Here is a 115,343-nt window from a genome sequence, read left to right on the forward strand (position 1 = left end):
CGCCCGTAGCTCAATTGGATAGAGCGTCTGACTACGGATCAGAAGGTTATGGGTTCGACTCCTGTCGGGCGCGCCAACAAAACACATTTCGGGAAGTAGCTCAGCTTGGTAGAGCACTTGGTTTGGGACCAAGGGGTCGCAGGTTCGAATCCTGTCTTCCCGACCACTTCATGGGGCCTTAGCTCAGCTGGGAGAGCGCCTGCCTTGCACGCAGGAGGTCAGCGGTTCGATCCCGCTAGGCTCCACCAACAAACTCAATAAAGATCCTGGCGGCGTAGCTCAGCTGGCTAGAGCGTACGGTTCATACCCGTAAGGTCGGGGGTTCGATCCCCTCTGCCGCCATCTTAAAGGACCTTTAGCTCAGTTGGTTAGAGCAGACGGCTCATAACCGTCCGGTCGCAGGTTCGAGTCCTGCAAGGTCCACCAGTACTTATTATTATATTACGGAGGAATACCCAAGCCTGGCTGAAGGGATCGGTCTTGAAAACCGACAGGGGTGTTAAAGCCCGCGGGGGTTCGAATCCCTCTTCCTCCGCCATTTTTACTAAATGGTGAACCTGAAAAAAGAGTTTCTTAATTACCAAAGTTGTAGTATACTTATTAGTGTTGGCAACGAAGCTTAAGGCGTATCTTATGAGAAATGCGTTGAAGTCATAATAGCTTCTATATACTATTATCGCGGGGTGGAGCAGTGGTAGCTCGTCGGGCTCATAACCCGAAGGTCGCAGGTTCAAATCCTGCCCCCGCAACCAAATGGTCCCGTGGTGTAGCGGTTAACATGCCTGCCTGTCACGCAGGAGATCGCCGGTTCGATCCCGGTCGGGACCGCCATTTATTTATTGATATTACATAAGATTTGAAAAGGTAAATTGAAAGCTCCTTTCAAACAATTCTGTGGCTCAGTAGCTCAGTCGGTAGAGCAAAGGACTGAAAATCCTTGTGTCGGCGGTTCGATTCCGTCCTGAGCCACCATCTATGCGGGTGTAGTTTAGTGGTAAAACCTCAGCCTTCCAAGCTGATGATGAGGGTTCGATTCCCTTCACCCGCTCCAATGGGCCTATAGCTCAGCTGGTTAGAGCGCACGCCTGATAAGCGTGAGGTCGGTGGTTCGAGTCCACTTAGGCCCACCATTCCGCAGTAGCTCAGTGGTAGAGCAATCGGCTGTTAACCGATCGGTCGTAGGTTCGAATCCTACCTGCGGAGCCATATCTCGGGGAAGTACTCAAGAGGCTCAAGAGGTGCCCCTGCTAAGGGCATAGGTCGCTAACGCGGCGCGAGGGTTCGAATCCCTCCTTCTCCGCCATATGTTTGGCCCCTTGGTCAAGCGGTTAAGACACCGCCCTTTCACGGCGGTAACACGGGTTCGAATCCCGTAGGGGTCATAGTAAAGCAAGGGAATCCTATTTTAATAGGGTTCCCTTGCTTTTTTATTTTGGGAGATTGAAAGTGATTCTTGTTTGCCAGGAACCGTCGGTTGCATGCAAGGAATTCGTATGGAAATTTCTGTTATTGAGGTTTTATGGAGCTACGAAGGCCGCGGGGAAATTTCTGGTTACATGAGGGAGATGTCCGTAATCGGGGGCATCCTTTTCAAGTTACGAGGAATATGATCGCATCTGTAAATTTATGAGCGGTCCATGGAAGTTTATGATCGCATCTCTAGAGTTATGAGCGGTCCGCGGAAGTTATGATCGCATCTCCCGAGTTATGAGCGGTCCGCGGAAGTTATAATCGCATCTCCGTAGCTATAAGAGGTCCATGGAAGTTATGATCGCATCTCCCGAGTTATGAGCGGTCCGCGGAAGTTATAATCGCATCTCCAGAGTTATAAGCGGTCCATGGAAGTTATGATCGCATCTCCAGAGTTATAAGCGGTCTGGGGAAGTTATGATTGCTTCTCCCGAGTTATGAGCGGTCCGCGGAAGTTATGATCGGATCTCCCGAGTTATAAGCGGTCCGGGGAAGTTATGATCGCATCTCTAGAGTTATGAGCGGTCCGCGGAAGTTATGATCGCATCTCCAGAGTTATAAGCGGTCCATGGAAGTTATGATCGCATCTCCCGAGTTATGAGCGGTCTGGGGAAGTTATGATCGCATCTCCAGAGTTATAAGCGGTCCATGGAAGTTATGATCGCATCTCTAGAGTTATGGGCGGCCCGCGGAAGTTATGATCGCTTCTCCCGAGTTATGAGCGGTCCGGGGAAGTTATGATCGCATCTCCAGAGTAATGAGCGTTCCATGGAAGAACGACGGCACCTTCGACCGATGAAGGTGCCGTCTTTTAGTTATTCCTTCTTGTCGTCCACGTAGCCATCCGTTTTATGATAGGGGATATTGCCGATTGATGATTCAAGATTTTCCGCGTCTAATCTTTCTTCATAGGCTTGAGATTCTTCGGTTCTGATAAAGCCGCGTTCTTTTCCGCTCATATCGGTTCCGGTAAATTCCTCGATCTCTTCGACGGCGCCATTTTGAAGGCCATCGTCGTATAAGGAGTTATAGTCATCGAAATCCCCTGTGAAGTCGGAAGGGGTTTCGGAAGTACCGAACGCGGCGACTTCGGCAAAACTGTCTCTCCCATCTTCTGCTCTTCTCTTATCGGCGAATGTATTCGGTCTAGCCATCACGAGGACGTCTTCTTCGGAAGGCCGGTCATTTGGTACATCCCTTTGGGTATCAGGCACATGATCGATGCAGTAACTAGTGTATGGAACGGCTTCTAGTCTCTCGAAGTCAATGTCCTTGTGACAGACTCCACACTTGCCGTACGTGCCTTCTTCCATCGACTGCAAGGCCTGTTCGACTTTATCAAGTTCAGCATTCGCATGTACATTCAATGCCATGTCCTTCTCTCTTTCAAAGAGTTCAGTCCCCATATCGCCTGGGTGGTTATCATACATGGAGAGTTCTCCGACCGCGTCTTGCGCCCTATCTTTCATATCAGTCTCTTGCTCCGTTTTTTGTAATTGTTTTTTCATATCAATCAAAGCTTGTTTCAATTGCATGTGTTGTTGTTCCGTTAACATTTGGGTCACGTCCTTTTTTGGTTATTTCTGCAGTATGCTCATTTTTTAATTGATTCATGAATCAAGGAGAAGTCCTTTCTTTTTAATTCCCTTCGTAAGACGATGTTTAAACCTCAACGCTAAAAAGCCGTACACGTTGTGTAGTAACGTGTACGGCTTTTTTGGTGTTAGGGTCCAAGATAGGATGCTCATAGGTCTAGCGTGGATTCTCGCGCTATTTAAGTAGTGTTGAAAGGCTTATAATAAATGGCCGATTAAAATTCCGATTCCGAGTAGCATGGCGAACAAAGTATTGGTGACCGCTGTGTTTTTCATGGCAGGCATCATCTTCAGCGGAATCCGGTTATTACGGAATACTGTAATGGCAGTTGCAGGCTTTTTGGCCGCCAACAAGATGAGCAGAGCCCAAGGCGTCAAATGTCCAAAGAGTACGAGCATCAATATCCAAATATAGGAAAGGATGAAAAACGACATTAAAATTGTAATCGCTTTGGAACGTCCGACCAAGATAGCGAGCGTTCTCCTTCCACCTTCTTTGTCTCCTTCCAAGTCGCGGATATTATTGGCCAACATGATCCCGCCAACCAGAAGTATGCTCGGGACTGAGAGCATGATAGCCTCTGCCGTAATTTCTCCGGTTTGGATATAAAAAGCGATGAGAATTAAACTCATACCCATTACAATGCCCGCAAATAATTCTCCGAAAGGCGTATAGGCGATTGGATACGGGCCACCCGTGTAAAAATAGCCGACCATCATCGAAAGTACACCGATGAGGGCGAGCATCCAGGATGTTTGTGAACAAATATAGATACCGATTAATACCGAAATCCCATATAGAACGAAAGCGAGGTTTAGAACCGTTTTTGGCTTCACGCCATTCCGTACAATTGTTCCGCCAATTCCAATGGAATGTTCCGTATCTAATCCTCTTTTATAGTCATAATACTCATTGAACATATTCGTGGCCATCTGGATAAGTAAACTCGCAATTAGCATGGCAAAAAATAAAGGAAGGTGGAGTGGACCTTGTGTCAATGCAATCATAGTCCCTAAAAACACAGGTGCAAAAGCAGCCGTCAATGTATGAGGACGCGTCAGTTGCCACCAAATGCGCCAACCTGTATCCGCCTTAATCGTCTGTTGCAAGATTCGTTCTCTCCTTCTGATTCATTACTTGTCCTTTCTATTGTACTCCAAAATTAAGTTTCTGGACATCCCACCTGCTTAAATAATGCCGAATCCTGAAGAATTTTGTATGATAGAATATAGGTATCAACATATTATGCGTTGCATGAAAGTACGGAGGGAAAAGAATGAATCGGAAGTTGACCGCTACTCGGGACGCTAAAAAAGACGTCGGCCAAAAAGATATTCGTTTTTTTACAGAGACCATCGATGTTGGTCGAATATCTCCTCTGGCATTTTTTGAAGCGGGGGATTCTTGTTATAAAAACGAACGTTTCTATTGGCAAAATGCAGATAAAACGTTAACTCTTGTCGGAATCGGACATGCAGCTGTCCTATCAACGAATCATGGGGAAGACCGATATACGAGCATATCTACCAGTTGGAAGCAATTGTGCGAGGCGCTTATCAAAGAGGAAAAGGATATGGAGCCCGTTCTGTTTGGAGGATTTTCATTTGACCCGGAGGTTGGCGGGAAGGAGGAATGGGAAAGCTTCCCGTCCTCTTATTTTGTTGCGCCTTCCTTCCAATTGACAATCAGGGACGGAAAGACGATGATTGCAATCAATTTGATCACTGACAGCGCTTCTTCTGCGGAAGAGTTTGACAAACTTCGGGAGGAACGGGACAGGCTTATCCATATTGCCCAAGTGGAAGAGTTTCCGGTCTCGCCAAAGCCCGAGGTGCTTCAGATTGTGGAACGTAAGAAAGAAGACTATTTGAAAGCTGTTAGCCAGGTGACAGAGCGTATCCAGAAGGGCGAAGCGAAAAAAGTGGTAATTGCCCGATCAATTGACCTTCATTTCAAGGAGCAGGTACCGGCCATTTCGGCGTTACACCATATTACCAACGAACAACAAGAGAGTTACCAGTTCGGGCTGCAAAAGGACGACCATTTGTTTTTCGGGGCGACACCGGAAAGGCTGATCCAAATTGAAAAAGGGAAAGCTTTTTCCGCGTGTGTGGCAGGATCCATCCGTCGGGGTAAGTCGGCGATAGAAGATCGTCAACTCGGCGAAGAACTTCTTGGGGATCGTAAGAATCGGGAAGAACATCAATATGTGGTGAGCATGATTTCCACGGTGTTTAAAGCGTTGTGCAAATCAGTGTCTATTCCGAAAACGCCGAAATTAATGAAGATCCGGGATATCCAGCATCTGTACACGCCGGTTGTTGGAGAAATGGAAAAAGGCATCGATATTTTTGATTTGGTCAAGGCCCTACATCCTACCCCAGCGCTGGGAGGCTCGCCTACAGACGTTGCAATGGAAGTGATCCGGGAGCTAGAAGGTATGGATCGAGGCTATTATGCGGCTCCAATCGGCTGGACCGATACAGCGGGCAATGGCGAGTTTGCCGTAGCGATCCGTTCAGGTTTGCTCGACGGGAAACGCGCCCATTTGTATGCTGGAGGCGGAATTGTCGCAGATTCCGAGAAGGAAAAGGAATATGAAGAGACTTGGGTGAAATTCAGACCGGTACTCCGGGCACTTGGAGGAAAGTTGAATGGATAATCGACATATATTGACTGCTTATGTTCGGCGTATCACGATAGCTTTGCTTAATGCGGGCGTCCGATCGGCGGTCATCAGCCCCGGTTCCCGTTCAACTCCGCTTGCCTACGCTTTTGCATCGACTCCTGAACTCCGGACGCATATTCAGGTGGATGAGCGTTCCGCGGCGTATTATGCACTCGGCATGGCAAAGGCGTCCGGGCAGCCGGTTGTCCTCCTTTGTACATCCGGGACGGCGGCTTCCAATTATCATCCCGCAATCACGGAGGCTTATTATGCGCGCATCCCGCTCATTGTCATCACCGCAGATCGACCGCATGAATTAAGGGAAGTCGGGGCACCGCAGGCGATCAATCAAATCCGGATGTATGGGGAGCATGTGAAATATAGTGTGGACTTTCCATTGGCTGAGGAAAACCCTGTCATGGACAACTTTATCGACCGTCATATTGGCAGGGCTTTATCGGTGGCGCAGACTGTCCCAAAAGGTCCCGTCCATTTGAATATGCCGTTCCGCGAGCCCCTACTTATCGATTTTGAGCTGCCTGTACCACCGACATCATTCAGAGGCCATATCAGTTCAACAACATGTTTGGATGAATCAGCAGAAAGCTTGATTCTTGATTTATTGACGGCATCCGAAAATGGATTGATCATTGCCGGCGAGCTGCCTGCGACTGTTGATAAATCGGCTTTTTGGAACTTCGCGCAAAACTTAGGCTGGCCTGTCCTATGCGACCCATTATCACAGCTTCGCTCGGGAGTGCCGGCTTCTTGTTCATCGCTTTGCATCGACCATTACGACGCCATTTTAAAGAGTGAACGTTTCAAGGAAAAAGTGGTTCCGAAAACGGTGATACGTTTCGGTGCGCAGCCTGTTTCGAAGCCTTTGGCACTTTATTTATCGGAAGTCCGCCCTTCCACATTCCTGGTCGTGGATGAATCGCCAGAATTCCGTGATCCATTCGGTGGTGCCACTTATCATATCCAAGCATCGCCTGAAGCGGTTTGGCAACTTGAAGTGGATGGGGAGGGGTCTCCTCATGCAGAACTCTGGTCCCGAGCCAACGAGGTTGCCTCATGTATAACGGACCGATATGAAGGGGTGGAAGGCGACGAAGGCATTTATGCCAAGATGCTATTCGAGCATCTGACGGATGGGAGCGATCTCGTCAGCGGAAGCAGCATGCCAATCAGGGACGTCGATACTTTTTTCCGCAAGACAGATAAAGAGGTGGCGATTTTTGCGAATCGGGGAACCAATGGCATTGACGGTGTCATCTCGACCGCATTTGGCATCCAAGAAGCCCGGAAACGGCCGACCTGGCTATTGATCGGGGATTTGTCCTTCCTCCATGACGTCAACGGTTTGATCATCACTCGTTTCCAAGAGACGGACTTGACGATAGTCATTATGAATAACGATGGGGGCGGCATTTTTTCCTATTTGCCCCAGTCACAAGTGAGTCATCATTTCGAGCAACTGTTCGGGACACCGACAGGATTGACATTCAACCATATCGCAGCAATGTACGACGCGCAATATTCTGCCGTCGAGACACCTGCGCAATTTGCGGAAGTACTGTCTAAACCGAAAACGAAATCGGTCCAGATCATAGAAGTATTTACGGATCGACCGTCGAATGTCAAAGCGCATCGGGAGCTCTGGGGAGAGATTACTGAAGGGATCGATTCAATTGTTTGAAAGGATGCTTTCGGTCAGAGGGATTAAGGTGCATGTTGAGATTGAGAGGAATGCCCATTTGCCTGCCATTGTCATGCTCCATGGCTTTACTGGCAGCACGAAAACGTGGCGGAGTGTGATCCAACATTGGCAAGGGCGGTTCCGTACAGTTGCCATCGACCTGATTGGCCACGGGAAAACGGACAAGCCTTTGAAAGCCAATCGATATACCATGGAGGAGCAGGTCCAGGATCTCGATGAAGTAGTGGCACAGCTCGGCTTGGAGCGTTTTACTTTGCTGGGGTATTCAATGGGGGGGCGGACGGCGCTTGCCTATGCAGTGGAATTCCCCGAAAAAGTAGAGAGATTGATCCTCGAAAGTTCATCTCCCGGACTCAAATTGGAAGAGGAGAGAGAGCTTCGAAAAGCGGCTGATGATCAACTTGCTAATCGAATTTTGGAGAATGGTCTTGCCGCTTTCGTTGATATGTGGGAAAACATACCTCTGTTTGATTCGCAAAAAGCTTTACCTGAAGAGATCCGCCATGCTATCCGGGAGGAACGGCTAAGCCAAAGTGAAATCGGGTTGGCCAATAGTTTGTGGGGGATGGGGACGGGATGCCAGCGGTCTTACTGGGATGAACTGGAAAAACTAACTCTCCCCGTTCTTCTTATTACGGGAGAAATCGACAAGAAATTCGTTACTATTTCCCGGGAAATGGTCCGATATTTACCCAACGGCATACATGAGACCATTTCGGGGGCAGGACATGCGATTCATGTGGAAAAACCGGATATCTTTGCTACAATGATAGAGAAGTATGTGAATTCTGAGGAGGAGTAAAATGACACGTCAATGGGAAACAATTCGTACATACGAAGATATTAAATACGAAAAGTATAATGGGATTGCCAAAGTGACGATCAACCGTCCGGAAGTCCGGAATGCGTTCAGACCAAAGACTACGGCTGAATTAATCGATGCGTTCACACGCGCCCGCGACGATGAGAGCATCGGAGTCATCATTCTCACAGGTGAAGGTGAGATGGCGTTCTGTTCAGGCGGTGACCAATCGGTACGTGGTCATGGTGGCTATGTTGGAGAAGATGAAATTCCACGCCTTAACGTGTTAGATTTACAAAGATTGATCCGGGTTATTCCAAAGCCGGTTGTCGCGATGGTTGCGGGATACGCAATCGGTGGTGGGCATGTTCTTCACGTCGTATGCGATTTGACGATTGCTGCCGAAAATGCTCGATTCGGGCAGACGGGTCCGAAAGTCGGTTCCTTTGACGCAGGTTATGGTTCCGGCTATTTGGCTCGTATTATCGGCCATAAAAAAGCTCGAGAAATCTGGTATCTCTGCCGTCAATATGACGCTCAGGAAGCGCTAGACATGGGGCTTGTCAACACGGTTGTACCGTATGAGCAATTGGAAGACGAAACGGTAAAATGGTGTGAAGAGATGTTGGCAATGAGTCCGACAGCCCTCCGTTTCATCAAAGCGGCGATGAATGCAGATACGGACGGTCTAGCCGGTTTGCAACAGCTTGCCGGAGATGCGACGCTCCTATACTACACTACGGATGAAGCAAAAGAGGGACGTGATGCGTTTAAAGAGAAGCGCAAACCGGACTTCGGTCAATTCCCTCGTTTCCCTTAATCTGAAAATGATGACGAAGCTGCCTCGAAACAGGCAGCTTTTTCTGACCAAAGGAAAGGTGATTTCATGATTCCGAATTGGCTTATGCAGCGCGCTTATTTGACACCTCAAAAGAATGCTCTCTCATTTAAAGGCGAAAGCTGGACCTTCTGGGAAATGAAAGAGCGTGCTCTTCAACTTGCGGAAAAATTGAAAGGACAAGGCTTGGCATCCGGAAACCGGGTTGCGTTGCTCGGAGCATCCAATCCGGATATGGTGTTCATGATTCATGCGTGCCTGTTGGCGGATTTGGAAATTGTCATGTTGAACAGCCGACTGACAGCGGAGGAACTCCATTGGCAAGTGAAGGATTCGGAAGCCGTGATGGTCTTGGCACAAGATCCGCTGCGCCAGCTCGTCCGTCCCGATCTCCCGATTCTGCTGTTTTCGGAAGTGGAAGCAGGACGAAGCCTCTCGCATACACCGCAAGAAATTTGGGAACCCGACCGGACCATTACAATCATGTATACTTCCGGCACGACCGGATTGCCTAAGGGTGTCCGCCAGACCGCAGGAAATCACACGTCCAGTGCCTTGTCTTCTGTGCTGAACCTTGGACTAGAAGAAGGGGATGTCTGGCTATGTGTGATGCCTTTATTCCACATTAGCGGCTTTTCCATCTTGGTACGATCAGTATTGTACGGCATGGAAGTGAGATTGTATGAGAAGTTTGACGCAAGCGCAGTGGCTAATGAAATCCGGGAGGGGACAGTGACCCGGATGTCTGTCGTGGCCCTGATGTTGGATCGCATTCTGCGGGAACTGGAGCAGCAGGACCAAGTTGCGCACCCTGCATTTCAGACCATGCTTGGCGGAGGCGGACTTGTGCCTGTCAACTATTTGGAGCGGGCGGCCGAGCGGAACATTCCGGTCCTTCAGACATACGGTATGACGGAAACGAGTTCGCAGACAGCTACCTTGGCGGCGCGAGATGCCATCCGCAAGATCGGTTCTGCAGGCAAACCACTCTTTTTTAACCAAATTAAAATAAAAGGGGCAATATCGACCGGAGATGTGGGGGAAGTGCTTATTCGCGGACCGCATGTCACTCCGGGGTATATCGGTCATGCGGCTGCTGAGGATCCACTACAAGATGGCTGGCTGCCGACGGGAGACCTCGGTCATTTCGATTCGGAAGGCTATCTATATATCGTCGACCGACGATCGGATCTGATCATTTCCGGTGGGGAGAATGTGTATCCTGCAGAAATTGAAAATGTCCTAGCCTCGCATCCGGATGTCCTCGAAGCCGGCGTTTGTGGCCAAGCCCATCCCGAGTGGGGCATGGTTCCGGTCGCATTCATTGTGAAACGAGGGGATATGACAGCTGAGACATTAACTGCATTTTGCGAAGGACGGCTAGCCCGGTACAAACTGCCCAAAGCCTATTATTTCGTAGATCAGTTGCCCCGCAATGCTTCCAATAAGCTGTTGCGGCGCGAATTGAAAAAGTGGGCTGAAAATAAGGCGTAGTCCTGATGCTCTCATGGCAAATGGGGTAACTGTAATGGCAAATCGCAAGACTCTAAGGGCAAATCCCGGAACTGTCATGGCTCGGGCAGAAACTGTCATGGCCCGTTCAAACTATCATGGCTCGGGTTGAAACTGTCATGCCCCGTTCGAGACAGAACCCATAACCAAAGAAAAAGACCGCGCCCCATTTGAGGCGCGGTCCTTCTCATTCACCACTTAATGCGGTTTGTAAGGTTTCCAGATTCTGTTCCATCAACGTAAAATAGGTCGCTTTATTCTCCACATCCTCTTTTGTTAATACGCCTAAATTATGGAGCATTAGGGATTCAGCGCCGATCTCTTTCCGTATGACTTCGGTTAATTTGGAGGAGATGTTTTGTTCGAATAGAACATATTTAATGTTCTTCTCCTTGGCTTCTTGGACGAGGGTCGCTAGTTGTTTTTGGGACGGTTCGCTTTGCGAGTTCAGTCCTGCGATAGCGACTTGTTCCAAACCGTAGCGGTCCGCCAAATAGCCGAATGCCGCGTGGGAGACGAAAAAGGTTTTATTTGGTGCTTCGTCTGCCATCTGTTGAAAACGCCTATCTAAATCTTCAATATCAGATCGCAATTGCTCGTAGTTCGTTTCAAAATCCTCTTGTGCGTCGGGCGCTGCCTCGACCAATGCCTCTTTAATGGATGAAGCTAATTCCATGCTCAACTTAGGAGATATCCACACATGTGGATCATGCAAATGGGATCCGTGACCGTGGCCTTCCTGATCTTCTTCGTCATGCCCTTCGTGATCATCATGTCCCTCGCCAAGCTGCTCTTCTGGAATCCCTTCTGCAGTCGGAATCATTTTGACATGCTCATTTTTCAAAGTTTTCTCGGCATTTTCCACAAAGCCTTCCAGTCCCAGCCCGATATAGAAAAATAAATCTGCGTCGGCAAGCGCCATCATATCTTTTTGTGTCGGATCGAACGTATGCTCATCGGCTCCGGTAGGATAGATGGATTGGACATTGACATGGGTGCCGCCAATCCGCTCCGTAAAATACTGGAGTGGGTAGACCGTTGTAAAAACAGTCAGCGTTTCCTCTTCTTTTAATTGTTCTTCGCCACTCTCTTTATTGCCACAAGCACCGAGCAGTATGAGAACCGATAGACAAACGATAATAAATCGTTTTGTTCCAATCATATGAAAACTCCTTTTGTTAATAGTAATGATTACGATTTGTCTAGTACGCTTTTTTATCATACATAAGAGTCGGAGTTTTGACAACCCATTTATACAAGAAAAAAAGTCCGGTTTCATTAAACCGAACTTAATGTTTTTCCACTTTGTCAGGAACGGGATCAAATCCTCCCTCATGAAACGGATGACATTTCGAAATCCGCTTGATGGCCAGCCATCCACCTTTGAAAGCGCCGTGCTTATCAATCGCCTCTATTCCATAGTGGGAACAGGTCGGATAAAAGCGGCAAGATGGGGGCGTCAACGGTGAAATGGCTTTTTGATATATTTTAATTGATAAAATTAACATTTTTTTCAAATCAACTACTCCATTCGGGGTATTCATGTTTATTCTAAAAGGTTTAGTGGTAAATTGAAAGGGAGATGATTTATCTTCATTCGGCCAAAGTTCCTCATCTAATTTGTAAACGCCGAATGGTGATAGAGTATATAAAAGGAGCTGTTTTTTTATGTCAAAAGAGCTATTGGAAGAATTGAACACGCAGGTTTCCACATGGTCGGTCATGTATGCGAAACTCCACAACTACCATTGGTATGTGAAAGGACCTCAATTTTTTACACTGCATGCGAAATTTGAAGAACTCTATAATGAGGCAACGCTACATATGGATGAGATTGCGGAGCGTATTTTGACGCTTGGCGGAAATCCGGTCGCAACATTAAAAGAGCATTTGGAGCAATCTGTCGTGAAAGAGGCGACTGGAAAAGAGAACACGGAAGCTATGGTCCAGACCTTGGTAGACGATTTTGATAAAATCATGAAGTCGTTGAAAAAGGGAATGGACCTTGCAGCGGAAGCTGGAGACGACATGACAGAGGACTTGTTGAATGCTACGTATCAAAGCATCGAGAAACACCAGTGGATGCTGAATGCCTTCCTCGGCGAGGACAATAAATAAGAGTTTTTCTTAAAAAACGGATGGTTTGACCGATAGTAGAAGTGTGAAAGGAGGGATGGGAAATGGATATCAACTCCATGATGGCCAGCCAACTGCGCAGTTTGCAGTCCACTGTCCAAATGAGCGTGATGACGAAAGCCCTCTCGATGAACACTGCGGCAGCGACCGAAATGTTGGAAAGTTTGCCGGACCAACCCGCTGCTGCCCATCCTTATAAAGGGATTTCCGTCGATGTGAAAGCGTAATACCGGAAGAAGCATGCATCTCCATTTCGGAGGTGCATGTTTTCATTTTCGAGGACCATACTAATCCGAAAAAGGATGGTTCTTATGGAAAAGATGAAATTATATGTCTCGGTCGTCAATCAACAGGTGTATCCGCATCCCCATGATTCACCGTGGGAATATGAAGTGGAAATCACGCAGGAAGCAGCTCCTATTTTCAAGCGGCTTTTTAATCAAATGGATCGTTTGGAGTTCCGAAACTTCCTTCGTTCTCATCTCCCTTACGTGCCCTACCATTATGACAGGGACAACCATGATATCGATCGCAGGACGATGAAGGTCTATGCATTGATTCATGAATTCACTGACGAGGAATCGAAAAGGTTTATCGAGCAACTGCCGTATTTCCGTTGAAAACGGTTTTGTCCTTCGCTACACTGGACTAAAGGATGTGAAGTGACATGATGGTTTTCACGGATTCCAACGGGGGACGTGTGGAGCTGACATTCGGCAAGAATTCGGATGGAATGGAATCGAGACACGTCCTTATTGTCCTGAAACATGAAGGGAAATGGCTGATGACTCGGCATCCAGAACGAGGCATCGAGTTTCCTGGTGGAAAGGCGGAAGAGGGGGAGACAATCGAAGCAGCAGCCATCCGCGAGACACTGGAGGAAACCGGCGTTTCCATTTCCGGAATAAAAAAAATTGCTGAATATGTCGTCCGCACCAATCAGACATTTTGCAAGGCAGTTTTCACGGGCCAAGTCGATACCATTGATGTACATCCCCAACTCCACGAAACCGAAGGCGCTTTATGGTTGACAGACGAAGAGGTCGATACGTGCACTGAGTTAAGTTTTCATATGAGAGGTACAGGGATGGAGCAAATTAGAAAGCGAGTGGAAGCATATGCAGAGTGACGGAACAATCTATCACCGTAGACCTTATCCTTCCCCCAACCCGCATGTTCAATTAGAGGAAATCACCTATTGGTCGGAAGGCTTGAGAGTAAAAGGGCTTCTGGCTGAACCCATTGCAAATGGAGAGTATGAAGGGATTGTTTATTTGCGCGGCGGAATCCAACATGTCGGCATGGTGCGGCCCGCACGCATTGCTCAGTTCGCATCGCAAGGGTTTGTCGTGTTTGCCCCTTACTACAGAGGGAATCGCGGAGGAGAAGGGCGAGACGAATTCGTTGGGGCCGATCGGCTGGATGCAGTTAACGGTGTTGATGTATTGAAACAATCACCGAAGCTCCGCTCTGACCGGATTCACCTATTCGCCTTTTCACGAGGCGGTATCATGGCATTATGGACCGCAATTTTACGGGATGATATTTCATCCATTGTCACATGGGCAGGCGTGTCCGATATTGTTTTTACATATAAGGAACGGAAAGACATGCGCCGGATGATGAAACGGGTCATCGGTGGAACACCGAATAATATGCCAGACGAATATCGGGATCGGACTGCTTTATTTCGAATAAATGAAATCACATGCCCCATTCTGATTATCCATGGCATGAAAGACGACAATGTCTCATTTGAGCAGGCCATCCTTTTGGAAAATGCTTTACGCGAACACGACAAGCTGTATGATACGTGGTATTACCCTGAGTATACCCATTTCTTCCCTCCTGCAATTAATGCGAAAACTGTTCGGGAAGCTTGCCTATGGATGAAGAACCAAAGTATATAAGAAAAAACCAGATACCTGTTCAGGTACCTGGTTTTTTGTATTCATTATGCAATCGGTCCGCCTTCTTGGACGATTTCTTCAGAAACATGACCGAATTTCTTGAAGTTTTCACGGAATAGGTCCGCCAATTCTTTCGCTTTTTCATCGTAAGCTGCTGGATCCGCCCAAGCGTTTCGTGGATTTAGAACTTCGCTCGGAACGCCTTCAATAGCAGTCGGCATTTGTAGTCCGAAGATTTCATTCACTTCAGTTTCTACATCGTTCAGTTTACCCGCCAATGCTGCACGAACCATAGCTCGCGTATATTTCAAGTCCATCCGTTTACCGACGCCGTAGACGCCGCCAGTCCAACCTGTGTTGACGAGGAAGACTTGTGCATTGTGCTCGTCAATCTTATTTCCAAGCATTTCCGCATAGATAGTTGCCGGAAGTGGAAGGAATGGAGAGCCAAAGCATGTAGAGAATGTCGCTTCCGGAGAAGTGACGCCACGCTCTGTACCTGCCAATTTGGAAGTGAATCCGCTAAGGAAATGGTACATCGCTTGTTCTTTCGTCAATTTCGAGATCGGAGGCAATACGCCAAAAGCATCTGCTGTCAAGAAGACAATTGTTTTTGGGTGGCCTGCGACAGACGGTGTAACAATATTTTCGATATTATGAATCGGATAAGCCGCACGTGTGTTTTCAGTCAAGGAATTATCATCATAATCCGGAATGCGTGTTTCCGGGTCAACGACGACGTTTTCCAAAACGGAACCGAATCGAATTGCTCCGAAAATTTCCGGCTCTTTTTCTTGAGACAAGTTGATACATTTCGCATAGCATCCGCCTTCAATGTTGAAGACGCCATTGTCGGACCAACCGTGCTCATCGTCACCGATCAATTTACGGTCTGCATCTGCTGAGAGAGTTGTTTTTCCTGTGCCGGAAAGACCGAAGAATAAAGCAACATCGCCGTCTTCACCAACGTTCGCTGAACAGTGCATTGGAAGGATACCTTGTTCAGGAAGCAAGTAGTTCATAATGGAGAAGATCGATTTTTTCATTTCTCCAGCGTATTCTGTACCACCGATCAAGACGATGCGCTTTTCAAGTGATACAATGATGAAAGTCTCGGAACGAGTACCGTCGACAGCTGGATCTGCTTTGAATGAAGGAGCCGCTAGAATGGTGAACTGAGCTTCGTGCGTTTGCAATTCTTCTTCCGTCGGACGGATGAATAATTGGTGGACGAAGAGGTTCTGCCATGCATATTCGTTAACAACTTGGATTGCCAAGCGTGCATCTTTATCAGCACCTGCAAACCCTTTAAAGACGAAAAGTTCGTCTTTTTTGCCTAGGTGATCGAGAACTTTCGTATATAGAGAATCGAAAATTTCGGAAGAAATCGGTCGGTTCACTTTACCCCAATCGATTTTGTCTTTGGAGGACGCTTCCTCGACGATATACTTATCTTCTGGGGAACGTCCTGTATATTTCCCTGTCTGCGCAGTGATGGCGCCGTCTGCAGTAAGTTGAGCCTCTCCGCGTGAAGTCGCTTTTTCAACCAGTTGTGGCACGGAAAGCTGGATGTTTACATTTTCTCCTGCTAGAAGATTTTTTAGTCCATCGCCAATTTTCGCTGAAATCATAATTTTTGTACCGTCCTTTGCATATAATCCCAAAATCTTGGGTTTCATTACAATTCACGAATAGTATAACACATTACTAATAATAATCTACACTAATTTGAAACCGCAAAGAATTCGACACAAATGTCATAAATTGTTGACATACGACATGAAATTGCGTAGCATGAGAATGAACGGATACTCTTATCCCGAGCTGGTGGAGGGGTCAGGCCCTATGAAACCCGGCAACCTGCAAAGACATCGTTGTCTGCGAGAAGGTGCCAAACCTGGACCAAGGTAAAATTCCTTGAACGATAAGAGTGAAAGGTGCTTCTCGAAATTATGCCTTTCCTCATGTTTTTACGTGAGTGAAGGGCTTTTTTATTTAGATTGCCCTTTATCCCTCGTGTTAAAGCTCGAAATGGCTTAAAGTTTGATCTTAGTCGATTAAACTGAACATGGGACTTATGAGTACCGTATCAATCTCGTAGGATATAGGAGGAAATTGTATGACAAATCGTAAATTGTTCACTTCAGAATCTGTAACCGAGGGCCATCCGGACAAAATGTGCGATCAGATTTCGGACGCCATTCTCGATGCCATTTTGAAGGAAGATGCAAATGCACGAGTAGCCTGCGAAACAACAATTACAACAGGGCTCGTTTTGGTAACTGGTGAAATTACGACAACTACGTATGTGGATATTCCAAAAGTGGTACGGGAAACGGTAAAAGAAATCGGATATACACGTGCGAAATTTGGCTTCGACTGGGAGACATCGGCTGTCCTGACTTCCATTGACGAGCAATCCCCGGAAATTGCGGCGGGGGTCAACCAAGCGTTGGAAGCCCGGGAAGGAACGATGACGGATGAGGAACTGGAAGCGATCGGAGCAGGGGACCAAGGGCTCATGTTCGGATTTGCTTGTAATGAAACACCGGAATTGATGCCTCTGCCGATCAGCTTGGCACATAAATTGTCACGGCGCCTCACGGAAGTCCGCAAAGAGGAGATCCTTCCGTATTTGCGTCCGGACGGTAAAACGCAAGTGACAGTTGAATATGATGAAGATAATAAACCGGTTCGGATCGATACGATTGTCATTTCGACGCAACACCATCCCGAGGTGACACTTGAACAAATCACCCGCGACATGAAGGAAGTTGTGATTGGTTCAGTCGTTCCGGGAGAGCTGTTAGATGAAAACACGAAGTATTTTATTAATCCATCTGGACGGTTTGTCATCGGTGGTCCTCAAGGAGATGCGGGTCTGACTGGCCGTAAAATCATCGTCGATACATACGGCGGTTATGCTCGGCACGGCGGCGGAGCGTTTTCCGGAAAAGATGCGACGAAAGTGGACCGCTCCGCATCTTATGCTGCACGGTATGTCGCGAAAAATATTGTGGCGGCGGGCTTGGCGGATCGCTGCGAAGTGCAACTGGCCTACGCGATAGGTGTGGCCAAACCAGTTTCCATTTCGGTCGATACGTTCGGCACGGGTACAATCGATGAAAGCAAGCTTGTGGGACTAGTCCGCGAACTATTCGACCTTCGTCCAGCCGGCATTATCAAGATGCTTGATCTGCGCCGCCCGATCTATAAGCAAACCGCGGCATACGGACATTTCGGCCGTACCGATATCGAATTGCCATGGGAGCAGACAGACAGAGCCACTGCGCTTAGGGATTTGGCGGAACGCGTGATTGGATAATTGAAATAAAACAGGAAGGGAGCCGGCAGTGGCACCCTTCCTGTTATTTTTTGGCAGTGAAGCTGAGGGTTCTATTGTAATTGTTAGAAAACCGCTGATAATTTATAGAGGCGCCCATAACTTCCAGGGACCGCTCATAACCCCGGAGAAGCGCTCATAATTCGTTGGGAACGCTTATAACTCCGAAGAATCGCCCATAATCAATTGGGAACGCTTATAACTCCGGAGAAGCCCTGATAACTCGTCGGGGGCGCTCATAACTCCGGAAAACCGCTCATTATTTCTAGAACCTAGTTCAAAACTCGCCTCCATTCGCTCGAATCACCCATAACTTCCAACGAATACATCCAGCTATTCCTGCTTAGTGGAATTCCACTTCATTCTATCCTATCATTTCTGTAAACTCTTATAATACTGCCCTTTTTCCGCATACTCCCGGACAATTCGTTCCATATCTTTCCGGTCGTCGTCGTTTAATTCACGCACGACTTTGGCGGGGGAGCCCATTACCAATGTGTTGGGAGGCACTTTTTTTCCAGGGGGAACTAAGCTGCCGGCTCCGACGAAAGCACCTTCTCCGATTTCAGCTCCATCCAAAACGATGGCGCCCATTCCGACGAGGGCTCCTTTACGGATGGTGCAGCTATGGAGCGTCACTTGGTGTCCGATGGAGACTTCATCTTCCAGTACCAATGGTCGATTCGGACTTTGGTGAAGGCAGCATAAGTCTTGGATATTAACCTTTCTCCCGATTATGGTGGGTGAGACGTCTCCACGGATGACGGTGTTGAACCAGATTGACGATTCCGCACCGATTGTCACGTCTCCCGTAATTGTTGTATACTCTGCAATGTAAACAGACGGATCAATATTTGGGGTCTTGTCTTTATATGGATAAATCAATTCGTTCTCCCTCTTCCTCTAGTGGTGTATAATTATCGTAACAAAGTTCAAGTTTTTATTGAACTGAAAACGGTAAAAGAGAGAGTAGTCTATGAAAGATGAGGAGGATGCTCATGTGGAAATGGGAAGCGGACGGCCAGCCGAGGGCGGTGGCAGTCATTGTTCATAATGCCTATGAACATCATAACCGTTTCGCATGGTTGATCCAGAAACTGAGGGCTAGCGGTTTTCATGTCATAACTGGAGATTTGCCTGGCCATGGAGAAGAGACTGGTAGGAGGATCCATAATGAATCCTTTTCGACATACGTGGAGTTTGTCAAGAAACTGATAACAGCTGGCTTGGCAGATCACTTGCCACTGTTTGTTTTCGGGCATGGCTTGGGAGCGACGTTGGTGGCGCGCCTCTTGCAGACGGAAAAAGTGGAGTGCGCGGGAATTATCTTAAGTTCACCGTGGCTTTCGTTGAAACATCATCCGCCGAAATTTTCCGCGATGCTGACGAAATTTTCCTCCTCTGCGAAATTGAATCATGAAATCGGTATTGAACTATTGACCCGCAATTACGATAATTATGTTGATGCGCAAACAGACCGTCTGTATAATCCGGTTGTGACGGCGGCCTGGTATAAAGAACTGCAAACTTTTATGAAATCGGTTCTCCTGCATGAGGACGAGATTCAAGATGTGCCCGTCCTTCTTCACATCGGAGGGGACGATAAAATAACGGATATCGCCTATGCCCGGAGCTGGGTATGGAAACAGAAACTGTCGGAGGTTCAAATCAAACAGTGGAAGCGGCTCTATCATGATGTTTATCAAGAGCCCGAACGTGAGGAAGTTTATCTTTATTCCGAAGCATTCATGGATAACGTCCTGCGATCACTTGGATATGTTGTATGACACCTGTGAAAGGTGTCTTTTTTTTGTGGGAATAAAGAAAAGTTTCTTTCATTTGGGAATAGTTCGAAGTCAAGGGAAACCCTATCTTCTTCCAGTTCCTTAGTCTATAATCAAGAGGGTCTTCCCTAGTAGTCTATTGGGAGTAAACTAGATGAAATAAAGGAGAAAAGCATGTGAAGTCGATTAAAACAAAAATAATAATAAGCGTATTCGTCATGTTTTTTGTAGTGCTTACCATTATTAATTTATTTGTTAATCATCAAATGCAGAAACAAACGGAACAGGTGCTATACACACAAAGTGAAGTAGCGGTTACGGTCATGGGCCAGTCCATCGATAATTTCATGCTCCAATATGAGCAGGCATTGCAGTTGCTGGTCAATCATCCGGCTGTCGATGATTATATCGGTAGGCAGGAAGAAACGGGTTCCGCTGAAGCACCTCCACATGCAGGGATTGAAAAAGCGTTCGGCGATTTCATGGAGCAATTGCCGGCAACCGACTTGACATTTTTTACGTTGGAGAACAATGCCACAAAGTTCATGCCTCATATCGATCTCGAGAACTTTGATGCGACAAGCCGAGGCTGGTATGTCGATGCGAAGGCGAATCCTGACCAAGTCGTTTGGTCCGATCCGTACGTCGATTTGAACTCAGGACAGTATGTCATCACCGCTTCAAAGGCAGTGAAGAAAAATGGGGTGTTCATCGGAGTCATCGGAACTGATATCAGTTTGGCCACGATGACGGAGAGGATTTCAGAAAGTGAATTCGGGTTTGAAGGTTATCCGTTTTTATTAGATAAAAATGGGGAGGCGATCGTCCATCCAACCGGTGTTGCGGAAGATGGCGAGAAAGCAGATCTTTCTTATATGACCGCCGCAATTCAGGATGGTGTCGCGCGTTATGAAGAAAATGGAAAATCGATGGCTGCGGTGTCCACGGATATTCCGCGCTTAGGTTGGACGGTCGGTGCCGCTTTCCATGAAAGCGCTATTATGGATTCCGCAAAAGAGACGCGGAACCTTGTTATTATCATTTTCATCTTGGCAGAGCTTCTCATCGGTTTCCTGTTATGGATTCTGATCACAAAACTGATCAAGCCTTTGGATGTCATTGGTACCGAAATGGACAAAATGGCAATGGGCGATTTGAATGTCCATGCCGAAGTCAAATCGAAAGATGAATTTGGCAAGCTGGCTGACAACTTCAATGTCATGGCGACGAAGGTCCATGATATCATTGCGACGGTCCGCCAATCTGTCCAAGATGTACGTCTGTCCGCGGAGAGCTTAAGCGCCTCGGCGGAAGAAACGACTGCCATCAGTGAACAGATGGCGGGAGCAGTGGATGATATCGCGCAAGGAGCGACAAAGTCGGCGCATGATTCGGAGGATGCCACTCGGACGGTCGATTTATTGGGACAGCAGATCATGGGCATCCATGAGAAAGCGGTTGTCATGAGATCGATAGCGACGGATGCGGAGGAAGCGAATACAGAAGGGCGTGCCCAAGTGAATGAACTTCAGGCAGCATTTGCCGATTGGCGGACCAATTTACTGTCTATGGGTGATTCCGTCCAAGATTTGGATAATAAAGTCGAGGCAATTGGCGCCATTTTGCAGACGATTACGGAAGTGTCCGCCCAGACGAATTTGCTTGCGCTCAATGCAAGCATTGAAGCGGCACGGGCAGGCGAACACGGAAAAGGTTTTGCCGTGGTAGCGGAAGAAGTCCGGAAACTAGCGGAACAATCAAGCCGTGCAACCGATGAAGTGAAAGCGACCGTAGCGGAACTTCAAGAAGGCTCCCGTCGCGTGGGGGCTGAAATGCGTGAGACCGGCCAATCATTCCAGGATCGGGCCGTCGTGGTGACCAATACGGAAGCCACGTTTGCTAACATCTCCAATCTGATGCACACCTTGGAGCAATCCATCGCCAGTGTCTATGATGAAGTAGATGAAGTGGTACGGCATAAGGAGACTGTCTTGCAGACGATTGAAACGATGGCAGCCACATCTCAAGAAACAGCGGCCGCCAGCGAGCAGATCAATGCCTCCACAACAGAGCAATTGCACGCTATCCGGGAAGTCGCAGGATCCGCTGACCGTCTCTCCGGTCTCAGCGATGAGCTGCATGAAGCCATTAGCCAGTTCAAAGTATAACCCCCATTTTGTACACAATGTATCAGGCCCTTGGAAGTCATTTTTCCAAGGGTTTTTCTTATTGCTTAGGAAACTATAAAATCTTAGCCTGTGGATAATCTACTCAGCCATCGTAGTTACGTCTAGGCTCCGGGCGCCAGAGGCTCGGGGTCATAAGTCAAAGTTGCTCAAGAAACGTGCCTTAATTTCTGCAAATTACGCATAAATACGGCAAATCGAACCCTTCGCTGGTCGATTGGCAAAAAACGCCACGCCGCATCTTCGTCTTATGCCTGAGGCCGGCAGGATGACGGTCATGCAGCCGTTGCGACAGGACGTCGCGAACTTAGGCTGCGAACCCTAACTAGGCAGGCGCCCTGCGCTTTTGTTCTTTGAAGCCCCGTTTATACGAAATGTAAAATATCAATTCAAGTGAATGAATATGCTAAAATAGAGACATCTTTACGAGGGTGAGGGGGGTGCCGAATGTACGAGAGAAGCCATTATGATTTCTATTCATGGTTGAAATCCATTATGATCGCCTTCATCTTGGCTGTCTTGATCCGCCAATACTTGTTCACGCCTGTCATCGTATCGGGCCAATCGATGGAGCCGACGTTTGAGCATAACAATAAACTGGTCATTTCAAAAATTTATAAAATTCATCACTTCGATATGATCGTGTTTCATGCTCCAGGAACGGAAGATGATTTTATTAAACGGGTCATCGGATTGCCGGGGGATGTTATAGAAATGGTTGATGATACACTTTTTATTAATGGAAAAGTGTATGAGGAAGAATATATCCAGTCGATGAAAGCGCGGATCGGAGAAGGACAGAGGTTGACGGAGGATTTCGCCACCCAGGTGCCGGAAGGGAAATTGTTCGTTCTGGGGGACAACCGACGCAACAGTATGGATAGCCGAGTCCTGGGCTGCATTGACGAGGAATCCGTTGTGGGTGTTGTGAAATTCCGGTTCTCTCCTATTCGTGAAATGGGGGTGCCGAAATGAGGCATCTCCTGCCCGCATTCCGTGCGGATCGTACGGTCCTTATCGGTATTGACGGCCTCGGGGGCTCTGGCAAGTCAACGGCAGCCTTGGAATTGCAGCAGCAGATTGAAGGGTCTGTTGTGCTTCATCTGGATGATTTTATCTTCCCGAAGGCAATCCGCTATCAGGACGGGTTTGAAGAGTGGTATTGCTATTATTATCTTCAATGGCGATATGATTATTTGGTTGAACATGTACTAGCCCCGTTGAAACAGGGACTGTCCGTTAAACAAGACATTGAATTTTATAATAAAGTAACAGATCGCTATGATGTTCGAGAGCTCCATATTCCCGCAAGGACCCCGGCCGTGATTGTGGAAGGAGTCTTTCTCCAGCGAGAGGAGTTACGGGATTTTTTTAATACGATTGTTTTCCTGGAGGTAGATAGGGAAACGAGAACTGAACGCGTTATAAAGCGTGATTACTATATTGGCAATTCAGATGAAATTCTGAAGAAATATGAACGGCGATATTTTCCGGCGGAAGAGCATTATCTCAAGCTCCATGATCCGACTGCGTCTGCTGACGTTGTCATTCGTGACTAAATGGATTTCAAAAGGGGTATATTTATACAGATAAATACCTCAGTTTGGAGTGAACGTCATGCCAAAAGAAATAAAGGATTCGAATGCAGAAAATAAAATGCAGGATCCGAAGCAGATTGGCCAAGAATATTCGGATGAAGAGCGTCGCAAGAATGAAGTCGCCTCATCGGAATATACGGGCGGCGGAAAAGGCAAAGTGGACTTGCAACATGATAAAAACGAGACAGGCGGATTTTAATATGAGGATACCGGCCTTTGCACAACGGCGTGCAAAGGCTTTTGTCTGTTTTTGTGGTAAATTTATTTATAGGTATACATAGAAGGAGCTCGCAACATGGAAGATTTTTTTGAACGGAAAACAAGAGAACTGAATATCAGGTTGAATGAAGTTCAACAGCAGGCGGTCCGGGAGACGGACGGCCCTTTACTGTTACTGGCTTGTCCGGGATCGGGGAAGACGACGACGATGATTATGCGGATCGGCTATTTGATTGAAGAAAAAGGGGTGGATCCTGCCCGGATCAAGGCTGTCACGTTCAGTCGGGCGGCTGCTAAGGAGATGGCGGAGCGCTTTGTTCGATTTTTTCCGGATAGCCCGCCCGTGGATTTTTCTACCATCCATAGTTTGGCGTTTACGATTGCACGTAGTTACCTAAGCAAACAGGGAATCGGATTCGAATTGATCGAAGGGAGCGGAAAAGGCCGGGGAACGGTCAATAAAACGATTCTTTTAAAGCAGTTATATAAAGAGGCAATGGACGACGAGGCTTCGGAAGATGAGCTTTCCTCCCTATCCACATTTATCAGCGCTCTTAAAAACAGGATGGTTCCAATGGAGAAGTGGACGGCCGTGGAAGCACCGTTTAAGCTTGCAGGGCAAATTGCATTGAAATATGAGCGCTACAAATCCCAGAACAATCTCCAACGGTTGCTTGATTTTGATGATCTGTTGTTGATCGGGGAAGAGGCATTGCGCGTGGATGAACGGATGGCTGACCAGTTCCGGAGCCGTTATGACTATATATTGACGGATGAAAGCCAAGACACCTCACTCGTCCAGCATAAAATTGTGGAACATTTGGTAGCCCATCATGGCAATCTATGTGTGGTGGCGGATGACGATCAGTCGATCTATACATGGCGAGGGGCAGATCCTTCCTATTTGCTTGATTTCAAAAAGACGTATCCGGATGCGTCAGTGCTGCGCATGGAACAGAATTACCGGTCGTCCAAGGAAATCGTTGAAAATGCGTCCGAATTTATTAAACGCAACACCCAACGCTATCCGAAGGAAATGCGGACGGATAACGAGGGAAAAGGCCCAATCCATATTCAGCGGATGGATGACGCAAAACGTCAGCTCGACTACATAACATATGAATTGCTTAATGAGAAGCAACTGGGCGAGGTGGCGATCCTTTTCCGGAATAATGCTTCCTCCACTTTATATGTCAATGAATTGACCCGGCGCGGCATCCCATTTTATATGAAGGACGCCGACGATAAGTTTTGCTCCCACTGGATATTGAAAGACGTGCTGAATTTCATGCGACTTAGCTTCAATACGCAACGGAAGGACATCTTTGCCAAAATTATTATGAAAATGAACCTCTTCATTTCGCGTAATCAAGTGAGCCGGTTCTTGTCAGCGGAGACACCCGGGGATGTGTTTGACGGTTTAATTCAATCCGTTGAATTAAAAACAGATCAAGTCGTGAAATTAAAGGAATATCAAGAAGTGTACGCCAAAATTCCCGATATGCGGCCGGCCCAGGTCATCCGCATGATTCGTTATGAGTTGGAATACGAGGAGGCGTTACGGAGCAGGGCGGAGAAATACGGTTTCCGGTTGGATGGGCTGCAGGGGATTTTGGATACGTTGGAAGAAATCGCGGCTTCGGTGAAAACGATGGTGGAATTCGCCCATCGCTTGCAGGAGCTGGAGCAAGCGGTCCAGCAGGCCAAGTATGACCCGCCGAAAAATGCGGTGACCTTATCCACATTCCATAGCGCCAAGGGGCTCGAATTCCGTAGGGTGTTCATGATTGATCTTATCCAAGGCATCATTCCAACCGAAGAAGATGAGAAGAATCCCCTCATGCTGGAAGAGGCCCGCCGCCTGTTTTACGTCGGGATGACACGGGCGAAGGAGCGGTTGGAGCTACTGTCGTACCAGAAGTCGGGGAACAATCGGAAACGCGATTCACAGTTTATTAATGAAGTGAAGGATATACTGGCTGGAAAAAGTATGCCGGTGGCAGAAAGAAGGACGATTGCGATACAGCAAAGGAAAACAAGCGGCACATCCTTTGAATCAATCCCTTTGAATCCGAACGGTATCCGAAACCGGGAGGAGCTGGAGGAAGGGTTCGAAGTTGTGCATCGGGTGTTCGGCAAAGGAGTCATCGTGAAAGTGGAAGGGGAAGAAATTCATATCCTCTTCGGAAGCACGAACAAGAAGCTCTCCTTGGAAACGGTACTAGAGCGCCGGTTATTGGAGCCAGCACGATGAGAAGCTGGGTATGGGTCGGCCTGGCAGGGATGGCCGGGGCAAGTTGCCGTTTCCTATTCGGCCGATTGGTTGTGATGGATGTTGAGTTTCCGGTTGCTACGTTTTTGGTAAATATGATCGGCACATTCCTTCTATGCTATCTGGTCGCCGGTGCCCTCCCAAGATGGACGACTCGGAAAGAGCTGCAGGATGCCATTACGACCGGTTTTCTTGGGTCATTCACCACTTTCTCGGCGTTCGGGATGGAGGTCGTTCTATTGGTGGAACAAGGTCGGGTGGCCATCGCCGCACTCTATGTGGCTGCAAGCCTAATCGGAGGCATGGCGGTCGGGGCGGCGGGCTTTTATGCGGGCGGTAGGCGGAGGGGACACATATGACTTGGACGACACTTATTTTGGTGTGTATCGGCGGTTTTTTAGGTGCCATCTCCCGTTATTGGATTACGCGGAAATGGAATGATTCCGAAGGCTTTCCCACAGGTACATTGATTGCGAATTTGACCGGTTCCTTATTGATCGGTCTGGTGTTCGGAATGTCTCTCTCGGTTGGGTGGACAGCGTTATGGGCAACCGGCATAGCGGGTTCGCTGACGACTTTTTCCACATTGACGAAAGAGTGGCTGGAGCTATGGCGGCTTGGACAGAAACGGAAGGCTATGCTTTATCTGTTTGTGACCTACGGAGGCGGGTTCGTGTTGGTGTTTCTGGGCTATCTTTCCGGCAAAGGCTTGTTTGACTAAGATCCATTGGGGAATAGAGTAGGAGACTACTTGATTTGAATGGAGGAAATGATAGTGGAGCAAAACAAAAATAGCAAAGACAAGCAGCTGGACCTATTCCGTTCCATCGATAAAGGGAAGAAGCTGACGACCAATCAAGGACTTCGAATTTCCGAAGATGAGCATTCTTTGAAAGCCGGTTATCGCGGTCCGACGCTGATGGAAGATTTTCATTTCCGGGAAAAGATGACCCATTTTGACCATGAACGAATTCCGGAGCGCGTCGTGCATGCGAGAGGATATGCAGCGCACGGCGAGTTTGAATTATACGAATCCATGGCACCTTATACAAAGGCTGCTTTTTTACAGAAGCCGGGTTCCAAAACGCCTGTCTTCACGCGATTTTCCACAGTGGCGGGGAGCCGGGGTTCCGCCGAGACGGTTCGTGATGTACGGGGCTTTGCCGTAAAGTTCTATACGGAGGAAGGCAATTATGATCTGGTTGGAAATAATATCCCTATATTTTTCATACAGGATGCGATCAAGTTCCCGGATCTCGTCCATGCGGTGAAGCCGGAACCGCATAATGAAATGCCACAAGCAGCGTCCGCACATGATACGTTTTGGGATTTTGTCGCCAACAATCAGGAATCGGCCCATATGATCATGTGGCATATGTCCGACCGGACGATTCCACGCAGCTTCCGGATGATGGAAGGGTTCGGTGTCCATACATTCCGTTTCGTCAATGCCAAAGGGGAAGCCCATTTCGTGAAATTTCACTGGAAACCGAAGTTGGGTGTCCATTCCTTAGTTTGGGATGAAGCGCAAAAGATCAACGGGAAAGACCCCGATTTCCATCGCCGGGATTTATGGGAATCAATCGAAAAAGGAAATTTCGTAGAGTATGAACTGGGCGTGCAATTGATCGAGGAAAAAGATGAATTCATGTTCCCATTCGATATATTGGACCCGACGAAAATTTGGCCGGAAGAGATCGTGCCGGTGAAAATTATAGGGAAGATGACATTAAATCGCAATGTCGACAATGTGTTTGCGGAGACGGAGCAAGTCGCCTTCCACCCGGGTAATGTCGTGCCGGGCATTGATTTTACGAATGATCCATTGCTGCAGGGAAGGCTGTTTTCCTACACGGATACGCAGTTGATCCGTCTGGGTGGTCCGAATTTCCATGAACTCCCGATTAATCGGCCTGTTTGCCCGTTCCATAACAATCAGCGGGACGGCTATGGACGGCAAACAATCAATGTCGGCCAAGTGAGCTACCATAAAAATTCCTTGGCGAATAATACGCCATCTACATCTACGGAGGAGGAAGGCGGTTACGTCCACTACCAAGAGAAAGTGGAAGGGCGGAAAATACAGGCGCGCAGCGAATCATTCGCAGACCATTTTTCCCAAGCGAAACTGTTCTGGAATAGTATGTCGATAACGGAGAAGAAACATATCGTCGACGCGTTCAGCTTTGAAGTTGGGAAAGTGAAGGATAAAAATGTGCGTCAACAAGTCGTCGACATGTTCGCCAATGTGGACGTCGGCTTGGCGACAGCGATAGCGGAAGCGGTCGGCGCAGAATTCCCGACAGGGGTGGAGGAGTCGCCTGTCACCGATACGTCACCAGCCTTGAGCATGGAAAATACGGTGAAATTGCCGGACACCCGAAAAGTCGCTGTCTTGATCGGCCGTAATTTCAACGGAGCCGAAGTCGAATCGGTCGTAAAGGCCTGTGTGGAAGCCGGCGTCCAAGTCGATATCATCAGCGAAAAATTCGGCATTCTCTACGGAGAAGACAAATTTGCAGTCGACGTGGATGAAACCTTCCTGACCGTCCATCCGGTCTTGTATGATGCACTGTATGTCGTTGGCGGGGAAGCGGATAATCCGAAGAAGTTCAGGATGGATGCCGCCGATTTTATCGATGAAGCGTATCGCCATTATAAACCGATTGGCGTGGCGAAAACGGGGATGGCTTTATTCGAGGGATCGGACGCTGTCGCAGGGCCCGGCATTGTGATCGCTGACACGGCGGCCCATTTCAATGAGGACTTTATTGCTGCCATCGCTGCACACCGCCATTGGGATCGCGAAGTCTATGGATGGGAAGATTGAGTGTCGAAAAACCGCCTGAGGGCGGTTTTTTCGTTGGTAGGTGAGGAGGCCGGAGGGAGCCATGAGAGTTGCCGAGATTGTCCTTACAGTTCTCATTCCAGCCATGACAGCTCCCGAAATGATCCACAGCCCTAACCTCCTGACAATGTCCACATTTTTCATCCCCGCCATTTGAACCGATTCTCTGAAACTGGTACCATGGGATGGCGGTATTTGAGAATGAAAGGAAGGACATCCTTTGACTAAAAAATTACAGGCGGGCCTTTGGGTTATTTTTCTTGGATTGGTGTCGGTCTTTTTATATGACACTTTCGGGAATGAGGAGCAGACTACCTCACGAGAGGGGCTTATCCCGGTTGAACTGGTGAAGACGATTGATGGAGATACGATAAAGATCATGTACGACGGGAAAGAGCAAAATGTCCGCTATTTACTTATCGATACGCCCGAGACGAATCATCCGAGACTCGGAAAGCAGCCATTTGGAGAAGAAGCGAAAGCGCGTAACGACGAATTGATTCGAAGTGGCAAGCTGGAAATTGAGTTTGATATTGGTGAACGGGTTGACAAGTATGGGCGATTGCTCGCGTATATCTATGTAGATGGAGAGAGCGTTCAGGAAAAGTTACTGGAAGAGGGCCTTGCGCGGGTGGCTTATGTGTATCCGCCAAACACGCGTCACTTGGATCCATATGAAAAGGCGCAGGCTACAGCGAAGAAAATGGGGCTTGGCATCTGGTCCATTGAAGATTACGCGACCGAGCGAGGGTTTGACAGCGACGCGCATGATGAAGAAAAAACCGAGGAAGTGCCGACTTCGGGTCCGGTGGAATCATTTAAAAACTGTACGGATTTACGAAAGAAATATCCGCACGGTGTGAAAAAAGGGCACCCTGCCTATTCGGAAAGAATGGATGGCGATCGGGACGGTTATGCTTGCGAATAAAGTAAGGTAGGCGGCCTTTCTTGGACGGTATTGGCAACTAATATTTAGAAGAGGCAGTCTGAAAAGTGATTTAATAAACTTTTCGGGCTGCCTCTTTTACTAGTTATCCTGATCGGGTTGTGAGAAGTCATAAAAGTGTCATGATTCGATATAGAAATCAAATTTTTTTACCGTGCTCATCTGCTCTGCATATTTACTCCATATTTATTCTTTATAATAATTTTCAGAAGAAGAGAGGGGTAAGTTCAAGTGAACAGAATCTCTACAAAGTTAACATCCTACTTTTTTATTTCTGTATTAGTAATGGAAACTTCACTAATGCTTTATCTCCATCAAAGCATCATTCATTCGAGGATTGACGAAGAGTTCTCTCGATTGATGGCAAACGGTTCAAATCATCGGGACGTTCTAATCGAGTATTATTCGGAAACGACAATGAAACACATCGTATTAATGGAAAAAGACGGGGATCGAGAGGTCGTCATCACGAATAATCAAGGTAGTATTATATTTAGTTCCGAGGGAAATATAGCAAAATATCTTCCGCAAGTAAAAGAATTAGATTTGCAAGCAGACAAGGTATTAGTTTCTGATTGGGAAGATTCTCCTTATATCATCAGTGCACATCCTTATCATGTGGATTCTCAACACTCTGGTTTTGTCATTATGTTTCAAAGTACAAAGTCGATTGAGCAATTGGTTGGGAAATTGAATATGCATTTTGGACTGGCAGGTGTGACCAGTGTGGTTGCGCTATTTATTATCTATGCAGTTCTGTCCAAGTTTCTCACTCGCCCTTTAATACGAATGAAAGAGGCGACTGAGAAATTGAGTAAAGGAGATTTTGATGTAAGTCTCCCATTCATAGGAAAGGACGAACTTGGCGAATTATCGGTATCGATACAAAAACTTGCGAATGACTTACAACGATTAAAAAAAGAACGCAATGAATTTCTTGCGTCCATAGCTCATGAATTAAGCACACCTTTGACGTATTTGATCGGTTATTCAAAAGTAGCGATGAGACAGGGCTTGGATGAAAAGGAACGTGAGCATTACCTGAAAATTATTGAAGAAGAATCAAATCGAATGAAAGATCTGGTTAAAAACTTATTGGATCTAGCGAAAATGGATGAGAATACTTTCACCGTATCGAAGGAGTATTTTTGGGCACGTCCATTTCTTGAAGATGTTTATAAACTTGTTAGACCGTCATTTGATCTAAAGGAGCTTAAACTCAATCTCATTTGCAAGGAGGATTTTGAAATCTATGCCGATTCCTTACGATTGGAACAAGTGGTATTGAATTTATTGGACAATGCCTTGAAATATTCAAATAAAAATACAACAGTTACGCTGGAAGCCCGGAGAGAAGGAGAAAGGACAGCCATTTCCATAACGGATGTTGGAATCGGCATTCCTTTTGAAGAGATTGAGTTTATTTTTGAGAAATTATACCGTGTAGAAAAGTCGCGATCGCGTTCTTTTGGTGGATCTGGAATTGGACTTGCAGTTGTAAAGGAGCTTGTCGATGCGCACAATGGAAGCATTGAAGTGGAGAGTACATTAGGGCAAGGAAGCACTTTTATAGTTAAAGTTTAACTTGATATAGCAAAGTTATTTGTTTTGATAGCGTAGCGGCAAGAACAGAAATCCCTACTTCTAAAAGTGGAGGGATGAATGCGAAAAACATAGGCGTAATTGATTGAGGGAGGGCCTAGGGTAATATGCGGACAATCTTATTAGTTGATGATGAGCAAAGGATGTTGGATCTTATTGAACTATTTTTAATTCCGCAGGGTTTCACTTGCATCAAAGAGACCAGCGGGAAAAAAGCGATAGAAATAATAAAAAAAGAAAAGGTCAGTCTAGTTCTATTGGATGTTATGATGCCAGATATGAATGGATGGGAAGTGTGTGAAAAAATCCGTGAGTTTTCGGAGGTTCCAATCATCATGCTTACGGCTAGAGCCGAGAAGCCTGATTTAGTGAAAGGATTGGATACGGGAGCAGATGATTATATCACGAAACCTTTTGATGAGAGAGAGCTAACAGCAAGGGTAAATGCACTTTTGCGCCGTGTCCCAGCTGAAGAAAAAGAGTTAAGTTTAATTGTTAACGGTGATTTTACACTGAATCGAGAAACGTATTCACTACAATGTAAAGATTTAAAAGTACAGTTGACGCTAAAAGAATTTTGCATTATTGAAGCGATGATTACTCGTCCCCAAAAGACTTTCACTCGGGAAGAGTTATTACAAGCTGCTTGGGATTATAACACATATACAGATATACGAACCGTAGACTCACATATAAGAAATTTAAGAGATAAATTAAAGACTACCGGTTTCCCTATTGAAGAATTTCTAAAGACAGTATGGGGAATTGGATATAAATGGAGTTAAAGGAGAATTGTTATGAAGATAATCATAGGGTTAATGTCATTGGTCATCATCATGTCCGCTTGTAACAAAGAAAGTGAAACCTATTCATTTGAAAAAGTTAAAAATAATAAATTTGAACATTTACACGGATTAGGATATACAAATGGCGGACCAGGAATTGTAATTGCAACGCATGATGGATTATATAAGTATGACGATCAAGAATGGAAAGAAGCAACTAGTGAGAAGCATGATTATATGGGGTTCCAAGCAATTCGTGAAGGATTTTTCTCAAGCGGCCACCCCGAACCGGGATCCGACTATAAAAATCCGCTTGGCCTTATAAAAAGTACAGATAGTGGTGCCAGCTTTGATAAATTGGCATTCTATGGAGAAATTGATTTCCATTACCTGGGGGTGGGTTATGATTCAAATGTTATCTATGTAATAAATGAAATGCCTACCAATGATATGCCTAGGGGCTTTCATTATACAGTGGACGAGGGGTCAACTTGGAATAAGGCTTCTATGAATGGATTCAATTCAGATTTCGTCTCGAACTTGGCTGCTCATCCGACACAGAAAAAGATGATTGCCATTGGTAGTAAAGAAGGAATCTATTTATCAAAGGACTATGGTGAAAACTTTGAAGCATTCAACGATACAAAAATGGTTCTTTATGTGACATTGACTGAAGATGGAGGGTATTATTCGAGCTTTGAAAATGAAACAGTTCAACTCAAGTCCTTTACATTTGAAAATGATCAAGAAAAGGATATTCAGCTACCGAACGAGAAAGTTGATCCAATCGTATTCATAGCAGTAAATCCAGAAAATAATAAAGAAATAGTCTTCGCAACCTATACAAATGATATATATTTAACGAAAGATGAAGGGCTCAATTGGGTTAGACTTGCAAAGAATGGTGAATTAGTGAAGTGAAACTGGGCGGTGTCATAAATGTATGGATGGATGTCTAAAATCAGTACAACAATTACTGAACCTGTTACTATCCTGATAAATTCATTTAACCAGCATCCACTGATGGTCGCGTTCCTACTTGGCTTGGTCGGGGCTGTTGCGCCCTGCCAGCTTACAGGGAATATGAGTGCAATTACTTTATATGGGAATCGTACAATTCAAAAGAAGAGTGACATAGGAGAAATTGTATCCTTTATTGCGGGTAAAGTGGCAGTATTCAGCTTGCTCGGATTATTAACGTGGTCTTTTGGGGAATCTTTTGAAACAGCTCTGACAGAATATTTTCCGTTTTTCCGTAAAGCGATAGGTCCACTTATTATCATGACTGGACTTGTTTTGTTGGGCATTCTGAAGCTACGATTCCTCTATCGTATAACAGGGCGTATTCCTATGCAGCTGCGAGATGGAAAGCTTGGCTCGTTTATACTGGGAGCAAGTTTCTCACTTGCATTTTGTCCAACAATGTTTGTGCTTTTTTTTCTTTGGTTAATGCCTCTGGTTGCAACTACATCTTACGGTTTTATTTTGCCCGTTGTTTTTGGAGTAGCTACTTCGCTTCCGCTGATTCTTCTTTTTCTATTCATATGGTTCTTTGATGGAAAGCGACTTATTATGAAGACAAGCATGAAGACAGGAAGAGTTGTACAACGCTTGGCGGGTACTACTCTTGTTTTTATCGGAATAGTGGATACGATCACTTACTGGGAATTTTAGTATATAAATCATTATTCAACAGAGGATCAAAATGGAATACATTGTCCGTTTGGATTGTACAACTCAAGTCTTACAAAACGCGGTAATAAAAATGAATAGAGAAAGTCTGAGGACAACGTGACTATTTCAAAAGGGATACCAGATTATCAATAGCTTTTAAAAAATTATATAGAAATCGTAAAAAAACTCCATGAGGAATTATCTTCATGGAGTTTTATGTGGATAAAGCTCATCAAATCATATCATACATCAAAGCTTCAGTAATCGCGCGTTAATTGCTACGATTATAGTGCTTAGTGACATTAATATAGCACCTACTGCCGGACTAAGAACAATGCCGAAGTTATATAAAGCTCCCGCAGCCAGTGGAAGAGCGAGAATATTATAGCCAGCAGCCCACCATAAGTTTTGCGTCATTTTACGATAGGTAGCCCTCGAAAGTTTAATAATATTGACAACATCGAGAGGATTACTTTTGACAAGAACAACATCAGCTGTTTCGATGGCTACGTCGGTCCCAGCACCGACAGCAATGCCAAGATCTGCTTTTGCAAGAGCAGGGGCATCGTTTACTCCGTCCCCAGTCATCGCGGTGCGAAGCCGTTCCACTTGTTGGATATGCTCAATCTTTTCGGACTTCTCATGTGGAAGGACTTCAGCAAAAATTTCTTCCATTTTAAGTTGTTCACCTATATAATGCGCCACTTTTACATTATCACCAGTCAGCATGATAGACTTTATATTCATTTCTTTTAACTGATTAATAGCATCTATCGCTGTTTCACGTACGATGTCCGCAAGAGCAATCATTCCTGCGAAAACTCCGTCGATCAGCGTGAAGACGACAGTTTTCCCTTCTGCGGACCATTTATTAAATTGAACGACATCAAATTGAAGGTTCTGCTCCTTCACATAGCCCGGACTGACAACCAGGACCTGTCTTCCATTCACGGTTCCTTCCAAGCCTTTTCCGGTCAATGATTGGAATTTCTCTACTCTTTGAAGAGGGATACCCATTTCTTCAGCTTTCCTAGTTACACCTTTTGCAAGAGGGTGTTGTGATTGTGCCTCAACCGCGGCTGCATAGGAAATGACATCTTCTTCACTGAAATCTGTAGATGTGTAGATATTCGTTACACCAAATTCACCTTTCGTTAGTGTCCCTGTTTTGTCGAAAACGACTGCTTCAATATTTCGTGCGCCTTCAAAAGCTGCCCGATTTCGTATGAGAAGGCCATTTTTAGCCGCAATGGACGTTGAAACGGCAACAACTAATGGGGCCGCTAGCCCTAAAGCATGGGGACATGCAATAATCAGAACTGTTACCATTCTCTCCATCGCAAATGCAACCGGATAACCTAGTGCAGTCCAGATGAAGAAAGTGATCAGACCTGCTGCCAGTGCCCCATAAAACAGCCACTTTGCAGCCCGGTTGGCAAGGTCTTGTGCCTTTGATTTCGACTCCTGTGCTTCTTTAACTAAAGTAATAACTTGAGATAAATACGTTTCACTACCTGTTTTCATAACGGAAATGACTAGTGATCCTTCACCATTAATGGATCCACCGATCGCCTCTAACCCTGCTTCTTTTTCTACAGGAACTGATTCACCAGTAAGCATTGATTCGTCAACTGTGGATTTACCTTCAAGTATCAACCCATCTACAGGAACTTTTTCGCCTGGTTTGACGAGGACATGATCTCCTTGTTGTAACTCGGTGACGTCCACTTCTTTAATATTTCCGTTGTCGTCGATGAGATGCGCTTCAGAAGGCATTAATTTGGCTAGCTCTTCCAAAGCTTTCGAAGCACCCATGACAGAACGCATTTCAATCCAGTGACCAAGTAGCATAATATCAACTAGCGTAGCCAATTCCCAGAAGAAATCATTTTCTGCATAGCCAAAAACAGCCGCTGTGCTATACACATACGCCACGGTAATGGCCAATGAAATGAGCGTCATCATTCCGGGGGCTCTATCTTTCAGTTCATCCTTTGTCCCTGCAAGAAAAGGCCAGCCCCCATAAAAGAATACAAAGGTAGAGAGAACAAAGAGAATATAATTATCCCCTGTAAAACGCCAATCAACGCCAAGGAACATTTGAATCATCGGTGAAAGAATCAAAATAGGAATTGTAACAATTAGTGATATGTAAAATCGCTTCTTGAAATCCTCGACCATATGCGCATGGTGATCGTGGTGTCCGTGATGATGTTCATGAGAATGTTGTGCACCGTGATTATGATGATCGTGATGGCCATGCCCTTCATGGGAATGCTTATCATCGTGATTAGGATGTCTTGAATTTTCATGATGATTTTCAGGACCATGGTCATTGTGGTGATGATTTGACATACAAAAAACTCCTTTCTAGTTGCTATTTTATGTATATATTTATTATAGCTGTTTAATTTGCAGAAACTAAGCACTATCCAAATTGTTCTTCTAATCTTGTACAAATTAAATAGACAAAATAAATGGGATAAATGAAATATAATATAGCTGTTTCCTTCAAGGCTCTGCACTAAAAGAATGAGGAAACTTTTGGCTCACAATGACGTTACTTTTATTAACAATATCCAAAAACGATAAAGGAAAAGGTGAATATGTCAATTTTATTGGTACTGGGTTCTTTTTTAATAGTTATTTTCTTGCTTAATAAACAAGCTTTTTTCCAGATGACTAGTACAAATACTTTTCTAGTCCAAAAATTGTCGAACGCAAGATGGTTTCACAATCAATGGTACAGTGGTATATTTTTATTTTTCTTAAATGCAATATTGTTTAGTGTTGCAGTGTTACTGATCCTATTATCGGGGAAGCTAACTATTCCATATCTCCATTTGGCAATCATGCTATTGGCAACAATTGTAAGCATCTATTTGTGGTTATCCATTCATCATGCCGAAGAAAAGGGAAAGAGAGAAAGGGTAATTATGAGCGCAATCGGCAGTAGTTTTTATCTTTTACTGTTGGCTGTATTTGTTTATATGATAGTGAATCTTGGGCCTGGAACGCCGGAAAATGATACGTTCATGGCTTTTATAGGATTACTGTTTGCATCATTTGTTTCCTTCATTGCACTCATTACATGCTTTTGCATAACAGGTCTATCAAAAAAGCAATACAAGAATTAAAGATGATTTCCATCATACCAAAAGCTGAGAGCCCTTCATGACTCTATATTGTAGTCATGAAGGGCTCTCATGCTTAATTAGCAACTTTCTGCGGAATTCCTATCAATTATGCAAAATCGATGCATTAATTATGACGATTTTTATACACATCTTTCGCTTGCATATATTTTTCATATTTTCTTGTTACATTAAAAAGTAATATAACAGATTAGAGGGGAATAATTGATGGAAATTAAGATAAAGATTGCCGCTGCGGCAATAAGTTTATTGGTTATTGGTGGTTGTAGCAATAACAATTCGCTATCTGTCGAAGAAATGGATCATGCTTCTATGGATCATTCCAATATGATGTCTGACATGATGGAGGGTCATATGAATCATGATCAGGTGGTCAGTTTAAACAGCTCAACAGGAGAAAATGAATTAAAAATTCCTTCCATCCTTGAACGCGATGATGAGGAAGGAGTGGTCTACACCGTCCGAGCGCAAAAAGGAAAAACTGAAATATTCGATGGTACTGAATCGGTAACGTATGGATACAATGGATCGTTTTTAGGGCCGTTGCTTCGTTTCGAAAAAGGAGAAACAGTTAAAATTAGAACAATAAATGAATTGGATGAGAAAACAACATTTCATTGGCATGGGCTGGAAGTGGCTGGAGATGTAGATGGAGGGCCTCACGATGCCCTTCAACCAGGAGAGGAAAAAGTGATTGAATTCGAAGTGACTCAAGAGGCGTCCACTTTATGGTTCCATCCACATCCTGAAGGCAAAACTGCTGAACAGGTTTATAATGGACTTGCCGGGTTGGTTTATATTAATGATGACAATTCAAAAAGTCTTGGACTACCAGATGATTATGGAAAGAATGACATTCCTTTGATTTTTCAGGATCGGACATTTGATGAAGAGAAACAGTTGAATTATCGTGCAGCTATGAATGATGATGGCACAATTGGTGATACGCTATTGATTAATGGAACTTTGAATCCTAAATTGACTGTAAGTAAGGAGAAAGTCCGTCTCCGTTTATTAAATGGGTCGAATGCAAGAAACTTTACTTTTAAACTGAATACAGGAGATTCCTTTGTTCAAATCGCTACGGACGGTGGTTTCTTGAATGAACCGGTTACGTTAAAAGAAGTGACACTGACGCCTTCCGAGAGAGCGGAAATTATTGTTGATTTTTCACAGCTCAATACAGATAACGACCTGGCGTTAATCAATGAGGATGGTTCAGTTCTTTTACCTTTTGAGATTTCTGATCAAAGCGGAGTAAGTAGTAGGACGCCAGGAAATATGAATGATTTTTCATTGACAAAAGAAGAATTGGAGTTGCCAGTCACAAAGGAAATTGAGCTCTTTGGAATGATGAACATGGTAACGATTAATGGAAAGAAATTTAATCCGGACAGAATTGATTTCACACAACAGCAAGGGGTTACTGAAGTTTGGGAGATTTACAATAAACCGGACATGATGGGCGGGATGATCCATCCCTTCCATATTCACGGAACGCAATTTAAAATTCTCTCTCGGGATGGTGAAGAGCCACCGGAAAATGAACGAGGATGGAAGGACAGCATCTCCATAAAACCAGATGAGAGAGTAAAAATAGCTATACAATTTAAGCATAAGGGAGTATATATGTTCCATTGTCATATTCTCGAACATGAGGACAATGGCATGATGGGGCAGATTAAGGTGGAATAAACTTCACATATACTGTAGAAGTTCGAAGTAGCCAGTGTGGGTTAGATCGCACTGGCTGTTTTTATATATATATAATAAAATAAAAAAATCAATATCACTATGCTTTTTGTAAAGGTGAATCACACACTATGTATACAACCCAAATTAAAGACAAGAAGAAAGACAAAAAGAAACGGTCATTACTACTAATCTTACTTTATATAGCAACTACTCTATTTATTATTTGGTTGCTGATAATCATGTTTATAAAATCTTTTTTTCCGCGAGACATGATAGAAGAAAATGCTTTACCAGAGAAACTATCTGTTATATCTGATTATAAAAGGGATGCGTTGAAGGACTTGTCAGGTTTTCTGAATCCATCAATCAAGATAAATGATTCTCCAAATGATGAGGTATTCAATGAGAAGGGCCAACCAGGAATTCCTTTAGAACAAGCGGATAGAGATGAATTCGAACCTACTTTGAAAGACCTTTTAAATGATGGTAGTTTTGATAAAGAAAGGTTTGACGCGATTTTTGAAAATATGAAATCACCCGTAATTCCGAAAGAACCTTGGCACTCCACTTTTGGCAAGGATGTCATTTATATTTATCATACCCATAGTAGAGAATCTTTTTTACCGTATTTTACAAACACGGATGAACCGGAGGAGGCATATCACTCGAAGGCGAATATCACGTTGATTGGTGGAATGCTTGGTAGAGCACTTGAGAGGAGAGGGATAGGATCGAAAGTGGACTCTACCGATATTGTACAAGAATTAAATTTGAAAGGGTTAGACTATACCAATTCATATCAGGTGTCGGGGGAACGGGTTCGTTCCGCACGTGCTGAAAACAAAGATCTGGAAATTTTCTTGGATATACATCGTGATTCGTTGCGTAAAAATTCTACCACTAAAGTAATAGACGGAGAGAGTTTTGCTCGTCTGTTATTTGTTGTGGGTACGGGACATGAAAACTATGAAAAGAATCTTTCATTTACAGAAGGCTTAGATAAACTTCTGGCCTCTACCTATCCGGGTTTATCGAAAGGGATTCTCAAAAAAGATGGCAGTCAAGGAAATGGAGTCTATAATCAAGATATTTCTCCGAACTCCGTAATAGTAGAAATAGGTGGTGTCGATAATACAGTGGAAGAACTTCATCGGACGACCGAAGCTTTGGCCTTAGTGTTAAGCGATCATTACTGGCATAGGGAAAAGTAATTCGAGTAAAAAATGTAGGCATATTTAACGAGGCTTATCAAAGTTAATATAGAATGGCTAAAATAAGGATTTATTAAGGAGTTTTTTCTTTGATGTTTTAAAACGGCTATAAGGGAAAAATACTACTACCGAAAACATATTGGTAGGAGGTGAATTCATGAATTCGAAAATCTAAGAATGCCTGATATTTGTGGAAAGTGTGCTGAGGCTTGCCATCAACTGACTGCCTAAATATAGCCATTTCTATCGATGTAGCTGTTGAGGAGATTAGTCATCTTCTGTAATAGCTTTTATTACTTGGAACACTTCAAAAGAAGAACGGTGTGAAAAAAGGGCACCCTGCCTATTCGGAAAGAATGGATGGCGATCGGGACGGTATGCTTGCGAATAGATTTTTTGACTAAATCGCTCTCTGCGATTCGTTATGGATCATTACAGTTTCCGAAATTATTCTCATTCGAATTGGAGCTACTCATCCGGACAGAGGTATGATAAAATAAATAAGTTGTTTCGGATTGGATCTTAAGGATTGGATGCCGTTCCGGACGGGTAGGCTATATTTGTCTGCCGGGATATCATAACATTAGCACGCAATTATAGGGCGATGACTAGTTGGAAGTCCGTCATATAGGATAGATTGACAGAAAACTTTTTCATCCCTCTTTTGGGATTGAAAAGGTTTTTTATTTTTTGCATTATTTAAACACACCAGGAGGCTCTCACCATGTTTCAAATAAAATCTATCTTGCGACCATCCTTTGCCGAATCGTTGTTGCTTACCGGACTCATCGTTGCGATGATCAGCGGCAGTATCATTGCTTTCGACGCGGTTCCGCATATCCCCATTTTCTTTTCCATTCTATTGTTGATCGGCTATGGGCTCCTCAAAAAGGTGTCTTTTGCAAAACTGGAAAGAGGATTGGTCGAGGGAGCAAGTGCGGGAATGGGCGCGGTCTTCCTATTTTTCTTTATCGGCATTCTGATCAGCAGTTGGATGATGAGCGGAACGATTCCGACATTGATCTACATAGGCTTCACCTTAATCACCCCTGCTTTTTTCTTTGCGATCGTTTTTGTTGTAACGTCTATTGTAGGTCTGGCCGTCGGCAGTTCTTTGACAACGGTTGCAACCGTTGGAGTAGCATTTATTAGCATAGCAGATGTGATGGACCTATCTTTGCCGATTGTGGCGGGAGCGATTGTGTCCGGCGCATTCTTTGGCGATAAAATGTCCCCTCTGTCGGATACGACGAATCTTGCTTCGTCAATTGTGGGCGTAGACTTGTTCGAACATATTCGGAATATGGGTTGGACAACGGTTCCGGCGTTTTTCATTTCCCTCCTCTTCTTTGGCCTGCTGTCGCCTCGGATGGAGGGGTTCGACTTAGCGAGAATAGCTGATTTTCAAGTAGGTTTATCAGAAACAGGCCTGATTCATTGGTATACGTTGATTCCGCTCATTGTCCTTTTTGCAATGACGTTAGGCAAAGTGCCGGCCTTGTTGACGTTGGCAGCGAGTTCCTTGTCCGCCATCCTACTCTCGTTTATCCACCAATCGAGTAGTTTGACTACTTTATTCAGTTTTTTATTCAAAGGATATGTATCAAATACGGGATTCGAGGACATCGATGTGCTGCTCACGCGGGGCGGGATGGAGAGCATGATGTTCACCGTCGCCTTGGTGTTGCTAGCGTTGAGCATGGGCGGGCTGTTATTTACGCTCGGGATTGTCCAATGCTTGCTTGATAAATTGGAAGGTGCTTTGAAACGGGCCTCCTCGGTCATCACTTCTTCGGCACTGACGGCAATCAGCATCAATGTATTGATCGGAGAGCAGTACTTGTCGATTTTATTGACAGGCCAAGCGTTCCGGTCCCAGTTTGAAAAAATCGGGTTGAAAAGCAAAAACTTGAGCAGGGTGATGGAAGATGCCGGAACGGTCGTCAATCCGTTGGTCCCTTGGAGCGTGTGCGGGATTTTCATTACGAAAGTGCTCGGCGTTGCGACGGTTGCCTATTTTCCTTTCGCCGTCTTCTGTTTGCTGTCTCCTGTCTTGACGATCCTATTCGGCTTGATGGGCAGGACGTTGACGTATGATAAATGAAAGAAGCTTCCCTCTCGCCAGGGAAGCTTCTCTTATTTGACAGGATGATTTTTTAATGAATATCTTTCTCCATAATTCGTTGCCTCCCTCAATGCTCTTTCTTCGGCCGGTATTCGGGCAGACAGCATCCATAGGTTGAGCAGGGAATAGACGAATGCCGTGAAATAGGCACCGAATAATAGAGGTAGGACAAGAATTTCAACGGACACGACGACATAATTGGGGTGGCGAAACCATTTGTATGGCCCTTTCCGTACAACTTCGGCTCCGGGTAAGACAAGGATTTTGGTGTTCCAGTATTTCCCTAAGGAAGACAGACACCATAACCGCATGATTTGTGCCAGTAAAAAAATTGCAAAGAGAATAGGCCATAGAGGGGAAAGCGGGCGATCGAGCAGCGCGACTTCCATAATGAGCGAAACAAAAAAAGCGACGTGCATCATGACCATGAATGGATAATGCTCTGCGCCAGCCTCGAACGCTCCCTGGCTCCGCATCCACTTCTCATTGCGTTTCGCGACGGCCAGTTCGACGATCCGCTGGATGATGACAATTGAAATGATGACAGTAAAGAATAGCACCCTTTCACCTCATTCCCATTTCACTAGCAATAATTCCCCGCAGAAACCGGGCCCCAAAGCTGCCATCAACCCGTATTCGTCCCGTGCTGGCTCTTGCTGCATGAACCGTTCCAATACATAAAGGATGGTCGGGGAGGACATGTTCCCGTTTTCCCTCAAAATCTCCCTTGACACATTGGTTTTGGTTGAATCAAATCCCAATGCTTCCTCATACGCCTGCAACACTTTCTTGCCGCCCGGATGAGCGATAAAATGTGCAATATCTTCCTTCGTTAACCCTTGCTCCTCCAGAAATTCATGCACAAACGGACCGAGCCATGTCGTAATGATGGCGGGGATACTTTTGGAGAAAATGACATACAGTCCATTGCTTTTAACATCCCAACCCATCACATCTTCCGAATCGGGCTTCAGTTTGGAAGTGGTATTCAGTATCGAAGGCATCGGACTTAAGGCGCGGACGGGGGATCGATCACCCGAAACGAGGGCACAGGCAACCCCGTCTGAAAATAAAGAAACACCGACCAAATTACTTTTGGAATAATCGTCTTTTTGGAAAGTCAAACTGCATAGTTCAATGGAGAGGACGAGCACGTTGGCATCCGGGAAAGCGAGGCAATATTCATTTGCCCGGCTTAAACCGGCAGCTCCGCCCGCACACCCGAGACCCCAAATAGGGATGCGTTTCGTATCATCACGAAAGGGGAGCCTATTCATAATCCGCGCTTCGATGCTCGGCGTAGCTAAACCGCTGCTGGAAATGAAAAAAATGGCATCCACTGCATCAGGGCTGAGCGGTTCCTCGAGCCACCCTTCCCCATTCAGGCAATCTTTCACGACCTGGACGCCGTATTCCACGGCATGCTCAATGTAATGCTGATTCCGTTCCTCGAAATCATGCGTTTTCCCATACCATTCCAATGGCATGCAGACATGCCGCTTCTCGATATCCCCATTTTGAAAGACGGTTAGGAGCCGATCGATATCTTTAAATCTCTTGCTGAATAAAGAGCGTGTTAATTCGGCAGCTTCGTCCTGTGTCACTTCATATGGGGGTTGCAATGTACTAATAGAAAGTATTTTCGGCATAAAACCCCACCAACCTCCTGCTTGCTTGTTATCGTTCCTATTTCCTCGGATTGGATTGTGTAAACATAGAGCGTGTCTGTGGTGAAATAGTTCCTTGATTAAATTCAATGAGATGGACTTCTATTTTTGAAGTTTTTCCCTTTCATAATCGGGTAGATATAGGTAAGATTGTACATACCAGATCTGAAAAGGAAGGAGTGCGGGTATATGGAGTTGATTCCCACACCATTAAAATGGGTTGAAAAAGCAAAGCATGTGGAAAAAGTTGTTGCCTTGCCAAACGCAGCCATCATGAACATCCAACTGAAAGCGGGTGAAGAAGTGGCCGAACACCATTCCAACCGGGAAGTGATCATCGTCGTCCGAAAAGGGATCGTCCGCTTTGAGGTGGAGGGCAATGAAGTGTTCGTCTCTCCGGAAAACCTCCTCCATATGGCGCCGTTTGAGAAGCATAGTCTGCGCGCTATCGAAGATGCCGATCTTCTTGTTATCCAAGTGGAACCTTGATTAGTTTAGTATATGATTTTCCATTTTGACATATGAAAAGCCTGCCGATGGAAGGCAGGCTTTTAGCGTATGGAGGGATGACAGGGGGCGTGATACAGGGAATGCTCCCGGTCGGGCGGGTCGCTCATATTTCCGTACAAGCGCTTATTACTCCTGTCCTGTGCTCATATATCCGTACAAGCGCTTATAACTTCGTGCCCGCACTCATACTTCCCCCCAAAGCGCTTATATTTCCCGTGTTGCGCTCATAACTATCAACAAGCGCTGATAACCCCGCAATCTATTTCGATTCGATTTCAGTAATTCGTTTGCATAATTCCCTCATGCTTAATTCGAACTTGGCATTGCTTTCTTTGGAGCGTTTCTTAGGGCCGCGTAGCCGACCTCCCGCCATCCGGATTTTTTGGGCGGTGTGGCGTGCGTAAAGCAGCTGGTCGATATTCTCTTCCGTATAAAGTCGGCCATTCTGATCAATCGGATGTCCTTTTTTGGCAAGAACCATGGCCGCCAAGCCATAGTCTTGCGTTACGACAATATCGTTTTTCTGTACACGGTTGACAAGCACGAAGTCGACTGCATCCGCTCCTTTCGAAACGATAATGGTTTCCGCACCGTCCCGATGCATCTCATGGGTTGTGTCACAAATGAGCATGCAGCGGAATCCGAACTGCTTGGCAATGCGAATGGTCTCATCCACAACAGGACAAGCATCCGCATCGATAAGAATTGTCGCCATCCAGCAACCTCCCTCTCTACTGTCTTATGATTAGTATAGCAAACATAGAACGGTTAAAATCACCGCAGGTTTGAATCCTAGCGGGCAAGGGTATAGGTGAGAAAAGTGTGCGAAAAGGAAGGGAGAATGGACATTGTTCGAAAAGCCGGAAGACGTACGGATGACACGGGAAGAGATGGAGCGGTATGGACGAAATATTGATGCACGAAATGCTGCCATTGAGCGGGTGGAAGTAGAGCCGGAGACGGTGGAACTTCCTGCGGATCAAGTGCCGCCTCCTCTTTCGGAGGAAGAAATCAAGCTCCGTGTCGGGGAACAGAATTACATTAATATGAAGGATGGAAAAGAGATGAACTCCATTAATAGTTAAAGAGGATGCGTGGGCATCCTCTTTTATCGTTTCTCCACTTCAATTTTGCCATTTTGGGTGGATAGCTGAATCAAATGTTCCCCAGAACCGTAATTGCCCGCACCGTTCTTTTCACCGAAGACCGTAATAGATCCATTATTGGCATGCGTCTGGATGATTGCGTTTGTAGGCTCACGGTCCGTTTGGATGGAGATGGAACCGTTATTCGTTTTCAAGTCCATGGGATGATTCAGCTCGCTAGCGAGTAGTGAAATCCGGCCATTTTTGGCGGTCCCTGTAATTTGGCCTTCCACGTTTTGTAACTCGATTCTGCCATTATCCGCTTCCAGCGTGACTGTCTCGGCTGCAGTATTCTTCATCGTGATTCGCCCATTATTTGATTTGGCCTGGATGGTGGAACTGATCAGTTGATCGGCACGAATTTGTCCATTCTTTGTATCTGCCGTCAGCCTTTCAGTATCGATGTTTGTCAGATCGACAGAACCGTTTGCTGTTTTAGCTGCAATTTCATGAGCCTGAATCGAATCAATCTTCATTTTTCCATTGCGGCTTTCCATTAGAATCGCGTCATATTTTTTTTCGGGTACATACACTTTGACAGCCGGTGATTTAAAGTTGAAATTAAAATTAAAAAGCTTCTTTTTCTCATCTTCTAAATGGACAATAAGGCGATCACCATTCGTGTCGGCTGAAACTTTATATTTTCCTTGTTGTCCCGAAACCTCTATGCGGGCAGTAGGCTCGTTTGTTGGCAAAAGTTCTGCACTTCCATTGTTTACGGTAACCTGTATTTCTTGGAAATCAGTATTCTCTACTTGTACGACTTCCGTTATCCATTCCGTTTTTTTCATTTTCCCGAATGTGAATGCACTCCCAACTAGACCTACCAGGAGCAGGAACAACGCGATGCGGGAGAGCTCTTTTCTACTCAGCATGACGCAAACCACCTTTTACAAGCCTCATATTAAATTTCAAATATCGGACAAAGCCAATTTGCAAAAATCTAGTGACAGTATACATGCCGATCGCCCCGAACAGACCCAAACCGCATAGTGCGGAGGAGGCAAACACGTCAAACCACTCAAACGTGTCTGGAAAGAGGACATAATTGGCGAGTACGAGAAGCGGCGCGGCGATAAATCCGGCACTGGCCGCCCATCCGCCGATCAACACCCCGACCAGGCCAATAAATGGTCCTAATACAATGATGAGATTAAAAAATCCTAATCCGAGGACGGCCCACATGGCACGGAACACATTGCCAGATGAAATCGTTGTCTCCGCTTTTTCCAGATGATGTGCAGCAAGCAGATCCTTCGCCAATCCTTTCGGTGACCCGAGGGAGGCTGTAATTTCCTCCTCGGTTTTACCATCTATCATCCCATCTGTGAAATATTCCTCCATGTCCTGTAAAATTTCGGCTTGGTCGTGTTCGGGAATCTTGTGAATTAATCGTTTCAGCTCTTGTAAAAATTCATCCTTTTTCATCTTTCCACCCCCGCGTCTCCCGTTATTTAATTCAAACGACTATAATTCGGCCGTTACTCGATTGTAAACGGACTAGATGGTCGCCGGCCCCGAAAATTTTCCGATGAGTCCGTTGCCCGAAAATCTCAATTTTCCCATGATGGGTTCTTGCTTGAATTAAGGCATTCGTTGGCTTGTTCCAAGACTCTACAACAATGCTCCCGTTTTGTGTTTGAAGGTCAATCGGACAATCGATTGTATTGGTCTTCAGAACTAATCTGCCGTTATTCGTCATACCGGTAATGGCCCCTCCGACATGTTCTAGAACGATGCGTCCATTATCCGATTCGGCTGAAACTCTTTCCGCATCTATATTACGCATTTCAACCCTGCCATTATCCGTTTTCGCGCGAACTTCATCAGATTGAATATTGGCGAGCTCAATCCGGCCGTTTCCGCTAACGGCTATAAGCGACGAGGCGGCGGATTCCGACAGATGGATTCGCCCATTTGAGGTTTGCGCGTTTATTTGCTTAATTAATAATTTTTCTCCGGTGATGCGCCCGTTTTCAGTTTTCATCATGATGGATTGGTATATTTTTTGAGGGATCTTGACGTGAAGATGGACCGGTTTAAAAGGGAATAAGAACATCCAACGTCGCCTGTTTTTTAGTCGGACACGCAAGGTTTCTCCATGCACTTCTGCGGATAGAAAAAGCTTTTCGGAAGCACCGATCAATTCTATAGTCGTAATAGAACTGTCCGTCGGCATAACATGAAGGGAACCGTGTTGAATTTGAATATCCGCTTTTGAAAAGCGATCGTCTGAAATGGAGATGACTTCTGTAGTCGGATCTGAGAGTCTCTCTGTTTCACTCAATGGGTAATGGGCTAGCAGTTCTTTCGCAATTTCTTGGGGGGAACCAAGCGAATCGGCAAGTTCCTCGTCTGTTTTTCCATCTTCGCGCCCCTCCGTAAAATATTCGCGGATATCCTGGACGATATCATCGCGTTCTTCGACGGGTAAAGGCTTCAATGCAGCTTCCAATCGGGAAATGAATTCGTTCTCAGTCATTTCGGACACTCTCCTTAATCAAGTTATTAACACCTGCCGTGAAGCTGCGCCACTCTTCCAGTTGTTCTTGTAAATAGGCACGGCCCGTCTCGGTCAATTTGTAATATTTTCGAGGAGGCCCTTCAGAAGATTCCTGTAAATAAGTTGTAAAATAGCCATCTTTAGTTAAACGGCGCAACAAAGGATAAACTGATCCTTCAGATATGGAAATCTGATCTGAAATTTTCTGGACGAGCTCATATCCATATCGGTCTTCTTTGTCCAGAAGGACGAGCACACATAGATTCAGTACGCCTTTTTTAAATTGCACGTTCACCTACTGCACGCTCCTTTCACTACTAATCAATATGCAATAGCGTTCGATGTTTGGTAGCAATTAACCACAATATACCATGTGGTACTATTCTATGCAAGGTACTGTTTTAGGTAGAATAACTCAAAAATATCTTATTGATGCTAAGAAGCTCCATTGGGTCTGAATGGATCCCTACGTACCTTAATATATTCACTTATTTTTGAATCAAAGGTAGATGGAGCACTGGAAAGGAAAAATGAAGAAGATCATTTATGTATTTCGGGTTAATGGCGAGTATTCAATAATCGGGTAGATGAAAACTTGAAAGAAGCCAAAGGAATCAACGAAGGAGAGTTGTCATTCCCTTGGCTTCTCTGTGTTAGATAGGGGTGAATTATGCGGTGCGAGACCATTGCAGGACAAGCTGGACTGGAAGTTAATCTTCATTCGTTCGGGTCTTATGATAAAGACACTGCTATCTTCTCACCCTAACTTCTCTAGAAGTTAGCACACTTAACGCATCCCGCGTTTTCCGTGCAAAGGAAAGTGGTCTATCAATCGATTCCCAATGCATGAACATGAGCCTTGGATTTTCAAATAACCAATGATTATGAACAGCTGTCACGATAATCCCATGTTGACGAAGTTTACTTATAAAAGGATTAATCTCTTCCTCAAGAATAACTGTTTCTCCACTACACAATGCAAGACCGTCATCGGTCATTGATTCAAAAGTAAACATCTGCGGAATCAGGAGAAAAGATCGACCATTTCTACCGAGAACTTCAGGTTTAATATTAAGACGGGATTTCATCACGATACATTGTTCATTCTCAAAGGTATGCATCTCTCCGTCTAAAATTCGGTTGAATTCATCGCAAATATCGGATTCATTAAAATGATGATCTCTTATGCGGAAATCAAAGTTTCTTGACCTATGATCATCCTTATCATGATGAAAACTTGATTTACCAAAGACATCGCGTGTAACCAAGACTTTCATGGCATCTCGAACTTTTCTGGCAAAAGAAAGTGGACGATCAATAGATTCAAAATGCATATACATCAGGCGTGGTGAGTCAAAGAGCCAATGGTTGTGAACGGCAGTTACAATAATGCCATGTTCACGAAGCTTACTCATAAATGGGTTAACTTCCTCTTGGAGTAGAACAGTCTCACCTAAACATAGACCTCTGCCATCACTATCGATGTCTTCAAACGAAAAAGCTTGGGGAACAAACATAAAGGAATCCGCATTCCTACCTAATACTACGGGATGTAGATTCGTTCGAGATCGAGTGGCTGTGCAAACCCCGTTGATAACACCGGGAGTGGAGCCAAGGATTCTGGCGAATTCATTACAAAGGTCAGATGGATTTAAATCAATGTCTTTCATTAATACTCCTCCAAAAATTTATTTTTTTGAACAACTTCTGTATCATATGCTTGATCAAATAATCTGAAAGAGATAGACTCCCTAAATTTCTAGTAAACATTACATTTATCTGATACAAATAAGCGTAAAACAATCCCCGCCTATTTGATGGCAGGAATTATTTTACGCTTAACTATTGCAGGCTATTTAAAAACGAAAGTAACAGTTGTATTACTATTTATTAAAGGGGAGGTGTTTCAACGCTTCCCGTGTACTTAACGGTTTTAATGGGTGTTCCGCAACGAAGGTCTGCACCCAGTCCGGATCGGTTTTGGCATACTCTCGTAAGACCCAGCCAATCGCTTTCTGAATGAAAAACTCGCCGGAACCGGAATGCTGCTTAATGATGCTCGACAATAGGGAGGTGTTCATTTCTTTCTTATATTTCAACTGGTGGAGGATGGCTGCGCGGTTCGTCCACATATTATCGCATTGCGACCAGGTCACCATCACTTTTTCCCCTTGTTCGCGATTACGGAGCACAATATGTCCGACTAGCTTCGGGGCAATGGTATCCACGCTATCCCACCAGGACTTGGACTCGATGAATTCTTGTAACTGCTGTAAATCATCAATTGTCAAATGCTTTTTCATTTTTTCCAATAAAGCGATGGCAGCATATTGGTATTCCCTTTCTGGCAGCCTGAATAGTTTCCACGCCTCTTCGAAGAGTTGTTCCGGTTCCGGCAACTCATACTCTTTAAATTGCTCTTTTAGTAATTGTTGGCGCAACGGGCTTTTGATCCCGAGAAAAGGGAAGTGGCCTTTCATATAGGCAGCCATTGGAACTGCTTGTACTTCGTTGCGGTTCGCTTCAAATCGATCGATGACCCCTTGATGATCCCATTTCTTCATTTGGAATCGACCTCCGTTTTTCATAATTAAGAAAAGTGTACCATACCCGTTCCGAAACTTTCTTAGCGGAAGAACGTAAACGTAGTAGGAAATCAAGTATCGGAGGGATTCGAATGGGTAGTGGAAGTTATGTCGTCGGTTGGGGGACATTGGCGTTGATCAATGCGGGAATTGCCCAAGGGAAAAACCGCATCGGATTGAACTGGTTTCTCTTGTCAATATTCCTAGGTCCAATAGCCACGTTCTTCCTCGTTCTTGCAGAGAAACGATAATCATACGTATGATAAGGTGTGAAGGTCAATTGGACGTATTGTGAGGAGGATATAAATTGTCGAATGTTGTGAAAATCATCTATCAAGACGACGCATTCATAGAGGAGAAGGAGACGGTAAGACAGTTCGTGGCCAATCAGCCTGGCGATCATTGCTCCGTGCTCGTTGAGGATACACATTATGTGATTATGAAGAAGATGGCTAATCCGACTTTGGAAAAAGTCCGCAACTTGGCGGGAAATATATCCAGGAATGTGAGTGCTGCCAAAGCGGCGGCCGCGAAACTGGAGGGAAAATCCTTGGCTGCTTTGTGCCCATCTCGTGAAAAAGGGGAGTTGATCACGGCGTTTGTGGAAGGATGGGAATTGGGGGCCTATCAATTCACCCGCTACCAATCGGATATAACTCCTTACCAAACTTCGCTTGAATTGTCGGGAGAAGCAATTGGACCATACGTGGAAGCGGGTAAACTCCGTGCCGAAGCGGTCGCATTTTCACGTGACTTGATGAATGAAGTGCCGAACGTCCTGAACCCCGAGTCATTCCCCGACGTGCTGCGACTTCACTTTAAAGGAACGGGCGTGGAAGTGGAGGTCTGGGACAAAGAGAAGATTCGCCATGCGGAAATGAATGGCGTCTTGACGGTCTGCCGAGGCAGTAAATATGAACCCCGTTTTGTCGAACTCATTTATCAGGGAGATACTACGAAACCTCTCGTAGCGCTGGTCGGGAAAGGGGTTACATTTGACACGGGTGGCATTAGTTTGAAAAGCGGGAAAGATATTAGCGATATGCGGATGGATATGGGAGGGGCTGCCGCAGTAGCGGGAGCGATGTCCTTACTCGCTAAATCGAAGGCGAAAGTGAATGTCGTGGCGCTGATTCCGATGGTAGAAAATATGCCCGACAACCAATCAGTCTTGCCGGGCGAAGTCATTCATTATAAAAATGGATTGACTGTCCAAGTCGGGAACACGGATGCGGAAGGGCGGCTCATCTTGGCGGATGGGTTGATCCGGGCAGGCGAATGGCAAGCGGAATATATTGTTGACATTGCCACGTTGACAGGCGCCATCGTCAATGCACTCGGCACCGAAATGGGCGGTGTCTTTGGTGACGAGGCGCTGTCCGTGAAAATGAAACAGATCGGGGATAGCAATGGGGATTTCATCTGGCCGATGCCGTTGGTCGAATCTTATGAACAGTCGTTGGCGAGTGATTATGCGGATATGAAGAATATTAGTTCCATGAGCGAAGCTGGCTCAATTACCGCCGCCCTCTTCCTCCGACGTTTTGCACCGAAAGACGCCAAGTGGCTGCACGTCGATATGGCCGGCGTCATGGACAAATCGAAAGCATCTGGCTATTACACGAAATCGGCAACGGGCTACGGGGCACGGCTACTTGCAGATTTTACAACAGAAATCAGCAAATGAAGAAAGGGCATTCCATCGCTGGGTGGAGTGCCCTTTTTGTAATACCCGGAATTCCCTTAAGGTAGGGGATCTCTATAAATTAACGACAAATGAGGAAGATGAACATTAGATGCCTCGTATATTCGAAGGGTGTTTACGGTGTATTCCATAAATCTATAGGGTTTTTCCTTATAGTGAACGAATAGCTTGCTTGCCATAATGAAAACATCAGCAAGAATCGAATGGGAGAAGAGTCAACTGAGGAGTGGTCAAAATTGGGGAACAATGAACAAGTACGCGTTTGGCGGGATCAATCGAAAATTATCCATCATATTTCTTCCGGCATGCCGCTTCACGAGACATTGGATGTCGTGATGACCAGTTTGGAACGTTCATGTGAGCCGCAAGAAATGAGCGGCTCAATCCTGTTGTATAATTCGGAACAGAAATTATTGAATCGGATGATCGCCTCTTCCTTGCCCAAGCACTATACGGAGAGTATTCCAGAAATTAAGGTCGAGTCGGGAAGTCCGTTTGTAAAGCCTACTTTTATAGGCTTGCCTAAAAGCGGGGAAACGGAAAGTATGGATACCCCTTGGAATGTGCTTCATCAGGAGGCCTGCAAGTTGGGATTCCGATCGAGCTGGGTGTTGCCGATCACGTCAGCAAATCGCAGGCTGCTCGGCGTCTTCCTCCTGCATTTCCGGGATACCGTCGGACCAGATGAAGATCTGTTATGTCTAATTAATGTCTACAAAGATTTAGCCTGCATCGCGATTGGGAATGCGCAATGTTGCCAGAATTGGCGATTCGAGCAAAGGATGCCGAATACGGAGCGCTCCGCGGATGCGATCGAATATCAATCGGACCTCGAAATACTTTCCCAGCTGCATGAAGCGTTGGAGAAAGAACAGTTTGAAGTATATTATCAACCCTATTTCGGTTTGGGAAATGGAGGGCTTGGAATGGAGGCGCTCATCCGTTGGAATCATCCGGAAGAAGGCATTTTACCACCTGCCGCATTCCTGGCAGTGGCCGAGGAGTCGGGGTTAATCCTGGACATGGAAACGTGGGTTCTGCGGAAGGCGCTTCATGACGCAGTGCGACTGCAACGTAAAGGGCTTTGCGATTTGCTCCTCTCTGTCAATATTTCGGCACAGCAACTGGATAATCCGGACTTTCCGGGATTGTTGGCGGATCTTTTGCAAGAAGTCTCCTTCCAGCCGGAACAATTGACATTAGAAGTGACGGAGCGGTTCCTGATCAAGAGAAGCACCATCCAGGCCATCGAACGGATCAAACAATTAGGCGTACGCATTTCAATTGATGATTTCGGGACCGCTTATTCTTCCTTGCAATATTTAAAGGATTTGCCGGTCAATGAATTGAAAATCGATCGAGGATTCATTTCGAACATGGAAACGAGTAAAACCAATCAGAAGATTGTAGAAATGATCATCATGCTTGGGCACCAATTGGATTTGACCGTAGTGGCCGAAGGGGTGGAGACGGAGAAGCAGCTTCAGTTATTGTCAGACCTGAAATGCGATAGGGTCCAAGGATTCTATTATAGCAAGCCAATTCCGCTTGCAGCGTTCGAAGAGCTGTACGTCCCTGTACGTAGAGTAGCCCAGGGCATTTAAAGGATTTATTCATCATGGAGGGTATATACATTGAAAGTGAAGTTACGGTCCATTAGGACAAAAATGATTCTATTGACAGCTATACTAGTTTTACTGCCTTGCTTATTCATCGGCTTTTATTCCTACTTTCAAGCAAGTAAATCATTGGCCGGTCTTGGCCGAGATGAGATTAAAGACAAGGTGGAAATAGCGGTATCGACGTTGGGGTTGCTCCAACAACAAGTGGATAAAGGATACATCACGGAGGAGACGGCCCAGCAGATTGCCAAAACGGAGCTGATTGGCCCGTTGGTTGGAGGGGGAAAGAGAAATCTGAACTCTGCGTACCATTTCGGGGAAGAAGGGTATGTAACGATAATTTCCAAAGAAGGGCTGGCGATTGGGCACCCAGCAATTGAGGGAAACGAAGTAATCGATCTAGAAGATGAAAACGGTGTTCACTATATAAAAGACTTTATTGAAAAGGCTGAATCGGGCGGTGGATACACGGAATATATCCATGATGATGCAGAAAAAATCGCTTATTCTGCCGTGTTTGAAGAATGGGGATGGATTCTGTCGGGAAGTGCATATTATAAGGATTTCAATACGTCTGCCAATCAGTTGCTTTATTCTTTATTCATCACCGTAGCACTGACGGCTCTCATCGGATTAGCTATCGTCTTTGGTGTCGTGTCCCGTATGACCAAACCGATCATCACGGTGCGCGACCATATGCTGCAGCTTGCCGAAGGGGATTTGTCGTCAAATGAATTGCAGATCAAGCGAAACGATGAATTGGGAGACCTGGCGCACGGCTTCAACCGCATGCTGACCAACTTAAAAGAAATGGTGACGGGCATTCAAGTGAATGCAGCGGAAGTAGCTGCCACGTCTGAGGAGTTGAGCGCGAGTGCAGAACAGTCCAGCAGTGCAAGCCAGGAGGTGGCTGCTTCCATCCAAGTCATATCGGAAGAGACGGCTGAAACGTTGGAAGGGACACATCATGCAGCCGAGACTATCGAAGCAATAAGCGATGGGATTGAGATGATCACGAATAGTGTGGAAGGTTTATCCGAAACAGCTATCGACACGGAACGTAATGCGCAGGAAGGCTTTCAAATGTTGAATCGCGCGAAAGATCAGATGCAGGCAATCCAAACCTCCCGTGATGACATGTCGACAGTAATCCTATCTTTGGGTGATACATCGAAAGAAATCGGTAGAATCATTTCGCTGATCGATGATGTTTCGAGTCAAACTAACTTACTCGCCTTGAACGCGGCTATTGAAGCTGCACGAGCAGGGGAACATGGGAAAGGATTTGCTGTTGTGGCAGATGAAGTCCGGAAGTTATCCGAGCAATCCCAATACGCAACCAACCAAGTAAGCGAGCTGGTCATGGAGATTCAGCGAAAAGTCGAGCAGACGATCGAAGCCGCCGAGGAAGAAGAAGCTGAAATTATTGAAGGGCAGAAACTGGTCGAATCCGCGAGCCAATCGGTCACCTCGATTCATGCCGGTATTGAAAATGTGGCCAATCAAATTCATACCATTAACGCTTCCATCCAAGAAATCAATGCAGGATCCGAGGAGCTCGTCCGTACGATTCAAAACGCGGAAAAAGTCGCCTTGCAAACAGCAGATCATAGTACGACGGTCGCAGCAGCTGCAGAAGAACAAAGTGCCAGTGTCGAGGAAATCACATCCGCATCTGAATCCTTGGCCAATATGGCAAGCGATCTACAAGAGATTATTGGAAGGTTTAACTTAATTCAGCGGGGGGCATCTACTCCATAAGCGGCGGCAAGAATACTAGATATGCCATAAAAATAATCCACTTTGCACAGTAAATTACAAATTTTACCCAAGTGAAGCGAAAAAATATGCTTTCATGGTATAATATGTCTAAAAAGCTGTACGAAGGGGGTTCAATTCATGATATCTGTCCTAGTTGTAGATGATCATGCAATTGTTCGGTCTGGCATCAAATTGATGATTGAGAGCCAGTCTGATATGAAAGTCATAGGAGAAGCTGAAGATGGGGAAGAGGCGGTTCAGAAAGCGTTGGAAATGGTACCTGATATTGTCATCATGGATTTGAACATGCCGAAAAAAAACGGAATGGTGGCTACTAAACAGATTACGGAAGCCAATGATCAAATTAAAGTGATTGTCTTGACGATGCATGACGATAAAGAATACATTTTCCGTGCATTGCAAGCGGGGGCGACGAGCTATTTATTGAAAAGTCATCATGAAAACGATTTGATTGAAGCCATCCGAACGGTCAGCAAAGGGGAAGCCTATTTGTATCCTAATGCTACGAAGTTTCTGTTGGAAGACTATATTCGGAAATCGAGCGCCACTCATGATGATAATTTAATGAAGCTTTCGGGGCGTGAACAGGAGGTATTAACGTACCTTGCGAAAGGGTACACAAACCGCGAAGCTGCCGAGCAATTGTTTGTTTCTATCAAAACGATTGAATCGCACCGTTCAAAAATCATGGAAAAATTGGATTTGAAAACGCGCCCTGCTCTCGTGGAGTATGCGGCGAAAAATGGGTTTCTGGATTTCTCATGAGCAGTATTCGAGTGGAAAGCCCCATCAATCTACGGAAATATGAACTTCGCTATTTATACATAGGATTTTTGGCGATTTTGCTCATGTGGGTCGTCCGTGTCTTTTTTAATCATGAAATGATCACAATTCAAGGCCCCCAATTTTTATTGGCCCATACGTTGCTAGAGTCATTCAGTATTTTCGTGTCCTTTTCCATATTTATTCAAGCGATGATCACGTATTCAAAGGATTCCCAAAGTGTAAACTTCTTTATCGGTCTGATCTTTTTTGCAGTTGGTGCATATGATTTGATCCATACGCTAGTTTATCGAGGGATGCCTTTCTACGAAGATGAATTTTCAGCCAACCGTGCGACTTGGTTATGGATTTTCGCAAGGCTGTCCGAAAGTATCGGTATGGCTGCAGCAGTTATTTTGCCGCATAAAGTCATGATTCAACGAACAACGCTCGCCCTATTTGTCTCCACACTCTCAGTTAGTTTGATCGGTGGATTCCTGTTTCTCAGGCAAGATTTGCTTCCCACTTTGCTGGATAATGAGTTCGGCATTACGAATATGAAGGTGAGTTTGGAATACATCATCTGCACATTCATGCTTGTGACACTGATTGCATTAGTAGCGGAGTACAGAAATACCCGGAATCTGGATACCCTCCGATTGGCTTTGGCGATCTTTATCATCATGACGGGTGAATTGTATTTTACACTTTACGATAAAGTCTATGACATTGAAAATTTAGTCGGTCATATTTATAAGTTTGTGGGCTATGTGTATGTATTCCGTGCGGTTTTTTATCCGCAGATCCGGCATATTCTGACCGATAAAGAAAAAGCAGAATCCAAATGGAGGGAGGCCGAGCATATGCTGTTTGAAGCCGAAAAGAACTTGTCGAAACTCGTTTTGCAAGCACATGAGGAAGAGAGGAAACGGGTATCGCGCGAGCTGCATGATGGAATCGGCCAATCGCTATATAGTATTTTGATGACATTGAATATGGCGGAAAATGAAATTCGGGGAGAGGACAAACCCCCGAGTTTGCAAAAAGCGAAAAGAATGACCGCGGATGCTATGGTGGAAGTGAAAGAAATTGCCCATTCATTGCGGCCGAGTTCACTTGATGATCTAGGATTTCTGCCTGCTTTGAAAATGTATATCGATCAGTTTGAAAAAGTGCATGATGTGCAAATTAAGCTGAAATCTTTGGGGGATAAACAAAGGTTGGATCCTGAAATCGAAACGACTTTGTATCGGATTTGCCAAGAATCGCTGACGAATAGCGCTAAATATGCGAATCCGAATCATATAATGATCACTTTGAAGAACGATCCGAATGGAATCCAACTCACGATCCAAGACGATGGAGTCGGATTCTCCATAGTGAGCTACTTAAAAGGGAGCCAGCGGAAAGGAATCGGCTTATTCAGTATGAAAGAGCGAGCCGAAGCATGCGGTGGCACGTTTGAATTGCAATCCAAGTTGAATGAAGGGACGACCACTATCGTCTCCATTCCAAAATAAAGAAAAACGGGCTGCCGTTCGGGATGAAATTATGTTTTTGTCCCGGCGCAGTCCGTTTTTTATTAGGAAAGTCCTAAGTTGCAAGGAATCGGCAGGCGGGTGCAAGGAATTCGCGGATGAGTGCAAGGAAACCGGGTCGGAGTGCAAGAAAACTCTCGTTGAATGCAAGCAATCTAAGCTTGAGTGCAAGGAAACTCAGTTTCCCGGAGAGCGGAATGCAAAAACCAGGCCCTCTATGGACGGCCTGGTTGAAAGTCTTTATTCACAAACGAGTATTTGTCTGGAGAAGGTGCCTTTCTTTGCAACACAGCGGTCGATGATGGAAAAGCCCGCTTCGCTAATCATATGATCGATTGTATCAATAGTCACGACGACCAATTTACTTGTGAACCGCCGGGCTTCTTTCAAAATGTCGAGCTGTCCTTCGTCTGTAATATGCGTAAATAGATTATATGGCATATCAATGATGGCGACGTCATATTCATCGGCGACTGCAGCGATCGGACCTATTGTGACTTCACCGTCCAGACCGAAATGCCTGATATTCTTTCGCGAGCCCCAGACGACGAGCGGATTGATGTCCCGGCCTTTCATGTCAATGCCCATAGAGAGCGCTTCGACGAGCACGGTCCCGATGCCGCAACACGGATCGATGGCACGGATGCCTTCAGGAAAAGGAACAGCGATATTGGTCACTGCCCGTGCCAGCCGGGTACCGAGTGCCGTGGAATACATATGCGGCTTTTGTTGGTGTTGATGCCACACCGCTTCGCTCGGCTTGTATTCCCCGAAATACCAGCGGCTGTCCCAATTCAGAATCCCAAAGATCTTTTGCGGTTCATTCAAATCGGGTTCCCCCGGCATTCGCAAACCAGCGTCCCGCTCGATTCGTCGACGCTCTGCGAAACCGATTTTTTTCGTATCTCCGAGGTCGAATGAATTCAAGCAGAGAACTTTGAAAGTTGGTTCACCACTTTCCAGGCATTCAATTTGGCGATACAACCCTTCCAATGTGTCATCTTCACATAAGACGTCCAACCCTTCCTTCATGAAAGGGCTCCGACTCGGTTCGATTTCGACAGGGCTTTTCAAAATATTGGATGCCACGTCGTATCCGAAGAATGCACGCATTTCCATCCGGCATAGATCCTGCTCATCCCGATGCCGAACATACGTATAAATAAACTGTCGATTGTTCAATCAATTCCCATCCTTCGCTGCGTTAACCAAATCGGCAACGAATCGGACCACCAGTTGAACCGTATGTTCCAACGTGAGATTTTCATCAAAGCCTTCCATGCCATCCAGCGTAATATTGACATCCCATACCCCGTCCTCCCCGGAAAACAGCATGCTGAATTGGATGCCTTCTCCTTGCAGATTGGCATTGAGATACGATTGGATCGAATCGCGAAGTTTTTTCTGCAACGCCAATCCAAACAGAGCAGTGTATGTTTGGAAAACATCATCGATTTCTAGAGCAAGGGCATCCACTCGGATCGTCTCAAAATCGGGTGACTCCACGTAAATGAATTCTTCCGAATGATCTTTCAGATAGGTCACTTTATTTTTCAAAAAATCCACTGTTTCCGTCTGTATGACATCTTCTGTTTCTTTATGGCAACGTTCAATTATTGTAATAGGAATATGTTTGTCCATGCTATTCAGCTCCTTCATCCTTAAAGTATACCGCATTTATTGACTTACTGGCGCGTTTTGGGGTAAATGAAAAGCGTATAATCTATTGCAATATACACATTTGTTAATTATAATACATTATATTGTATAAAAATTCATTCCTGGAAGGATGAGATAGATATGAAGCTTTGGGGTGGGCGTTTTACGAGCCGTGCGGATGAAATCATGGAACAGTTCAATACTTCGTTGCCGGTCGACCATCGTTTATATAAGGAAGATATTACGGGGAGCTTGGCTCATGTAACAATGCTTGTACATAGCGATTTATTGACCCCGGAAGAGGGAGATCTTCTTGTCAACGGGTTGCAATCGATTCTGCATGATATCGAATCGGGAGAATTAACAATCGAAGGCAATTACGAAGATATCCATTCCTTCGTAGAGATGCAGTTGACGGAGCGTATCGGTGAAACGGGGAAAAAGCTTCACACGGCACGTAGCCGGAATGATCAAGTGGCCGTCGACATGCGTTTGTACGCAAAAAACAAAGCGGCGGAAGTGATGGATAGCTTGCAAATGCTCATCGATTCCCTACAGGAAAAAGGTGCGGCCAACAACGTCATCATGCCGGGGTATACTCATTTGCAACGGGCACAAGTCGTGACGTTCGGCCATCATCTCGGCGCTTATGCTCAAATGTTTGCCCGGGATAAAAAACGGGTTGCCTCTGCCATCGAGATTTTGGATGAAAATCCGCTCGGCTGCGGCGCTTTGGCGGGTACGACACATCCTATCGACCGCACGGTGACGACATCGATACTCGGCTTTGCGAAACCGGTCGACAATTTCCTGGACGGTGTCAGCGATCGGGATTATTTACTGGAGCTGATGTCCGATTTCTCCATCATCATGATGCACTTGAGCCGTTTGAGCGAAGAACTCATTTTATGGAGCAGCCAGGAATTCAAATTCATCACGATGTCGGATGCGTATTCAACGGGAAGCAGCATCATGCCGCAGAAGAAAAATCCGGATGCGGCCGAGTTGATCCGTGGGAAGACGGGCCGGGTGTATGGGTCACTGTTCTCTTTATTGACAACGCTGAAAGGGCTGCCTCTTACGTACAATAAAGACATGCAGGAAGATAAAGAACAGTTCTTCGATGCGCTTGATACGGTCATGGACTGCCTGGAAATCATGGCAAGAATGATCGATACACTGAAGGTAAACGTAGACAATATGAAAGCGGCTATCAAAGCGGGCTTCCTTAATGCGACCGAAGTGGCGGATTATCTCGTGAGCAAAGGGACCGCTTTCCGTGATGCGCATGAGATCGTAGGGAAGCTTATCATTTATTGCGAGGAACAAAAGAAAGCGATTGAAGAATTGACAATCGAAGAATTGGCGAAGTTTAGCGAGCAGATTACTGGTGATATTTACGAATATATCGATTACGAAAATATCCTCACCAAAGGGAATAAACAATTGATGAAGGAAGTGAAGTAGTGAAAGAAGAGGGCTGTCCAAGGTGGACAGTCCTCTTTTTTTCAGGCTTACAAATCAGAGAAACTGCCCGAGATTATTCCGGACAGCTGGACGTTCATCCCATAATACGATAGACCGTTTCACTAGTGACCCGCTGGAATTCTGTTCCAGGAAACTTTTTGATGTGACTGCACCTTGCTATTTAATCGTTACGAGTATTACCTTTCTCAGTACTTTCAGCAATTGTGGAAGTGGCTTTCTTAAACTTGTGATTAATAGGAGGGGCAGAGGATTTCACTGGATCTCCATAGGCTGTATAGGTATTCGGATCATCTTTTTTCTTGTTAGCATTGGAATTCGTATTCATGTTTGGTGTCAATTTTGTAGTACCTCCCATATTGAGTTATCCCTTTTAATGTAGAATCACCAATAACCCAGTTATTATGCTCTCAAAAAAGAAGAGGGAGGTAGTAGTCATCAGTCGATTTTCACCTGATTAATGATATAAATGATCTCTAAGACAAAACAACAGCTGCCCCGATTTCATCGAGACAGCTGTTGTTGATTCACCCCATAATATGATAACCGGCATCGACGTAAATCGTTTCGCCGGTGACGCCGTTAGATAATTTGCTGAGCATGGCAATTGTCATGTCGGCCACTTCTTCGTTAGTGACATTGCGCTTCAGTGGCGCTTTTTCCTCAATTTGAGACAGAATCGTGTTGAATGAAGGAACGCCTTTTGCAGAAAGCGTCCGGACCGCACCTGCAGAGATGGCATTGACCCGGATATTCTCTTTTCCAAGGTCGTTGGCCAAATAGCGGACGGATGCTTCCAAAGCCGCTTTTGCGACACCCATGACGTTGTAGCCGTCGAGCACTCGCTCTGCTCCAAGATAACTCATCGTGACGATCGATCCGCCTTCCGTCATGTATGGCCGTGCTTCTCTGGCTGCGGCAATGAGGGAATAGGAACTGGTATCCTGCGCGAAGGCGTAGCCACTTCTTGTCGTCTCGACGAAATTGCTCCGAAGGTCTTCTGCATGGGCGAATGCTACGGAGTGGACGACGCCGTGAATGACACCGACTTCTTCCCCGATTTTCGTGAATGCCTCATGCATGCTAGCATCGTCATTAACATCGCATTGAACAATCATCCGTGCTTCAAAATTACCCGATTCCAGCGCCTTTTCCAATTTCGCAAGTGAGCGCTCTTTCCGATAGGTGAAGATGACATTCGCACCGATAGAGAATAATGATTTGGCGACTCCCCAAGCAATGCTCCGCTCATTCGCCACCCCCATTACCACGATGTTTTTTCCTTGCAAATTCAAAATATCCACAGTTGTAAACCCCCAATGAGTATTGTAGTCATGTTTCATATAGCTGCTAATAGGACCTGTTACTAAACTTAGTATAGCATAACGGTATCCGTTGCAACAAACCTATTCGGAAATATACACGGTAATTTATTTGAAAATTAATGTTGCATAGTTAACTCTCTCATGATACTATTAATTCAATTATTCTGAACATACCGTACGGTCAGAATCAAAAATGACAATCGGCAGAACAATAGTACACGTAGAAGGGAAACTTGAGATGTATAGAGAAGATAACTTTATGTACATCTGAAGTCGATTTTGCTTCGTCGAATTGCCTGATTAAAGAGAGAAAGGCGTTGTTAGTTAATGAGAGAAGAACTTTTAAAGCAAAGTATCCTTCTTTTCCAGCAAAAAGGTTTTAGTGAGACATCCATACAGGATATTGTCGATACGATTAATGTTACAAAGGGATCGTTCTACTACCATTATAAAAGCAAGGAATCGCTCTTGATGGATATACAGGAACAATATATCGACGATTTGTTGAATAGGGAAGAAGCGATACTGGAGAAGAATGAAACATGCCGGGAACGGCTCATTCAAATCGTGCAACTTATCATCCATGATATCAAGACACAAGGCCCGAATGGCCGGATCTACTTTCGGGAAATGCGGAATTTAAGCCCTGAAAATGCGAAAATCATTAGAGGAAAACGAGAGAAGTTTCGATTGAATATCGAACAGCTTCTCGTGGAAGGGATAGAAGCCGGGGAATTCAGGAAGGAATTGCACCCTAAAATGATTGTCTTTGCCATTTTAGGTGTTACAAACTGGAGCTATAGCTGGTTCAATCCGAATGGACAAATTTCGGTCGAAGAGCTTGCCGTCATGTTTACGGACTTCATCTTACATGGAGTCCTCCAAGAGATTTGATGCAGAAATTCCATAGCTAAAAAGCATTTTCAAGTCAGTCGCCAATTTTTTGTGAGAACAGCGAAGTTGGTGGCTGATTGTTTATAGTCAATTAACAATAAGATTACTAATAATAGATTGAAAATACAGAAATTATAATCTATACTGATTTTACTGTTTATAAAATTTGGTTATAAAATACCGCCCGGCCAGTATTTTACTGTATTTACATACCGGCCGTATAGTATCGTCAAATATAATTATGAATGATGGAGGGAAAGTAATGGGACGTACATTATTTGATTTGCATGGAAAGACGGCATTGATTACGGGAGGCGGTAGAGGATTGGGCCGCACCATAGCGGAAGCGTTCGCGGAATATGGCGCTAATATTGCAGTCTGCTCCCGGAAAATCGAAAACTGCGAAGAAACGGTGGATCATTTAATAAAAGAGTATGGCATAAAAGCGCAGGCGTACGAATGCAATGTCGGTGTGGAAGAGGAAGTGATCGATACGGTGAAAGCCGTTTTGGATGATTTTGGACAGATTGACATCCTCGTGAATAATAGCGGGGCGACTTGGGGAGAGCGGGCTGAAAATATGCCCTTGGAGGCTTGGCAAAAAGTGATGGATGTCAATGTCACGGGAACTTTCCTCATGTCCAAAGAAGTCGGAAACCACATGATCCGCAATGGATACGGCAAAATTATCAACATCGGTTCCGTTGCGGGAATCAAAGCTGAACCAGCCAACGTATTGAATGCGATCGGCTATAGCACGAGTAAAGCGGCTGTCCATCATTTCACTAAAGATTTAGCGAGGAAATGGGCGGAGCATGGTCTATATGTAAACGCAATCGCTCCAGGGTTTTTCGAGACGAAAATGACGAAGGGCGTATTGGATAAAAGCGGAGATGCCATTCGGAATAATAATCCTTTGAAAAAACTAGGAGATACTGACTCATTAAAAGGAGCTGCCTTATTTTTGGCAGGGAAAGCGAGCGATTATGTAACAGGCCAAGTAATTGCTGTGGATGGAGGAAGCTCTCTATAACTGAAAAAGGAGTGGGAAATGTGGATAGACCTTGGACGAAATATGTAGTAAAGGGAACTCCAGTAGAAATCGAAATACCGAAAATAACAATTCCGCAATTATTGGAAGAGTCAATTGCAAACTTTACCGAACATACGGCCATGACTTTTTTCGGGAAGACGTTTACGTATCGCGAGTTACGCAGCCGGATTCAACAAACCGCCCTTGCTCTATCAAAATTGGGCATTCAAAAAGGGGACCGAGTCGGTCTGATGTTACCGAATTGCCCCCAATATCCGATCAGTTTCTACGCCGCCCTTCTCTGTGGCGCGACGATTGTCCAAGTGAATCCGATGTACAAGGCAGCGGAACTGTTGAATATTCTAAATGACTCTGGGGCAAAATTATTGATTTACATGAATCCATTACAGCCGGTGATCGAGAGTATCAAGCCAAAATCCGACTTGCAAATGGCGATTCCTATAATTGTTGAAAGCGCTTCCATGCCGGGTGAGCTTCAATATGATGACCTGGGGGCCCCCCTCCCCGAAATTCAAATCAACCCGGAGCAAGACGTTGCTGTTTTACAATACACAGGCGGCACGACCGGTTTGCCAAAAGGAGCCATGTTGACGCATACCAATATTGTCGCCAATACATTGCAAAGTGCGGCGACTTCACAAGCCGTTGTAAAAAAAGGGGAAGAACGAGTTCTGGCCGTTACCCCACTTTTCCATGTATACGGTATGACGAGTGCGATGAGCATGACTTTTTACCAAGGAGGCAATTTGATTTTAGTCCCTAAATTTGATGTGGCCCAGCTTGTAGAGTTAATCGAACAAGTAAAACCGACCGCATTTCCAGGGGTGCCGACGATGTATATTGCCCTAGTGGACTATTACAAGACTCGAAATTTCGATTTGAGCTGCCTGAATACGTGTACGAGCGGTTCCGCCTCACTGCCTTTGGAGATTCTCAATCAATTCAATAAAATTAGCGGGTCACAAGTTGCGGAAGGATACGGGCTATCGGAAGCTTCTCCGGTTACGCATCGGAATCCGGTTGGCGGGTTGCAAAAGAATGGAAGCATCGGAATCCCGATCCCCAATACCGACGCCAAAATCGTGGATATTGCCACTGGGGAACTCACGCTGCCTGTCGGAGAAGTCGGGGAGCTCGTGATCAAGGGACCACAAGTGATGAAAGGATACTGGAACAGGCCCGAAGATACCGAGCATGCAATTCGGAACGGTTGGTTGTATACCGGGGACCTTGCCAAGATGGATGAAGACGGGTTCTTTTACATCGTCGGCAGGAAAAAAGAGATGATCATTGCGAGTGGCTATAATGTATACCCGATAGAAATCGAGAATGTCCTATATAATCATCCGGCTGTGCTCGAGGCCGCTGTGATCGGGATCCCCCATGAGTATAGGGGGGAGACAATCCGGGCCGTGGTCGCTTTGAAAGATGGGTTCCAACTATCCGAACAAGAACTAATTCAATATTGCAGAGATCATTTAGCGGCTTTTAAGATCCCACAGGATGTCCTGTTTGTCGATGAATTACCTAAAACTGCTGTCGGCAAAGTGTTGAAACGCTCCTTGCAAGAACAATTTCGTACACAACAAAACGAGCACGTGCAACAACAATCATAGAAACTAATTAAAGAGATGGAGTGACGGTCATGTATTTACGCCTTTCAGAAGAACAAAAAATGGTGCAAAACACAATCCGGCGATTCGTGGAGAATGAATTAATGCCATTGGAATTTGAAGTCCTGAAAAACGAACGGGAAGGGAAACCGGGACTCTCTGAGGAGAAACAGAAAGAATTGCAATTAAAAGCGAAGGAGTTCGGTTTCTGGGGCATTAATACGCCAGAAGAGTATGGCGGTGCCGATCTTGGCCAAATGATGATGGCCATCGTCTTTATGGAGGTTTCCAAAACTTTTGTTCCGTTCCGATTTGGCGGCTCGGCTGATAATATTCTTTATTACGCCAACGAGGAACAGAAAAAGAAATATTTGATCCCGACGATTAATGGAGATAAAAAATCTTGTTTCGCCATGACGGAACCGGATGCGGGATCGGATACGAGAAATATCAAAATGACTGCTGTAAAAGACGGGAATGAATGGGTGTTAAACGGTGAAAAGACGTTTATTACCGGTGGGAATGAAGCTGATTTCGTCATGGTTATCGCAGTGACAGATAAAGAACGCCATCAAAAAACAGGGAGAGACGGCGTCACTTGCTTCATCGTCGACCGGGATATGGGTTGGACATCGGAGTACATTGATACAATGGGCGAGTGGGGGCCTGCAAGCCTGGTCTTTGATAACGTTCGCGTTCCCGAGGAGAATATTTTAGGCGAGATTCATGGGGGCTACAAGCTCGGGCTTGAGTGGATCGGCTTTGCGAGGTGGGTGGTCGGTGCGCGTGCTGTAGGAACTGCGGAAAGATTGCTTCAAATGGCGATCGACTATGCAAAAGAGCGCGAAACGTTTGGCAGGCCGATTGCGGATCGACAAGCGATCCAATGGCAAATTGCCGATTCTGCCGTAGAAATTGAAGCGGCGAAATGGCTCGTCCTCAATGCAGCGTTTACGTTGGATCAAGGCGAGGACAACCGTCATTTGGCAGCTATGGCGAAACTCAATGGCGCGATCATGGGGAATAAGGTCGTCGACCGGGTCCTGCAGATCCATGGCGGGATGGGGTATACGAGAGAATTGCCGATCGAGCGTTGGTACCGGGAAGCAAGATTGTGGAGAATTTATGATGGAACCGACGAAATCCAGCGCATGATCATCTCCCGAAACCTATTGAAAGGCCATGTGAAAATCGGACAATATGTGTAAGTTTGTACAAGAAGGAGAGGAATTTTGAATGGGAATTCGTTTTGAAGGCAGAACTGCTTTTGTCACTGGCGGAAGCCGTGGAATCGGACGCAAGATCGTGGAGGAGTTTGCACAAGAAGGGGCCAACGTCGCGATCATTGACGTCAATCAAGAAGCGCTTGATGAAGCGGTTAGTGAGTTAAAGGATAAGGGGTACTCCATTTTTGCGAAAAACGCGAGTGTGACTGACCGTGAACAAGTGGAACAAGCAATGGAGGAAGTCCATGAACAATTTGGCTCCATTGATATTTTGGTCAACAATGCGGGTGTTATCCGGGACAATATGATTTACAAAATGTCGGATGATGATTGGATGACTGTCATGGACGTTCATCTAAAAGGTGCCTTTTATGCCACCCAGGCAGCCCAACAATATATGGTAAAACAAAACTATGGACGCATTATCAATATCTCGTCTACGTCCGCACTAGGCAATCGAGGGCAGGCCAACTACGCTACCGCTAAGGCGGGGTTGCAAGGCTTCACCAAAACACTTGCGATAGAGCTGGGCAAGTTTGGGATAACTGCAAATGCGGTCGCTCCTGGATTTATCGAGACTGATATGACAAAAGCGACTGCGGAACGGATTGGCATTTCGTTTGACCAATTGATTGAAGCAAGTGTCAGCAAAATTCCGGTCGGTCGCAGTGGGAAGGCGGAAGATATTGCGAATGCGGTTGCATTTTTCGCCGATGAAAAATCATCATTCGTCAGTGGCCAAGTCATTTACGTTGCGGGAGGCCCGAGAACGTAAGAATGGTAGAACGGAGGGAAACCATTGCTACGAGACAGTATTGGAAAACGTTCAGCTATTGTTAAAAACACCATTGAAAGAGGCGCAGTGAAAAAGTTTGCAGAAGCGATTGGCGATGCCGCTCCCATTTATTTTGATGAAGAGGTGGGAAGAACGTCAAGGTATAAGCGCAATATCGCCCCTGCCACTTACCCTGTCACGCTGAATTTTGGAATCATACCAGATTTACATTTGCCGCCGAAAGGTTTGATTCATGGGGAGCAATCCTTTCATTATAAACGCCCTCTATTCGTAGGGGAAGACATCTATTGTTTCACGGAAGTCAAAGATTACTATGAAAAAACAGGTAACTTCGGAGAGATGGGTTTCCTCGTGATCTCCCGGACTGCACTCGACGAAGAGCAGCGCCCGATCCTCTCGGAGGAACGGGTTATCATCCTCAATGAAGCGGTACGAAAGGGGATGCTTGTGTGAACCGTATTGTAAATATGCAGCCTGGCGAATCGTTGCCTCCTATTCAATTGGATCCGGTCACCCGATTGGATTTGATCAAATACGCAGGTGCTTCCGGTGACTATAATCCAATCCATACGATTGATGAAGAAGCGAAAAACGCAGGGCTTCCTGGAATTATTGCACATGGCATGTGGACAATGGGAAATCTCGCCAAATTGTTTACCCCTTATACAGAGGAAGGGTTCATTCAAGACTATTCCATACGATTCAGCGGGATGGTGTTTCTGGATGAAGTGGTGACTTTACAGGCGGAGCTGGTTGAAAAGAGTGAGGGGAACTTACACTTTAACGTTGCCGCAGTCAATCAACAACAAAAGCCTGTTATGACGGGACAAATCACTTTTTCGACAGATGGTTGGGTCGAAACAGCATAGAAGAAAGCGAGCGATGGAAAATGGGAAATGAAGCAGTCATTGTTTCAGCCGTTCGGACAGCAATCGGGAGGCAAGGAGGCACACTCGCCTCCGTTCCTGCCCATGTCTTCGGGGCTGAAGTCATTAAAGAAGCGTTGCAACGGGCGAATGTATCGGCTGATCAAGTCGATGATGTCATTATGGGAAATGTGTTGAGCGGCGGTGGAAATATTGCCAGATTGACCGCATTGCAAACCGGGCTCTCTCTGAATCTTCCCGGATTGACAATAGATCGCCAGTGCGGATCGGGTGTCAATGCTGTTAATCTCGCTGCACAAGCAGTTTGGGCAGGAGATGGGGAGATCTTTGTAGCAGGGGGAGTCGAAAGCATGAGCCGGGCACCGTATTTAATGGCACGGGCAGAAAAGCCGTATAGCCCTGCACTTCCGCAATTCAGGAAATCCCAGTTATCACCGCATGAAATCGGGGATCCTCCAATGGGAATCACGGCGGAAAACTTGGCGGAACAATATAAAATCAGCCGTGAAGCACAAGATGAGTTTGCCCTTCGCAGTCAGCAAAAGATGGCCGATGCGATGAATGAAGGCTACTTCGAAGAACAGATTGTCCCTATCACGATTCCAGTCCGCAAAGGAGATCCAATTGTGTTCAAAACAGACGAACATCCCCGTCCTCAAACGACAATGGACGCATTGGCAAAATTGCCTCCTGCTTTTAAGGAAGGCGGAACTGTGACGGCAGGCAGCAGCTCGGGGTTAAATGATGCAGCTTCCGCGGTTGTGGTGATGTCCCGGAGAAAAGCGGAGGAACTTGGCATTACGCCATTGGCGGTAATTCGGGCACAAGCCGTCGCAGGAGTGGACCCGAACATCATGGGAATCGGTCCGGTACCTGCAACCCGCAAAGTGTTGGAAAAATCGGGCTTATCCTTGGATGATATGGATCTGATTGAAATTAATGAAGCGTTCGCCGCTCAAGTTCTTGCTTGTAATCAGGAGCTCGGGATTGATCCGGAAAAAGTCAATGTCAACGGTGGGGCGATTGCTCATGGACATCCTCTCGGGGCGACGGGCGCCATATTGGTGACAAAAGCCATTTACGAGTTGCGGCGCAGGGGAGGACGGTTTGCACTCATCACCGCGTGTATCGGCGGAGGACAAGGTATTGCAACCATTCTTGAACGTTATGAATGAGCGGTTGAACTTGCCAAGAAGATCATGAAGGAGGTATGAGCATGAATCGGATTCCGGCCATTGATATCTATGTCAGGTATTGTGAGACGGATGCAGGCGGACATGTGAGCAATACAAGCTATTTTCTCTATATGGAGGAAGGTCGTACAAGGTTTTTTGAGCTCCTTGGTTTTGGTCCGCGGACGAGAAAAGGTATCAATTTTATTGTCGCCAGTACGGAATGTGATTTTATTGCCCAAGCCTATGCAAGCCAAACACTTTCGATTTCCACAGAGATATCCCATATCGGGAACAAGAGTTTCACAATGGTGCATGAAATCTTCAATCTGGAGACAGGAGCTTTGATTGCGATAGGACGTGCAGTAATCGTCTGCTACAACTTTCAAGAACAACAATCTGTTTCGATCCCACCGAACTTGCGCAATCGATTAGAACAGTTTTTGGCAAATGTTTCAATCTGACGGTATGCGAAAAGGAGAAGGTTTGGCTTCGCGGAATCTAGGTTCTTCGCAGAAATTATTGGACCTGTCCCTTACATATGGGAAGGAACGCATTCATTCAATGTTCCCATTAACGAAGGATTGCCCGCATTTACGAAGGAACTTCTGAAATTCAGAAAAATATCATTGCTAGCCAGTTAGCAAAAGATTGATCGGAAAATCTAGGTAGATGACAGGGATGCTTTATTGAAACCCTAGTGGACGAGGAGGGAATAGAATGGAATTATTTCTCCAACAGCTGTTTAACGGGCTCACTCTTGGAAGCGTTTACATTCTTGTTGGAATTGGCCTCACTCTTGTATTTGGGATCTTACATGTTCCAAACTTTGCGCACGGTTCTTTGTATTTGATCGGCGGCTATATTACATTAATCGTCATGAGGAGCTGGGGGGTCCATTACTTCATTGCAATCCTTGTATCGATTCTCGTCGTTGCCTTACTGGCGGTGTTGATGGAGCGGATCGTCTTTCATCCCCTTCGGAATGCGCCTCCCATTCACGATAAGATTGCTGCAATCGGTTTAGTCTTGTTTTTTGAAGCGCTCGTTTCACTCGTATGGGGAACTGAATACCACAGATTGTTGACGCCTTTTGATCAAACGTTGATGGTGAGTGGCGTCGCGATGACGACCCAACGGATTTTAGTCATCGTCGTGGCCGGGGCGGTTGTGACTTTGCTCTATCTATTCTTGAAAAAAACGATGATTGGTTCGTCGATTATTGCAATGGCACAAAACCGGGAAGGTGCTTTCCTAGTTGGAATCAATGCCAATGTCGTCGCAATGATGACGTTTGCCATTTCCGGTGCATTGGCTGCCATTGCTGCTTCACTTGCTTCCCCTATTAATCTGGTCTTTCCTGCTATGGGACATCTCGTCATTTTGAAGGCGTTCGTGGTGGTCATCATCGGAGGTATGGGGAGTATTCCCGGAGCGATTATCGGTGGGTTGATTCTCGGCATTTCCGAGAGTTTGGGAGCGACGTATATTTCCAATGACTATAAGGATATGATTGCATTTTTGTTGCTGATCATCATTATGACAGCTCGTCCAAGAGGCCTGTTTGCGAAGGAGGCGTATTGATTGAAAAAGCTGCTGACCCGACGGAATGGACTCTTACTGCTGTTTGGATTCGCTCTTTTATTTCCACTCGTCTTCTCGGAAAATCGATACGTTCTCCACGTCATGACTGTGGGCTTCATTTATATTATTGCGATTTATGGCATGAATGTTTTAGCAGGCTATACGGGTCAGTTGAATCTCGCTCATGCAGGATTTTTCGCAATCGGTGCATATGCTGTTGGAATTTTGACGACAAAGATGGGGATGAACTTCTGGGTGGCCCTTTTGCTGGCCATTCTGATTACTTGTGTCATCGGGTTTATTTTGGGAGCGATTGCGCTTCGGACAAAGGAACACTTTTTCGCGATCTACACGCTAATCGTGGGGTATTTAATCTATTTGTTGATAGATAAGTGGGATGATTTGACGGGCGGTGTGCGCGGGTTGATCGGGATTCCAGTACCCGATCCGATTGGACCGATTACTTTCACTTCAGCGGTTTCGATGTATTACTTGGTTCTCTTTTTACTTGTCCTATCTATTTTCGTCGCGTTCCGGATTGTCCATTCGTTGACAGGACGGACCTATATCGCCATCCGAAACAGTGAAGAACTGGCCCAAACTCTGGGAATCAATACTCGGACGAACAAGCTTGTCTCTTTCGTCATTTCAGTCGGCTTTGCTGCACTGGCGGGTGGATTATACGCTTCTTTGCTCCGTTTTATCGGTCCGGAAATTGCCGGCACTTCCATGGTGTTTACCTTCCTGATGTATTTGATCGTGGGAGGGATTGGCACGCTTTCAGGCCCGGTTGTCGGGACGATGCTGTTTGTCTGGCTGGAACAGTCGCTGCAAGGTTTTCAAGAATATCGGATGCTGATTTTCGGTCCTATTCTGGTCTGCATCGTCATTTTTTATCCGACGGGGCTGGTCGGTGCTTACTACTCATTGAAACAGAAATTCCAGACTCCAAAGAAAAAACCGGAAGCAGTGCTTCGAAAAACAGTTTTGGAATCCTCTAGTTTCCACCGAAGGGAGGTATGACCGTGGCACTTATTCAACTGCAAGGGTTAACGAAACAATTTGGAGGATTGACCGCGGTCAATGACGTGGATTTTGAAATAGAAAAGGGGAAAATCACCGCCATCATCGGACCAAACGGGGCGGGGAAGTCCACCTTCTTTAATCTCATTAGCGGATTCCATAAACCGACCTCCGGAACAATCCTATTTGAAGGGAAGGATATTACAAAGACACCTGCGCATATCGGGGCAAGGCTCGGCATTGCACGTACTTTCCAGAGCACCAATCTATTTGAACAGGCTTCTGTTATCGATAACGTCATTGTCGGTCATCGATTACGTACTCAATCGAAATTGTTCGATGCGATTTTCCGCACGAAGAGGGAAAAGCGGGAGGAGAAGGAAGCGTACGACCGGGCGATGGAGGTATTGGATTTTGTCGGACTTGTTGATTTGGCCAATCTGAAGGTCAGCATCATTTCCCAGGAAGCGAAAAAACGGGTGGCCATTGCCCTGGCGTTGGCAACGGATCCGAAAGTGGTTTTTCTTGACGAACCCGCCGCAGGGATCAATCCGGAAGAAACGGACGGTCTAGCTGTATTAATGAAGAAAATAGCTCAAAGTGGCATTACCGTCTGCACGATTGAACATAAGATGCAAATGATCATGGGACTTGCGGATCGCATTATGGTCCTGAATTATGGGGCGAAAATTGCGGAGGGAACGCCGGATGAGATCAAGAATAACCCGACTGTTATCGAAGCGTATTTAGGAGGGGAGACAGTTGCTGAAACTTACTGACGTTACCGTGAAGTTCGGCCTCTTTGAAGCGTTAAGCCATATTAACCTGGAAGTCGGGGAAGGGGAACTTGTAGTTCTGCTCGGAGCCAATGGCGCAGGGAAAAGCACTATTTTCAATACGATTAGTGGATTGAATCGGCCCAGTAAGGGGGACATCCGTTTTTTTGGAAACAGTGTACGCGGCCATTCCCCGGATAAAATGGTGAAAGCGGGAGTGGTGCAATGTGCAGAAGGGAAAAAGTTGTTTTCCGACATGTCCGTTGAAGAGAACCTGATGATGGGAGGATTCGTCCATCGTGGCAAAAGGCAACAATTAAAGCAATCGTTGACGGAAGTGTATGACTTGTTCCCGATTTTAAAAGACAAGCGGGAGGATCCTGCGGGTTCTTTAAGCGGAGGCCAGCAACAGATGGTGGCCATTGGAAGAGCTTTAATGGCCAAGCCGAAACTGATTATGATGGACGAGCCTTCCATGGGGCTTGCTCCGCTTATTGTAGAGCAGATGTTTTCCATCATCCAAGAAATTAACAAAAGTGGCACAACCGTGTTATTGGCCGAACAAAACGCCAATGCCGCACTGAAAATTGCGGATCGCGGCTACGTGGTCGAAAACGGGGTCATTGTCCTTCAGGGCAAAAGCGAGGAATTATTCAATGATGATGCAATCCGCAAAGCTTATATTGGAGCCTAGCAAAGTAGAGATGGAATAAAACTTATAAAAGGGGAGATTAGGATGAAAATATTCAAACTGTTCGGGCTTTTCTTTTTACTTCTACTGTTTATGCTAGCTGGGTGCAATGAAGGCGGGGATTCTGCTGCGACCACCTCCGACAACACGGGCGATGCCGTTGATTCCGCTGATACGGCGAGCGCAGAAGAGACAAAAGAGGCGAAAGAGCTGACAATCGGGTTCAGTGGCCCGTTAAGTGGTCCAGCTGCCTTTTATGGAACCGAAACATTGAATGGACTGACGATGGCTGTGGACGATATTAATGAAAGTGGCGGTTTGGAAGTGGATGGTCAAACGTATACGTTGAAACTGGCCACATTAGATGATAAATATTCGCCGAATGAAACAGCAGCAAATGCGAAACGGCTAGTCCAGGAACAGAAAGCAAAATTCATTTACAGTCCACATAGTGGCGGAGTTTATGCAATGCAGGTATTCAATGAACAAGAAGATTTCATCATTATGGGCTATACGAGTGAACCTGGTGTGACGGAGCAAGGAAATACGTTAAATGTCCGCATTCCACCGAGATACGATAATTATTTGGAGCCGTTTACAAATTATCAGATGGAGCGCTTCGGAAAACGGATTGCATTTCTTCCGACCGCCAGTCAGTACGGTAAGGATTGGGCAGAAGCTCTACGTCCTGTCTGGGAAGCGCATGGGGGTGAAGTGGTCTTTGACGAATCGATCGACTTCAGTAAAGATACGGATTTCCAAACAATCATGTCAAATGCTCTAAATGCCAAGCCGGATGTTCTATTCATTGGTGGCCCATCTGAACCGACTGCTCTTGTCCTCAAACAAGCACGCGATCTGGGCTTTGAAGGCGGGTTCTTAGTGATGGACCAAGCAAAAGTCGATCAAATGGCTGCCGTATTGGGTGGAGGATACGATCTCCTGGAAGGAGTCAGCTCCACGGTTCCGCTAATAAATTCGAACTTCCCTGGTACTGCCGAATTTATTGAGAAGTATAAACAGAAATATGATAAGAATCCTGGGGCGGAAGCCGGATTCCACTATGTTTCTTTATATGTGTTAACAGAAGCGATGAAAGAGGCAGGCACAGTCGATGATACGAAAAAAATCATGGCTTCATTGGATCAAGGCGCTAAAAACGTTCCAGAAGAAAAGCAAGTGTATGTTATTCCTGGCGTTGATGAGAAAGGTGGCTTTGAACCGGCACTTCGGATTGCATTTATCGATGATGGTCAGCTGACTATTTTCGAGCAGGATTAATATGATGGAAAAGGAGCTGAAGAGGCCATTAGCGGCCTCTTTAGCTTTTTTCGATGTATCGGTTATACATAAATGGTTAAAGAATTTTCCTTCCAAAATTCTATGAAAACGGATACAATGATGAAATACATGAAATTCATAAAAATACTATTGACTTTATATTTATACATTACTATACTAATCCTAACATGTAGTTGAGGTGATTGGCATGAAGGTTGGAATAATTGGAGCTTCAGGCTATGGGGGTCTTGAATTAATTCGATTTCTTCATAACCACCCTGAAGTTGAACAAATTACTTTATTCACATCGTCTGAAGAAGGGACGATTTTTTCACAAAAATATTCACATTTACTGAATATCCTCGATCAGCCGTTACAGCGGATTGAGAATGATAGATTGGAACAATTTGATGTCGTGTTTTCTAGTGCACCCGCAGGAGTTGCGAGCCAATTGCTACCGCCCCTAGTAGGAAAAGGGCCGAAACTGATAGACCTGTCGGGAGATTTCCGGCTAAAAGATTTGGCGCTTTACGAGGAATGGTATAAAAAAGAACCGGCTCCGGCATCTGCAGTCGCAGAAAGTGTATACGGGCTGACGGAGTGGAATAAAGCAGCGATTGCGAAAGCGCAGCTCATTGCCAATCCAGGTTGCTACCCGACAGCGGTTCTGCTGTCGCTCTTGCCTTTATTGAAAGAGAACTTGATCGACCCGTCACAGCTGATCATTGATGCGAAGAGCGGTGTTTCAGGGGCGGGCAATCAACCGAACCAAATGACTCATTTCAGCGAAACGAATGAGAATACGGCCATTTATAAATTAAATCAACATCAGCATATACCTGAAATCGAGCAGGCGTTTTCTCTATTTGCACAGGATGCGCCGCCGATTACATTCAGCACTCATCTTGTGCCGATGACACGGGGCATTCTCGCGACAAGTTATGCAACGGTCGCGGAAGGTATGACAGAAGAAGACCTAGTCAACTGTCTAGAAGAGACTTATGCCGACAAGCCGTTCGTCCGGATCATCCGGGAAACGAATAAATTTGGTACAAATCAAGTGTACGGCTCGAATTATTGTGATATTCACGTAAAAGTCGACCCACGTACCAATCGTGCTACGATCGTTTCTGTAATTGACAACTTAGTAAAAGGAGCGGCGGGCCAAGCGATCCAGAACATGAATGTCCAATTCAATCTGGATGAAACGGCCGGTCTCGCCCATGTCCCGGCATTCATCTAAATTTGGGGGTAGTACGATGACAACGAAAACAGTTTCCATGAAACGAATCTCAGGGTATAACATCCTGTCACCAAAAGGATTTAAAGCGGATGGTATCCATTGCGGACTGAAACATAAGAAAAACGATTTAGGGTTACTCGTCAGCGAAGTGCCGGCCAATGTAGCGGGCGTATTTACGACAAATGCCATACAGGCGGCTCCTCTTCACGTAACGAAAGAAGCGATTGCCAAAGAAGGAAAGTTGCAGGCAATCATTATCAACTCCGGCAATGCCAATGCATGTACAGGAAAGCAAGGCTTGGAAGATGCGTATGCCATGCAGGAGTTGACGGCAGAAAAACTCGGCATCGATCCCCACTTGGTAGGGGTTGCTTCCACCGGAGTCATCGGTGAAAAGATGAACATGGTTCCAGTCATCAAAGGAATCAAGAACATCTCGCCTTCCTATGGATTGGAAGGGTCGATTCAGTTCTCGCAAGCCTTGTTGACGACGGACACGGTGACGAAAAACACGGCATACACCACGGTCATCGACGGCAAAGAAATCACCATTGCCGGAACGGCAAAAGGTTCGGGAATGATTGAACCGAATATGGCGACGATGCTTGGTTTCATTACCACAGACGCGAAAGTGGAAACTCCTCACCTGCAGACGGCGCTGAAAACGGTAACGGATTTGACATTCAATGCAATTACAGTGGATGGTGACACTTCCACAAATGACACGGTCCTCCTATTGGCAAACGGCCTGGCAGAAAATGAAACCTTGACACCGGAGCATCCGGAGTGGGGGAAATTCATCCAAACCTTGCATGCGGTCGCACAAGACTTGGCGAAGATGATCGCAAAAGATGGCGAAGGAGCGACGAAGCTGATTGAAACCGAAGTCATTGGAGCGGTTTCAGATGAAGAAGCAAGAAAGATCGCTAAAACGGTAGTAGGTTCGCCGCTCGTGAAAACAGCGGTCTTTGGATGCGATGCGAACTGGGGAAGAATCATCGCAGCGGTCGGTTATAGCGGCGCAACCGTCGATCCGAACGCAATCAGCATTCAAATCGGTGACACGACGGTCGTTGAGAGTGGGGAGCCGGTCAGTTTCTCGGAAGAGCATTTGCGTGAATACTTGAAACAGCCGGAAGTGAAAATTGTCGTCCAGCTCCACCAGGGAGAAGGGCAAGGATTGGCATGGGGGTGCGACTTGACATATGACTACGTCCAAATCAACGCCACATACAGAACGTAAGCGGGTTGTCATTAAACTAGGCGGTAGCATGCTGGAAGGGTTGAGCAAACAATTCTTCGTCCAGCTGAAGCAATTGATGGCGGACGGGGTTGCGCCAATCATCGTGCATGGCGGCGGCCCGGCTATCAATCAAGAGCTTGCAAAGAGTGGTGTTACATCGACAGCGGTGAACGGCATCCGCGTGACGTCCGATGAGGCGATCGGCATCGTCCAATCGACGTTGATCGGGAAAGTGAATCCTGCATTGGTCCAACAACTGAACAGCGAAGGAATCGACGCCATCGGCTTGAGTGGCTTCGATGGGCAACTGATTACTTGCAGCTTTTTAGATGAAGAGGTCTATGGGAATGTTGGGGAAATCGAAAACATCCGGACAGAAGTATTGGAGAAGGTGACAAATGCTGGATACATGCCAGTGTTGTCCTGTATCGGGGTTTCTGAAGATGGTAAGCCTCTAAATATTAACGGAGATACCGTCGCCAGCCGGATTGCGCTTGCAGTAGAGGCGGATAGCCTGCTGCTCGTGACGGATACACCCGGAATCCGGATCCAGGATGAAGTGCAACAAACCGTTTCGCCTTCCTCCATCTCTCAATGGGTTGAGTCGGGGGACATTTATGGCGGCATGGTTCCGAAAGTGGAAGCGGCCCTCGCTTGTTTGACGGCGGGCATTCCTTCCGTTAAAATAGTCGACCAGCATTTAAGTGGGACAGATATACGCAGTGAGGGGGTTACGGCATGAGTGCTTTATTCAATAACTATGCACGGCGTCCGGTCCATCTAGTGAAAGGACAGGGGACCATCGTAGTGGACGACCAAGGAAAAGAATACTTGGACTTTACAAGCGGTATTGCGGTCGTCAGTCTCGGCCATGCACATCCGGCCATCGTGGAAGCTGTGCAAAAGCAAAGCGAAAAACTATGGCATACATCGAATTTATTCGCTAGTCCGGAACAGGAAAAACTGGCGGCATCTCTTGTAAAAGATACGCATTTCGGCCATGCCTTCTTCTGTAACAGCGGAGCCGAGGCGAACGAAGCAGCAATTAAAATCGCTCGTAAACATACACAAAAACATACAATCATCACATTCGAACAATCTTTTCACGGAAGGACCTTCGCAACGATGTCGGCCACTGGGCAGAAAAAGGTCCAAGAAGGGTTTGGTCCGCTGCTCGAGAAATTCAAGACAATCCCTTACAATGACATCGATGCGTTGCAAGCCGCTATCGATGGCGATGTGGCGGCTATCATGCTGGAGGTCATCCAAGGGGAAGGCGGCATCAACCCGGTCAACCCCGAATTTGCGCAAGTCATTTCGGATATTTGCAAGGAAAAAGGAATTCTCCTTATTGTGGATGAAGTGCAGACTGGAATCGGCCGGACTGGCACACGCTATGCGTATGAGCAAACCGTTCTGAAACCGGATATCATGTCGCTCGCCAAAGGATTGGGCGGCGGATTCCCGATTGGGGCTATGCTCGGAACACCCGCTTTGTTCGACGCTTTCGGGCCCGGCTCGCATGCGACGACATTCGGCGGCAATCCGCTCGGTGTGGCAGTTGCCCAGACGGTAATTGACCATGTTTTCCAAGAAAATTTCTTGAAGCAAGTGAATGAGCTTTCTACCTACTGTATTGAAAAATTGAAATCCGTTTTACCGGATAACCAATTCACAGTGCGGGGTTCCGGCCTTCTGATCGGCATAGCTTGCCAAGAAGAAGTCGGTCCATATATTGCGAAAGCGGAAGAAGCCGGCCTATTGGTCGTTCAGGCGGGTCCAAATGTAATCCGTCTCCTGCCGCCGCTCACCGTAACAAAAGAAGAAATTGACAAAGCCGTGGAGTTGTTGACGTCTGTCCTTGGAATCCCGGTAACTCAAAAATAAGGCAACGGTTTGAATTAAGGCGTTCAGTGAAGCGCTATTCAAAAAATGGCCTACATCTATTAAAAGACTCGCTATTTTCAGCGGGTCTTTTAATTTTTTCCCTTTCATACTTGATTATAAATAGATTTAGAGTTACTATAATATTCAGAAACATACTAACTGGTTAGAATAGAGAGCTGGAAAGGTGGAGAAGGATAGTGGATTTTTCATATTCAACCAAGACAGTTGCTTTGCAGAAGAAGCTGACTGCATTCATGGAGGAGCATGTGTATCCGAATGAAAAGACGTATGAGCAACAAGTGGAATCGATGGCAGACCGGTGGGCGGATGTGCCGCCGATTATTGAAGAGTTGAAAAAGAAAGCAAGGGAAGCAGGACTGTGGAATTTATTCTTGCCTGAAAGTGACTATGGGGCAGGGCTTACCAATTTGGAATATGCGCCCCTCTGTGAAATTATGGGACGTTCACCAATCGGACCGGAAGTGTTCAATTGCAATGCACCCGACACGGGGAATATGGAAGTGCTTGTCAGGTATGGCACGGAAACGCAAAAAAAGCAATGGCTGGAACCGCTTCTGGAAGGGGAAATCAGATCATGCTTTGCCATGACAGAGCCCGATGTAGCTTCTAGCGATGCAACCAATATACAAGCAAGCATCGTGCGTGACGGGGATGAATATGTATTGAATGGACGAAAGTGGTGGACTTCCGGTGCAGGAGATCCACGTTGCAAGATTGCCATATTTATGGGAAAAACGAATCCGGATGGTCCGCTTTACGAACAACAGTCCATGATTCTCGTACCTCTGGATACGCCGGGTGTGAAAATCGAACGGATGCTATCGGTGTTCGGCTATGATCATGCCCCTCATGGACACGGGGAATTGACCTTCGATAACGTTCGTGTGCCCGTTGAAAATATGATCTGGGGGGAAGGGAAAGGTTTCGCAATCGCACAAGGCCGTCTGGGTCCGGGGCGTATCCATCACTGCATGCGGCTGATCGGCGCGGCAGAACGCGCCTTACAAGAAATGTGTATCCGTGTGCAGCAACGTACTACGTTCGGAAAATTGCTTTCCGATCAAGGAGTTGTAAGGGAATGGATAGCCGAGTCCAGGATTGATATCGAACAAGCCCGTCTCCTAACGCTGAAGGCCGCATACATGATGGATACCGTTGGCAACAAAGAAGCGAAAACGGAAATTGCGATGATTAAAGTCGTGGCACCATCCATGGCGTTGCGCGTTATCGATCGCGCCATCCAAGCATTCGGTGGGGCTGGGGTGAATGGTTCATTGGCAGCTCAATGGGCATCTGCAAGGACGTTACGGTTAGCGGATGGACCGGATGAAGTACATCGGAACCAAATTGCCAGATTGGAACTGAAGAAATACGGAACAGAAGGAAAGGGGAGATAATCGTGACCGTCTTGGATTACTTTACATTGGAAGGGAAAACGGCCATTGTCACGGGTGGCGGTAGGGGGCTTGGTGCACAAATTGCGGAAGGTTTTGCCGAAGCAGGAGCCAATGTCGTCATCTGTTCACGGAAAGTCGAGGCATGCGAGGAAATGAGTGACAAGCTGAAGGAGTTGGGCGTCGATTCCATCGCGCTTTCTTGCGACGTCACCAATCCGGATGATGTGAAGGACGTCGTAAACCGGACTCTTGAACGTTTTGGCACGATTGATATTCTTGTCAATAATAGTGGTGCGTCTTGGGGGGCATCTGTCGTGGATATGCCGCTAGAAGCTTGGCGAAAAGTGATGGAGGTCAATGTGACCGGAACGTTTCTTATGAGCCAGGAAATCGGCAAGGTAATGATCGAAAAAGGTGGCGGGAAAATTATCAATATCGCTTCCGTGGCGGGACTAGGTGGGACGGACCCCCGCTATATGGATACGATTGGATACAACACAAGTAAAGGGGCAGTGATCACCTTTACAAAAGATTTGGCTGTGAAATGGGGGCAGCACAACATCAATGTGAATGCAATCGCTCCAGGCTTTTTCCCGACGAAGATGTCGAGTGCACTTATTGAACACGGGTATGACCGGATATTGGAGCAGACGCCCTTGAAGCGGCTCGGGACGAATGAGGATTTGAAAGGGGTAGCTTTATTCCTCGCATCGAAAGCTTCCGATTTTGTTACAGGCGATGTACTGATCGTCGATGGCGGAACGCATGCAATGTAGGGAAACATGCTCATCATACAGTTTTAACAGCGAGAAGGACGTGGCTTTGCAATGAAAGAAGACATTACGAAACATAGCATTCAGCTTTTTGAACAAAAAGGATTCAGTGAAACATCCGTTCAGGACATAGTGGACTCGGTTGGCGTGACGAAGGGGACATTCTATTACTATTTTAAAAGTAAAGAAACTTTATTGATGGATATACATTTGCAGTACATCAATAATTTATTGAGTAGACAACAAGAGGTCATCGAAAAAGAAGACACGTATCGAGGCAAGCTGATAAAAAACGTTGAGCTGCTGATTGGAGATATTGAGACACATGGTCCGAGTGGGCGTGTATTCTTCCGGGAAATTCGACACTTGTCCCCCGAAAATATCGAAGAAATACTAGTGAAACGGGATGAGTTCCGGCTTGCGATTGAAGAAATCTTACAAGAAGGAGTCCAATCCGGAGAATTCAGAGAAAATTTGAACCCGAAAATGATCAGCTTTGCTGTATTGGGTGTCACAAACTGGAGTTATCAATGGTTTAACCCTGCCGGAGATGTATCGGCAAATCAATTGGCCAGCATGTTTTCTGATTTCATATTACATGGAATTCAATCAGAAGGAGACTGAGTGATGGGGAACGGGATCAAACAAATTGTCGTAGTCGGAGCCGGGCAGATGGGGCATCAAATTGCCATGTTGTGTGCATTGGGCGGATATCGGACGGTCTTGCAAGATGTAAATGGAGAAGCCCTTCGGAAAGCGGAGGCGAATCTGGGTGAGCGAATGAGTGATTGGGTGAAGAAAGGGAAACTGTCAGACTCGGACAAGGAGACCGCTTTTGCGCTTCTTTCGTATACAGACAGTCTTGAAGAAGCAGTCCGAGATGCCGATCTGGTTATTGAAGCGATTGTCGAACAACTGGACGTCAAGCGTGATCTGTTTCGGGAACTGGACCGGTTGACACCAGCCCGTGCCATATTGGCCACCAATAGCTCCACAATGGTCAACTCACTGCTTGCGGAAGTGACCGGGCGACCTGAAAAAGTATGCAATATGCACTTCTTCTTCCCGCCCCTTGTCATGGAGTGCGTCGAAATCGTTATGAGTGACCAAACATCCGAAGAAACAGCGGCCGCAGCAATGGCTGTATGTGAGCGGATCGGCCGCAAAGGCATCTTGCTGCGGAAAGAGATTTCCGGATTTGTCGCAAACCGTATTTTAGGTGCGATTCAGCGGGAAGCGATCCATCTGTACGAAGAAGGCATAGCCGATTTCAAAGATATTGATGTAATCGTGAAAAAATCTCTTGGCCATCTGCTGGGACCGTTTGAACTGATTGATTTGTCCGGTGCAGATGTCGTTTATTCAGCAATGCAGCATCTATTTTCCGAAACAGGCAATCTTCGGGATAAACCACCTGCTTGTATCTTAGAGAAAGTGAGAACCGGTGAACTTGGCAGGAAAACGGGTGTCGGTTTTTATGAGTACAGAAAAGAGGAAGTTTTGTAAAAAGAAGTTTGAAAATGAAAGAGGTGTTAGAAATGGAGAAGACGCTCGAAGATACGATTCCAATCCGGAAAGGAGAAGAATTGGATGTAGGGAATCTGACACAATTTTTACGGACCCACATCGAAGGGCTTCCTGAAGGAGAGTTGTATATCCGTCAATTTGGTGCCGGGCATTCCAATTTGACCTACGCTCTTGCCATCGGAAGCTGGGAGGCCGTGCTGCGGAGGCCGCCGCTTGGACCAGTCGCACCGAAAGCCCATGATATGGAACGGGAATTCACAGTGCTGTCCGCTATTCATCCCGTTTTCGGAACAGCACCGAAACCGCTTGTCTTTTCGGATGATGAATCGATTATAGGCAGCCCGTTTTTCATTATGGAAAGAAGACATGGAATTGTTCTCGATACGGAGTTTCCGGAAGGGACGGAAGGAACGGAGCAATTGGGTCAACGGATTTCAGAAGTGATGGTCGATACGCTAGTCGAGCTGCATGAAATTGATTATACCCAAACAGGTCTGAAGAACATGGTGAAGCCCGATGGATTTTTGGAAAGGCAAGTGCATGGGTGGATTGGCCGTTATGAAAAAGCGAAGACATCCGAAATTTCAGAAGTGCATCAGTTGACGACATGGCTTCAAAACAATATTCCACAGTCTTTGGAACCGACAGTAATCCATTATGATTACAAGCTGAATAATGCGATGTTTTCTAATGATTATTCGAGGATGACAGGTTTGTTCGACTGGGAGATGACAACGGTAGGCGACCCGTTGACAGATGTCGGGGCAGCGATGAGCTACTGGGTGCAGGCAGATGATCCTGATGTGCTTCTTCATGCGTTAGGAAAGCCACCGCTTACTGCTCATAAAGGATTTTATACACGAGATGAATTCATCGCACGGTATGCGGAAAAAAGCGGCCGCGATATGACGAACATCCACTATTACATCACATTCGCCTATTTTAAGCTGGCTGTCATATGCCAGCAGATCTTTTATCGCTACAAGAAGGGACAGACCCAAGATCCCCGTTTTGCTCGAATGGAGCAGTCCGTCCACAATCTTGTGAAACATGCGTTAGCCGGGACGAAGAAATGAGAAGAGCGATTCGAGTGGAAAGCACACCAAAACTGCATGTTGTTCTGACAAAAGAAGAAGTCGATAGCGACCAGGTAGGTAGCGGTAAAGTGGCGGTCGTCTTTGATGTCCTGCTCGCTACTACGACCATTTCTGCTTTGCTCGAATACGGAGCAAAAGAAATTATACCCGTATTAGATGGAGCAGCGGCGTTGCATACGCTGGAAGAACTTCAAGATTCATCCGCAATTGTAACAGGAGAAGTCGGGGGAAGAACGATTCAAGGATTCTTTGATCCGCTCCCTACCCGGCTCAAAGAGGAAGTAAAGGGAAAAACGGTTGTTTTATCGACGACAAACGGAACCGTTGCCATTTTGAAAGCTTCCACGGCAGAACGAGTCTATGCCGGTTCGTTGGTGAACGCATCCGCCATGGCGGATAGGATAGCAACTGATCATGGGTCGGATACTATACTGGCGGTTTGTGCCGGTTCGGGCGGCCGTTTCAGTTTGGAGGATTTTTATGGAGCCGGTTGTTTCATTCATGAACTGCTGGACAGGAAAGAAGTGTGGGAGCTGACGGATTCTGCAAAAGCAGCGCTCTATTTCTATCGGGGGAATGCTGAACAAGCGATCGAGCTATTAAGCGAGTCAACTACCGGCGAGATGATGAGGGAGATGGGGTTGATGGAAGACGTACAATTTGCAGCTCGAAAAAACAGCATATCCGTCGTGCCTCAATTAGAAAAAGGAAGGATGATGGTGAAGCCACCGTCATCTGCACACATTGTAAATGGAGGGATTTAAAATGAAAGCCATTCAAATGGAGCAATATGGGAGTCCGGATGTACTGAAATTGGTAACAGTTGAGAAACCGCAAATCGGTGAGAGGGATGTACTCATCAGGGTAAAAGCAATCGGAGTCAACTATGCAGATGCTGCGCGGCGGGAAGGGAAGTATGTCATTCCTACGGAGTTGCCGTTCATTCCCGGAGCCGAAATTGCGGGAGAGATTGTCGAGGTCGGCGAAAAAGTGCAACGCTTTAATCCGGGAATGCGCGTGGTTTCACTCATTGAATCGCAAGGATACGCCGAGTATGCAGTAGCGCCTGAAGCGGGTTTGGCACTCGTCCCGGATAATGTGGACTTTACCGACGCGGTGGCACTTCCATTGCAAGGCCAAACTGCGTACCATGTGTTGAAGACGATGGGACGTCTTGAAAAGGGCGAGACGGTGTTGGTACATGCAGCTGCGGGAGGTGTTGGGACACTTGCTGTACAGCTGGCGAAAATCTTTGGTGCGGGAAAAATCATCGCCACTGCCAGTACGGATGAAAAGCTGGCGCTTGCCAAGGAGCTTGGAGCAGATGAGCTGGTGAATTATACGGAACCCGGTTGGGAAGAAAAAGTTAGTGAACTGACAGGAGGAAAAGGTGTCGATGTGGCACTCGAAATGGTGGGAGGCGAATTTTTTCAGAAAACACTCCGTTGTCTTGCGCCGTTCGGACGCCTCGTCATTTTCGGAGCTGCCAGCGGTGACCAATCACAATTTTACCCTGGCCAATTAATGAAACGTAACCAATCCGTCATCGGTTTTTTCCTACCTCAGATCATGAGAAAACCCGCTTTATATCAAAGCAGCTTTGAGGAATTACTAGGGTATATTGGAGATGGACGGCTGAAGCTGATCATCGGAGGTGTCTATCAATTGGAAGAAGCGGCTGAAGTCCATCGGATGCTGCAAGGAAGACAAACCATTGGAAAGCAGATATTGGTTCCTTAATTGGATAGCGGGGATAACCAACTAGTGGAGCATTTAACTGGACTTTGTTCCAGTTTTTTTGTGATTTCATTTTAATTTTAATAAAAAATATTGGTAAGATTATCCGTAACTTTTTATCGACCGCCCCGTCAAATGGAATGACAACGTATTAAAGGAGAGGACAACATGAAAAAAATGGGCACGATTGCGATGGCAGCTTTATTGACAGGCAGCTTGATGGGAGGGTACTCCGCCATGGCGCAAGAGGAATTGGTACAAGCCGTCCAAGAGCAACAGGAGGACACGACAAATTATATCCAGTATGCCGGAGTCATTACGGACATAGAAAAAGATGGCAGTGAGATCCGGGCGACAGTGGAAAACGAAGAGGGCATGATTACGATTTTCCGTGTCCACGACGATTCTTTAGTGTTCAATAGTGGCACAACGAAGCCACTGACAAAAGCGGAATTGGCGGTAGGGGATGCCGTGGAAGGGTATTATGACAAGAATAAACCGATGATCTTGATCTACCCGGCGACCGTGACGCCTGAAATTTTGATTGTGAAAGATGAAAAGATTTTCGGCGAGGTGAAGATAGGCAAGTTTGACAAAGACCTTCTCAGCCTGGATGGCGAGTTGAAATTGAACATCGGCGAGAAAACTGAATTAGTCAATCAAAAAAGGAATGCTATTAAGGAAGAGGATCTTCACGGCAAGAACCTGGAGCTTGTCGTCTTTTATGACGCTACCACTCGGAGCATCCCGCCTCAAACTACACCTAACAAAATCATGACGCTGAACTACGTCACAGACGAAATGTCAAAAGTCGAGGAACTGATCGCAAACGACCATTATATGAAAAACGGAGTGAAAATGATTCCGTTGCGGAAGGTCGCCGAGCAGCTTGGCTACCATGTCCAATCCCTACCGAAAGAGAATGGGGCATTGGTGACGAAACAAAATCTATCCTTCAAAATCATCCGGGGCGAAAAAACGTATGGATTCAACCGCAGTATTGCGAAATTCAAGCAAGCTCCTGAGTTGAAAGGTATGAAAACTTACGTATCAGAAGACTTTCTGGAACAATTGCTGCAAAACTGAATCATTGATGCGAGGCTAGGTGAAAGAGCATGAAACGATGGGAACGCCCAAGTATGGGGCGGATGTTTCATGCTCTTTTTTTGTGTAAAAGGCGTAGGCTTCTGGTGGATTGGAAGGGGGGCATGGTGGAATTTTCGGGTACTTGCAGTTCGGTAATGCCCTGACAGTTTCTCTGGGCCCTTACAGTATTGCCCCGCGCCCTGACAGTTTACAAGACTGTCCTTAGAGTTCGGTAAATTGCCCTGACGGTTCTCTGGGGCCCTTACAGTTTTCTCCCGTGCCATTTCGGCTCACAAGATTGCCCTTACAGTTCAGTAAATTGCCCTGACAGTTTCCCGTCGGGCCCTGGCAGTTCACTAGATTGCCCTCACAGTTCGATAAATTGCCCTGATAGTTCTCCGGGGCCCTGACAGTTTTCCTCCGCGCCCTTACAGTTCACAAGATTGTCCTTACGGTTTGGTGAATTGCCCTGACAGTATAAAAGATAGCCCTTACAGTTCCGTCATTAGCCCTGTCAGTTCAACACCTCGATAGTGGAAATTCTTCATTCTACCAAAATTATTAGCAAAAAGTACTATACATATCATGTCCTATCCTGTACTTTATAGAAAGATAGCATCATAGAAGAAATAATAAGGGAGATATAGGAATGAAAAAACTGTTATTCCCGATATTGGCGGTCATTTTAGCTTTCACTGCTTTTGTCCCGGTGTCGGCGGCTCCTCTTTTCAAGGATGTACCAGACGATTATGCGACGAAAACTGAGCTGAAATATCTTGTTGATCAAGGGATTATCGAGCATAATCCTGCTGAGGCATTCGGAGTCAATCAGGCGATCACTCGCCTGGAGGCTTCCGAAATGTTGGTACGTGCCTTGCGATTGGACACGAACCAGCGGCCTGACCCGAATATGAAAGATGTCCAAGTGGGGGACCGGGGATATGCCATAATTGCTACGATTGTCGACGAACGAATCATGGCAGGGAATACGGATGGCGAATTCCGTCCGAACGACAAGCTGACCCGTGCCCAAATGGCGTCCATTCTCGTCAAAGCATTCGACTTGAAAGGGACAACTGCTTATACGTTCCGCGATGTAAATCCAACCCATTGGGCATCCGAATCGATTAAAACGCTGTTTGCCAATCAAGTGACGACAGGGTATCCGGATAATACGTATAAGCCATCTGCTTCGATTACGCGCGGTCACTTCGCAACTTTCCTGGCGCGAATCTTGCACCCAGACTTCAAGCAGACGATCTCTTGCTATAAGCCGGACAATACGAAAAAGTATACGGTGAATGTGGCGGTGACGACACTCTGGAAAGAACCGAACAAAACTCGTAAGGTGGATAAGCCATCCATAACCGCGCCCGTCGATCTGGCCAAGTGGACAAAATCGATGTCCATCCCTCAAAAACAATGGCTTGTCGGAAAAATCGAGACGCAGGCACTCTATGGACAAGAAGTCTCCATTTTAAAAAGCAGCGGCGACTGGTTTTTGATTGCGGTGAAAGATCAATATTCACCAAAAAATAAAGAGGGTTATCCTGGTTGGGTGCCGAAATCCCATATTACCGAAACGTATCCTAACTACAAGGACTGCCAAATTGCTATGGTTAGTGCTCCGAAAGCAGGTCTGTACCATGATGCAGCCGGTACTTCGACTAAATTTATGGATATTAGCATTAACACCATTTTACCGGTGATTAAGGAAGAAGGCGCATGGCTCCACGTGCAAACTCCGGCAAATGGAGTAAAGTTCATCCGCAAGCAGGATGCTATGCTATTGAAAAATGAGGCGGCTATTGCCAAACCGACCCAAAAAGATATCGTCAATACGGCAAAACTTTTCACTGGTTTACCTTATCTATGGGCGGGAACGTCCGGTTTTGGATTGGACTGCTCTGGCTTCACGTACACCGTTTACCGGCAGCATGGCATCTCGATTCCACGGGATTCCACCGTCCAAGCGACGAATGGAACCGTAGTGGCGAAGAACAAAATGCAGCCCGGGGATTTGATGTTCTTTTCGCATAATAAAGGGAGAGGCAAAGTGCATCATGTGAGCATGTATATCGGGAATGGACAAATGATCCATTCACCGAACCCGAAGAAAAGTGTGGAAATCATCTCCATCAATACCGAGCCATATAAATCGGAATTTTCCGGTGCACGCAGATATTTAAAATAAAAAAACGGTCCGAACAGAATTTCTGTTTGGACCGCTTTTTTTATTGAATTATCGCTTTTTCCCTTACAAGTGCCGGAGGTAACACTTTTTTGTACAATGCAACAACATCTTCCTTCCTTACTTTTCGTGCGTTATATGGGATAATTCTTAAATCTTTCACGGCGTCATTTGCCAACCGTTCAATCATTTCATCTGTAAACAGTTTTCCCGTAAAGCTGAAGTCTTCCGGAATATTTAATGACCGATTGAATTGATCAATGATATTGGCCAGTTCCTCTGCAGCGGTTATATCATTTTCCAAAACTAAAGACGGGTTGAAAATCCGGGCAATGTCCGCGTATTTTTCATAATTCGCAATCACATTAAAGTCCAGCACATGAGGGAGCAACACGGCATTAGCTAGTCCATGTGGCACTTGATAGAGCGCGGACATCGGGTGCGAGCACAAATGGACGAGCCCAACTCCTGCAATACCGAAAGCGGCTCCCGCCAAAGTGCTCGCCAAATGGACTTGGGCTCTCGCTTCCAAGTTTTCCGGCTGGGCATAGCTTGCTGGTAGATGGTTTTTTATCATCTTGATTGCCTGCAGAGCCAAGCCGTCTGTGACCGGGTTGGAATTGATGGATGTATACGCTTCTATTGCGTGGACTAAGGCATCGATTCCAGTCGTTGAAACAATATGGGCCGGCAGTGATTTTGTCAGCTCCGGGTCGATTAAAGCAATTTTCGGAAGTAGCAAGGGGGAACCTAACACAAATTTTCTCCCGACTTCAGGATCTGTAATAACAGCGACAGCTGTCACTTCGGAGCCTGTCCCGACAGTGGTAGAAATGCAGATGAGAAAAGGAAGTTCATTGACAATCGGCTTTTTTCCGAGCTGGTACTCCAGCACATGCCCGGTATGCGCAGCGATGGCGCCAACCGCTTTCCCGAAATCCATCGCACTTCCTCCGCCAATCGCCAAAATCATGTCGCAGGATTGCTCTTTGTATAATTTCAAACCTTTCATTACGGTATCCGAGTGAGGGTTGGGTTCCACTTCAGAAAAAACGATGGAATCGATGCCATTTTCTTGTAAAACTGATTGAACGGTTTCAATAATACCTGCCTGAACAATCCCGGGATCTGTGGCAATGAATACGTTGGACTTTTGGAATTCCTTAATTTTACTCGATAAATTGTGTTTAACACTGTCTTTGCCGAAAATGATAGTGGTCGGCATCGCCAAGCTAAAACTTCTTTGACTTAAAATCATCCCGAAATTCCCCCTTGACCTTAAATTAATAGTATCTTCCCAACGATTTTATAAAGCCGGGTAACCAATTCTTAACCAATGTTAAAATTATACAACTATACTCATAATTCTGTCAATTATTATAATTGTAATCTAATGGAAGATCCATTTGAACAGATAAGGGCAGCATATCATATACATACGAGAAAGTGGGGTCGATTTAAATCGATGAAAGGGGCGGCTATTTTGGAGAATATCGGAAACTACAGCCCAGGGAAGTTTATCAATATTGTCATATTACTCGTCTTTCTCCTGATGCTCATTTTTGGTTCGAACAGTACGACAAATGAAAAAAGTGTTAAGGCTACAAGCTGAGCGGGCCGAGCAGTTATGCTTGGCTACATTAAAAACCTACTAATCAAATATGTATTGACTATTTTATATTGTTTGATACAATCAAAAGTAGAAATTGGAAAGAGAGGCGAGTGAATGCTTACATTTGAGTCGTGGGAAGAAAACAGTCAACCTTCTTTTCCTTCAGAATCAGAAACCAAGGGGGCCCTCGAAGTTTTGGAATGGGCATACCGGACGTATGAGGATCAATTGGTCTATGCCTGTAGCTTTGGCATTGAGGGGATTGTGCTGATTGAACTGATTTCTAGAATTAAACCTGATGCGCAAATTGTGTTTTTGGATACGGACTACCATTTCAAAGAGACATTGGAAACGATTGAAAAAGTGAAGAAACGTTATCCGTTTCTGCGAGTCCAAATGCAAAAGCCGGAGATTACGGTTGAAGAACAAGCTAAATTATATGGTGAAGATTTATTCAAGACGAATGCCAATAGATGTTGTGAACTTCGAAAGATCATTCCGCTTCAAAAAGCCATTGCTCCCTCCACTGCGTGGATATCGGGTCTTCGGCGGGAACAATCCGAAACTCGTAAAAGCACGGATTATTTGAATTTGGACAATCGCTTCCGCAAAGTGAAGGTTTGTCCGTTGATACATTGGACTTGGAAAGATGTTTGGCGTTTCGTTTCCAAGCATGAACTCGATTATAATGTGCTTCACGATCAAGGGTACCCGAGTATCGGATGTGCGCCGTGCACCAATCGTGCTTTCTCAGAGGAAGACTTGCGATCAGGACGTTGGAGCGGCTCTGGCAAAACCGAATGTGGGCTTCATACTAGTTAATTTTTTTACTATTATACCAAGTATTTTTATATGTATTATAAACATAATTGGAGGATGATGAGATGACTACCATTACACCCCATGGGGGACAGTTGATCAACCGGTACCAACCTGCATTAGATATAAGTGCGATTGAAAAAAGCCTTGAAATTGACGCCATGGCGTTAAGTGATTTGGAATTGATCGCCATTGGGGCATATAGCCCGTTGACGGGGTTCCTCTCCGAGGCTGAGTACAACCGTGTCGTTCAGGAAATGAGATTGACCGATGGGACGGCCTGGAGTTTGCCAATCACACTTCCTGTAAAAGATGCCTCCGCTTTTTCTAAAGGGGATACGGTTTTATTAACGCACGGTGGATCGGTTTACGGCACCTTGACGATTACCGATATTTTTGAACCGGATCAAGAAATCGAGGCGCAAAACGTCTATAAAACAACGGATCGAGCACATCCGGGCGTTGCGAAAGTAATCGAACGGGGTTCCATTTACTTGGGCGGCCCGATTACCCTGATTAAGCGGATTGAGCAAACCCGTTTTACGGACTTCTACTTTGATCCGGCTGATACGAGGCACCTATTTGCCGAAAAGGGTTGGAAGCGGATTGTCGGATTTCAAACGCGTAATCCGGTTCACCGTGCCCATGAATATATTCAGAAAACGGCTTTGGAGATTGTCGATGCCCTGTTGTTGAATCCGCTTGTCGGGGAAACGAAATCGGATGATATTCCGGCAGACGTACGCATGGAAAGCTATCAAGTGTTGCTGCGCGATTACTATCCGACAGACCGGGTCCAGCTTGCGGTATTCCCAGCGGCCATGCGCTATGCGGGACCGAGGGAAGCGATTTTCCATGCCATTGTGCGTAAAAATTATGGCTGCACGCACTTCATTGTCGGGCGTGATCATGCCGGGGTAGGCAATTATTATGGCACGTATGAAGCGCAAGAAATCTTCTCGAACTTCACGGCCGAGGAAATCGGTATTACGCTGTTATTTTTCGAACATAGTTTTTATTGCAAGGCGTGCGGCAATATGGCGACGTCGAAAACTTGCCCGCATTTGAGTGAAGAGCATGTCATCCTGTCCGGAACGAAAGTGCGTGAAATGCTGAAAAATGGGCAAGTGCCGCCTCCAGAATTCAGTCGAAAAGAAGTGGTGGAAGTATTAATCAACGGATTGAGAGAAAAAGAGCCTGTCAGCTAAGGAGGAGTCAAGATGTCCAATAATATCGTTTGGCATGAACAATCACTGTCGAAAGAGGAAAGACGACATAAAAATCAGCATCATAGCACCGTGTTTTATTTCACCGGCTTATCGGGTTCCGGCAAATCGACTATTGCCAATGCGGCTGCACGCCGGCTCTTTGACTTAGGCGTCAAAACTTATGTCCTAGATGGTGATAACGTCCGACACGGATTGAATAAAGACCTCGGTTTTTCGGATGAAGCACGGAAAGAGAACATCCGCCGGATCGGGGAAGTGTCGAAGCTATTCGTTGACAGTGGGCAAGTCGTGTTCACGGCATTCATCTCCCCTTTCCAGGAAGACCGCGATACGGTGCGGGCTTTGTTGGAGGAAGATGAATTCGTCGAAGTGTATATCAGTTCGCCGTTAGAAGTATGTGAAGAACGGGATCCAAAAGGATTGTATCAAAAAGCGCGGGCCGGTGAAATTCCAGAATTCACAGGGATTTCCTCTCCGTACGAAGAACCCGTCAATCCGGAAATCACACTGCGTACAGATATTTATTCGGTAGAAGAATGCGTTGATCAGCTAGTGGCATACGTTAAAGATCGAAACTGGTTATAAGGGAAGGAGGGTTTACGATGGGCAAAGTATGGCTTGTCGGGGCAGGACCGGGCGATCCGGAATTATTGACAATTAAAGGCATGAAAGCCATTCAACAAGCGGATGTCATTTTATATGACCGCTTGGTGAATAAAGAGCTGTTGGACTATGCGAAACAGGATACGGACCTTATTTTTTGCGGGAAGCTTCCCGATCACCACTACGTCCAACAGGATACCATCAACTTCCTATTGGTCAAATACGCGAAGGAAGGGAAAAACGTCGTCCGTCTAAAAGGCGGGGACCCCTTTGTATTTGGACGGGGGGGGGAAGAAGCCGCCTTTGCGGTTCGTCATCAAGTCGAGTTTGAAGTGATTCCTGGCATTACGTCCGGAATCGCGGCTCCAGCGTATGCGGGCATCCCGGTCACACACCGTGACTACAGCGCCTCTTTTGCCATCGTAACCGGCCATCGGAAAGAAGGTGTGGAGGAAGAGGAGAAATGGGCTGCGCTTGCGAAAGGAATTGATACACTGGCCATTTATATGGGAGTGAAAAACTTGCCGTATATTCAAGAGCAATTAATGAAACACGGTAAATCACCCACAACACCTGCCGCCCTTATCCATTGGGGAACGACCGGCAACCAACGGACAGTGACGGGGCCTCTCAGCGAGATTGGAGAAGTGGCGCAACGGGAAGGCGTGACCAACCCGAGCATGATTATCATCGGGGAAGTCGTCCGCTTGCGGGATGAACTGCAATGGTTTGCGGAACAGGCCGATTCACAATATGCTTTACAAGGAACAGCTCAATGAGAGCCGTATTATATATTTGCCATGGCAGTCGGGTGAAGGCCGGTCAGACGGCTGCTTTGGATTTTATAAAAAAAACGATGTTGAAAGTTGATGCGCCGATCCAAGAAGCTTGTTTCCTGGAGCTGGCGGAACCGTCGATCGAGCAAGGGATTACTCGTTGTATCGAGCAAGGGGCTACGGAAATTATCGCAGTCCCTGTTCTGTTACTGCATGCAGGCCATGCGAAGTTCGATATCCCGCAAGCGTTGGAGCAAGCGGTCGCTCCATACCCGGGTATTCCTCTTTATTACGGAGAGCCGTTCGGGGTCCATCCACAGCTCGTCGATGTGTTGGTCGAGCGAATGCAGGAAACGGCGGGGGGGATTCCGGATGATGCTTCCATTTTAATTGTCGGCCGGGGAAGCAGCGATCCCGTGGTTCATGACTACTTTGCTGAGATTATACGTCTATTCAAAAAGAGGACTGGGCTATCTGAAGTGGAGACCGGCTTTTTAGCCGCTTGCGGTCCATCTTTTGAAGATGCGTTGAATGGGATGATCCAGCGGGAGGCAAAACCTATTTTTATTTTACCTTACCTGCTGTTTACTGGTATTTTAATGAAGAGCATGGAACGGACCGTACGGCAACTGGCTACCGATTCCATCGTCTCGCTTTGTCCACCCCTTGGCTACGATCCGCTCATTTGCGAAGTTCTTCGGCAACGGGTGGAGGAGGCAACTTCGAAAGGGGTCAATTTGAATGTTTCCTATCATGGTCGACGTGTCGTCTGAAAAAGTGGTGATCGTCGGTGGGGGCGTTATCGCGTACCACAAGGTTGAAAATCTCTTACGTTTTAATATTACGCCTCATGTGGTGAGTCCGGAGTTCCATCCTTCGTTTGATAAGCTTGTTGCTGAAGGCAAGGTTGTCCTGCACGAAAAGGAAGCCGAATGGACTGATGTAGAAGACGCGTTTCTGCTCATGCTTGTCACAAATGACGAAGTGGTAAACGATCGGTTCGCAGCCCAAGCAAAGGCGGCGGGCAAGCTGGTGGTCCATGCCTCTAATCCGGCGTTAGGAAACGCCCAAATTCCGGCGGTCGCTTTGCGAGGTAAACTGATCCTGAGCGTGTCAACGAGTGGGGCAAGCCCGACATTGGCCAAGCAGATCCGGAATGATTTAGCGGAAGCCTATGATGAACGCTATGAGGCCTATCTCGATTTCTTATACGAAATCCGCCAATTTGTAAAAGAGCATGTGGAGCACCGTGCAGATCGGCAGAAGTGGTTAAAAAAAGCGGTCGAACCGATTTACTTGGATCAACCTGAAGAAAGGGAACGCTTTTTTCAGGAACTTGCCGAAGAGTTTCAAACTGTAAAATAACACAAAGAAATCCCCTCCATTTCGAACAGGCAAATGGAGGGGATTTTCTATGTCTAGCTTTCCGAATCTACCTTGTCGTTCCTGACCAAATCCATTAAATAATGTACAAAAGCATCGTCCCGGACAAGCCAGGCTTCGTAGTTTCGTTTCAGGAAACTTTCCCCCTCCTCAAAATTTGTAAAGGTCTGTTCCAAATTTGTGTTATTCTGTTCAATTGCCCAAGTTTGATCGTTTACGGGATAAAGGAAAAAGAGCTCTTCCATTCGGTTTTTATACAGGGAACCAAACGAGGAATGCTTCAAGTTAAATCGATTTCGCCGCGCATCTTCCCGTAACGGCTCTAAGTGGAATGTTTCTATTACAAACTGTTTGTATGCCTCGTCGGTTAACGAGCAACCAGACGCTTTGGCATGCCCGCCTCCACCGAATTGTCCGGCCACTTCAGACACATCAATATGATCATGAATCGTTCGAAAGCTGACACGTTTTCCACCCATATTTAAAATCGTGATGTAATCGAGATGAGGATACTCTTTTCCCAGTTCATTTCCAAGCTCAGAATGATAGGATTCCGCATAGACGACTCCCGCAAAATAGTCGCCCGCTTGCGTCTGGACGAGCTCTCTTCGCTTCCGGCGAATATAGCGCTCGATTTTATTTTCTTCCATATCCAGTATTTTCTTTTCAAATTCATCAAATTGAAAATGTTCGTTGGACTGAAGTCGACTGATCATTGTTTCTTCAAACTCTTCAATGGTAATTAAGAAAAAAAGGGCATTGAGCCGCTGTGCATGATGATTGTCGTTTTTCTCCCATTCCCATGTATCATACTGCCTAACGAGTTCAACAAATTCAGCTATGGCGTTTGATGGTTCTATCAGTTGATGTGTAACCAGATATTCATACAAGAGGGAAGTCGCTGAAGTTAATTTACCTTCGTCGTCTTCTACCACGACATGGCCCCACTCATACTCATTGAAGTGTAGAGCTGTTTTATGGTGATCAAGAAGTTGCACTTTTCCTCCATCTTGATAAAACGCATCCAGTCTCTTTTCATTTTCCTCATGTACCGATAAATCCGTAATAAATAAAAATGTATCTTTGTCATCATTTTCCAAAAACCATTCCACTTCCCGGTCCAATCCGGAAACGGAATTATAGCGCACTCTGACCTGCTTCCCAAAAGCGATCTTTGCTAAAATACCGCAACCAACACCATCCAAATCATTATGGGACAACAATTTATACATATCCTTCACTCCTCGAAAATCAGTATGTCCAATTGTGTGGGTGACAGTCACCATACAAGCAAAAAACCAACGCGCAAGCGGATTCAATCGCCTGCACTGTTGGCTTTTTCGAACTAGATGGATTTACAAGATTTTCTCCAAGAAATCTTTTGCACGTTTACTTTTCGGGGATGAAAAGAACTCGGCAGGGGGTGCGTCTTCCACTAATTGGCCGTCATCCAAAAAGAGAACGCGATCCGCGACTTCCCGGGCAAAGCCCATTTCATGGGTGACGATGGCCATCGTCATACCTGATCGTGCGAGTGATTTGATGACCTCCAGCACTTCCTTCACCATTTCAGGGTCCAAGGCGGACGTCGGTTCGTCGAATAACATCATGTCAGGTGACATCGCTAACGCTCTCGCAATGGCTACCCGTTGCTTCTGACCACCGGATAACCGTCCAGGAGAAGCTTGTTCTTTTTCCGCTAATCCCACTTTTTGAAGCAGTTCGCGTCCGATGTCTTCGGCTTCTTTTTTAGACATGCCTTTGACAGTTACCGGTGCGTACGTAATATTATCCATTACAGTTTTATGAGGAAAGAGATTGAACTGTTGAAAAACCATCCCGACCCGTTCCCGAACTTTTGAAATATTGGTTTTCGGATTTGTGACTTCATCGTCACCGATCCAAATCTGTCCGCTCGTCGGGGTTTCCAGTAAGTTAATGCAGCGTAAGAACGTCGATTTCCCGGATCCGGAAGGGCCGATGATGGCAATCGTTTCCCCTTTTTTCATCGTCGTTGAAATGCCTTTCAATACTTCGGTTTTTCCGAAAGATTTATGGAGGTCTTGAATTTTAATCACTTCTACTCATCCTCTTTTCAATCAGTTTTCCGAGCATAGTCAGCACAACGACCATGATGTAATACACGAATCCTGCAAATAACAATGATTCAAAATAACGATAGGTGTTGCCGCCAACGATATAGGATCTGCGCATAATATCCATGATCCCGATCACTGTGACAATCGCCGATTCTTTTGTCAGTGTAATAAATTCATTGACTAAAGCCGGCAATATGTTTTTCACGGCTTGCGGTAAAATGATATCTTTCATCATTTTGCTATACGGGACGCCAAGCGCCATGGATGCTTCTTGCTGTCCTCGGTCGACGGCCAAAATCCCGGCACGGATAATTTCCGAAATATAGGCCCCGGAATTGAGACCGAATGCTAAAATGGCTGCGATATACGCTTCGACTTGAATGCCGAGTAATTGGGGGGTCCCATAATAGATGATTAATAGCTGTAAAATTAACGGTGTTCCACGGAAAATCGAAGTATAGATATCAGCAAACCAAATCAGTGCTTTCACTTTTCCGATCTTGCAGATTGCTAATAATGTTCCCAGGAAAAAACCGATCAAAGCGGCGATGCCGACGATTTTTAAGGTAACCCCGATTCCTTGTAGGATATAAGGAATCGAGGAGGTAATTTGGGTAAAGTCTAAGTTCATAAGTCTTTATCCCTCTTTCTAAGGATTAAAATTATTGGTTAAACCACTTGGTAATTAATTCGTCCACTTTACCCGACTCTTTCAGTTCTTTTAAGGCCTCGTTGAATTCAGGTGTATATTCGCTATCTTTTTGGAAAGCGATGGATAGTTGCAATTTATGCTCTTCCGGCAACTCAAAGTAAGCTAAGTCTTCATTGGCAGATAAGTAGCCCATCGAAACGGCGTTTTGGAGTACAATTGCATCTAAATGTCCGGATTTGATCTCTTGGATGAGCTCAGGAACACGATCCCGCGTTTCAACAGAATAGCCATACTCCTCTTGAAGCGCCAAAGCACTTTTTTCTTGGATCGTTGCAGTTTGGGCACCGATTTTTTTACCTTCTAGATCTTCAGCTTTTTCAAAACCGCTATCTTTTTTGAAGACGACATAGTTTGTTGCGATGAAATAAGGTTCTGTAAAATCGACAACTTGTTTCCGTTTTTCATCGTCGCCATCCATCCCTGCAATGACAAAATCAACACTTTTTGCTTGAAGGGCCGGTATCAATCCGTTGAAATCCATGTCTTGGATATCCAATTCATAGCCAAGTTCATCCGCGATCATTTTTGCCAAATCAATGTCAAAACCGATGATTTCATCACTTTTCGCTGTGTCAACATATTCGAAAGGAGGGTAGTCTGCAGACGTTCCGACTTTGAGCACCTTTTTCGCTTCTGTTCCTGACCCAGCATCAGCATTAGAGTTTTCACCGTTCGTTTCGTTTTTCGTGCCGCATGCTGCCAGCATACTCATCACAAGGACGAGCAGTAGGGCAATTCCTGACCATTTTTTCATATTCATTCTCTCCCATTCTTTTTTTGTTTTTATATTGTCAATCGTGATGTAAAGAGCATTCAACGATTTCCAAACTCTTGCAATGCTTCATCCAAAAATGCTAACCCTTCGTCAATCTGCTCTTTTGTAATCGTCAGTGGAGGAATCATTCGGATCACTTCACCGGAGTTTCCGCATAGATAAAAGAGAACGCCTTTTTCCAGGCATAGATCGAGGACTTCCATGACGGCATTCCCATCCGGTTCACCTGTTTCAGGATCGCATAATTCAATGCCGAGCATCAGTCCGACACCTCGGATGTCCTTGATGACCGGGTATTTCGCTTTCATGTCAAGCAGGCGTTCCTTCGCATAGGCACCCATCGCCGTCGCATTTTCCAATAACTTCTCCTCTTTCATTACTTCAAGTGAAGCGAGGGCAGCGGAGCAGGCGATCGGATTCCCTCCGAATGTTGTCCCATGAGATCCAAGAGGCCATTGGTCCATCAGTTCTTTCGAAGCGACAGTCGCACTTAGTGGAAGTCCAGCGGCAATCCCTTTTGCGATTGCCATGATGTCCGGTTTCACATCGAATGTCTGCGCAGCAAACCAATTACCCGTGCGGCCGAATCCGGTTTGGACTTCATCAAAAATAAGCAGGATGCCATGACGATCGCAAATTTCCCGGATTTTTTTCAGCCATGATTTCGGTGGAATAATATACCCGCCTTCACCGAGAACTGGTTCGATGATCATACAGGCGACTTCTTCCGGATCGACTTGGTGGTTGAACAATTTTTTGACGTCCTGTTCCAGTTTCTCTGGGAAGAATACTTCCGGATCCGCGCCTTTCGGAAGATATTCCGGCAATGCGTAAGGGAGCTGATAAGCGAGCCACGAAGGTTGCAAATGTTTACGGTATTTACTTTTTGACGTCGTGACGCTTAATGCACCCATGGATCGTCCATGAAAGCATCCGGTAAATGAAACGACATAAGGACGTTTTGTTGTATACTTCGCCAGTTTTAATGCACCCTCAATGGCTTCGGTCCCGCTGTTCGCAAAAAAGAAATTATCGAGTCCGGACGGTAAAACGTTTTGCAGTTCAGCTGCCAGTCTTAAGATCGATTCGTAAATGATGACACCTGAGGGACCATGGATCAGATGGTCTGCACTGTCCTTGATCGCTTGGACGACTTTCGGATGGCGATGGCCGACATTTTCGACTGCAATGCCTGATGTGAAATCCAAATATCGCTTGCCATCCACGCCGTAGTAATAACAACCTTCCGCTTTGACGACGGGGAGGTTCGGGTGATCTTTCGCCATACTCGGGGCGAGATAATTACCAATATGGTCCACCATATGATGCCATTCTTGTTGTGAATCTACTTTATGTTGCATCCTACATTCTCCTATTCAAAATGGGAATATTTTTTTAGTTTACGAACGACGGATGGTTGACTGATGCCGAGAACTTTGGCCATTTCCGTCGTCGTTCGATAGCGCAGTTGAGCATCCCGTAATATTTTCATTTCCACCGATTCTAGAAGATGGGGAAGCGATTGGCCTTCGAGTTGAAACATCGAAAAGTCTTCCCCGGTTTCCTTGCGATACTCTGGCGGCAAGTCCTTGACGGTGATGATTGTGGATGTGCTTTGGACGATAAGCCGCTCCATAACATTGATCAGTTCACCGTGATTCCCAGGCCAGTCGAAATGGCAAAGGTGAAAATAGACATCGTCTGATAGCTTCTTCACCATTTGATGGGCCGCTGAAAATTTCTCGAGATACGTAGAGATTAACGTACGGACGTCTTCTTTCCGTTCCCGGAGCGGCTGTAAATGAACCGGAACGATGTGGAGCAAATAATACAAATCTGGATGAAATGCTTTCTCTGACACTGCTTCTGCCAATATAGTTTCGGAAGAGCTGATCAGTCGCACGTCGAGTGGAAGAGGGATCTCCGCCCCCACAGGCGTATATTTCCGCTCTTTTAAAATTTGCGTCAGCTTACTTTGTAGATGGAGAGGGAGTTTATCCACTCCTTTTAAATAGAGCGTCCCTCCGTGAGCAAGTGTCAACAAACCCGTTTCCGTTTGTTCGAATTCGCTGCCGAAGAGTTCACGTTCAAACATCGCTTCAGGCATCGTTTCAAAGTCGATTTCGATGAAAGGGCCATTTTTCCGTCCGCTTTCTTTATGGATGACTTTTGCCATCGTTGACTTTCCAGTTCCTTGTTCACCGTAAATGACAATCGATACATCGAGAGGGGCTGCATTGCGGGCCGTTTCATAAGCGACCCGCGTCGACCTGTTTTCAATCGTTAGACCATCGATTGCCAGTTTTTCTTTTCGGAGCAAGGAAAGTTCTCCTTTTGCCAGCAACATTTCCTGTTCCAGTTCTTTCATATAGTCATGTATGACAAGTAGCTCGGATACTTCATACGAATAGCTAAGGACAAACTCGACTTCCCCCGCCTCGTTAAAAAAAGGCATGCCTGTGATCAGCACTTTTTGACCGGCTGTCGTCGTTTGGATAACGACCACCTTCTTTTTCTGCCGGAGAACGAGGGGAGTGATGGCCGGTGAGAAAATCCCTTTTTTCTCCAGATCATAAACAGACTCTCCGAGCAGCTCCTCGGCGCTGATGCCATAATGTCGGCCGCTTATATGGGATGCCTTCACGATATAACCGGCAGCATTCGTCACGATAATATCCTCTTCGTATGTATCAATAATTTCTTCCTTTGAATTTGGATGTAAGAAAAATCCTGTCATCGGATCACCCCTTCAAAAATCCCTTTATTCGAAAATGAATTGTTATTTGAAATTAAATAAAACATACACTATTATCGAAGATTGTAAGTATGAACCTATTATTCTGGAAGAAATAAATTGCTGAAACAATGTTATGGAAGATTATATCATGTATATTCATACATGTATAGGTATTTATATGTGAGTATTAATAAATTATAAAAATGCTGAAAACGGGTTGTTTATTGTTAAGTAGGGTGTTATTCATTACTGGATAAATTAGATGCTCACAATAGGCGTAGATGCGTTGAATACATAAAAGAGTACCTGCCGAACAAATCGTTGGCAGGTACTCTTTATCTTGGCAATTAGTAGGCTAGTTGTAAAATGAGTGGCAACACTCGCCGGAATCAAGCATGGAAATTCGTTCCGGAAGTCACTTCTTTCACGTAGCCGTTCCGGATGACGAAGTCTCCGAAATGTTCCTTCTCCTCCCGCTCTTTTGCATAGTGGTTGAGGATCGGGTGGAGCGCTTCTAATATTTCTTCTTCCCCAATATTTTCACGATAGAGTTTACTTAGTCGATTACCCGAGAAACCACCGCCCAAATAGAGATTGTATTTTCCAGGTCCTTTTCCGATGAAGCCGATTTCCGCAAGGGACGGTCGGGCGCATCCATTCGGGCAACCGGTCATCCGTATTGTGATTTCTTCATCACGCAAGCCGGCTTTATCCAATAGCACTTCCAGCTTATCAATCAGAGAAGGGAGATAGCGTTCCGCTTCCGCCATGGCCAATCCGCAAGTCGGGAAAGCCACACATGCCAATGAATTTCGTCTAAGCGCGGAATGCTGTTTGCCGTCCGACAGGTTATATTGTTCCAAAAGCTTTGAGATGACAGTTTTCTTTTGTTCCGTCACGCCACCGATGACCAAGTTCTGGTTCGGGCTCAATCGGAAATCACCGGTATGCACCTTTGCAATTTCACGTAATCCCGTCATCAGCGGGTAGCCTTCAAAATCTTTGACCCGGCCGTTCTGGATGAAAAGCGTATACTGCCATTTGCCGTTGGACCCCTTGACCCAGCCATAGCGGTCGCCGTTGTGATCAAAATGGTAGGCTCGTGCTTCCTCCAAGGTCCAGCCCAGTCTCTCTGTCAGCTCGCCAACGAGCCAATCCAGGCCTCGCGCATCAATTGTATATTTGAAGCGGGCATATTTCCGGACGGAACGGTTTCCGTAGTCACGTTGGATCGTAATCAGTTTCTCTGCCACTTCCACTACTTGTTCGCTTCGGCAAAATCCAATAACCCGTGCCAATTGAGGATACGTATTCGTGTCGCCATGCGTCATGCCCATTCCACCGCCGACTGCGACATTAAACCCTTGCAGTTTCCCCTCCTCGACAATCGCGATAAATCCGATATCTTGGGAGAATACATCCACATCGTTCGCAGGAGGGACGGCAATTCCGATTTTAAATTTTCGCGGTAAATAAAGGGCTCCGTACATCGGTTCTACGACTTCGACTGATTCCGTACTATCCACGACTTTTTCGTCATCCAGCCAAATCTCATGATACGCATTTGTTTTTGGCAGCAAATCATCACTTAACCGCTTCGCCCACTCAAAAACCTCTGTATGCACATTGGACAGGTCGGGATTTGGGCTGCACATGACATTCCGATTGACATCTCCGCAGGCTGCCATCGTATCGAACAGAACGTCATTGATTTCCTGGAGATTCTTTTTCATATTCCACTTTAAGATGCCGTGCATTTGAAAAGCTTGCCGGGTTGTCAATTTCAAGGTCCCATTTCCATATTTATGAGCCAAGTTATCCAATACAAGCCATTGTTGCGGCGTAGCGACACCTGCGGGGGTGCGGACACGCACCATGAATTGGTAGGCGGGCTCCAACTTCTGCCTTTGCCGTTCGTTCCGCAAATCCCGATCATCCTGCAAATAGCTGCCATGGAATTTCATTAACCGGTTATCGTCATCGGGGATTCCGGCACTGAGATCATCTTGCATCGTTTCGGCAAGGGATCCTCGTAAGTAATTGCTTTCTTCTTTGATGATTTCCACATCACTCGGTGGTCCATCCTGCATGTGAATAGGTAGCGTTTTAGTCATTGTTTTAAATTTCCCCTTTCAAGTTGGACTTAGTATACATCGCGTTGATAACGTTTTTGCTGCTGTAACTTGGTTAAATAAGCCTCGGCCATTTCCGTGCTCATCCCGCCTTCATTTTCTAAGATAGAAATTAAAGTGGAGTGTACGTCTTTGGCCATATACTGTTCGTCTCCGCAAACGTAGAGAACCGCACCATCTTCTATCCATTGATAGAGTTCCCGACTATGGGCCTGCATCCGATGTTGCACATAAATCTTCTCATCCGTGTCCCGGGAGAAAGCGACGTCCAATTTTGTTAACACGCCTTCTTTCAACCAACGTTGCCATTCGATTTGATATAAGAAGTCTGTTACATAATGCTGATCGCCGAAGAACAGCCATGACTTTCCGACAGCGCCGGTTTCCTCCCGTTCTTCCAAAAACGAACGGAACGGAGCGACTCCTGTACCTGGGCCAATCATGATAATCGGTGTGTCCGGATTTTCCGGGAGCTTGAAATTCGGATTTTTATGGATGTAGACGGGCAGCGTATCACCGGGCTCCACTCGTTCCGCCAGCTGCACCGAACACACACCATTCCGATCTCGTCCGTGCGCTTCATACCGAACGACACCTACAGTCACATGCACTTCATCGGGGTTGGCTTGTAAACTACTGGCAATCGAATAGAGACGGGCAGGAAGTTTACGTAAAATGGACACGAACTCACTTGCCGAAACATTCCACGGACCGAAGTCACGCAAGACATCCTGCAAATCGCGGCCGACAATATAACTTCTCAACTCTGCCGCATTTTCCGGTTTCAATAAATTCCGCAAGGTGTCCGATTTCGTAAATTGGGATGCTTGTTCCAAGAGCGGTTTTGTCAGGACGGTAATTTCATAATGATGAAGAAGAGCTTCCCTCAAAGAGCGCCGCTCGCCTTGTTTATTAATCGGAATGGATTCATTCGGATTCCATCCTGCCTCTTGGATAAGGGCATCGACCAGTTGCCCGTCGTTTTCTGGGTAAATGCCTAAACTGTCGCCTGGCTCATATTCCAAGCCTGAACCTTCCAGGGATAACTCCAAATGACGTGTTTCCTTATTGGAGCCGCGGCCATTCAGATTGATATTTTCGAATACTTCGGCCTGGAATGGACGGGTCCGCGAATAAGTGGATTGCCCGGCATCGCTGGCAAAGGCAGCTGCCGAATCATGTGAAGAATGGGCGGATCCCACGGTAACTTCATCCAAAGCGCTTAATACATTTTCAAACCACTCGGCGGCCGAATCATCATAGTCCAAATCACAATCCACACGTGGGGTCAGTCGGGTAGCGCCTAATTCTTCCAGCCGACTGTCAAACTCCTTGCCGGTTTGGCAGAAAAACTCATATGAGCTATCTCCCAATGAAAGGACCGAAAAGCGCAACTGATCCAGTTTAGGCGCTCGTTTACTATGCAGGAACTCATGGAACTGAATGGCTGTGTCCGGAGGGTCGCCTTCGCCTTGTGTACTCACCACAATGAACAAATGCTCGATTTTTTTCAGCGCATTGGGCTTGAAATCGCTCATGGAGGTGAGTGTCACATTAAACTTTTGTTCCTTCAGTTTGTTTGATAACTCCTCGGCAATTCCTTGACTATTGCCGGTTTGAGATCCATAGAGAACGGTGACTTCTTTAACAGCGACAACCTGTTCCGTCTTGGCTTCAGGTCGTTCCAATACCGCTACTCCGGCGGATGCTGTTGCCGCAGATCCGTATAAAGCAGTTAGATAGCCGCTTAACCAGATCTGTTGTGCTTCCGTAGTGTTGGGCAGAAGGCGGTTGAGCAATTCCACTTGCTCTTCATCGAAAGGACTGTTTTTCACTTGTAGTACCAACGGAATCAACCTCACAAAATTTATTTTTATTGCCTAATCTCTGGTAAAAGGATTAAACAATGAATATAGAGATAATTGAATTCTATTATTATTAATCCTATTAGTCAAGTAGGTTTTATTGGATTGTTGATTTTATATGAATTTGTTCTACTTTTTGCATCAGATTTCTACAGTGTAACTAGGGCAGAAATAAAAGGAGGGGAAATAGATGAGAATTGATGGGGTGTTTTCAGGAGGTGGATTGAAGGGCTTTGCATTGGTGGGGGCTGTTCAGGAGTTGGAGGATAAAGGCTATCGATTTCAACGTCTTGCCGGAACAAGTGCGGGGGCCATTCTTGCCAGCTTTCTGGCAGCCGGATATTCAGGGAAGGAAATTGAATCGATGCTCGCAGAGGTTGATTTCCAGTCGTTATTGGATCCGCGTAAAACGCTGATCCCATTCTCGTTCATGAAGTGGATTGCCCTCTATTGGAGGATGGGATTGTATCAAGGCAAGGAATTGGAAATGTGGTTTCTCGACAAGCTTGCTAGGAGAGGGGTCTATACGTTTTCCGACTTGCCGCCGGGTTCCTTGAAATTGGTCGCTTCCGACCTGACGAACGGTAAAATACTCATCTTGCCTGACGATTTGGAACGATACGGCATTGATGCCGGAAACTTTTCAATTGCTCGCGCTTTGCGGATGAGCTGCGGAATTCCGTACTTTTTTGAACCGGTCCGTTTGCAGGCAGCGGGCGAGACGATTGTTGTTGATGGCGGGGTGCTGAGCAATTTCCCGATGTGGATTTTCGATGGCGAGGACGGTAAAAGGGAACGGCCGATAGTGGGTATCAAACTGAGCCGGCGCAAAGAAGAGATGCAGGGGAGAACGATCGAGAATGCCTTACATTTGTTTGAAGCTCTCTTTTCTACAATGAAAAATGCCCACGATGAAAAATATATTTCACGTGAGCTGGAAAAAGATGTTGTGTTCATCCCGGTCGATGATATAAGTTCCACCCAGTTTGACTTGGATGATGAGGAGAAGGACAATTTACTGGAAATCGGCCGTCTCCGAACCCGTCAATTCCTTACGACTTGGAACGCGGGTAGACCGTTGCGGGTCATCTACGGGGGTGCCAGGTACTGAAACAATCATGTTAGTTCAAACAAACGTGAATGTTTTAACTTTCACGTTTGTTTGGGTGCCTGTCACCAGTTTCAAGCGGCGGGTTGATTTGCTACCGGTTGCCGCTTGAGCGCTTTTTGCAAGCGGGGGATTAAGATTAATGACATGATCGTCACACCGATATCTAATGGTAAATACGCTACCATCCAGGACCATGCCATGAGATAGCTGAATCCTTCCGGTGCTGCCACCCAGTATTTGAATGCGAGATACATATAATTCGTGCCGATGCCGTAGTTTACGAGGATGGACAGTGACCCGGCACCGATATAGGTGAGCCAATTCATTTTTTCCTTTTCGAATAACTTTCCGACGAGATACGCAACGAAGACGAATGAGATGACATAGCCGAATGTCGGACTGAATAGGCTCCCGAGTCCCCCTTTGAACTGTGCGAAAATCGGCGCACCCGCCAAGCCGATAAACAAATAGGCTGCCATTGAAAACGCCCCCAATCTGCTCCCAAGCAAACCGCCCGCAATAATAGCAAACAATAATTGTAGCGTAATCGGCACGCCCCCGATTGTCAGTAATGGCGCCACATTGGCCCCCACCCCCATCAAAGCCGCAAATAATGCGCAAGTAACGATATCTTTCGCTTTCATTTCTTCCCCTCCTAATTGGTAATTGTAGATGTACAAAATATATGTTAACATAAAATTTAAATAAGTTAACATATTTTTGGAGGTTTTGCGATGGTTGTTTTATTTGTAACCGGAACTGATACCGACGTGGGGAAAACGATGGTGACTACGTTGTTGACAAGCTTTCTGGAGAATCATGGACATTCTTGTTTCCCTTTTAAGCCGATCCAATCTGGTGCGGTGGAGAAGGACGGCGACTGGGTGGCCCCCGATCCCGAAATGTACCGGTTGGTAAGGGAAGAGGAAAAGGCCGAAGAAGCGTGTCTTTATTTATTGAAAAAAGCATGCTCCCCTCATTTGGCGGCCGATCTAGAAGGAGTGAATATCGATTTTTCATTGATTCAGACCAGAATGGAGGAATTGGAAGCGGCATATGGCACGGTAATCGTGGAAGGAGCAGGCGGTTTGTTTGTGCCACTCACGACAGAGGGATATTGCGTGGTCGATTGGATGGAAGGGCTTGGAGTTCCAGCCATCATTGTGGCAAAGGCCGGCGTGGGGACAATCAATCATACTGTTTTGACGGTTGAGGCAATGCGAAAGAGGAAGATCCCGATTGCAGGTGTGATTTTTAATTATATACATAACGACGAGGAAGCAGTTGTGAAGGACAATATGGAAATGGTCCGGCGATTAGCCGACGTGCCGATCATTGGTACTGTGCCGTATTGCGATAACATCCATGAGACATTGGCTGATGCGGAAAAGCGAAAACAGTACTATGCCGATTGGGATTTTGAATTGATCAGGGGGGCGATGGGATATGAATCCGCAACAATTGCTTGAGAAGAGTAAGAAATATATGTGGCTGCCGTTTACGCAAATGTCCGATTACGAACGGGATCCGTTAATCATTGAAAGTGGTGAAGGGGTCGTTGTAAAGGATATTTTCGGGAATGAATATTTGGATGGTTATTCGTCCCTGTGGTTGAATGTCCATGGTCATCGCAAGGCGGAAATTGACGAGGCGATCCGGAAGCAGCTGGAATCGATCGCCCACTCGACTTTACTTGGCGCAGCTAATGTACCTTCCGTTCTGCTCGCGGAAAGATTAGTCGGTATTGCGCCGGAAGGACTGACAAGGGTGTTTTATTCGGATAGCGGTGCGACAGCTGTAGAAATCGCTGTGAAAATGGCTTATCAATATTGGCAAAATATAGGGCGGCCAGAGAAGACGAAATTCGTGACATTGAGTAACGGCTATCACGGGGATACGGTCGGGACAATGAGTGTCGGATCCATCGAACTGTATCATAAAGTGTATACGTCGCTGCTGTTTGATGCGCTTGTCGTGCCATTCCCTACTGTCTATCGTCATCCATCAGGCAATGAGCAAACGGTTTGTGAAGAGAGCTTGCGTTCGCTCCGCGAATTATTCGAAGAGCGGCATAGTGAAATTGCAGGAATGACGGTGGAGCCGATCGTGCAAGGAGCCGGGGGGATGAACATCATGCCGCAGGGGTATTTGAAAGGGGTCGAAGCCCTGTGTCGTGAGTTCGATATTTTATACATCGTGGACGAGGTGGCAACAGGATTCGGACGCACAGGGAAAATGTTCGCCGTCGAACATGAGGAAGTGCGGCCGGATTTGATGACGGTGGCAAAAGGGTTGACCGGCGGGTACTTGCCAGTGGCGGCCACGCTTGCGACTGAAAAGGTGTACGACGCATTTTATGGAGAATATGAAGAAATGAAAACGTTCTTCCATGGCCATTCGTATACGGGCAATCAACTTGGTTGCGCAGCGGCCCTTGCGAATTTGGACATCTTCGAACGGGAACAGTTAGTGGACCAAGCGAGCACAAAGGCAGAGCTGCTCACCGAATTGTTGCAAGACCTATGGGAGCTGGACCATATCGGCGACATCCGACAGTGCGGCCTTATGTGCGGGATTGAATTGGTACAAGATCGGGGGACAAAAGAGCCGTTCCCGTTCGAATGGCGTGTCGGCTACCGCTCGACATTAAAAATGCGGGAACTTGGCATGATCACCCGGCCGCTTGGCGACGTCGTTGTCTTCATGCCCCCGCTCGCCACGAATGAAGAGCAGTTGAGGGAAATGGTCCGGATTTTGAAAGAGGGCCTCGCCTGGGCTACCACAGCGTATGTCGAAGGGAAAGTGGGCGTGTAAGAGAGCGGACACCGGGTGTCCACAAAGCACTTATATATCAAAACAGGCTGTCCCGTTGCATGCGGGACAGCCTGTTTTATTGGGTGGTAATCATATGTTCTTTCACTAATGTGTATAAGGGCAGTTCATATAGTTGTTTACCATGGATTTTGAAAACACCATTTTCAACAAGTTCTTCAATGATTTCTTCTCGTTTAATTTCCATTTTTGTATCTTCATTATTGATCATGTTGCTATTTCCTCCTTGATGTGCAGGGGAGAGTGGGGCAGGGGGTACCCCGATATATATAATTCCCTCTTCCGAAGGTTTTAAACATTTGCCATTACCAACGCCTTATGATTTCATCCGAATGACAAATCGGCTTTTCGGCAATGTCGGCATTCGGACGAAGCTAACGGTCAAATCTTGGCCGTCAACTACTTCATAATCAAGGTCCTCCACTAAGAATCGAAAGCTCGCTTTCATGATTTCCACCGTCGCTTTTTCACCGGGGCATCGATGGCCTGTGTTTGGATCACCGCCACCTTGGGGCACAAATTCATACAAGTCTTCCTTTCTCTCTTCAAACCGTTCCGGACGAAAAATATTCGGATTTTCCCACAGCTCCGGGTCATGGTTTGTTCCGTACAAGTCGAGGAGCACTGTCTCTCCTTTGGCAAAGTGGTAGCCCTTCCATTTGAAGTCATAACGGACTTTGGCCCCCAGCATCGGGGCGAACGGATAATATCTGCGCACTTCGTGGGAGAACATTTCCAGATAATCCTCTCCATACTCTTTCAGCTTCTCCTTGTATTCGGGAAAGTCATGTAAAGCCAAGGCTCCAAAAATGACGAAACGGGCTACCGCTACAATTGGACGCAGGACGTTGATCAATTCAACAGCCGCGATGCGGATATCAAGCATCTGGCTGTCCGCATCCCGGTGTGTTACTACTGCATGAATAGCCCTCCCATCTTCAATTTCAACAGCGCCGGCACGGCATTTTTCAATCAGCGACACAATCCATTGTTCCGCTCGCTTCCTCGCTTTCACCCCTTCTTGATAACGCGGGCCGACTCCGCCAAACGCATCGACCATCGCTCCTAACTCGTATGCGCGCACTGCCAAATCGGATTCCTTCAGGGGCACGCCTGCCCATAAGCAAGCCACTCGGCATAAGATCTCTTCCGTTTCGTCAAATAAAACCACCTCGCGACCTGCCCGTTTCATTGCCCATAAGCGCCATTGTGCCAATGTCAGCCTGTGGAGCTCCGCGAGTTTTTCTTCCGTCATAAGCGATAGGAACAGTTTTTTTCGGATCAAGTGGAGTTCTCCATCCAACGTTTGGACACCGCCAACGCCGAACAGCGACTTCTGGATTCGTTTCGGAACGGCGCCATGGCGTTGAAAGCGATTGTCGTCATAAAATAATTGAACCGCTTCTTTCCCTGTCATGCAGATCATCTTTTTCCCCATAATTCGCGTTTCGAACAGCGGGGCATCGAATGTTTCCGCCCGGCTGCGGATGAATGAGTATCCTTCCGCCAACAAGTCTAAGGAATGATCCCACCCGGATTCTTTCGGTCTAAGCATATGTTGTCCATCCTTCTTTCTTATTGTTCTTATCCATTTCTACTCTTCCCTCTTTGGCCCGTCCTCACACGTTTCGTTCCTATCTCTAAAACTAGCAAAAAGTTTAGCTTTTTTTGCACTGGGTAAATGAAGTAAGTAGAATATTGTCGATTACTTGCCAAATTTATTTGACTTAAGAACTAGGTGGAAAGGGGATTCGTAATTTGCGGAAAAGGATTTTGTTTATTTCAGACCATGGCGATCCACTCGCTCCCCTGGGCAGTGAGCAAGCAGGAGGACAAAACAACTATGTCAGACAATTGGCGGAGGCGCTTTGCGAGCATGGAAATCAAATAGATGTCATTACACATTGGGCCAATCCTGAGGATTCCGAAATAGAGTATTTTGGAACGAATTGTCGGGTCATCCGGATTGCGGCAGGAAATAAAACATTCATTTCGAAAAATGAGATGTTTAGTATGTTGCCTCAGTTTTACAGGGAAATGAAGCAAACAATCGAAATCGATTCCTACGATATGGTCCATACCCATTATTGGCTTTCGGGCGTGCTGGGCCTCTATATACAACAGGAATTTAATCTCCCGTGGATTCATACAAATCATTCATTAGGGAAAGCGAAAGAAATGGCGACGGGAGTTACAGATAAAACCCGCCTCTCCGCTGAAAAAATCATCTTGCGGTCCGTGGACACCATAGTGGCGACCACGGATTCCGAAAAAGATTTGATTCACAGCTTCGTACCGGAACCTGCGCAGGTAGTTGTAATTCCCATCGGTGTGGATGAAGCGTTTTATCCTAATAATACCGCTATGGAGACAGCTCCATACTTTGCATTTGCAGGGAGGTTGGAAAAGACGAAAGGAATTTACGTATTAGTGGATGCGTTCCGTAAACTGGTCGATTCCAATGCGGTTCCATCGTCGACCAAACTACTCATAGCTGGGGGCGATTCGACGAATGTCGACTCGACAAAAAAATTGCCCAAGAAGAAAATGTTGCGACAAGCGGTTGCGGGACTGGAGCATCGCATTGACTTTCTCGGGTCCCAGACGCAAAAACAACTCGCTTCGCTATTCAACGGAGCCATCAGCACCATCGTTCCTTCCTTTTACGAATCATTCGGCATGGTGGCTGCGGAGTCACAGGCATGTGGATGCCCGGTCATCGCTTCGAAGGTTGGAGGATTGAAAGATGTGGTGAAGGATCGGGTGACCGGAATACATGTCAAGAAAAATGATGTGGGACACCTGGCACAGTCGATGGAAACTTTGATTGTCAATCAAGATTTTACTGAACAACTAGGAGAAAAAGCGTTCCTCCATGCGAACCGGGCCTTCCGGTGGTCGACATTATCTGAGAAAATGGATAATTTGTATGAGGTGATCAAACTTGAAAAGCAAAACGCATATGTTGGCGACCGATCTCGATGGTACGTTAGTGGGTGATGAAGAGGCGCTTCGTTCACTTTTGAAATATTATGAAGAGCAGCCTTATGATGTTTCATTCATTTATGTGACGGGACGGCATCTGAGCTCAGCTTTGCTTTTGATTGAAGAAGAGGGGTTGCCGGTACCTGACATCCTCATTTCAGATGTGGGAGCATCAATATATGTGGGTAAGCACTTCAATGAAGATGCTGAGTGGGCCAAGCGAATGCAGGCGAATTGGGACCCGGTTGAAATTGCCGGAATCGTAGCCCGGTTCCCTGAATTGAAAAGACAACTTCTGCCGAATGAAAAACGGGTCTCCTACACGATGGAAAACGGAGATGAACGAACAGTTTATCAAGTAGAAGAAGCGCTTATCCAGGAAAAACTACCCCATAAGTTGATTGTCAGCTCTAACCGGGATGTCGACATCCTTCCGATGAAGAGCGGGAAAGGGGAAGCACTCCAATATGTTATTGATACGTATGCCAACGATAATGTACAAGTCCTCATCGCAGGCGACTCCGGGAACGATCTTGACATGCTCAGCCTTGATTATCCATCCGTCATTGTCGGAAATGCTCAAGAAGAGCTCGCCATCCTTCAACCCGACCCTCTACTTTACCGCGCCACTTCCCATTGCGCAGGTGGCATCCAAGAGGCCTGGATGCACTTCTATGAAAAAATGAATACAGAACCAACCCCACCGTCTTAGGCGAGACCGTGGGGTTTTATTTTGCTTAAAATCAATAGGATATTTACATAACGATAAGAATACAATAGAAAAGAATAATTATTTATTGTAACTCGATAAAAGACCTGCTAAAGTTAAAAAGAAAAATAAATGGAGAGGTGCTTTTGGTGAAACGAGAAACAGTCTTTTTAAAGTTCGTCGTGGTTCTTATGGGATTGCCTGTCCTTGCTATTTGTATCTTTGTATTGCCAGTGTTATCGGAATATGTGGCCAAGATAATGCCGGCATTCACTTCTGCAAAATATCTTTTTTTATTCGGCATGTATGCAACGGCCATGATATTTTTCTTTGCCCTGTACCAGACTTTGAAACTATTAACCTATATTGACAAGAACAAAGCATTCTCGGAATTATCGGTTCTTGCATTAAAGAATATAAAATACTGTGCTATCACAATTAGTATTTTGTATGCAGTGGAATTACCGATCATCTTTCAGATAGCAGACGCAGACGATGCCCCCGGTGTCGTGTTAATCGGATTGGTCATTACTTTTGCTTCCATGGTGATAGCTGTCTTTGCCGCCGTTCTTCAAAAGCTGCTTACACATGCTATAGATATTAAATTAGAAAATGATTTAACGGTCTGAGGTGAAAGCGATGGCAATTATTATCAATATTGATGTCATGTTGGCTAAAAGGAAAATGAGCGTGACGGAACTATCGGAGAAGGTTGGAATAACGATGGCTAACCTGTCCATATTGAAAAATGGAAAGGCAAAAGCAATCAGGCTCTCGACTTTAGAGGCAGTTTGCAAAGCTTTGGAATGCCAACCCGGGGATATTTTGGAATATAAAAATGATTGAAGACCCGAAATCAATAAGTGGTTTTATTTAAAATGAACAGAAAAGAGCTTGGTAAAATAGCCAAGCTCTTTTTGCATTTTCCGTTCATGAAGTTTGTTGCAAAAACTTCCGGGTCCGCGGGTTTTGGGGGTGGTCGAGCACTTCGGCGGCTGTTCCTTGCTCGATGATTTTTCCATCAGCCATGAAGATAACTTTGTCTGCCACATCACGGGCGAATCCCATTTCATGCGTAACGATGATCATGGTCATTTGCTTTTCCGCCAAGTCTTTAATGACGTGCAAGACTTCCGAGACCAGTTCGGGATCCAGCGCGGAAGTCGGCTCGTCCAACAAGATGGCGTGCGACCGGACAGCAAGTGCCCGGGCAATGCCGATGCGCTGCTGTTGACCGCCCGATAACGTGACCGGATAACTGTCCGCTTTATGGGAGAGCCCCACTTGTCCCAACAGGTCGAGCGCTATTTGCTTCGCTTCCTCTGCACCAGCCTGTTTTGAAATGAGCAGCGGCTCCATGACATTTTGCAGGGCATTTTTAT

Annotated in this window: 111 protein-coding genes, 13 tRNA genes, 2 pseudogenes and 1 riboswitch (1 of these 127 running past the window's edge); of the genes and pseudogenes, 93 read left to right on the plus strand and 33 right to left on the minus strand. The window is 46.0% G+C overall.

Features of this window, described 5'->3' with window-relative positions:
* The first annotated feature begins 89 nt into the window (after positions 1–89).
* From AB1K83_RS02630 to AB1K83_RS02690, 13 genes are all read left to right on the plus strand, one after another.
* A tRNA-Pro gene (locus AB1K83_RS02630) sits at positions 90–166 on the plus strand.
* A gap of 6 nt (positions 167–172) precedes the next feature.
* Positions 173–248, plus strand: a tRNA-Ala gene (locus AB1K83_RS02635).
* A gap of 20 nt (positions 249–268) precedes the next feature.
* A tRNA-Met gene (locus AB1K83_RS02640) sits at positions 269–342 on the plus strand.
* Between the two features lie 7 nt (positions 343–349).
* A tRNA-Ile gene (locus AB1K83_RS02645) sits at positions 350–426 on the plus strand.
* Between the two features lie 19 nt (positions 427–445).
* Positions 446–538 (plus strand) — tRNA-Ser (locus AB1K83_RS02650).
* Positions 539–677: 139 nt separating this feature from the next.
* Positions 678–752 (plus strand) — tRNA-Met (locus tag AB1K83_RS02655).
* 3 nt (positions 753–755) lie between these two features.
* Positions 756–831, plus strand: a tRNA-Asp gene (locus AB1K83_RS02660).
* A gap of 65 nt (positions 832–896) precedes the next feature.
* Positions 897–972: transfer RNA gene (locus tag AB1K83_RS02665), tRNA-Phe, on the plus strand.
* A 5-nt stretch (positions 973–977) separates the two neighbouring features.
* Positions 978–1,051, plus strand: a tRNA-Gly gene (locus AB1K83_RS02670).
* A 2-nt stretch (positions 1,052–1,053) separates the two neighbouring features.
* Positions 1,054–1,130: transfer RNA gene (locus AB1K83_RS02675), tRNA-Ile, on the plus strand.
* A 1-nt stretch (position 1,131) separates the two neighbouring features.
* Positions 1,132–1,206 (plus strand) — tRNA-Asn (locus AB1K83_RS02680).
* A 6-nt stretch (positions 1,207–1,212) separates the two neighbouring features.
* A tRNA-Ser gene (locus AB1K83_RS02685) sits at positions 1,213–1,303 on the plus strand.
* Between the two features lie 7 nt (positions 1,304–1,310).
* Positions 1,311–1,382 (plus strand) — tRNA-Glu (locus AB1K83_RS02690).
* A gap of 903 nt (positions 1,383–2,285) precedes the next feature.
* On the opposite strand, the gene AB1K83_RS02695 is transcribed toward AB1K83_RS02690, so the two are convergent.
* Together AB1K83_RS02695 and AB1K83_RS02700 are read right to left on the minus strand one after the other, a co-directional pair.
* Positions 2,286–3,026: a TraR/DksA C4-type zinc finger protein gene (locus tag AB1K83_RS02695; RefSeq protein ID WP_413056613.1), complete on the minus strand. Its 741-nt coding sequence runs from the start codon at positions 3,024–3,026 to the stop codon at positions 2,286–2,288.
* Positions 3,027–3,263: 237 nt separating this feature from the next.
* Entirely contained in the window at positions 3,264–4,175 is a 912-nt protein-coding gene (locus AB1K83_RS02700) for a 1,4-dihydroxy-2-naphthoate polyprenyltransferase (RefSeq protein WP_413056614.1), read from the minus strand.
* Between the two features lie 167 nt (positions 4,176–4,342).
* Between AB1K83_RS02700 and AB1K83_RS02705 the strand changes: the two genes are divergently transcribed.
* From AB1K83_RS02705 to AB1K83_RS02725, 5 genes are all read left to right on the plus strand, one after another.
* Positions 4,343–5,728: an isochorismate synthase gene (locus tag AB1K83_RS02705; RefSeq protein WP_413056615.1), complete on the plus strand. Its 1,386-nt coding sequence runs from the start codon at positions 4,343–4,345 to the stop codon at positions 5,726–5,728.
* A complete protein-coding gene (gene menD / locus AB1K83_RS02710; RefSeq protein WP_413056616.1) occupies positions 5,721–7,433 on the plus strand; it encodes a 2-succinyl-5-enolpyruvyl-6-hydroxy-3-cyclohexene-1-carboxylic-acid synthase in 1,713 nt (570 codons plus the stop codon). The genes AB1K83_RS02705 and menD overlap by 8 nt, the downstream gene beginning before the upstream one ends.
* Before the next feature lie 28 nt (positions 7,434–7,461).
* Positions 7,462–8,256 carry a 2-succinyl-6-hydroxy-2,4-cyclohexadiene-1-carboxylate synthase gene (menH, locus tag AB1K83_RS02715; RefSeq protein ID WP_413056617.1) on the plus strand — a complete coding sequence of 265 codons (795 nt, stop codon included), beginning with the start codon at positions 7,462–7,464 and terminating at the stop codon, positions 8,254–8,256.
* A gap of 1 nt (position 8,257) precedes the next feature.
* The gene (menB, locus tag AB1K83_RS02720) at positions 8,258–9,076 is read left to right on the plus strand and encodes a 1,4-dihydroxy-2-naphthoyl-CoA synthase (protein ID WP_413056618.1); all 819 of its coding nucleotides are present in this window, start codon (positions 8,258–8,260) and stop codon (positions 9,074–9,076) included.
* A gap of 66 nt (positions 9,077–9,142) precedes the next feature.
* On the plus strand, positions 9,143–10,588 hold the full coding sequence (locus AB1K83_RS02725; protein WP_413056619.1) for an o-succinylbenzoate--CoA ligase: 1,446 nt from the start codon (positions 9,143–9,145) through the stop codon (positions 10,586–10,588).
* A gap of 205 nt (positions 10,589–10,793) precedes the next feature.
* Here AB1K83_RS02725 and AB1K83_RS02730 read toward each other — a convergent pair whose 3' ends face one another.
* Entirely contained in the window at positions 10,794–11,768 is a 975-nt protein-coding gene (locus AB1K83_RS02730) for a metal ABC transporter solute-binding protein, Zn/Mn family (RefSeq protein ID WP_413056620.1), read from the minus strand.
* A gap of 127 nt (positions 11,769–11,895) precedes the next feature.
* The gene (yidD, locus tag AB1K83_RS02735; protein ID WP_413057069.1) at positions 11,896–12,114 is read right to left on the minus strand and encodes a membrane protein insertion efficiency factor YidD; all 219 of its coding nucleotides are present in this window, start codon (positions 12,112–12,114) and stop codon (positions 11,896–11,898) included.
* Positions 12,115–12,274: 160 nt separating this feature from the next.
* On the opposite strand from yidD, the gene AB1K83_RS02740 reads away from it, so the two are divergent.
* From AB1K83_RS02740 to AB1K83_RS02760, 5 genes are all read left to right on the plus strand, one after another.
* The gene (locus tag AB1K83_RS02740; protein WP_413056621.1) at positions 12,275–12,724 is read left to right on the plus strand and encodes a Dps family protein; all 450 of its coding nucleotides are present in this window, start codon (positions 12,275–12,277) and stop codon (positions 12,722–12,724) included.
* 62 nt (positions 12,725–12,786) lie between these two features.
* Complete coding sequence (locus tag AB1K83_RS02745; protein WP_413056622.1) at positions 12,787–12,969, plus strand: putative motility protein; 183 nt, start codon at positions 12,787–12,789, stop codon at positions 12,967–12,969.
* 84 nt (positions 12,970–13,053) lie between these two features.
* Positions 13,054–13,362: a transposase gene (locus tag AB1K83_RS02750; RefSeq protein ID WP_413056623.1), complete on the plus strand. Its 309-nt coding sequence runs from the start codon at positions 13,054–13,056 to the stop codon at positions 13,360–13,362.
* 47 nt (positions 13,363–13,409) lie between these two features.
* Positions 13,410–13,871: an NUDIX hydrolase gene (locus tag AB1K83_RS02755; protein WP_413056624.1), complete on the plus strand. Its 462-nt coding sequence runs from the start codon at positions 13,410–13,412 to the stop codon at positions 13,869–13,871.
* Positions 13,861–14,652 (plus strand): alpha/beta hydrolase family protein, encoded by a 792-nt coding sequence (locus tag AB1K83_RS02760; RefSeq protein WP_413056625.1) that lies wholly within the window; start codon positions 13,861–13,863, stop codon positions 14,650–14,652. Before AB1K83_RS02755 ends, AB1K83_RS02760 begins: the two co-directional genes overlap by 11 nt.
* Positions 14,653–14,696: 44 nt before the next feature.
* Here the strand turns inward: AB1K83_RS02760 and pckA are convergent, their stop codons facing one another.
* Positions 14,697–16,283: a phosphoenolpyruvate carboxykinase (ATP) gene (gene pckA, locus AB1K83_RS02765; RefSeq protein WP_413056626.1), complete on the minus strand. Its 1,587-nt coding sequence runs from the start codon at positions 16,281–16,283 to the stop codon at positions 14,697–14,699.
* Between the two features lie 180 nt (positions 16,284–16,463).
* Positions 16,464–16,583, plus strand: a riboswitch (SAM riboswitch).
* 188 nt (positions 16,584–16,771) lie between these two features.
* Here pckA and metK point away from each other — a divergent pair.
* Positions 16,772–17,977, plus strand: coding sequence for a methionine adenosyltransferase (gene metK, locus AB1K83_RS02770; protein WP_413056627.1), 1,206 nt, complete (start codon positions 16,772–16,774; stop codon positions 17,975–17,977).
* 390 nt (positions 17,978–18,367) lie between these two features.
* Here metK and AB1K83_RS02775 read toward each other — a convergent pair whose 3' ends face one another.
* Positions 18,368–18,880, minus strand: a complete 513-nt coding sequence (locus AB1K83_RS02775) for a gamma carbonic anhydrase family protein (RefSeq protein WP_413056628.1) — start codon at positions 18,878–18,880, stop codon at positions 18,368–18,370.
* 113 nt (positions 18,881–18,993) lie between these two features.
* On the opposite strand from AB1K83_RS02775, the gene AB1K83_RS02780 reads away from it, so the two are divergent.
* The 14 genes from AB1K83_RS02780 to AB1K83_RS02845 all read left to right on the plus strand — a co-directional run bounded on the left by AB1K83_RS02780 (position 18,994) and on the right by AB1K83_RS02845 (position 33,909).
* Positions 18,994–19,782 carry an alpha/beta hydrolase gene (locus AB1K83_RS02780; RefSeq protein WP_413056629.1) on the plus strand — a complete coding sequence of 263 codons (789 nt, stop codon included), beginning with the start codon at positions 18,994–18,996 and terminating at the stop codon, positions 19,780–19,782.
* A 173-nt stretch (positions 19,783–19,955) separates the two neighbouring features.
* Positions 19,956–21,947, plus strand: coding sequence for a methyl-accepting chemotaxis protein (locus AB1K83_RS02785; protein WP_413056630.1), 1,992 nt, complete (start codon positions 19,956–19,958; stop codon positions 21,945–21,947).
* A 465-nt stretch (positions 21,948–22,412) separates the two neighbouring features.
* Complete coding sequence (lepB, locus tag AB1K83_RS02790; RefSeq protein ID WP_413056631.1) at positions 22,413–22,940, plus strand: signal peptidase I; 528 nt, start codon at positions 22,413–22,415, stop codon at positions 22,938–22,940.
* The gene (locus AB1K83_RS02795; protein ID WP_413056632.1) at positions 22,937–23,524 is read left to right on the plus strand and encodes a uridine kinase; all 588 of its coding nucleotides are present in this window, start codon (positions 22,937–22,939) and stop codon (positions 23,522–23,524) included. The genes lepB and AB1K83_RS02795 overlap by 4 nt, the downstream gene beginning before the upstream one ends.
* A gap of 58 nt (positions 23,525–23,582) precedes the next feature.
* Positions 23,583–23,762 carry a hypothetical protein gene (locus AB1K83_RS02800; protein WP_413056633.1) on the plus strand — a complete coding sequence of 60 codons (180 nt, stop codon included), beginning with the start codon at positions 23,583–23,585 and terminating at the stop codon, positions 23,760–23,762.
* A gap of 96 nt (positions 23,763–23,858) precedes the next feature.
* Positions 23,859–26,036 (plus strand): ATP-dependent helicase, encoded by a 2,178-nt coding sequence (locus AB1K83_RS02805; protein ID WP_413056634.1) that lies wholly within the window; start codon positions 23,859–23,861, stop codon positions 26,034–26,036.
* Positions 26,033–26,413, plus strand: a complete 381-nt coding sequence (locus AB1K83_RS02810; RefSeq protein WP_413056635.1) for a fluoride efflux transporter FluC — start codon at positions 26,033–26,035, stop codon at positions 26,411–26,413. The genes AB1K83_RS02805 and AB1K83_RS02810 overlap by 4 nt, the downstream gene beginning before the upstream one ends.
* Positions 26,410–26,775, plus strand: coding sequence for a fluoride efflux transporter FluC (locus tag AB1K83_RS02815; protein WP_413056636.1), 366 nt, complete (start codon positions 26,410–26,412; stop codon positions 26,773–26,775). The genes AB1K83_RS02810 and AB1K83_RS02815 overlap by 4 nt, the downstream gene beginning before the upstream one ends.
* Before the next feature lie 54 nt (positions 26,776–26,829).
* Positions 26,830–28,884: a catalase gene (locus AB1K83_RS02820; RefSeq protein WP_413056637.1), complete on the plus strand. Its 2,055-nt coding sequence runs from the start codon at positions 26,830–26,832 to the stop codon at positions 28,882–28,884.
* A gap of 238 nt (positions 28,885–29,122) precedes the next feature.
* Positions 29,123–29,830 (plus strand): thermonuclease family protein, encoded by a 708-nt coding sequence (locus tag AB1K83_RS02825; protein WP_413056638.1) that lies wholly within the window; start codon positions 29,123–29,125, stop codon positions 29,828–29,830.
* A 435-nt stretch (positions 29,831–30,265) separates the two neighbouring features.
* Positions 30,266–31,432, plus strand: coding sequence for an ATP-binding protein (locus tag AB1K83_RS02830; RefSeq protein ID WP_413056639.1), 1,167 nt, complete (start codon positions 30,266–30,268; stop codon positions 31,430–31,432).
* Between the two features lie 125 nt (positions 31,433–31,557).
* Positions 31,558–32,235 carry a response regulator transcription factor gene (locus tag AB1K83_RS02835; protein ID WP_413056640.1) on the plus strand — a complete coding sequence of 226 codons (678 nt, stop codon included), beginning with the start codon at positions 31,558–31,560 and terminating at the stop codon, positions 32,233–32,235.
* Between the two features lie 12 nt (positions 32,236–32,247).
* Positions 32,248–33,156, plus strand: a complete 909-nt coding sequence (locus AB1K83_RS02840) for a F510_1955 family glycosylhydrolase (RefSeq protein WP_413056641.1) — start codon at positions 32,248–32,250, stop codon at positions 33,154–33,156.
* Between the two features lie 18 nt (positions 33,157–33,174).
* Positions 33,175–33,909 carry a sulfite exporter TauE/SafE family protein gene (locus AB1K83_RS02845; protein WP_413056642.1) on the plus strand — a complete coding sequence of 245 codons (735 nt, stop codon included), beginning with the start codon at positions 33,175–33,177 and terminating at the stop codon, positions 33,907–33,909.
* A gap of 249 nt (positions 33,910–34,158) precedes the next feature.
* Here the strand turns inward: AB1K83_RS02845 and AB1K83_RS02850 are convergent, their stop codons facing one another.
* On the minus strand, positions 34,159–36,264 hold the full coding sequence (locus AB1K83_RS02850; RefSeq protein WP_413056643.1) for a copper-translocating P-type ATPase: 2,106 nt from the start codon (positions 36,262–36,264) through the stop codon (positions 34,159–34,161).
* A gap of 251 nt (positions 36,265–36,515) precedes the next feature.
* On the opposite strand from AB1K83_RS02850, the gene AB1K83_RS02855 reads away from it, so the two are divergent.
* The 5 genes and pseudogenes from AB1K83_RS02855 to nhaC all read left to right on the plus strand — a co-directional run bounded on the left by AB1K83_RS02855 (position 36,516) and on the right by nhaC (position 42,074).
* Positions 36,516–37,046 carry a hypothetical protein gene (locus tag AB1K83_RS02855; protein WP_413056644.1) on the plus strand — a complete coding sequence of 177 codons (531 nt, stop codon included), beginning with the start codon at positions 36,516–36,518 and terminating at the stop codon, positions 37,044–37,046.
* Between the two features lie 225 nt (positions 37,047–37,271).
* Positions 37,272–38,759 (plus strand): multicopper oxidase family protein, encoded by a 1,488-nt coding sequence (locus AB1K83_RS02860; RefSeq protein ID WP_413056645.1) that lies wholly within the window; start codon positions 37,272–37,274, stop codon positions 38,757–38,759.
* 128 nt (positions 38,760–38,887) lie between these two features.
* Positions 38,888–39,970, plus strand: a complete 1,083-nt coding sequence (locus tag AB1K83_RS02865; protein ID WP_413056646.1) for a stage II sporulation protein P — start codon at positions 38,888–38,890, stop codon at positions 39,968–39,970.
* 314 nt (positions 39,971–40,284) lie between these two features.
* Positions 40,285–40,374 (plus strand): annotated as a pseudogene (locus AB1K83_RS02870) (excalibur calcium-binding domain-containing protein); the annotation flags it as partial.
* Between the two features lie 320 nt (positions 40,375–40,694).
* Entirely contained in the window at positions 40,695–42,074 is a 1,380-nt protein-coding gene (gene nhaC, locus AB1K83_RS02875; protein WP_413056647.1) for a Na+/H+ antiporter NhaC, read from the plus strand.
* Between the two features lie 32 nt (positions 42,075–42,106).
* Here the strand turns inward: nhaC and AB1K83_RS02880 are convergent, their stop codons facing one another.
* Together AB1K83_RS02880 and AB1K83_RS02885 are read right to left on the minus strand one after the other, a co-directional pair.
* Positions 42,107–42,655: an isoprenylcysteine carboxyl methyltransferase family protein gene (locus AB1K83_RS02880; RefSeq protein ID WP_413056648.1), complete on the minus strand. Its 549-nt coding sequence runs from the start codon at positions 42,653–42,655 to the stop codon at positions 42,107–42,109.
* Positions 42,656–42,664: 9 nt separating this feature from the next.
* Positions 42,665–43,744 (minus strand): type III polyketide synthase, encoded by a 1,080-nt coding sequence (locus AB1K83_RS02885; protein ID WP_413056649.1) that lies wholly within the window; start codon positions 43,742–43,744, stop codon positions 42,665–42,667.
* A gap of 207 nt (positions 43,745–43,951) precedes the next feature.
* Here AB1K83_RS02885 and AB1K83_RS02890 point away from each other — a divergent pair, with 207 nt between their 5' ends.
* A complete protein-coding gene (locus tag AB1K83_RS02890; RefSeq protein WP_413056650.1) occupies positions 43,952–44,251 on the plus strand; it encodes a hypothetical protein in 300 nt (99 codons plus the stop codon).
* A 280-nt stretch (positions 44,252–44,531) separates the two neighbouring features.
* On the opposite strand, the gene AB1K83_RS02895 is transcribed toward AB1K83_RS02890, so the two are convergent.
* Positions 44,532–44,987 (minus strand): YaiI/YqxD family protein, encoded by a 456-nt coding sequence (locus tag AB1K83_RS02895; protein WP_413056651.1) that lies wholly within the window; start codon positions 44,985–44,987, stop codon positions 44,532–44,534.
* Positions 44,988–45,120: 133 nt separating this feature from the next.
* Here AB1K83_RS02895 and AB1K83_RS02900 point away from each other — a divergent pair, with 133 nt between their 5' ends.
* Positions 45,121–45,357 carry a hypothetical protein gene (locus AB1K83_RS02900; protein WP_413056652.1) on the plus strand — a complete coding sequence of 79 codons (237 nt, stop codon included), beginning with the start codon at positions 45,121–45,123 and terminating at the stop codon, positions 45,355–45,357.
* 23 nt (positions 45,358–45,380) lie between these two features.
* Here AB1K83_RS02900 and AB1K83_RS02905 read toward each other — a convergent pair whose 3' ends face one another.
* From AB1K83_RS02905 to AB1K83_RS02930, 6 genes are all read right to left on the minus strand, one after another.
* Positions 45,381–46,292, minus strand: a complete 912-nt coding sequence (locus tag AB1K83_RS02905) for a DUF4097 family beta strand repeat-containing protein (protein ID WP_413056653.1) — start codon at positions 46,290–46,292, stop codon at positions 45,381–45,383.
* A complete protein-coding gene (locus AB1K83_RS02910) occupies positions 46,282–46,845 on the minus strand; it encodes a DUF1700 domain-containing protein (RefSeq protein ID WP_413056654.1) in 564 nt (187 codons plus the stop codon). The genes AB1K83_RS02905 and AB1K83_RS02910 overlap by 11 nt, the downstream gene beginning before the upstream one ends.
* Before the next feature lie 31 nt (positions 46,846–46,876).
* Positions 46,877–47,899 carry a DUF4097 family beta strand repeat-containing protein gene (locus AB1K83_RS02915; protein WP_413056655.1) on the minus strand — a complete coding sequence of 341 codons (1,023 nt, stop codon included), beginning with the start codon at positions 47,897–47,899 and terminating at the stop codon, positions 46,877–46,879.
* A complete protein-coding gene (locus AB1K83_RS02920; RefSeq protein WP_413056656.1) occupies positions 47,892–48,215 on the minus strand; it encodes a PadR family transcriptional regulator in 324 nt (107 codons plus the stop codon). Before AB1K83_RS02920 ends, AB1K83_RS02915 begins: the two co-directional genes overlap by 8 nt.
* Positions 48,216–48,669: 454 nt before the next feature.
* Complete coding sequence (locus AB1K83_RS02925) at positions 48,670–49,590, minus strand: DUF1259 domain-containing protein (protein WP_413056657.1); 921 nt, start codon at positions 49,588–49,590, stop codon at positions 48,670–48,672.
* A gap of 213 nt (positions 49,591–49,803) precedes the next feature.
* Positions 49,804–50,484 carry a DNA alkylation repair protein gene (locus tag AB1K83_RS02930; RefSeq protein WP_413056658.1) on the minus strand — a complete coding sequence of 227 codons (681 nt, stop codon included), beginning with the start codon at positions 50,482–50,484 and terminating at the stop codon, positions 49,804–49,806.
* Between the two features lie 113 nt (positions 50,485–50,597).
* Between AB1K83_RS02930 and AB1K83_RS02935 the strand changes: the two genes are divergently transcribed.
* From AB1K83_RS02935 to AB1K83_RS02960, 6 genes are all read left to right on the plus strand, one after another.
* Entirely contained in the window at positions 50,598–50,756 is a 159-nt protein-coding gene (locus AB1K83_RS02935; protein ID WP_413056659.1) for a hypothetical protein, read from the plus strand.
* A 56-nt stretch (positions 50,757–50,812) separates the two neighbouring features.
* Positions 50,813–52,192: a leucyl aminopeptidase family protein gene (locus tag AB1K83_RS02940; RefSeq protein WP_413056660.1), complete on the plus strand. Its 1,380-nt coding sequence runs from the start codon at positions 50,813–50,815 to the stop codon at positions 52,190–52,192.
* Positions 52,193–52,446: 254 nt separating this feature from the next.
* On the plus strand, positions 52,447–53,814 hold the full coding sequence (locus AB1K83_RS02945; protein WP_413056661.1) for a putative bifunctional diguanylate cyclase/phosphodiesterase: 1,368 nt from the start codon (positions 52,447–52,449) through the stop codon (positions 53,812–53,814).
* 36 nt (positions 53,815–53,850) lie between these two features.
* On the plus strand, positions 53,851–55,593 hold the full coding sequence (locus tag AB1K83_RS02950) for a methyl-accepting chemotaxis protein (protein ID WP_413057070.1): 1,743 nt from the start codon (positions 53,851–53,853) through the stop codon (positions 55,591–55,593).
* A gap of 138 nt (positions 55,594–55,731) precedes the next feature.
* On the plus strand, positions 55,732–56,379 hold the full coding sequence (locus AB1K83_RS02955; RefSeq protein WP_413056662.1) for a response regulator: 648 nt from the start codon (positions 55,732–55,734) through the stop codon (positions 56,377–56,379).
* Entirely contained in the window at positions 56,376–57,896 is a 1,521-nt protein-coding gene (locus AB1K83_RS02960; protein ID WP_413056663.1) for an MASE3 domain-containing protein, read from the plus strand. Before AB1K83_RS02955 ends, AB1K83_RS02960 begins: the two co-directional genes overlap by 4 nt.
* A 258-nt stretch (positions 57,897–58,154) precedes the next feature.
* Here the strand turns inward: AB1K83_RS02960 and AB1K83_RS02965 are convergent, their stop codons facing one another.
* Positions 58,155–59,096 (minus strand): TRM11 family SAM-dependent methyltransferase, encoded by a 942-nt coding sequence (locus tag AB1K83_RS02965; protein WP_413056664.1) that lies wholly within the window; start codon positions 59,094–59,096, stop codon positions 58,155–58,157.
* A complete protein-coding gene (locus AB1K83_RS02970; RefSeq protein WP_413056665.1) occupies positions 59,097–59,555 on the minus strand; it encodes a protoporphyrinogen oxidase in 459 nt (152 codons plus the stop codon).
* Between the two features lie 159 nt (positions 59,556–59,714).
* On the opposite strand from AB1K83_RS02970, the gene argH reads away from it, so the two are divergent.
* Entirely contained in the window at positions 59,715–61,040 is a 1,326-nt protein-coding gene (gene argH / locus AB1K83_RS02975) for an argininosuccinate lyase (protein WP_413056666.1), read from the plus strand.
* A gap of 181 nt (positions 61,041–61,221) precedes the next feature.
* On the opposite strand, the gene AB1K83_RS02980 is transcribed toward argH, so the two are convergent.
* A complete protein-coding gene (locus tag AB1K83_RS02980; protein WP_413056667.1) occupies positions 61,222–61,398 on the minus strand; it encodes a hypothetical protein in 177 nt (58 codons plus the stop codon).
* Positions 61,399–61,585: 187 nt separating this feature from the next.
* Complete coding sequence (fabI, locus tag AB1K83_RS02985; protein ID WP_413056668.1) at positions 61,586–62,401, minus strand: enoyl-ACP reductase FabI; 816 nt, start codon at positions 62,399–62,401, stop codon at positions 61,586–61,588.
* Between the two features lie 309 nt (positions 62,402–62,710).
* On the opposite strand from fabI, the gene AB1K83_RS02990 reads away from it, so the two are divergent.
* From AB1K83_RS02990 to AB1K83_RS03125, 28 genes and pseudogenes are all read left to right on the plus strand, one after another.
* Positions 62,711–63,277, plus strand: coding sequence for a TetR/AcrR family transcriptional regulator (locus AB1K83_RS02990; RefSeq protein WP_413056669.1), 567 nt, complete (start codon positions 62,711–62,713; stop codon positions 63,275–63,277).
* A gap of 262 nt (positions 63,278–63,539) precedes the next feature.
* A complete protein-coding gene (locus tag AB1K83_RS02995) occupies positions 63,540–64,310 on the plus strand; it encodes an SDR family oxidoreductase (RefSeq protein WP_413056670.1) in 771 nt (256 codons plus the stop codon).
* A gap of 20 nt (positions 64,311–64,330) precedes the next feature.
* Positions 64,331–65,947: a long-chain-fatty-acid--CoA ligase gene (locus AB1K83_RS03000; protein ID WP_413056671.1), complete on the plus strand. Its 1,617-nt coding sequence runs from the start codon at positions 64,331–64,333 to the stop codon at positions 65,945–65,947.
* A gap of 29 nt (positions 65,948–65,976) precedes the next feature.
* Entirely contained in the window at positions 65,977–67,152 is a 1,176-nt protein-coding gene (locus AB1K83_RS03005) for an acyl-CoA dehydrogenase family protein (protein ID WP_413056672.1), read from the plus strand.
* A 28-nt stretch (positions 67,153–67,180) separates the two neighbouring features.
* Positions 67,181–67,945, plus strand: a complete 765-nt coding sequence (gene fabG / locus AB1K83_RS03010; protein ID WP_413056673.1) for a 3-oxoacyl-ACP reductase FabG — start codon at positions 67,181–67,183, stop codon at positions 67,943–67,945.
* 24 nt (positions 67,946–67,969) lie between these two features.
* Positions 67,970–68,419 (plus strand): MaoC family dehydratase N-terminal domain-containing protein, encoded by a 450-nt coding sequence (locus tag AB1K83_RS03015; protein WP_413056674.1) that lies wholly within the window; start codon positions 67,970–67,972, stop codon positions 68,417–68,419.
* On the plus strand, positions 68,416–68,835 hold the full coding sequence (locus tag AB1K83_RS03020; RefSeq protein WP_413056675.1) for a MaoC/PaaZ C-terminal domain-containing protein: 420 nt from the start codon (positions 68,416–68,418) through the stop codon (positions 68,833–68,835). Before AB1K83_RS03015 ends, AB1K83_RS03020 begins: the two co-directional genes overlap by 4 nt.
* A gap of 20 nt (positions 68,836–68,855) precedes the next feature.
* The gene (locus tag AB1K83_RS03025; RefSeq protein WP_413056676.1) at positions 68,856–70,028 is read left to right on the plus strand and encodes a thiolase family protein; all 1,173 of its coding nucleotides are present in this window, start codon (positions 68,856–68,858) and stop codon (positions 70,026–70,028) included.
* A 41-nt stretch (positions 70,029–70,069) separates the two neighbouring features.
* The gene (locus AB1K83_RS03030) at positions 70,070–70,489 is read left to right on the plus strand and encodes an acyl-CoA thioesterase (RefSeq protein ID WP_413056677.1); all 420 of its coding nucleotides are present in this window, start codon (positions 70,070–70,072) and stop codon (positions 70,487–70,489) included.
* Positions 70,490–70,605: 116 nt separating this feature from the next.
* Positions 70,606–70,680 (plus strand): annotated as a pseudogene (locus AB1K83_RS03035) (acyl-CoA dehydrogenase family protein); the annotation flags it as partial.
* Between the two features lie 65 nt (positions 70,681–70,745).
* Positions 70,746–71,609: a branched-chain amino acid ABC transporter permease gene (locus AB1K83_RS03040; RefSeq protein WP_413056678.1), complete on the plus strand. Its 864-nt coding sequence runs from the start codon at positions 70,746–70,748 to the stop codon at positions 71,607–71,609.
* Complete coding sequence (locus tag AB1K83_RS03045; protein ID WP_413056679.1) at positions 71,610–72,632, plus strand: branched-chain amino acid ABC transporter permease; 1,023 nt, start codon at positions 71,610–71,612, stop codon at positions 72,630–72,632. It begins immediately after the preceding gene.
* Between the two features lie 2 nt (positions 72,633–72,634).
* On the plus strand, positions 72,635–73,411 hold the full coding sequence (locus AB1K83_RS03050; RefSeq protein WP_413056680.1) for an ABC transporter ATP-binding protein: 777 nt from the start codon (positions 72,635–72,637) through the stop codon (positions 73,409–73,411).
* Positions 73,395–74,102, plus strand: a complete 708-nt coding sequence (locus AB1K83_RS03055) for an ABC transporter ATP-binding protein (protein WP_413056681.1) — start codon at positions 73,395–73,397, stop codon at positions 74,100–74,102. Before AB1K83_RS03050 ends, AB1K83_RS03055 begins: the two co-directional genes overlap by 17 nt.
* Before the next feature lie 42 nt (positions 74,103–74,144).
* Positions 74,145–75,380: an ABC transporter substrate-binding protein gene (locus AB1K83_RS03060; protein WP_413056682.1), complete on the plus strand. Its 1,236-nt coding sequence runs from the start codon at positions 74,145–74,147 to the stop codon at positions 75,378–75,380.
* A 208-nt stretch (positions 75,381–75,588) separates the two neighbouring features.
* On the plus strand, positions 75,589–76,623 hold the full coding sequence (argC, locus tag AB1K83_RS03065; RefSeq protein WP_413056683.1) for an N-acetyl-gamma-glutamyl-phosphate reductase: 1,035 nt from the start codon (positions 75,589–75,591) through the stop codon (positions 76,621–76,623).
* Positions 76,624–76,639: 16 nt separating this feature from the next.
* Positions 76,640–77,866: a bifunctional ornithine acetyltransferase/N-acetylglutamate synthase gene (gene argJ, locus AB1K83_RS03070; protein ID WP_413056684.1), complete on the plus strand. Its 1,227-nt coding sequence runs from the start codon at positions 76,640–76,642 to the stop codon at positions 77,864–77,866.
* On the plus strand, positions 77,829–78,608 hold the full coding sequence (gene argB / locus AB1K83_RS03075; RefSeq protein ID WP_413056685.1) for an acetylglutamate kinase: 780 nt from the start codon (positions 77,829–77,831) through the stop codon (positions 78,606–78,608). Before argJ ends, argB begins: the two co-directional genes overlap by 38 nt.
* A complete protein-coding gene (locus tag AB1K83_RS03080) occupies positions 78,605–79,753 on the plus strand; it encodes an acetylornithine transaminase (protein ID WP_413056686.1) in 1,149 nt (382 codons plus the stop codon). The genes argB and AB1K83_RS03080 overlap by 4 nt, the downstream gene beginning before the upstream one ends.
* 197 nt (positions 79,754–79,950) lie before the next feature.
* Entirely contained in the window at positions 79,951–81,171 is a 1,221-nt protein-coding gene (locus AB1K83_RS03085) for an acyl-CoA dehydrogenase (RefSeq protein ID WP_413056687.1), read from the plus strand.
* Between the two features lie 2 nt (positions 81,172–81,173).
* Positions 81,174–81,947 (plus strand): SDR family oxidoreductase, encoded by a 774-nt coding sequence (locus tag AB1K83_RS03090; protein ID WP_413056688.1) that lies wholly within the window; start codon positions 81,174–81,176, stop codon positions 81,945–81,947.
* A gap of 51 nt (positions 81,948–81,998) precedes the next feature.
* Entirely contained in the window at positions 81,999–82,568 is a 570-nt protein-coding gene (locus AB1K83_RS03095) for a TetR/AcrR family transcriptional regulator (protein WP_413056689.1), read from the plus strand.
* Positions 82,569–82,571: 3 nt separating this feature from the next.
* Positions 82,572–83,450, plus strand: coding sequence for a 3-hydroxyacyl-CoA dehydrogenase family protein (locus tag AB1K83_RS03100; protein ID WP_413056690.1), 879 nt, complete (start codon positions 82,572–82,574; stop codon positions 83,448–83,450).
* A gap of 14 nt (positions 83,451–83,464) precedes the next feature.
* Positions 83,465–84,547, plus strand: a complete 1,083-nt coding sequence (locus AB1K83_RS03105; RefSeq protein WP_413056691.1) for a phosphotransferase family protein — start codon at positions 83,465–83,467, stop codon at positions 84,545–84,547.
* Positions 84,544–85,332: a 2-phosphosulfolactate phosphatase gene (locus AB1K83_RS03110; protein ID WP_413056692.1), complete on the plus strand. Its 789-nt coding sequence runs from the start codon at positions 84,544–84,546 to the stop codon at positions 85,330–85,332. The genes AB1K83_RS03105 and AB1K83_RS03110 overlap by 4 nt, the downstream gene beginning before the upstream one ends.
* Before the next feature lies 1 nt (position 85,333).
* Positions 85,334–86,308 carry a quinone oxidoreductase family protein gene (locus AB1K83_RS03115; RefSeq protein ID WP_413056693.1) on the plus strand — a complete coding sequence of 325 codons (975 nt, stop codon included), beginning with the start codon at positions 85,334–85,336 and terminating at the stop codon, positions 86,306–86,308.
* 165 nt (positions 86,309–86,473) lie between these two features.
* On the plus strand, positions 86,474–87,391 hold the full coding sequence (locus tag AB1K83_RS03120; RefSeq protein WP_413056694.1) for a stalk domain-containing protein: 918 nt from the start codon (positions 86,474–86,476) through the stop codon (positions 87,389–87,391).
* Between the two features lie 649 nt (positions 87,392–88,040).
* On the plus strand, positions 88,041–89,585 hold the full coding sequence (locus AB1K83_RS03125; protein WP_413056695.1) for an S-layer homology domain-containing protein: 1,545 nt from the start codon (positions 88,041–88,043) through the stop codon (positions 89,583–89,585).
* Positions 89,586–89,625: 40 nt separating this feature from the next.
* Here the strand turns inward: AB1K83_RS03125 and AB1K83_RS03130 are convergent, their stop codons facing one another.
* Complete coding sequence (locus AB1K83_RS03130) at positions 89,626–90,840, minus strand: iron-containing alcohol dehydrogenase family protein (RefSeq protein WP_413056696.1); 1,215 nt, start codon at positions 90,838–90,840, stop codon at positions 89,626–89,628.
* 468 nt (positions 90,841–91,308) lie between these two features.
* On the opposite strand from AB1K83_RS03130, the gene AB1K83_RS03135 reads away from it, so the two are divergent.
* The 6 genes from AB1K83_RS03135 to AB1K83_RS03160 all read left to right on the plus strand — a co-directional run bounded on the left by AB1K83_RS03135 (position 91,309) and on the right by AB1K83_RS03160 (position 95,986).
* Entirely contained in the window at positions 91,309–92,016 is a 708-nt protein-coding gene (locus AB1K83_RS03135) for a phosphoadenylyl-sulfate reductase (RefSeq protein ID WP_413056697.1), read from the plus strand.
* Between the two features lie 62 nt (positions 92,017–92,078).
* Positions 92,079–93,221: a sulfate adenylyltransferase gene (gene sat / locus AB1K83_RS03140; RefSeq protein WP_413056698.1), complete on the plus strand. Its 1,143-nt coding sequence runs from the start codon at positions 92,079–92,081 to the stop codon at positions 93,219–93,221.
* A 12-nt stretch (positions 93,222–93,233) separates the two neighbouring features.
* Positions 93,234–93,827, plus strand: a complete 594-nt coding sequence (gene cysC / locus AB1K83_RS03145) for an adenylyl-sulfate kinase (RefSeq protein ID WP_413056699.1) — start codon at positions 93,234–93,236, stop codon at positions 93,825–93,827.
* A gap of 17 nt (positions 93,828–93,844) precedes the next feature.
* A complete protein-coding gene (cobA, locus tag AB1K83_RS03150) occupies positions 93,845–94,624 on the plus strand; it encodes a uroporphyrinogen-III C-methyltransferase (RefSeq protein WP_413056700.1) in 780 nt (259 codons plus the stop codon).
* A complete protein-coding gene (locus tag AB1K83_RS03155; RefSeq protein WP_413056701.1) occupies positions 94,621–95,394 on the plus strand; it encodes a sirohydrochlorin chelatase in 774 nt (257 codons plus the stop codon). Before cobA ends, AB1K83_RS03155 begins: the two co-directional genes overlap by 4 nt.
* Positions 95,363–95,986 carry an NAD(P)-dependent oxidoreductase gene (locus tag AB1K83_RS03160; protein ID WP_413056702.1) on the plus strand — a complete coding sequence of 208 codons (624 nt, stop codon included), beginning with the start codon at positions 95,363–95,365 and terminating at the stop codon, positions 95,984–95,986. Before AB1K83_RS03155 ends, AB1K83_RS03160 begins: the two co-directional genes overlap by 32 nt.
* Before the next feature lie 53 nt (positions 95,987–96,039).
* Here AB1K83_RS03160 and AB1K83_RS03165 read toward each other — a convergent pair whose 3' ends face one another.
* The 8 genes from AB1K83_RS03165 to AB1K83_RS03200 form a co-directional block, all read right to left on the minus strand.
* Positions 96,040–97,236 carry a DHH family phosphoesterase gene (locus tag AB1K83_RS03165; protein ID WP_413056703.1) on the minus strand — a complete coding sequence of 399 codons (1,197 nt, stop codon included), beginning with the start codon at positions 97,234–97,236 and terminating at the stop codon, positions 96,040–96,042.
* Between the two features lie 123 nt (positions 97,237–97,359).
* Positions 97,360–98,082, minus strand: a complete 723-nt coding sequence (locus AB1K83_RS03170; RefSeq protein WP_413056704.1) for an amino acid ABC transporter ATP-binding protein — start codon at positions 98,080–98,082, stop codon at positions 97,360–97,362.
* The gene (locus tag AB1K83_RS03175) at positions 98,075–98,734 is read right to left on the minus strand and encodes an amino acid ABC transporter permease (RefSeq protein ID WP_413056705.1); all 660 of its coding nucleotides are present in this window, start codon (positions 98,732–98,734) and stop codon (positions 98,075–98,077) included. Before AB1K83_RS03175 ends, AB1K83_RS03170 begins: the two co-directional genes overlap by 8 nt.
* A gap of 31 nt (positions 98,735–98,765) precedes the next feature.
* Positions 98,766–99,569: a transporter substrate-binding domain-containing protein gene (locus AB1K83_RS03180; RefSeq protein ID WP_413056706.1), complete on the minus strand. Its 804-nt coding sequence runs from the start codon at positions 99,567–99,569 to the stop codon at positions 98,766–98,768.
* Positions 99,570–99,628: 59 nt separating this feature from the next.
* Positions 99,629–100,951 carry an aspartate aminotransferase family protein gene (locus AB1K83_RS03185; RefSeq protein ID WP_413056707.1) on the minus strand — a complete coding sequence of 441 codons (1,323 nt, stop codon included), beginning with the start codon at positions 100,949–100,951 and terminating at the stop codon, positions 99,629–99,631.
* Positions 100,952–100,962: 11 nt separating this feature from the next.
* Entirely contained in the window at positions 100,963–102,327 is a 1,365-nt protein-coding gene (locus tag AB1K83_RS03190) for a sigma 54-interacting transcriptional regulator (RefSeq protein WP_413056708.1), read from the minus strand.
* A 389-nt stretch (positions 102,328–102,716) separates the two neighbouring features.
* Positions 102,717–104,441, minus strand: a complete 1,725-nt coding sequence (gene cysI, locus AB1K83_RS03195) for an assimilatory sulfite reductase (NADPH) hemoprotein subunit (protein ID WP_413056709.1) — start codon at positions 104,439–104,441, stop codon at positions 102,717–102,719.
* Between the two features lie 29 nt (positions 104,442–104,470).
* Positions 104,471–106,306 (minus strand): assimilatory sulfite reductase (NADPH) flavoprotein subunit, encoded by a 1,836-nt coding sequence (locus tag AB1K83_RS03200; protein WP_413056710.1) that lies wholly within the window; start codon positions 106,304–106,306, stop codon positions 104,471–104,473.
* A gap of 208 nt (positions 106,307–106,514) precedes the next feature.
* Here AB1K83_RS03200 and AB1K83_RS03205 point away from each other — a divergent pair, with 208 nt between their 5' ends.
* A complete protein-coding gene (locus AB1K83_RS03205) occupies positions 106,515–107,435 on the plus strand; it encodes a patatin-like phospholipase family protein (RefSeq protein ID WP_413056711.1) in 921 nt (306 codons plus the stop codon).
* Positions 107,436–107,506: 71 nt separating this feature from the next.
* On the opposite strand, the gene AB1K83_RS03210 is transcribed toward AB1K83_RS03205, so the two are convergent.
* Positions 107,507–108,079: a biotin transporter BioY gene (locus tag AB1K83_RS03210; protein ID WP_413056712.1), complete on the minus strand. Its 573-nt coding sequence runs from the start codon at positions 108,077–108,079 to the stop codon at positions 107,507–107,509.
* Between the two features lie 90 nt (positions 108,080–108,169).
* Between AB1K83_RS03210 and bioD the strand changes: the two genes are divergently transcribed.
* Together bioD and bioA are read left to right on the plus strand one after the other, a co-directional pair.
* On the plus strand, positions 108,170–108,904 hold the full coding sequence (bioD, locus tag AB1K83_RS03215) for a dethiobiotin synthase (protein ID WP_413056713.1): 735 nt from the start codon (positions 108,170–108,172) through the stop codon (positions 108,902–108,904).
* Complete coding sequence (gene bioA / locus AB1K83_RS03220) at positions 108,882–110,249, plus strand: adenosylmethionine--8-amino-7-oxononanoate transaminase (RefSeq protein WP_413056714.1); 1,368 nt, start codon at positions 108,882–108,884, stop codon at positions 110,247–110,249. Before bioD ends, bioA begins: the two co-directional genes overlap by 23 nt.
* A gap of 76 nt (positions 110,250–110,325) precedes the next feature.
* Here bioA and fbpA read toward each other — a convergent pair whose 3' ends face one another.
* Both fbpA and AB1K83_RS03230 read right to left on the minus strand, forming a co-directional pair.
* Positions 110,326–110,478, minus strand: a complete 153-nt coding sequence (fbpA, locus tag AB1K83_RS03225; RefSeq protein WP_413056715.1) for a Fur-regulated basic protein FbpA — start codon at positions 110,476–110,478, stop codon at positions 110,326–110,328.
* A gap of 105 nt (positions 110,479–110,583) precedes the next feature.
* Positions 110,584–111,822 (minus strand): cytochrome P450, encoded by a 1,239-nt coding sequence (locus AB1K83_RS03230; protein WP_413056716.1) that lies wholly within the window; start codon positions 111,820–111,822, stop codon positions 110,584–110,586.
* Between the two features lie 203 nt (positions 111,823–112,025).
* Here AB1K83_RS03230 and AB1K83_RS03235 point away from each other — a divergent pair, with 203 nt between their 5' ends.
* The 4 genes from AB1K83_RS03235 (at position 112,026) to AB1K83_RS03250 (ending at position 114,807) form a co-directional block, all read left to right on the plus strand.
* The gene (locus tag AB1K83_RS03235) at positions 112,026–113,267 is read left to right on the plus strand and encodes a glycosyltransferase (RefSeq protein ID WP_413056717.1); all 1,242 of its coding nucleotides are present in this window, start codon (positions 112,026–112,028) and stop codon (positions 113,265–113,267) included.
* On the plus strand, positions 113,212–113,964 hold the full coding sequence (locus AB1K83_RS03240) for an HAD-IIB family hydrolase (protein ID WP_413056718.1): 753 nt from the start codon (positions 113,212–113,214) through the stop codon (positions 113,962–113,964). Before AB1K83_RS03235 ends, AB1K83_RS03240 begins: the two co-directional genes overlap by 56 nt.
* Positions 113,965–114,110: 146 nt before the next feature.
* A complete protein-coding gene (locus AB1K83_RS03245) occupies positions 114,111–114,590 on the plus strand; it encodes a DUF2975 domain-containing protein (protein WP_413056719.1) in 480 nt (159 codons plus the stop codon).
* A 10-nt stretch (positions 114,591–114,600) separates the two neighbouring features.
* Entirely contained in the window at positions 114,601–114,807 is a 207-nt protein-coding gene (locus tag AB1K83_RS03250) for a helix-turn-helix domain-containing protein (protein WP_413056720.1), read from the plus strand.
* 84 nt (positions 114,808–114,891) lie between these two features.
* Here the strand turns inward: AB1K83_RS03250 and AB1K83_RS03255 are convergent, their stop codons facing one another.
* Positions 114,892–115,343: the 3' portion of an amino acid ABC transporter ATP-binding protein gene (locus AB1K83_RS03255; protein WP_413056721.1), read on the minus strand. The gene runs 280 nt beyond the window's last position; the window shows 452 of its 732 coding nt (coding positions 281–732); its start codon lies beyond the right edge, outside the window; its stop codon occupies positions 114,892–114,894.

It is taken from the genome of Sporosarcina sp. 179-K 3D1 HS (assembly GCF_047228905.1).
GTDB lineage: Bacteria > Bacillota > Bacilli > Bacillales_A > Planococcaceae > Sporosarcina.

Excerpts from the sequence above, each read along its gene's own strand:
- AB1K83_RS02695 (WP_413056613.1), bottom strand. The coding sequence starts at position 3,026 with ATGTTAACGGAACAACAACACATGCAATTGAAACAAGCTTTGATTGAT.
- AB1K83_RS02705 (WP_413056615.1), top strand. The coding sequence starts at position 4,343 with ATGAATCGGAAGTTGACCGCTACTCGGGACGCTAAAAAAGACGTCGGC.
- menD (WP_413056616.1), top strand. The coding sequence starts at position 5,721 with ATGGATAATCGACATATATTGACTGCTTATGTTCGGCGTATCACGATA.
- menB (WP_413056618.1), top strand. The coding sequence starts at position 8,258 with ATGACACGTCAATGGGAAACAATTCGTACATACGAAGATATTAAATAC.
- AB1K83_RS02725 (WP_413056619.1), top strand. The coding sequence starts at position 9,143 with ATGATTCCGAATTGGCTTATGCAGCGCGCTTATTTGACACCTCAAAAG.
- AB1K83_RS02730 (WP_413056620.1), bottom strand. The coding sequence starts at position 11,768 with ATGATTGGAACAAAACGATTTATTATCGTTTGTCTATCGGTTCTCATA.
- yidD (WP_413057069.1), bottom strand. The coding sequence starts at position 12,114 with ATGTTAATTTTATCAATTAAAATATATCAAAAAGCCATTTCACCGTTG.
- AB1K83_RS02740 (WP_413056621.1), top strand. The coding sequence starts at position 12,275 with ATGTCAAAAGAGCTATTGGAAGAATTGAACACGCAGGTTTCCACATGG.
- AB1K83_RS02745 (WP_413056622.1), top strand. The coding sequence starts at position 12,787 with ATGGATATCAACTCCATGATGGCCAGCCAACTGCGCAGTTTGCAGTCC.
- AB1K83_RS02750 (WP_413056623.1), top strand. The coding sequence starts at position 13,054 with ATGGAAAAGATGAAATTATATGTCTCGGTCGTCAATCAACAGGTGTAT.
- AB1K83_RS02755 (WP_413056624.1), top strand. The coding sequence starts at position 13,410 with ATGATGGTTTTCACGGATTCCAACGGGGGACGTGTGGAGCTGACATTC.
- AB1K83_RS02760 (WP_413056625.1), top strand. The coding sequence starts at position 13,861 with ATGCAGAGTGACGGAACAATCTATCACCGTAGACCTTATCCTTCCCCC.
- pckA (WP_413056626.1), bottom strand. The coding sequence starts at position 16,283 with ATGATTTCAGCGAAAATTGGCGATGGACTAAAAAATCTTCTAGCAGGA.
- metK (WP_413056627.1), top strand. The coding sequence starts at position 16,772 with ATGACAAATCGTAAATTGTTCACTTCAGAATCTGTAACCGAGGGCCAT.
- AB1K83_RS02780 (WP_413056629.1), top strand. The coding sequence starts at position 18,994 with ATGTGGAAATGGGAAGCGGACGGCCAGCCGAGGGCGGTGGCAGTCATT.
- lepB (WP_413056631.1), top strand. The coding sequence starts at position 22,413 with ATGTACGAGAGAAGCCATTATGATTTCTATTCATGGTTGAAATCCATT.
- AB1K83_RS02795 (WP_413056632.1), top strand. The coding sequence starts at position 22,937 with ATGAGGCATCTCCTGCCCGCATTCCGTGCGGATCGTACGGTCCTTATC.
- AB1K83_RS02800 (WP_413056633.1), top strand. The coding sequence starts at position 23,583 with ATGCCAAAAGAAATAAAGGATTCGAATGCAGAAAATAAAATGCAGGAT.
- AB1K83_RS02805 (WP_413056634.1), top strand. The coding sequence starts at position 23,859 with ATGGAAGATTTTTTTGAACGGAAAACAAGAGAACTGAATATCAGGTTG.
- AB1K83_RS02810 (WP_413056635.1), top strand. The coding sequence starts at position 26,033 with ATGAGAAGCTGGGTATGGGTCGGCCTGGCAGGGATGGCCGGGGCAAGT.
- AB1K83_RS02815 (WP_413056636.1), top strand. The coding sequence starts at position 26,410 with ATGACTTGGACGACACTTATTTTGGTGTGTATCGGCGGTTTTTTAGGT.
- AB1K83_RS02830 (WP_413056639.1), top strand. The coding sequence starts at position 30,266 with ATGAAACACATCGTATTAATGGAAAAAGACGGGGATCGAGAGGTCGTC.
- AB1K83_RS02835 (WP_413056640.1), top strand. The coding sequence starts at position 31,558 with ATGCGGACAATCTTATTAGTTGATGATGAGCAAAGGATGTTGGATCTT.
- AB1K83_RS02840 (WP_413056641.1), top strand. The coding sequence starts at position 32,248 with ATGAAGATAATCATAGGGTTAATGTCATTGGTCATCATCATGTCCGCT.
- AB1K83_RS02845 (WP_413056642.1), top strand. The coding sequence starts at position 33,175 with ATGTATGGATGGATGTCTAAAATCAGTACAACAATTACTGAACCTGTT.
- AB1K83_RS02850 (WP_413056643.1), bottom strand. The coding sequence starts at position 36,264 with ATGTCAAATCATCACCACAATGACCATGGTCCTGAAAATCATCATGAA.
- AB1K83_RS02855 (WP_413056644.1), top strand. The coding sequence starts at position 36,516 with ATGTCAATTTTATTGGTACTGGGTTCTTTTTTAATAGTTATTTTCTTG.
- AB1K83_RS02860 (WP_413056645.1), top strand. The coding sequence starts at position 37,272 with ATGGAAATTAAGATAAAGATTGCCGCTGCGGCAATAAGTTTATTGGTT.
- AB1K83_RS02865 (WP_413056646.1), top strand. The coding sequence starts at position 38,888 with ATGTATACAACCCAAATTAAAGACAAGAAGAAAGACAAAAAGAAACGG.
- nhaC (WP_413056647.1), top strand. The coding sequence starts at position 40,695 with ATGTTTCAAATAAAATCTATCTTGCGACCATCCTTTGCCGAATCGTTG.
- AB1K83_RS02885 (WP_413056649.1), bottom strand. The coding sequence starts at position 43,744 with ATGCCGAAAATACTTTCTATTAGTACATTGCAACCCCCATATGAAGTG.
- AB1K83_RS02890 (WP_413056650.1), top strand. The coding sequence starts at position 43,952 with ATGGAGTTGATTCCCACACCATTAAAATGGGTTGAAAAAGCAAAGCAT.
- AB1K83_RS02895 (WP_413056651.1), bottom strand. The coding sequence starts at position 44,987 with ATGGCGACAATTCTTATCGATGCGGATGCTTGTCCTGTTGTGGATGAG.
- AB1K83_RS02905 (WP_413056653.1), bottom strand. The coding sequence starts at position 46,292 with ATGCTGAGTAGAAAAGAGCTCTCCCGCATCGCGTTGTTCCTGCTCCTG.
- AB1K83_RS02910 (WP_413056654.1), bottom strand. The coding sequence starts at position 46,845 with ATGAAAAAGGATGAATTTTTACAAGAGCTGAAACGATTAATTCACAAG.
- AB1K83_RS02915 (WP_413056655.1), bottom strand. The coding sequence starts at position 47,899 with ATGACTGAGAACGAATTCATTTCCCGATTGGAAGCTGCATTGAAGCCT.
- AB1K83_RS02925 (WP_413056657.1), bottom strand. The coding sequence starts at position 49,590 with ATGAAAGACATTGATTTAAATCCATCTGACCTTTGTAATGAATTCGCC.
- AB1K83_RS02930 (WP_413056658.1), bottom strand. The coding sequence starts at position 50,484 with ATGAAGAAATGGGATCATCAAGGGGTCATCGATCGATTTGAAGCGAAC.
- AB1K83_RS02935 (WP_413056659.1), top strand. The coding sequence starts at position 50,598 with ATGGGTAGTGGAAGTTATGTCGTCGGTTGGGGGACATTGGCGTTGATC.
- AB1K83_RS02955 (WP_413056662.1), top strand. The coding sequence starts at position 55,732 with ATGATATCTGTCCTAGTTGTAGATGATCATGCAATTGTTCGGTCTGGC.
- AB1K83_RS02960 (WP_413056663.1), top strand. The coding sequence starts at position 56,376 with ATGAGCAGTATTCGAGTGGAAAGCCCCATCAATCTACGGAAATATGAA.
- AB1K83_RS02970 (WP_413056665.1), bottom strand. The coding sequence starts at position 59,555 with ATGGACAAACATATTCCTATTACAATAATTGAACGTTGCCATAAAGAA.
- argH (WP_413056666.1), top strand. The coding sequence starts at position 59,715 with ATGAAGCTTTGGGGTGGGCGTTTTACGAGCCGTGCGGATGAAATCATG.
- fabI (WP_413056668.1), bottom strand. The coding sequence starts at position 62,401 with ATGAAACATGACTACAATACTCATTGGGGGTTTACAACTGTGGATATT.
- AB1K83_RS02990 (WP_413056669.1), top strand. The coding sequence starts at position 62,711 with ATGAGAGAAGAACTTTTAAAGCAAAGTATCCTTCTTTTCCAGCAAAAA.
- AB1K83_RS02995 (WP_413056670.1), top strand. The coding sequence starts at position 63,540 with ATGGGACGTACATTATTTGATTTGCATGGAAAGACGGCATTGATTACG.
- AB1K83_RS03005 (WP_413056672.1), top strand. The coding sequence starts at position 65,977 with ATGTATTTACGCCTTTCAGAAGAACAAAAAATGGTGCAAAACACAATC.
- fabG (WP_413056673.1), top strand. The coding sequence starts at position 67,181 with ATGGGAATTCGTTTTGAAGGCAGAACTGCTTTTGTCACTGGCGGAAGC.
- AB1K83_RS03025 (WP_413056676.1), top strand. The coding sequence starts at position 68,856 with ATGGGAAATGAAGCAGTCATTGTTTCAGCCGTTCGGACAGCAATCGGG.
- AB1K83_RS03030 (WP_413056677.1), top strand. The coding sequence starts at position 70,070 with ATGAATCGGATTCCGGCCATTGATATCTATGTCAGGTATTGTGAGACG.
- AB1K83_RS03040 (WP_413056678.1), top strand. The coding sequence starts at position 70,746 with ATGGAATTATTTCTCCAACAGCTGTTTAACGGGCTCACTCTTGGAAGC.
- AB1K83_RS03060 (WP_413056682.1), top strand. The coding sequence starts at position 74,145 with ATGAAAATATTCAAACTGTTCGGGCTTTTCTTTTTACTTCTACTGTTT.
- argC (WP_413056683.1), top strand. The coding sequence starts at position 75,589 with ATGAAGGTTGGAATAATTGGAGCTTCAGGCTATGGGGGTCTTGAATTA.
- argJ (WP_413056684.1), top strand. The coding sequence starts at position 76,640 with ATGACAACGAAAACAGTTTCCATGAAACGAATCTCAGGGTATAACATC.
- argB (WP_413056685.1), top strand. The coding sequence starts at position 77,829 with ATGACTACGTCCAAATCAACGCCACATACAGAACGTAAGCGGGTTGTC.
- AB1K83_RS03080 (WP_413056686.1), top strand. The coding sequence starts at position 78,605 with ATGAGTGCTTTATTCAATAACTATGCACGGCGTCCGGTCCATCTAGTG.
- AB1K83_RS03095 (WP_413056689.1), top strand. The coding sequence starts at position 81,999 with ATGAAAGAAGACATTACGAAACATAGCATTCAGCTTTTTGAACAAAAA.
- AB1K83_RS03100 (WP_413056690.1), top strand. The coding sequence starts at position 82,572 with ATGGGGAACGGGATCAAACAAATTGTCGTAGTCGGAGCCGGGCAGATG.
- AB1K83_RS03105 (WP_413056691.1), top strand. The coding sequence starts at position 83,465 with ATGAAAGAGGTGTTAGAAATGGAGAAGACGCTCGAAGATACGATTCCA.
- AB1K83_RS03110 (WP_413056692.1), top strand. The coding sequence starts at position 84,544 with ATGAGAAGAGCGATTCGAGTGGAAAGCACACCAAAACTGCATGTTGTT.
- AB1K83_RS03115 (WP_413056693.1), top strand. The coding sequence starts at position 85,334 with ATGAAAGCCATTCAAATGGAGCAATATGGGAGTCCGGATGTACTGAAA.
- AB1K83_RS03120 (WP_413056694.1), top strand. The coding sequence starts at position 86,474 with ATGAAAAAAATGGGCACGATTGCGATGGCAGCTTTATTGACAGGCAGC.
- AB1K83_RS03125 (WP_413056695.1), top strand. The coding sequence starts at position 88,041 with ATGAAAAAACTGTTATTCCCGATATTGGCGGTCATTTTAGCTTTCACT.
- AB1K83_RS03130 (WP_413056696.1), bottom strand. The coding sequence starts at position 90,840 with ATGATTTTAAGTCAAAGAAGTTTTAGCTTGGCGATGCCGACCACTATC.
- AB1K83_RS03135 (WP_413056697.1), top strand. The coding sequence starts at position 91,309 with ATGCTTACATTTGAGTCGTGGGAAGAAAACAGTCAACCTTCTTTTCCT.
- sat (WP_413056698.1), top strand. The coding sequence starts at position 92,079 with ATGACTACCATTACACCCCATGGGGGACAGTTGATCAACCGGTACCAA.
- cysC (WP_413056699.1), top strand. The coding sequence starts at position 93,234 with ATGTCCAATAATATCGTTTGGCATGAACAATCACTGTCGAAAGAGGAA.
- cobA (WP_413056700.1), top strand. The coding sequence starts at position 93,845 with ATGGGCAAAGTATGGCTTGTCGGGGCAGGACCGGGCGATCCGGAATTA.
- AB1K83_RS03155 (WP_413056701.1), top strand. The coding sequence starts at position 94,621 with ATGAGAGCCGTATTATATATTTGCCATGGCAGTCGGGTGAAGGCCGGT.
- AB1K83_RS03160 (WP_413056702.1), top strand. The coding sequence starts at position 95,363 with ATGTTTCCTATCATGGTCGACGTGTCGTCTGAAAAAGTGGTGATCGTC.
- AB1K83_RS03165 (WP_413056703.1), bottom strand. The coding sequence starts at position 97,236 with ATGTATAAATTGTTGTCCCATAATGATTTGGATGGTGTTGGTTGCGGT.
- AB1K83_RS03175 (WP_413056705.1), bottom strand. The coding sequence starts at position 98,734 with ATGAACTTAGACTTTACCCAAATTACCTCCTCGATTCCTTATATCCTA.
- AB1K83_RS03180 (WP_413056706.1), bottom strand. The coding sequence starts at position 99,569 with ATGAAAAAATGGTCAGGAATTGCCCTACTGCTCGTCCTTGTGATGAGT.
- AB1K83_RS03185 (WP_413056707.1), bottom strand. The coding sequence starts at position 100,951 with ATGCAACATAAAGTAGATTCACAACAAGAATGGCATCATATGGTGGAC.
- AB1K83_RS03190 (WP_413056708.1), bottom strand. The coding sequence starts at position 102,327 with ATGACAGGATTTTTCTTACATCCAAATTCAAAGGAAGAAATTATTGAT.
- cysI (WP_413056709.1), bottom strand. The coding sequence starts at position 104,441 with ATGACTAAAACGCTACCTATTCACATGCAGGATGGACCACCGAGTGAT.
- AB1K83_RS03205 (WP_413056711.1), top strand. The coding sequence starts at position 106,515 with ATGAGAATTGATGGGGTGTTTTCAGGAGGTGGATTGAAGGGCTTTGCA.
- AB1K83_RS03210 (WP_413056712.1), bottom strand. The coding sequence starts at position 108,079 with ATGAAAGCGAAAGATATCGTTACTTGCGCATTATTTGCGGCTTTGATG.
- bioD (WP_413056713.1), top strand. The coding sequence starts at position 108,170 with ATGGTTGTTTTATTTGTAACCGGAACTGATACCGACGTGGGGAAAACG.
- bioA (WP_413056714.1), top strand. The coding sequence starts at position 108,882 with ATGAATCCGCAACAATTGCTTGAGAAGAGTAAGAAATATATGTGGCTG.
- fbpA (WP_413056715.1), bottom strand. The coding sequence starts at position 110,478 with ATGATCAATAATGAAGATACAAAAATGGAAATTAAACGAGAAGAAATC.
- AB1K83_RS03230 (WP_413056716.1), bottom strand. The coding sequence starts at position 111,822 with ATGCTTAGACCGAAAGAATCCGGGTGGGATCATTCCTTAGACTTGTTG.
- AB1K83_RS03250 (WP_413056720.1), top strand. The coding sequence starts at position 114,601 with ATGGCAATTATTATCAATATTGATGTCATGTTGGCTAAAAGGAAAATG.